At 55.8% G+C, this 115,343-nt stretch carries 96 protein-coding genes (2 of these 96 only partly in view); 44 read left to right on the top strand and 52 right to left on the bottom strand.

The window, feature by feature from the left end; translation table 11 throughout:
* The 9 genes from NHG65_RS19510 to NHG65_RS19470 all read right to left on the bottom strand — a co-directional run.
* Positions 1 to 74, bottom strand: the 5' end (the start) of a protein-coding gene (locus tag NHG65_RS19510; protein WP_129936419.1) for a GntR family transcriptional regulator. It extends 613 nt beyond the left edge of the window; 74 of the gene's 687 nt are visible here — the first part of the coding sequence; its start codon is at positions 72 to 74; its stop codon lies beyond the left edge, outside the window.
* A gap of 98 nt (positions 75 to 172) precedes the next feature.
* Positions 173 to 1,504: an MFS transporter gene (locus NHG65_RS19505; protein WP_207979899.1), complete on the bottom strand. Its 1,332-nt coding sequence runs from the start codon at positions 1,502 to 1,504 to the stop codon at positions 173 to 175.
* Between the two features lie 14 nt (positions 1,505 to 1,518).
* Positions 1,519 to 2,997 (bottom strand): mannitol dehydrogenase family protein, encoded by a 1,479-nt coding sequence (locus tag NHG65_RS19500; protein WP_499182565.1) that lies wholly within the window; start codon positions 2,995 to 2,997, stop codon positions 1,519 to 1,521.
* Positions 2,998 to 3,055: 58 nt separating this feature from the next.
* On the bottom strand, positions 3,056 to 4,345 hold the full coding sequence (locus tag NHG65_RS19495; protein ID WP_219016769.1) for an MFS transporter: 1,290 nt from the start codon (positions 4,343 to 4,345) through the stop codon (positions 3,056 to 3,058).
* Between the two features lie 88 nt (positions 4,346 to 4,433).
* Positions 4,434 to 5,450 (bottom strand): Zn-dependent oxidoreductase, encoded by a 1,017-nt coding sequence (locus NHG65_RS19490; RefSeq protein WP_499183496.1) that lies wholly within the window; start codon positions 5,448 to 5,450, stop codon positions 4,434 to 4,436.
* A gap of 14 nt (positions 5,451 to 5,464) precedes the next feature.
* Positions 5,465 to 6,679 (bottom strand): D-mannonate dehydratase ManD, encoded by a 1,215-nt coding sequence (gene manD / locus NHG65_RS19485; protein ID WP_499182564.1) that lies wholly within the window; start codon positions 6,677 to 6,679, stop codon positions 5,465 to 5,467.
* 203 nt (positions 6,680 to 6,882) lie between these two features.
* On the bottom strand, positions 6,883 to 7,800 hold the full coding sequence (yegS, locus tag NHG65_RS19480; protein WP_499182563.1) for a lipid kinase YegS: 918 nt from the start codon (positions 7,798 to 7,800) through the stop codon (positions 6,883 to 6,885).
* Between the two features lie 489 nt (positions 7,801 to 8,289).
* Positions 8,290 to 9,642, bottom strand: coding sequence for a prephenate-dependent tRNA uridine(34) hydroxylase TrhP (trhP, locus tag NHG65_RS19475; protein WP_499182562.1), 1,353 nt, complete (start codon positions 9,640 to 9,642; stop codon positions 8,290 to 8,292).
* A 178-nt stretch (positions 9,643 to 9,820) separates the two neighbouring features.
* A complete protein-coding gene (locus NHG65_RS19470) occupies positions 9,821 to 10,159 on the bottom strand; it encodes a YegP family protein (RefSeq protein ID WP_099062617.1) in 339 nt (112 codons plus the stop codon).
* A 354-nt stretch (positions 10,160 to 10,513) separates the two neighbouring features.
* Between NHG65_RS19470 and NHG65_RS19465 the strand changes: the two genes are divergently transcribed.
* Positions 10,514 to 10,777: an antitoxin gene (locus tag NHG65_RS19465; protein ID WP_112348659.1), complete on the top strand. Its 264-nt coding sequence runs from the start codon at positions 10,514 to 10,516 to the stop codon at positions 10,775 to 10,777.
* Positions 10,778 to 10,779: 2 nt separating this feature from the next.
* Positions 10,780 to 11,166 (top strand): type II toxin-antitoxin system VapC family toxin, encoded by a 387-nt coding sequence (locus NHG65_RS19460; protein WP_499182561.1) that lies wholly within the window; start codon positions 10,780 to 10,782, stop codon positions 11,164 to 11,166.
* Between the two features lie 6 nt (positions 11,167 to 11,172).
* Here NHG65_RS19460 and baeR read toward each other — a convergent pair whose 3' ends face one another.
* The 6 genes from baeR to NHG65_RS19430 are packed head-to-tail and all read right to left on the bottom strand — an operon-like array spanning position 11,173 to position 22,146.
* Positions 11,173 to 11,889 carry an envelope stress response regulator BaeR gene (gene baeR / locus NHG65_RS19455; RefSeq protein ID WP_112348660.1) on the bottom strand — a complete coding sequence of 239 codons (717 nt, stop codon included), beginning with the start codon at positions 11,887 to 11,889 and terminating at the stop codon, positions 11,173 to 11,175.
* Positions 11,889 to 13,271 (bottom strand): envelope stress sensor histidine kinase BaeS, encoded by a 1,383-nt coding sequence (gene baeS, locus NHG65_RS19450; protein WP_099062613.1) that lies wholly within the window; start codon positions 13,269 to 13,271, stop codon positions 11,889 to 11,891. Before baeS ends, baeR begins: the two co-directional genes overlap by 1 nt.
* Positions 13,268 to 14,698 (bottom strand): MFS transporter, encoded by a 1,431-nt coding sequence (locus tag NHG65_RS19445; RefSeq protein WP_499182560.1) that lies wholly within the window; start codon positions 14,696 to 14,698, stop codon positions 13,268 to 13,270. Before NHG65_RS19445 ends, baeS begins: the two co-directional genes overlap by 4 nt.
* Before the next feature lie 10 nt (positions 14,699 to 14,708).
* The gene (gene mdtC, locus NHG65_RS19440; RefSeq protein ID WP_219016766.1) at positions 14,709 to 17,789 is read right to left on the bottom strand and encodes a multidrug efflux RND transporter permease subunit MdtC; all 3,081 of its coding nucleotides are present in this window, start codon (positions 17,787 to 17,789) and stop codon (positions 14,709 to 14,711) included.
* Positions 17,786 to 20,905 carry an MdtB/MuxB family multidrug efflux RND transporter permease subunit gene (locus NHG65_RS19435; RefSeq protein WP_207979904.1) on the bottom strand — a complete coding sequence of 1,040 codons (3,120 nt, stop codon included), beginning with the start codon at positions 20,903 to 20,905 and terminating at the stop codon, positions 17,786 to 17,788. Before NHG65_RS19435 ends, mdtC begins: the two co-directional genes overlap by 4 nt.
* Entirely contained in the window at positions 20,905 to 22,146 is a 1,242-nt protein-coding gene (locus NHG65_RS19430; protein WP_499182559.1) for an MdtA/MuxA family multidrug efflux RND transporter periplasmic adaptor subunit, read from the bottom strand. Before NHG65_RS19430 ends, NHG65_RS19435 begins: the two co-directional genes overlap by 1 nt.
* Before the next feature lie 382 nt (positions 22,147 to 22,528).
* On the opposite strand from NHG65_RS19430, the gene NHG65_RS19425 reads away from it, so the two are divergent.
* Complete coding sequence (locus NHG65_RS19425; protein ID WP_261416911.1) at positions 22,529 to 23,482, top strand: aldo/keto reductase; 954 nt, start codon at positions 22,529 to 22,531, stop codon at positions 23,480 to 23,482.
* A gap of 24 nt (positions 23,483 to 23,506) precedes the next feature.
* On the opposite strand, the gene NHG65_RS19420 is transcribed toward NHG65_RS19425, so the two are convergent.
* Both NHG65_RS19420 and yegD read right to left on the bottom strand, forming a co-directional pair.
* Positions 23,507 to 24,073 carry a GNAT family N-acetyltransferase gene (locus NHG65_RS19420; RefSeq protein WP_261416909.1) on the bottom strand — a complete coding sequence of 189 codons (567 nt, stop codon included), beginning with the start codon at positions 24,071 to 24,073 and terminating at the stop codon, positions 23,507 to 23,509.
* A 49-nt stretch (positions 24,074 to 24,122) separates the two neighbouring features.
* Positions 24,123 to 25,475: a molecular chaperone gene (gene yegD, locus NHG65_RS19415; RefSeq protein WP_112348669.1), complete on the bottom strand. Its 1,353-nt coding sequence runs from the start codon at positions 25,473 to 25,475 to the stop codon at positions 24,123 to 24,125.
* Between the two features lie 166 nt (positions 25,476 to 25,641).
* On the opposite strand from yegD, the gene alkA reads away from it, so the two are divergent.
* Positions 25,642 to 27,138, top strand: coding sequence for a DNA-3-methyladenine glycosylase 2 (gene alkA / locus NHG65_RS19410; RefSeq protein ID WP_499182558.1), 1,497 nt, complete (start codon positions 25,642 to 25,644; stop codon positions 27,136 to 27,138).
* Positions 27,139 to 27,143: 5 nt separating this feature from the next.
* Here the strand turns inward: alkA and NHG65_RS19405 are convergent, their stop codons facing one another.
* The 4 genes from NHG65_RS19405 to NHG65_RS19390 form a co-directional block, all read right to left on the bottom strand.
* Entirely contained in the window at positions 27,144 to 27,494 is a 351-nt protein-coding gene (locus NHG65_RS19405; protein WP_099062604.1) for a DNA-binding protein, read from the bottom strand.
* 284 nt (positions 27,495 to 27,778) lie between these two features.
* Positions 27,779 to 30,370 carry a diguanylate cyclase gene (locus NHG65_RS19400; protein WP_413478402.1) on the bottom strand — a complete coding sequence of 864 codons (2,592 nt, stop codon included), beginning with the start codon at positions 30,368 to 30,370 and terminating at the stop codon, positions 27,779 to 27,781.
* 162 nt (positions 30,371 to 30,532) lie between these two features.
* Positions 30,533 to 31,966, bottom strand: a complete 1,434-nt coding sequence (gene mgtE / locus NHG65_RS19395; protein ID WP_099062603.1) for a magnesium transporter — start codon at positions 31,964 to 31,966, stop codon at positions 30,533 to 30,535.
* A 190-nt stretch (positions 31,967 to 32,156) separates the two neighbouring features.
* On the bottom strand, positions 32,157 to 32,336 hold the full coding sequence (locus tag NHG65_RS19390; protein ID WP_129936405.1) for a YfgG family protein: 180 nt from the start codon (positions 32,334 to 32,336) through the stop codon (positions 32,157 to 32,159).
* Positions 32,337 to 32,792: 456 nt separating this feature from the next.
* Here NHG65_RS19390 and NHG65_RS19385 point away from each other — a divergent pair, with 456 nt between their 5' ends.
* Positions 32,793 to 35,012 (top strand): EAL domain-containing protein, encoded by a 2,220-nt coding sequence (locus NHG65_RS19385; protein WP_499182557.1) that lies wholly within the window; start codon positions 32,793 to 32,795, stop codon positions 35,010 to 35,012.
* A 32-nt stretch (positions 35,013 to 35,044) separates the two neighbouring features.
* Here NHG65_RS19385 and ppx read toward each other — a convergent pair whose 3' ends face one another.
* Both ppx and ppk1 read right to left on the bottom strand, forming a co-directional pair.
* Positions 35,045 to 36,595, bottom strand: coding sequence for an exopolyphosphatase (ppx, locus tag NHG65_RS19380; protein ID WP_112348675.1), 1,551 nt, complete (start codon positions 36,593 to 36,595; stop codon positions 35,045 to 35,047).
* A 10-nt stretch (positions 36,596 to 36,605) separates the two neighbouring features.
* The gene (gene ppk1, locus NHG65_RS19375) at positions 36,606 to 38,669 is read right to left on the bottom strand and encodes a polyphosphate kinase 1 (RefSeq protein WP_099062599.1); all 2,064 of its coding nucleotides are present in this window, start codon (positions 38,667 to 38,669) and stop codon (positions 36,606 to 36,608) included.
* Positions 38,670 to 39,063: 394 nt separating this feature from the next.
* Between ppk1 and NHG65_RS19370 the strand changes: the two genes are divergently transcribed.
* From NHG65_RS19370 to NHG65_RS19335, 8 genes are all read left to right on the top strand, one after another.
* The gene (locus NHG65_RS19370) at positions 39,064 to 41,238 is read left to right on the top strand and encodes an ABC transporter permease subunit (protein ID WP_499182556.1); all 2,175 of its coding nucleotides are present in this window, start codon (positions 39,064 to 39,066) and stop codon (positions 41,236 to 41,238) included.
* Positions 41,235 to 42,887 (top strand): phosphate ABC transporter permease PstA, encoded by a 1,653-nt coding sequence (pstA, locus tag NHG65_RS19365; RefSeq protein ID WP_499182555.1) that lies wholly within the window; start codon positions 41,235 to 41,237, stop codon positions 42,885 to 42,887. The genes NHG65_RS19370 and pstA overlap by 4 nt, the downstream gene beginning before the upstream one ends.
* A gap of 28 nt (positions 42,888 to 42,915) precedes the next feature.
* Positions 42,916 to 43,728 (top strand): phosphate ABC transporter ATP-binding protein PstB, encoded by an 813-nt coding sequence (pstB, locus tag NHG65_RS19360; RefSeq protein ID WP_085118133.1) that lies wholly within the window; start codon positions 42,916 to 42,918, stop codon positions 43,726 to 43,728.
* A gap of 199 nt (positions 43,729 to 43,927) precedes the next feature.
* Positions 43,928 to 45,607, top strand: coding sequence for a ShlB/FhaC/HecB family hemolysin secretion/activation protein (locus NHG65_RS19355; RefSeq protein ID WP_499182554.1), 1,680 nt, complete (start codon positions 43,928 to 43,930; stop codon positions 45,605 to 45,607).
* Positions 45,608 to 45,667: 60 nt separating this feature from the next.
* A complete protein-coding gene (locus NHG65_RS19350; RefSeq protein WP_499182553.1) occupies positions 45,668 to 51,514 on the top strand; it encodes a DUF637 domain-containing protein in 5,847 nt (1,948 codons plus the stop codon).
* Entirely contained in the window at positions 51,511 to 51,885 is a 375-nt protein-coding gene (locus NHG65_RS19345; protein WP_207979920.1) for a hypothetical protein, read from the top strand. Before NHG65_RS19350 ends, NHG65_RS19345 begins: the two co-directional genes overlap by 4 nt.
* Before the next feature lie 207 nt (positions 51,886 to 52,092).
* Positions 52,093 to 53,727 carry a DUF637 domain-containing protein gene (locus tag NHG65_RS19340; RefSeq protein ID WP_272931541.1) on the top strand — a complete coding sequence of 545 codons (1,635 nt, stop codon included), beginning with the start codon at positions 52,093 to 52,095 and terminating at the stop codon, positions 53,725 to 53,727.
* Positions 53,728 to 53,736: 9 nt separating this feature from the next.
* Complete coding sequence (locus NHG65_RS19335; RefSeq protein ID WP_207979921.1) at positions 53,737 to 54,102, top strand: DUF596 domain-containing protein; 366 nt, start codon at positions 53,737 to 53,739, stop codon at positions 54,100 to 54,102.
* Positions 54,103 to 54,178: 76 nt separating this feature from the next.
* On the opposite strand, the gene speG is transcribed toward NHG65_RS19335, so the two are convergent.
* From speG to purM, 3 genes are all read right to left on the bottom strand, one after another.
* Positions 54,179 to 54,733, bottom strand: a complete 555-nt coding sequence (speG, locus tag NHG65_RS19330; protein WP_099062596.1) for a spermidine N1-acetyltransferase — start codon at positions 54,731 to 54,733, stop codon at positions 54,179 to 54,181.
* A 135-nt stretch (positions 54,734 to 54,868) separates the two neighbouring features.
* Positions 54,869 to 55,507: a phosphoribosylglycinamide formyltransferase gene (gene purN / locus NHG65_RS19325; RefSeq protein WP_207979923.1), complete on the bottom strand. Its 639-nt coding sequence runs from the start codon at positions 55,505 to 55,507 to the stop codon at positions 54,869 to 54,871.
* A complete protein-coding gene (gene purM / locus NHG65_RS19320; protein WP_499183495.1) occupies positions 55,507 to 56,544 on the bottom strand; it encodes a phosphoribosylformylglycinamidine cyclo-ligase in 1,038 nt (345 codons plus the stop codon). Before purM ends, purN begins: the two co-directional genes overlap by 1 nt.
* A 255-nt stretch (positions 56,545 to 56,799) precedes the next feature.
* On the opposite strand from purM, the gene upp reads away from it, so the two are divergent.
* Positions 56,800 to 57,426, top strand: a complete 627-nt coding sequence (gene upp / locus NHG65_RS19315) for a uracil phosphoribosyltransferase (protein ID WP_017893631.1) — start codon at positions 56,800 to 56,802, stop codon at positions 57,424 to 57,426.
* A 59-nt stretch (positions 57,427 to 57,485) separates the two neighbouring features.
* Positions 57,486 to 58,775: a uracil permease gene (gene uraA / locus NHG65_RS19310; RefSeq protein ID WP_112348682.1), complete on the top strand. Its 1,290-nt coding sequence runs from the start codon at positions 57,486 to 57,488 to the stop codon at positions 58,773 to 58,775.
* 52 nt (positions 58,776 to 58,827) lie between these two features.
* On the opposite strand, the gene NHG65_RS19305 is transcribed toward uraA, so the two are convergent.
* Positions 58,828 to 59,076, bottom strand: a complete 249-nt coding sequence (locus NHG65_RS19305; RefSeq protein WP_006316897.1) for a GlsB/YeaQ/YmgE family stress response membrane protein — start codon at positions 59,074 to 59,076, stop codon at positions 58,828 to 58,830.
* Between the two features lie 30 nt (positions 59,077 to 59,106).
* Positions 59,107 to 59,622 carry an E3 ubiquitin--protein ligase gene (locus NHG65_RS19300; protein ID WP_129936911.1) on the bottom strand — a complete coding sequence of 172 codons (516 nt, stop codon included), beginning with the start codon at positions 59,620 to 59,622 and terminating at the stop codon, positions 59,107 to 59,109.
* 228 nt (positions 59,623 to 59,850) lie between these two features.
* Between NHG65_RS19300 and hda the strand changes: the two genes are divergently transcribed.
* Positions 59,851 to 60,552, top strand: a complete 702-nt coding sequence (gene hda, locus NHG65_RS19295; protein ID WP_085118118.1) for a DnaA inactivator Hda — start codon at positions 59,851 to 59,853, stop codon at positions 60,550 to 60,552.
* Positions 60,553 to 60,609: 57 nt separating this feature from the next.
* On the opposite strand, the gene arsC is transcribed toward hda, so the two are convergent.
* Complete coding sequence (gene arsC / locus NHG65_RS19290) at positions 60,610 to 60,963, bottom strand: arsenate reductase (glutaredoxin) (protein WP_085118116.1); 354 nt, start codon at positions 60,961 to 60,963, stop codon at positions 60,610 to 60,612.
* Between the two features lie 20 nt (positions 60,964 to 60,983).
* A complete protein-coding gene (gene bepA / locus NHG65_RS19285; RefSeq protein WP_499182552.1) occupies positions 60,984 to 62,453 on the bottom strand; it encodes a beta-barrel assembly-enhancing protease in 1,470 nt (489 codons plus the stop codon).
* Positions 62,454 to 62,824: 371 nt separating this feature from the next.
* Here bepA and NHG65_RS19280 point away from each other — a divergent pair, with 371 nt between their 5' ends.
* Positions 62,825 to 63,367, top strand: a complete 543-nt coding sequence (locus NHG65_RS19280) for an RrF2 family transcriptional regulator (RefSeq protein ID WP_099062588.1) — start codon at positions 62,825 to 62,827, stop codon at positions 63,365 to 63,367.
* A gap of 148 nt (positions 63,368 to 63,515) precedes the next feature.
* Positions 63,516 to 64,724 (top strand): NAD(P)/FAD-dependent oxidoreductase, encoded by a 1,209-nt coding sequence (locus NHG65_RS19275; protein ID WP_099062587.1) that lies wholly within the window; start codon positions 63,516 to 63,518, stop codon positions 64,722 to 64,724.
* Positions 64,725 to 64,762: 38 nt separating this feature from the next.
* Here NHG65_RS19275 and NHG65_RS19270 read toward each other — a convergent pair whose 3' ends face one another.
* Positions 64,763 to 65,224, bottom strand: a complete 462-nt coding sequence (locus tag NHG65_RS19270) for an Lrp/AsnC family transcriptional regulator (RefSeq protein ID WP_085118113.1) — start codon at positions 65,222 to 65,224, stop codon at positions 64,763 to 64,765.
* Positions 65,225 to 65,418: 194 nt separating this feature from the next.
* On the opposite strand from NHG65_RS19270, the gene NHG65_RS19265 reads away from it, so the two are divergent.
* Complete coding sequence (locus NHG65_RS19265) at positions 65,419 to 66,036, top strand: LysE family translocator (RefSeq protein WP_207979925.1); 618 nt, start codon at positions 65,419 to 65,421, stop codon at positions 66,034 to 66,036.
* A 50-nt stretch (positions 66,037 to 66,086) separates the two neighbouring features.
* Here the strand turns inward: NHG65_RS19265 and NHG65_RS19260 are convergent, their stop codons facing one another.
* Positions 66,087 to 66,515, bottom strand: coding sequence for a TOBE domain-containing protein (locus NHG65_RS19260; protein ID WP_099062762.1), 429 nt, complete (start codon positions 66,513 to 66,515; stop codon positions 66,087 to 66,089).
* Between the two features lie 340 nt (positions 66,516 to 66,855).
* On the opposite strand from NHG65_RS19260, the gene NHG65_RS19255 reads away from it, so the two are divergent.
* The 3 genes from NHG65_RS19255 (at position 66,856) to NHG65_RS19245 (ending at position 71,515) form a co-directional block, all read left to right on the top strand.
* Positions 66,856 to 67,938: a YncE family protein gene (locus NHG65_RS19255; protein ID WP_207979930.1), complete on the top strand. Its 1,083-nt coding sequence runs from the start codon at positions 66,856 to 66,858 to the stop codon at positions 67,936 to 67,938.
* Positions 67,939 to 67,998: 60 nt separating this feature from the next.
* Complete coding sequence (locus NHG65_RS19250; protein WP_099062583.1) at positions 67,999 to 70,197, top strand: TonB-dependent receptor; 2,199 nt, start codon at positions 67,999 to 68,001, stop codon at positions 70,195 to 70,197.
* Between the two features lie 247 nt (positions 70,198 to 70,444).
* Complete coding sequence (locus tag NHG65_RS19245) at positions 70,445 to 71,515, top strand: AI-2E family transporter (protein WP_099062582.1); 1,071 nt, start codon at positions 70,445 to 70,447, stop codon at positions 71,513 to 71,515.
* A 43-nt stretch (positions 71,516 to 71,558) separates the two neighbouring features.
* Here the strand turns inward: NHG65_RS19245 and bcp are convergent, their stop codons facing one another.
* Together bcp and NHG65_RS19235 are read right to left on the bottom strand one after the other, a co-directional pair.
* On the bottom strand, positions 71,559 to 72,023 hold the full coding sequence (gene bcp / locus NHG65_RS19240; RefSeq protein ID WP_085118108.1) for a thioredoxin-dependent thiol peroxidase: 465 nt from the start codon (positions 72,021 to 72,023) through the stop codon (positions 71,559 to 71,561).
* A gap of 2 nt (positions 72,024 to 72,025) precedes the next feature.
* Positions 72,026 to 72,631 carry a glycine cleavage system transcriptional repressor gene (locus NHG65_RS19235; protein WP_207979960.1) on the bottom strand — a complete coding sequence of 202 codons (606 nt, stop codon included), beginning with the start codon at positions 72,629 to 72,631 and terminating at the stop codon, positions 72,026 to 72,028.
* 110 nt (positions 72,632 to 72,741) lie between these two features.
* Here NHG65_RS19235 and dapA point away from each other — a divergent pair, with 110 nt between their 5' ends.
* From dapA to ypfH, 6 genes are all read left to right on the top strand, one after another.
* Positions 72,742 to 73,623, top strand: coding sequence for a 4-hydroxy-tetrahydrodipicolinate synthase (gene dapA / locus NHG65_RS19230; protein ID WP_207979932.1), 882 nt, complete (start codon positions 72,742 to 72,744; stop codon positions 73,621 to 73,623).
* Between the two features lie 16 nt (positions 73,624 to 73,639).
* Entirely contained in the window at positions 73,640 to 74,692 is a 1,053-nt protein-coding gene (gene bamC, locus NHG65_RS19225) for an outer membrane protein assembly factor BamC (protein WP_099062579.1), read from the top strand.
* 124 nt (positions 74,693 to 74,816) lie between these two features.
* Complete coding sequence (gene purC / locus NHG65_RS19220) at positions 74,817 to 75,530, top strand: phosphoribosylaminoimidazolesuccinocarboxamide synthase (protein WP_085118101.1); 714 nt, start codon at positions 74,817 to 74,819, stop codon at positions 75,528 to 75,530.
* Positions 75,531 to 75,695: 165 nt separating this feature from the next.
* Entirely contained in the window at positions 75,696 to 76,562 is an 867-nt protein-coding gene (ypfJ, locus tag NHG65_RS19215; protein WP_012146218.1) for a KPN_02809 family neutral zinc metallopeptidase, read from the top strand.
* 48 nt (positions 76,563 to 76,610) lie between these two features.
* Positions 76,611 to 78,623, top strand: coding sequence for a tRNA(Met) cytidine acetyltransferase TmcA (locus tag NHG65_RS19210; protein ID WP_499182551.1), 2,013 nt, complete (start codon positions 76,611 to 76,613; stop codon positions 78,621 to 78,623).
* Between the two features lie 117 nt (positions 78,624 to 78,740).
* Positions 78,741 to 79,430 carry an esterase gene (gene ypfH, locus NHG65_RS19205; RefSeq protein ID WP_099062577.1) on the top strand — a complete coding sequence of 230 codons (690 nt, stop codon included), beginning with the start codon at positions 78,741 to 78,743 and terminating at the stop codon, positions 79,428 to 79,430.
* Between the two features lie 28 nt (positions 79,431 to 79,458).
* Here ypfH and NHG65_RS19200 read toward each other — a convergent pair whose 3' ends face one another.
* From NHG65_RS19200 to NHG65_RS19185, 4 genes are read right to left on the bottom strand one after another with little or no spacing between them, the layout of a single operon-like run.
* On the bottom strand, positions 79,459 to 79,644 hold the full coding sequence (locus NHG65_RS19200; RefSeq protein ID WP_099062576.1) for a YpfN family protein: 186 nt from the start codon (positions 79,642 to 79,644) through the stop codon (positions 79,459 to 79,461).
* A gap of 2 nt (positions 79,645 to 79,646) precedes the next feature.
* Positions 79,647 to 80,321, bottom strand: a complete 675-nt coding sequence (locus NHG65_RS19195; protein WP_099062575.1) for a M15 family metallopeptidase — start codon at positions 80,319 to 80,321, stop codon at positions 79,647 to 79,649.
* Complete coding sequence (dapE, locus tag NHG65_RS19190; RefSeq protein WP_112348697.1) at positions 80,318 to 81,445, bottom strand: succinyl-diaminopimelate desuccinylase; 1,128 nt, start codon at positions 81,443 to 81,445, stop codon at positions 80,318 to 80,320. The genes NHG65_RS19195 and dapE overlap by 4 nt, the downstream gene beginning before the upstream one ends.
* The gene (locus NHG65_RS19185; RefSeq protein WP_085118090.1) at positions 81,442 to 81,807 is read right to left on the bottom strand and encodes an ArsC family reductase; all 366 of its coding nucleotides are present in this window, start codon (positions 81,805 to 81,807) and stop codon (positions 81,442 to 81,444) included. The genes dapE and NHG65_RS19185 overlap by 4 nt, the downstream gene beginning before the upstream one ends.
* Positions 81,808 to 82,035: 228 nt before the next feature.
* On the opposite strand from NHG65_RS19185, the gene NHG65_RS19180 reads away from it, so the two are divergent.
* Positions 82,036 to 82,461: a GNAT family N-acetyltransferase gene (locus NHG65_RS19180; RefSeq protein WP_099062565.1), complete on the top strand. Its 426-nt coding sequence runs from the start codon at positions 82,036 to 82,038 to the stop codon at positions 82,459 to 82,461.
* Between the two features lie 103 nt (positions 82,462 to 82,564).
* Here NHG65_RS19180 and NHG65_RS19175 read toward each other — a convergent pair whose 3' ends face one another.
* The 5 genes from NHG65_RS19175 to yncE all read right to left on the bottom strand — a co-directional run bounded on the left by NHG65_RS19175 (position 82,565) and on the right by yncE (position 87,410).
* The gene (locus NHG65_RS19175; protein ID WP_237520796.1) at positions 82,565 to 82,843 is read right to left on the bottom strand and encodes a chorismate mutase; all 279 of its coding nucleotides are present in this window, start codon (positions 82,841 to 82,843) and stop codon (positions 82,565 to 82,567) included.
* Between the two features lie 65 nt (positions 82,844 to 82,908).
* A complete protein-coding gene (locus tag NHG65_RS19170) occupies positions 82,909 to 83,340 on the bottom strand; it encodes a GNAT family N-acetyltransferase (protein ID WP_261427918.1) in 432 nt (143 codons plus the stop codon).
* An 11-nt stretch (positions 83,341 to 83,351) separates the two neighbouring features.
* Positions 83,352 to 83,831: a tetratricopeptide repeat protein gene (locus tag NHG65_RS19165; protein WP_099062561.1), complete on the bottom strand. Its 480-nt coding sequence runs from the start codon at positions 83,829 to 83,831 to the stop codon at positions 83,352 to 83,354.
* 328 nt (positions 83,832 to 84,159) lie between these two features.
* A complete protein-coding gene (locus NHG65_RS19160) occupies positions 84,160 to 86,331 on the bottom strand; it encodes a TonB-dependent siderophore receptor (protein WP_499182550.1) in 2,172 nt (723 codons plus the stop codon).
* A gap of 8 nt (positions 86,332 to 86,339) precedes the next feature.
* Complete coding sequence (gene yncE, locus NHG65_RS19155; protein WP_489844100.1) at positions 86,340 to 87,410, bottom strand: 7-bladed beta-propeller protein YncE; 1,071 nt, start codon at positions 87,408 to 87,410, stop codon at positions 86,340 to 86,342.
* Between the two features lie 395 nt (positions 87,411 to 87,805).
* Between yncE and NHG65_RS19150 the strand changes: the two genes are divergently transcribed.
* Both NHG65_RS19150 and ypfM read left to right on the top strand, forming a co-directional pair.
* A complete protein-coding gene (locus NHG65_RS19150) occupies positions 87,806 to 89,845 on the top strand; it encodes a TonB-dependent receptor domain-containing protein (protein ID WP_499182549.1) in 2,040 nt (679 codons plus the stop codon).
* A 238-nt stretch (positions 89,846 to 90,083) separates the two neighbouring features.
* Positions 90,084 to 90,143 (top strand): protein YpfM, encoded by a 60-nt coding sequence (gene ypfM / locus NHG65_RS19145; RefSeq protein WP_112349006.1) that lies wholly within the window; start codon positions 90,084 to 90,086, stop codon positions 90,141 to 90,143.
* Positions 90,144 to 90,263: 120 nt separating this feature from the next.
* Here the strand turns inward: ypfM and acrD are convergent, their stop codons facing one another.
* Positions 90,264 to 93,401, bottom strand: a complete 3,138-nt coding sequence (gene acrD, locus NHG65_RS19140) for a multidrug efflux RND transporter permease AcrD (RefSeq protein ID WP_499182548.1) — start codon at positions 93,399 to 93,401, stop codon at positions 90,264 to 90,266.
* Between the two features lie 281 nt (positions 93,402 to 93,682).
* Between acrD and NHG65_RS19135 the strand changes: the two genes are divergently transcribed.
* Positions 93,683 to 93,961 (top strand): winged helix-turn-helix domain-containing protein, encoded by a 279-nt coding sequence (locus NHG65_RS19135; RefSeq protein WP_099062557.1) that lies wholly within the window; start codon positions 93,683 to 93,685, stop codon positions 93,959 to 93,961.
* Positions 93,962 to 93,987: 26 nt separating this feature from the next.
* Here NHG65_RS19135 and narL read toward each other — a convergent pair whose 3' ends face one another.
* Both narL and narQ read right to left on the bottom strand, forming a co-directional pair.
* On the bottom strand, positions 93,988 to 94,620 hold the full coding sequence (gene narL, locus NHG65_RS19130; RefSeq protein WP_085118079.1) for a two-component system response regulator NarL: 633 nt from the start codon (positions 94,618 to 94,620) through the stop codon (positions 93,988 to 93,990).
* A 161-nt stretch (positions 94,621 to 94,781) separates the two neighbouring features.
* Positions 94,782 to 96,464: a nitrate/nitrite two-component system sensor histidine kinase NarQ gene (gene narQ, locus NHG65_RS19125; protein WP_099062556.1), complete on the bottom strand. Its 1,683-nt coding sequence runs from the start codon at positions 96,462 to 96,464 to the stop codon at positions 94,782 to 94,784.
* Between the two features lie 419 nt (positions 96,465 to 96,883).
* On the opposite strand from narQ, the gene napF reads away from it, so the two are divergent.
* The 6 genes from napF (at position 96,884) to nudK (ending at position 101,961) form a co-directional block, all read left to right on the top strand.
* Positions 96,884 to 97,381, top strand: coding sequence for a ferredoxin-type protein NapF (gene napF / locus NHG65_RS19120; protein ID WP_099062555.1), 498 nt, complete (start codon positions 96,884 to 96,886; stop codon positions 97,379 to 97,381).
* Positions 97,371 to 97,637 (top strand): chaperone NapD, encoded by a 267-nt coding sequence (napD, locus tag NHG65_RS19115; protein WP_176980464.1) that lies wholly within the window; start codon positions 97,371 to 97,373, stop codon positions 97,635 to 97,637. The genes napF and napD overlap by 11 nt, the downstream gene beginning before the upstream one ends.
* Positions 97,634 to 100,120, top strand: coding sequence for a nitrate reductase catalytic subunit NapA (napA, locus tag NHG65_RS19110; protein ID WP_099062553.1), 2,487 nt, complete (start codon positions 97,634 to 97,636; stop codon positions 100,118 to 100,120). The genes napD and napA overlap by 4 nt, the downstream gene beginning before the upstream one ends.
* Before the next feature lie 55 nt (positions 100,121 to 100,175).
* On the top strand, positions 100,176 to 100,625 hold the full coding sequence (gene napB, locus NHG65_RS19105) for a nitrate reductase cytochrome c-type subunit (protein WP_099062552.1): 450 nt from the start codon (positions 100,176 to 100,178) through the stop codon (positions 100,623 to 100,625).
* A gap of 11 nt (positions 100,626 to 100,636) precedes the next feature.
* On the top strand, positions 100,637 to 101,254 hold the full coding sequence (gene napC, locus NHG65_RS19100; protein WP_085118070.1) for a cytochrome c-type protein NapC: 618 nt from the start codon (positions 100,637 to 100,639) through the stop codon (positions 101,252 to 101,254).
* A gap of 131 nt (positions 101,255 to 101,385) precedes the next feature.
* Positions 101,386 to 101,961, top strand: coding sequence for a GDP-mannose pyrophosphatase NudK (gene nudK, locus NHG65_RS19095; protein ID WP_099062551.1), 576 nt, complete (start codon positions 101,386 to 101,388; stop codon positions 101,959 to 101,961).
* A gap of 68 nt (positions 101,962 to 102,029) precedes the next feature.
* On the opposite strand, the gene tkt is transcribed toward nudK, so the two are convergent.
* The 3 genes from tkt to cbp21 all read right to left on the bottom strand — a co-directional run bounded on the left by tkt (position 102,030) and on the right by cbp21 (position 105,883).
* A complete protein-coding gene (gene tkt / locus NHG65_RS19090; protein WP_261427924.1) occupies positions 102,030 to 104,024 on the bottom strand; it encodes a transketolase in 1,995 nt (664 codons plus the stop codon).
* 18 nt (positions 104,025 to 104,042) lie between these two features.
* The gene (gene tal, locus NHG65_RS19085) at positions 104,043 to 104,993 is read right to left on the bottom strand and encodes a transaldolase (protein WP_099063618.1); all 951 of its coding nucleotides are present in this window, start codon (positions 104,991 to 104,993) and stop codon (positions 104,043 to 104,045) included.
* A gap of 296 nt (positions 104,994 to 105,289) precedes the next feature.
* On the bottom strand, positions 105,290 to 105,883 hold the full coding sequence (cbp21, locus tag NHG65_RS19080) for a chitin-binding protein/chitosanase CBP21 (protein ID WP_499182547.1): 594 nt from the start codon (positions 105,881 to 105,883) through the stop codon (positions 105,290 to 105,292).
* Between the two features lie 405 nt (positions 105,884 to 106,288).
* On the opposite strand from cbp21, the gene NHG65_RS19075 reads away from it, so the two are divergent.
* The gene (locus NHG65_RS19075; protein ID WP_099063620.1) at positions 106,289 to 107,230 is read left to right on the top strand and encodes a LysR family transcriptional regulator; all 942 of its coding nucleotides are present in this window, start codon (positions 106,289 to 106,291) and stop codon (positions 107,228 to 107,230) included.
* 96 nt (positions 107,231 to 107,326) lie between these two features.
* Here NHG65_RS19075 and chiB read toward each other — a convergent pair whose 3' ends face one another.
* Complete coding sequence (chiB, locus tag NHG65_RS19070) at positions 107,327 to 108,826, bottom strand: chitinase ChiB (protein WP_499182546.1); 1,500 nt, start codon at positions 108,824 to 108,826, stop codon at positions 107,327 to 107,329.
* Between the two features lie 296 nt (positions 108,827 to 109,122).
* Here chiB and NHG65_RS19065 point away from each other — a divergent pair, with 296 nt between their 5' ends.
* The 5 genes from NHG65_RS19065 (at position 109,123) to maeB (ending at position 112,984) form a co-directional block, all read left to right on the top strand.
* On the top strand, positions 109,123 to 109,449 hold the full coding sequence (locus NHG65_RS19065; RefSeq protein ID WP_099063622.1) for a phage holin, lambda family: 327 nt from the start codon (positions 109,123 to 109,125) through the stop codon (positions 109,447 to 109,449).
* 10 nt (positions 109,450 to 109,459) lie between these two features.
* Complete coding sequence (gene chiX / locus NHG65_RS19060; protein WP_461531901.1) at positions 109,460 to 109,840, top strand: L-Ala D-Glu endopeptidase ChiX; 381 nt, start codon at positions 109,460 to 109,462, stop codon at positions 109,838 to 109,840.
* The gene (locus NHG65_RS19055) at positions 109,837 to 110,220 is read left to right on the top strand and encodes a DUF2570 family protein (protein ID WP_099063624.1); all 384 of its coding nucleotides are present in this window, start codon (positions 109,837 to 109,839) and stop codon (positions 110,218 to 110,220) included. The genes chiX and NHG65_RS19055 overlap by 4 nt, the downstream gene beginning before the upstream one ends.
* Positions 110,210 to 110,374: an Rz1-like lysis system protein LysC gene (lysC, locus tag NHG65_RS19050; protein WP_165367294.1), complete on the top strand. Its 165-nt coding sequence runs from the start codon at positions 110,210 to 110,212 to the stop codon at positions 110,372 to 110,374. Before NHG65_RS19055 ends, lysC begins: the two co-directional genes overlap by 11 nt.
* Positions 110,375 to 110,704: 330 nt before the next feature.
* Positions 110,705 to 112,984 (top strand): NADP-dependent oxaloacetate-decarboxylating malate dehydrogenase, encoded by a 2,280-nt coding sequence (gene maeB / locus NHG65_RS19045; protein WP_085118056.1) that lies wholly within the window; start codon positions 110,705 to 110,707, stop codon positions 112,982 to 112,984.
* A gap of 49 nt (positions 112,985 to 113,033) precedes the next feature.
* Here the strand turns inward: maeB and mmuM are convergent, their stop codons facing one another.
* Together mmuM and mmuP are read right to left on the bottom strand one after the other, a co-directional pair.
* Positions 113,034 to 113,972, bottom strand: a complete 939-nt coding sequence (gene mmuM, locus NHG65_RS19040) for a homocysteine S-methyltransferase (RefSeq protein WP_207978957.1) — start codon at positions 113,970 to 113,972, stop codon at positions 113,034 to 113,036.
* Positions 113,959 to 115,343: the 3' portion of an S-methylmethionine permease gene (mmuP, locus tag NHG65_RS19035; protein ID WP_099063626.1), read on the bottom strand. It continues 28 nt past the right edge of the window; only the last 1,385 of its 1,413 coding nucleotides appear in the window; its start codon lies off the right edge, out of view; its stop codon occupies positions 113,959 to 113,961. The genes mmuM and mmuP overlap by 14 nt, the downstream gene beginning before the upstream one ends.

Genomic DNA, 115,343 nt, shown 5'->3' with positions numbered 1-115,343 from the left:
ATGTCCTTACGCAGGAAACGGTAGATTTGCTGATTAACCGGAAGGCTATTGGTGAGGCTGTAGGATTCAGACATGGAGACGATCGGTCATCTGGCTGGGATTTGGATGCCACCATACTAGCAGATTATCGTCTGATGGCGGGTGGATAAATCCACCCGCCGAATAGGACAACTCAATGATGCCAGTCCTGGTATTCCTGTTGACGCCGTTGCGGTGCGGTCTCAGGCATCAGGCTCAAGCCGATGGCCGAAATTACCCCCAATACCATCATGTATCCCGCAAGGCCGTAATAATGGCCACCGGTCATCTGCAGGATCTTCACCGCCAGCAATCCGAGGATGCCGCTGCCGATCAGCGAACCAATCTGCCAGATTAACGCAATGCCGCTGCAGCGTACGCGAGTCGGGAACAGCTCAGGGAAGAAGGAGGCCTGTGGGGCATAGCACATGCTGTGCCCGAGGGTTAACACCAGAATCATGGCGATTTGGGTTATCCAGTAGCTGTCGAGGTTTATCGCCATAAAGAATGGCACTATGCAGATCACCTGCAGCAGCGCACCGGCGATATACACGGGTTTACGCCCCAGTCGGTCGGAAAGGTGGCCCATCAGCGGGATGGCGAATATTTCCAGCAGCACCGCGACTATCATCGCTTCCAGCAGAATGCTTTCATTCAGATGATTGGCCTTGCCGTAGGCCAGCACGATCACCGTGAACATGGCGAAGGCACAGGCCTCAATCAGCTTGGCGCACACCCCTTTGCCGATCAGGCCAGGGTAGGTGCGAACCACTTCCACCACCGGTCGGCTTTCAACTGCCTTGGTGGCGCGGATTTGGTTAAATACCGGCGATTCGTCGATTTTCAGGCGAATGAATAACCCGACGATCACCAGCAGCAGGCTGAGCAGGAACGGAATACGCCAGCCCCAGTCCAGCATTTGTGCCGGCGTCAGCAGCGCGGTCAACAGGGCGAACAGCCCCGAGGGCAGCAGGAAACCGGCCGGCGCGCCGATCTGCACCCAACTGGCGTAGAAACCACGGCGCTGGGGGGGTGAGTATTCTGCGGTCATCAGCACCGCGCCAGCCTGTTCGCCACCGACGCCGAAACCTTGCAGTACGCGGATCAGGATCAGGGCGATGGGCGCCCAGATGCCGATTTTTTCATAGGTTGGCAGCAGACCGATGCAAAAGGTGCCGAGGCCGACAATCAAAATGGTGATCACCAACGCTTTCTTGCGGCCAACTTTGTCACCGATGTGGCCGAATACGATACCGCCCAGTGGGCGGGCCAGGAAACCGACCGCGTAGGTGGCGAAGGCTGCCAGTGTACTGATCAGCGGATCAGCGCTGGGGAAAAATAGTTGTCCGAAGAACAGCACCGCAGCGGTGCCATAAGCGAAAAAGTCGTAGTACTCGGCTGCCGTGCCTATCGCCGAAGCGCTGGCGACACGCCGTAATAACGGTTGATTGTCGTTGGTAACGGCTTCATGTGGGGTTGCAGACATCAGAATTCTCCCGGTTAGTATCCGTTGATGGGCAGAGCGGCCACGGTGGTCTTGGCACCCTGCGCTAACAGCGCCTGATAGGCATGGGTGACGGTATCGACGAAGCTGTGATTGGCCGGCAGATCCTGACCAAAAACCGTATCGAGCTGCAACAGGGCCAACACCCGTTCCGGGCCTTCGCGACTGTTGCCGACCAAGTTGGCGAGGCGTTCACTTAAAGGATCGCTGATCTCAATAGGCTGACCCTGTTCATCCTTGCCGCCGACGTAACGCATCCAACCGGCGACGCCTAAAGCCAGACAGCTAAAATCGCTGCCGTGCGCCAGATACCAACGAATGGAGTCCAACATGCGCTGCGGCAGTTTTTGCGTGCCGTCCATGGCGATCTGCCAGGTACGGTGCTTTAGCGCCGTATTGCGGTAACGGGCCAGTAGCGAGTCGGCGTAGTGCGTCAGATCCAGCTCACGAACCTGCAGCGTCGGTGCTTGCTCCGCCAGCATCAGGTGGCGTGCGGCTTTAACGAAATACGCATCCTGCATGCAGTCGCTGATATGCGCATAACCGGCCAAATAGCCCAGATAAGCGAGAAACGAGTGGCTGCCGTTGAGCATCCTCAGCTTCATTTCCTCGTATGGCAGTACGTCGCTGACCAGCTCAGCACCGGCCTTTTCCCATGCCGGGCGTCCCTGCGGAAAGTGATCTTCGATCACCCATTGGCGGAAGGGTTCGCAGGCGACAGCGACCGGATCGGCGATGCCACCCAGTAAATCCTCAATGTGTTGCAGCGTTTCTTCGGTGACTGCCGGAACAATGCGGTCGACCATGGTTGATGGAAAGGCGACCTGCTGTGTGACCCACGCCGCCAGATCCGCATCCTGTTGCTGTGCCAGTTGGCTGAGTACATTGCGGGTTACCTGACCGTTGGCCGGCATGTTGTCGCAGGACATTACGGCAAACGCCGGCAGGCCCCGTGCCCGGCGTAGCCGCAGCGCGGCCAGGATCAGGCCGGGGGCCGATCGCGGATGCAGCGGGTGGGCGATGTCATGCTGAATATCCGGATGCTCTGCCAACAACTGGCCGCTGGCGGGCTGATAGCAGTAGCCTTTCTCGCTGATGGTCAATGAAACGATGGCAATCTCCGGCTGTGCCATGGCTTCAAGCACGGCTTCCAGCCCGTCGACCTGCAGGTGCAGCGCCTGCCTGATGACGCCGATCGTCTGACCATGCCAGCCGTCGCCGTCCATTTCTGCAACCGTATACAGCAAATCCTGCCGTTGTAGGTCGGCGATTTTTTGCCGGCCGTTGTGCATGCTGATCACGCAGTAACCCCAGTCGCTGGCGTGCTCGTTAGCCAACTGTTCGGTATATACCGCCTGATGTGCGCGGAAGAACGCGCCAAAACCCAGATGCACGATGCGCGGTTTAATCCTTTCGCGAGCGTAGCCCGGCTGCGCAACCGCCGTCGGCAGCACGCTGTTGCTGGAAAGTGTCATGCTGAAGTTCCTGAATGTGGGGACTGAAAGCGGGGCGACGTTGGCCGCCCCGGGCAGATTAGGGTTTTGAGATTTGTGGTTGTGCGGTATTGCGCGGTGCCTTGATCACCAGCAGTACCAGTACGGCCCCGAGCGCGGCCACGCCACCCGCCAGCATAAAGGCGCTGTCGAACTTGCCGGTGTTTTGCACAATGTAGCCGGTTACCACCGGGCCAATGATGCCGGAAACGCTGCCAACCAGATGGATAAAGCCACTGGCGCCACCGACCCGGGATTTATGCACCACGTCCTGGATAATCGCCCAGTAAATCGCCCCGGTGATGTACAGGAAGAAGATCGATACCGACATCAGCATCACCGCCGGCACTACGCTGCTGACGGTACCCGCCAGTGCCACACAGATGGCCGCCGCCAGCAGGCTGGTGACCAGCACAATCTTGCGCGACAGCAGCAGCTTGCCGGTGATATTGAAAATTTTGTCGGAGATATAGCCGCCGAGCGCCAGGCCGACAAAGCCGACAATCCACGGGATCATGGTGGTGAGGCTCATTTCCTTGATGTTCAGGTTGTGTGCCTGCACCAGATAGGACGGGAACCAGCTCAGGAAGAAGAACAGGATGTAGTTGTAGCAGAAGAAGGCGAACGCGGTGACCAGGATGATCGGCTGCTTCAGGTAGTAACCCAGCCCGTGCGCGGCATTGCTCAGCTCTTCTTCGGCGCTGTGAGTCTCTTCCTTCATCTGGTTAATCAGCGCCAGCTCTTCATCGCCGATGCGTTTGCTTTTCGCCGGGTTATCCGCTACCACGAAGAACCACACCAGCATCCAGACGATGCCGATCGAGCAGATGACCATAAACGCCGGTCGCCAGCCAAATGCCAATGCTAGATAGCCGACGATCGGCCCGGCGACGGCACCGCCCAAAGGGGAACCGGCACTGAGCAGGCCCATGGCAGTCGCCGCCTGTTTCTTCGGGAACCAGCCGTTGATCATTTTATTGGCGGAGGCGCAGATTGGCCCTTCGGCCATGCCGAACAGCACGCGCAGGATCAGCATGGAATAGAAGCCGGTGGCTAATGCCGTCATGCCGCAGAAAATCGACCACAGGCCGACGGCAATGCCGAGCACTAACGTCGGGCCGAATTTGTCTACCGCCAGCCCGCCGATAAAGTTAAAGATGGCGTAGCCGAAGAAGAAGCTGCCGAAGATGATGCCGAACTGCTCGGCATTCAACATCAGATCCTTTTCGATCATAGGTACGGTAATCGACAGCGCGACGCGGTCGAGATAGTTGATCATGTAAACCATAAACAGCAGGAATACGATGGTCCAACGCAGGTTTTTAAACATAAAAGCACTCCACTTGATGTTGTTTTAATCGCGATGCTTCATGGTTGGAGAGGGCCGCTTCCTGCAGCCCCTGGCCTTGGTAGAGTAATCAATCGAATTGCAACAACACCTTGCAGCAGGTGCGCTGATCTTTTTCGAACATTAACATCGCCTGCTCAACCTCGGCGGCTGGCACGCAGTGAGTAATTAACTTCTGTGGGGCGATTTTCCCGCTGGCCATCCACTCGATGACCTGCGGGAAGCGCGCGCTGTTGAGGCGTGAGGAGAAAATCGACAGCTCTTTACTGGTGATGCTTTGTTGAGTAACGGTGCAGGCCTCGCCGGAGAACCCCATGATGCCGATGCGTGCCGCTGGGGACGCCAGGTTGATCGCCTCCTGCAAAATGGCCGGATGGCAGGCGGCGTCGACGATCAGCGTCGGGCGGATGCCGCGTCGTTCCAGTTCGGCGGGCAGCGACGCTTCGGCATTGTTGAATGTCCAGTCGGCCCCGTTTTCCTGCGCCATCTCCAGTCGTTCCTTGATGCGATCGGTGACGATCACCTGCTTCACACCGTAGACGCCTTTCAGCGTTTGGATCACCGTCAGTCCCATCGGCCCCGCGCCGTAGACAAGCGCGATATCAACGGCATTGGGCTGCAGATGGGCGGTGATATTGGCGGCAATGGTGAAGGGTTCGACCATGGCGGCGTGGCGATCGCTGATACTGTCCGGAATGCGGTAGGCGTTACGCGCCGGGGCACAGGCATAGTCACTGAAGCCACCGTCGCGGTGCACACCTATTACCTGCAGTTCGGTACAGACGTTGGGGCGGCCTATAGAGCAAGGGTAGCAATGGCCGCAACTGACCACCGGATCGACCGAAACGCGTTCGCCGAGCCGTTGCGGGTCGACATCGCTGCCGACCTGATCAATCACGCCAAAAAACTCATGACCGATCACACGCGGGTAGCGGGCGAAAGGATTATGACCATGATAAATATGCACGTCAGAACCGCAGATACCGGCAAATTTAACCTTTACCCGCACTTCATTAGCGGCTGGCTGCGGCAGAGGGCGCTGCTGGATAGCCAGCAGGCCGGGCTGTTCAATGACCACGCTTTGCATGGTGCGTTCTCCTGTTACCAGTTCCATAGGGTGCCATCCTCCAGGCGTGCGACCGGCAGGTAAGCCGGTTCGTACGGATAACGGGCGGCCAGTTTTTCGTTGAACTCAATGCCCAGCCCCGGTTTATTGCCCGGGTGCATATAGCCGTCGTTAAAGCTCCAGCTATGGGGGAACACCTCGAGCATTTGTTCGGAGTAACCCATGTATTCCTGCACGCCAAAGTTCGGCACCCACAGATCGAAATGCAGCGCCGCTGCCATGCAGATAGGCGAAAGATCGGAGGGGCCGTGCGAGCCGGTGCGCACCTGATACAGCGAGGCAAAGTCGGCAATACGGCGCATGCCGGTAATGCCGCCGGCGTGGGTCAGGGTGGTGCGGATATAGTCGATCAGCTGCTCTTCAATCAGCTGTTTGCAATCCCAGATGCTGTTAAACACCTCGCCGACGGCGATTGGCGTGACGGTGTGCTGGCGGATCAGGCGGAAACATTCCTGATTCTCCGCAGGCGTGGGGTCTTCCATCCAGAACAGGCGGTATTGCTCAACGTTTTTGCCGAAGCGTGCGGCCTCGATCGGGGTCAGCCGGTGGTGCATGTCGTGCAGCAAGTGCTCGTCAAAACCAAAGCGGTTGCGCACGGCTTCAAACAGTTTGGGGGTGAAATCGAGGTATTTCTCCGTTGACCACAGCTGTTCTTCCGGCCAGTTGCCCTTGGTGGCGGGTTCATAAGCCAACCCTTTGCCCTTGGCCATGCCGTAGGTGGTTTTCATGCCCGGCACACCACACTGGGCGCGAATGGCTTTAAAGCCCAACTCTTTATGTTTGGCGTAGTCGTCGAGCACCTCGTCGATAGAATGGCCGGTGGTGTGGCAGTAAACCATCACGCCAGTACGTGATGCGCCGCCCAGTAACTGATACAGCGGCATGTTGGCGGCCTTGCCTTTGATATCCCACAGCGCCATGTCTACGGCGGAAATGGCGGACATGGTCACCGGGCCGCGCCGCCAGTAAGCGCCTTTATAGAAGAACTGCCAGATGTCTTCGATCTGGTGGGCATCACGACCGATCAATTGCGGACAGACGTGATCTTTCAGGTAGGACGCCACCGGCAACTCGCGGCCGTTAAGGGTTGCGTCGCCGATACCGGTAATCCCCTCGTCAGTGGTGATCTTAAGCGTGACAAAGTTCCTGCCTGGGCAGGTCACAAAAACCTCTGCGTTGATAATTTTCATAGGTCTAATCCTGTTCCCACGGGTCATCATAATGGACGAAAAATACGCCATGAACTAACTACCATACAAGTATGATTTAATGAATTTGCCGGAGAGGATCACATTTTGTCGCAGAAAAGGGAGCAGCGGAGGCAAGGCAAAGGCGGACGGGTTGCCCTTATAGCAAACCGCGCCCAACCTGTGCTGGTGGGCGCTGTGGGGGACTATTTAGAGGACTGAGGTTGGCCCAGTAATCCACAGTTGGGTGGCAGGCGGCATTCGATGGCGTTGGGCAGCACTTCAATATGGAAATGAGTGCCCTTGAGCGGTTCGCCGTCGAGATTAAAAGCCATCTCATGGGGCGCATCGATTTCCAGCCACGGCAGTGCAGCGCTGATCACGTTTTTATTTTCTTCATCACTAAACAGGCTGGCCACTAACGCCGGCAGCAACTCATCAGCGATCAACAGACGCAGTTGCAGCAAGCCATCGTTGATCAGTGCGTCCGGGCATAACTGCTGCCCGCCACCGGCTTGTTTGCCGTTACCGATGCCAATCACCAGCGCATCGCCGGACCAATGGAAATCCGGCCCACGGATCTCGCAGCGATCGGCCTTGAGCGTATCCATGCGCAGTAAGCCATGAATAAAGTAGGACACACCGCCTAACACGGCCTTCAGTTTTTCCGGGGTCTCGGTCGTGATACGAGTGCCAAAGCCGCCGGTGGCCATATTGATGAAATAGCGATGATCATTCACTTTGGCCAGGTCTATCGGGACTGCGCGGCCTTTTACGGCTAAACGCAGTGCCTGCTCCGGCAGCAGTGGGATATTGCAGGCTACGGCGAAGTCGTTGGCCGTGCCCAACGGCAGAATGCCCAATACCGGCCGACCCTTGGCCGGTAAGGTTGCCAATGCTGCGGCCACTTCGTTGATGGTGCCATCGCCGCCGCCGGCAATCAGCGTGGCCACACCCAGTTGGCAGGCTTCCTGCACATATCGTGCAGCATCTCCATGCTCCCAGGTGACGCGAACGTGCAGAGTTTGGCCCTCATCCCGCAACTTCTGGACGGCAAGGCGAACCTCTTCGTTGCCGGCGCCTTTGCCATTAATGATAAGAAGCGCTGGTGCTGGTGGATGCATTCCCGGTCTCTCCCTGCGGTAAACAGATAATGAGCAACGATAAACTACCCACCCGCGGCAGGCCATCAGAATATTCAGTTAATTCTGGGTAGATGCCGTTGGGCAGAGATAATTCCTACATAATTGACTTAATCTGAGATATACGCCGCAGATGAGTTAGCGTTTTTTGTTAATGAATTAATTAACCGTTGTAGCATGGTATTTATATCGCTGTGAGGGAAGGTGCTTTTAAAAATAGATTTAAATAATGTGTTAAAAAAATGGCTGGTTATATTAGCGATACCCGAGCGGATAGGCGGTTGAAACCAAAGAAAAAGCCAGTCCAAGGGAGATTGGACCGGCTAAGGAGGTGGTTCCTAGTATTGCTATGCAAATATTTTTCGTTCTTAGTTTTAAGCAGCCTGATATTAACCAAGCTGCGGACTAATTGATGTGATCCAATTCTAATATTTGCTAAAAATCACCACTTAAAGATAGCCAGCGGAATTTTCACACCGCAGGAGTATTGGTATCAGGCAAATTGCGGATCAGCAACGCGTAATTGAGATCGATATCATGCGGGATCGGCAAATAGACGATATGCCCGTTGCCTGGCGCCACATCGATCGCTTCACCTTTTTTATTCTGCATGCTCTCCAGGGTAAACAACACGTTACCACCGGGAGTCATCATCTCTACGCCATCACCGACCATGAACTTGTTTTTCACATCCACTTCTGCCCAACCGTCACGCCTGACGCCGGTGAATTCACCGACAAACTGCTGGCGATCAGACAGTGAGGAACCGTAATCATAGTTTTGCTGGGCTTCATGCACATGGCGACGCAGGAAACCTTCGGTGTAACCCCGGTGCGCCAAACCTTCCAGTGTGGTGAGCAGGGTGGGATCGAATGGTTTGCCCGCGACCGCGTCATCAATGGCGCGGCGATAAACTTGCGCAGTGCGTGCGCAGTAGTAGAAGGATTTGGTACGGCCTTCGATTTTCAGCGAATGCACGCCGAGCTGAGTCAGACGTTCTACGTGCTGGATGGCGCGTAAATCCTTCGAGTTCATGATGTAGGTGCCGTGTTCATCCTCAAAGGCGCTCATGTATTCATCCGGCTTTTGCGCTTCGGACAGCATGAACACTTTGTCGGTTGGCGCACCGATACCCAATGTCGGTTCGACGGTTTGCACCGGGATCGGCTCATGCATATGCACGATGTTGCCGGTCTCATCCTCTTTGCCTTCTTCCGCCTTGTACTGCCAGCGGCAGGCATTGGTGCAGGTACCCTGATTAGGGTCGCGCTTGTTGATATAACCGGACAGCAGGCAGCGGCCGGAGTAGGCCATGCACAACGCGCCGTGAACAAAGATTTCCAGCTCCATCTCCGGTACCTGGGCGCGGATCTCGGCGATCTCTTCCAGTGACAGTTCGCGCGACAGGATCACTCGCGTCAGCCCCATTTGCTGCCAGAACTTCACCGTTGCCCAGTTAACCGCATTCGCCTGTACCGACAAATGAATGTCCATCTGCGGGAAGGCTTCGCGCACCATCATGATCAGGCCGGGATCGGACATGATCAGCGCATCCGGGCCCATGTCGATCACTGGTTTAAGATCGCGCAGGAAGGTTTTCAGCTTGGCGTTGTGCGGGGCGATATTAACCACTACGTAGAATCTTTTGCCCAGTGCGTGGGCTTCGTTGATCCCCTGCGCCAGGTTCTCATGATTGAATTCGTTGTTGCGCACCCGCAGGCTGTAACGCGGTTGGCCGGCATAAACGGCGTCGGCACCATAGGCAAAGGCGTAACGCATGTTTTTCAGCGTGCCGGCCGGGGAGAGGAGTTCCGGTGTAAACATAATGAGTCTCGGTCTGATTTCAGGTCAGTACCGCACCACCAAATGGCGCAGTAAAAGCGGGGGATTGTAGCGGCAGCGTGGCAAGAAATCAGCAGGTAACCGGATTTATTACAGGGAGATTGATCCTGGTCATAAGAAAAACGCGCGATGGCAGCCATCGCGCGTCGCCCAGATGAAGTTATGCGCTCAAATCGCGTACATCGGTGCTCGGGCCGTTCTTGATCACCGACTGAATACCGTTTTTTGCTGCTGTTTCAGAGCTGTACATTTCACTGACGCCGATCACCTGATGGTTCTTGGCTTTCAGTACAAAGTAAGGCTGATTGCTGGTGCTGTGTTTCAGTTCGTACTGCGCTTCGTGAGGGGAATTGGTTTGCACTGAGGCAATGCCATTTTCCGCCGAGGCCTTGCTGGCGTACATCTCACTGGCCAGAATAATTTCACCATTACTGGCTTTCAGGTTGAAGTGGTACTGTCCATTCTTTGCTTTTTTCAGCTCATAGTGACCGATTGCCATGGTTCCTCTCCTGTGGGTTCCGATAAGTGATGTAAGTGTAGCCAATAGCTTGAAATTGGGCGGCTAATAAACATGATTTGCGCACCATAGCGCAAAAAACAGGCGATTTTTTTGCGCTGGCGTTGAGTTTTAACCAGCGGATAGTGCTGTAGCACGAGAAGCTAATGGGGGATTGTGATGCGCAGAAAGTCTGCGCAGCTGGCCGCATTTTTGCCAGGGCAGTATTTCACCGACGGTCACGCCACGTTAAGGTTGGCTCGCTGCGTCATTGGCGTTCAAAAAACAAGCACAGCATCTTGGCATCGAAGCTCAACAGGCATATGCTTAGGCCTATGCCTGTCAGAGGAGATGAAAATGGAAAGAGTCGCGAAGCTGTTTAAAAACGGCAGAAATCAGGCGGTGAGATTACCCGTGGAATTTGAATTTGATACAGATCGTGTGTATATCCGCCGCGATCGGGAGGGAAACGTGATTTTATCAAAGTATCCGGCAAAACCTGACAGTTGGGCTCCACTGCTGCAAATGATCGAGCAAACTCAGGTGCCGCAGGACTTCCTGGTGGCTGAGGATCGTCAACAGGGGATCGCCATCCGCGATCCGTTCGGCGAGGAAGAGTAAGCATGTACATGTTTGATACCAATACGGTCAGCCAACTGTTCCGTCGGCATCCCCGCTTATTGCGCGTAATGGAAAAGATCCCGCCGTCTGCGGTCTGCATTTCCAGTATCACGGAGGCGGAATTGTTGTATGGCGTAGCCAAGCGGCAAAGTTTGGCGCTAAAAGCGGCCGTGGCGTCATTCCTGGATTCCGTGACGGTGTATGCCTGGGACCGGGAAGCCGCGCATTGCTACGGAACGATGCGGGCGGATATGGCGAAAAAGGGGCGAGTAATGGGGGCTTTGGATCAGCTTATTGCCGCACACGCGCAGAGCCGTGGTGCGACAATAGTGACTAACGATAAGGCGTTCGCCATGGTGCCGGGGCTGAGGGTCGAAGACTGGACCTAGAACCGGTTACAGCCCATTCACCAGCCGACAGGCTTCGGCTTCCCAGCGGTAACCCACGCCATACACCGAGCGGATAAAGGATTTTTCGCCGTCGATCAGCTCCAGCTTGCGCCGCAGGTTTTTGATATGGCTGTCAATAGTGCGGTCGGTCACCACCCGGTAGTCATCATACAGATTATTCAGCAGTTGCTCGCGTGAGAACACGTTGCCCGGCTGGCTGGCCAGCGTTTTCAGCAGGCGGAATTCCGCCGGGGTGAGATCCAGCATTTGGCCCTGATAGCTAGCCTGAAAGCGCGGTTCATCAATATGAAGCTGGGTTTCTTCCTGCGTATTATCCAGCGGGCGGTAGCAACGGCGCAGAATGGTTTTCACCCGGGCGACCACTTCACGTGGGCTGTAAGGTTTGCAGATGTAATCATCTGCGCCGATCTCCAGCCCCAGCAGGCGATCAATTTCTTCAATTTTCGCTGTCACCATCACCACAGGAATGTCGGTAAAGCGGCGTAGTTCGCGGCAGACGGTCAGCCCATCGGAGCCCGGCAGCATCAGATCCAGCAGGATCAGTGCGGGGGCACGTTCATGCACTGCCGGCACGACTTCGCTGCCATTGGTCAGCCAGCGCGTGGCGTACCCTGCGGCCTGCAGGTAGTCCACCAGCAGTTGGCCAAGTTTGGGTTCGTCTTCAACAATCATAATTTGCAACGGCTGGTTCTGGGTTTCCATCATGACGCCTTATTCATTACCGGGACGGCGAATTCTACTGTAATCCGCACGCCGCCCAAAGGCGAGTGCTGTGCGTAGATCGTCCCGTTGTGTGCTTCCACTATGTTTTGACAGATCGACAGCCCCAGTCCGGAGCCGCCGCTGGCACGATTACGCGAACCTTCGGTACGGTAGAAGCGTTCGAAAATGCGCGCCAGTTGCTCATCATTGACGCCTGGCGCGCTGTCCTGCCAGTAAATCCGCAGGCGGCCTGGCAACGGCTCTGCACCGATTTCCAGCTTACCGCCGGCGTCGGTATAACGCAGACTGTTTTCCAGCAGGTTGTTAAACAGCTGATTAAGCCTGTCCGGATCGCCAAACAGCGATGCCTGTTCAGGCAACAGAGTCACGATTTCCAGCCCCTTGGCGCGGAACCGGTCGCGGAAGCTGGCGACTGCAATTTGCAGCAAGTGCACACAGTCGACTGGTGATTTACGGTAAGCGAGCGCGCCGAGATCGGATAACGACAGTTGGTGCAGGTCATCTACCAGCTTGGTCAGGGTGGTGACTTCCGCCAGCAATGAGCTGAGTGAGGCCGGGGTAGGTTGGCGCACGCCGTCTTGCAAGGCTTCAAGTTCGCCGCGCAACACCGCCAGCGGGGTACGTAATTCGTGCGAGACGTCGGCCATCACGGCACGCCGCATCTGTTCATTTTTTTCCAGTGAGGTGGCGAGCTGGTTAAAGTCCTGCGCCAGTCGCCCCAGTTCATCCTGGCTGCTGACGGCCACACGGGTGCCGAAATCCCCCGCAGCCAGGCGATGAGTACCTGCTACCAGGCGTTTGACCGGCGCCAGTAATCCGCGCGACATCAGCCAGGTCACCGCCGCTGCCAACAGCGTGGAGAGGGCGACAATCATCCAACTGGTGCGCCTTTGCTGTTGGTCGAAGTTGATGTCGGTATTGCGCGTCAACCTCTCAACCGGGGTGGTGATCACCCAGCCGACAATTTCATTGTTATAGCGGATCGGATGGCGCGGGCCTTCCTTCGGCAGCGGGCCGGAATGCCCGACCAGCCGGTTAAACTGGCTGTCTACCACCCAAAACTGGGTGCGCCAGCCTTTAGGTGGCAGATTGTGGCTGCTGTCGCTGTTCTGTTCGAACGAACGCATGATCTGGTAAACCACCTGATCGTTATTGCGCAGAAAGACCCAGTTGCCGTGGCGGCTGTACTGTTCTTCCAGCGCTTCACCCAGCATATTGATACGCTGCTCGTTGCTGTTCTTGATGTAGTCGATAAAACCGCGCTCGAAGCTGACACGCACACCCCAATGCATGGTGATGAGCACCAGCATGCAGGTGGCGAAGATCGCCATGAACAGTTTACCGGTAATGCCTATTTTCATTGCAACCTCGTGGAGCCGGTGCCCGGCTCTTTGGTCAGCGTACGGTTAGTCGTGGTATCGGCCGGGACACGGGCGAAGGCCAGCGCAGGCAGGGCGATGATTAACGCCATGCAGCAGTAGCTGTAAATAAAGGCGCTGTGAATCGCCGGGCTGCCGGTGATCACCTGCTGATGGGCAAAGCTGCCGATCAGAATACCGGCGATGCTGACGCCAAGGCTCATCGACACTTGCATCACCATCGACAGCAGGCTGTTGCCGCTGCTGGCCAGCCGATCAGGCAAATCTTTCAGCGTCAGGGTATTCATGGCCGAGAAGCGCAGCGAGTTGACCATGCCCTGGAAGAACAACACCACCGGCAACAGCCAGATCCAGCCGAGCATGGCGACCAGCGGGAAACTCAGGCTGATCAACGCCAGCATCAGCGTTGCGGCCACCAGCACGTTGCGGTAACCGAAACGGTTAACCACTCGCACCACGATGCGCTTCATCCCCATACTGCCAATAATCATCGGGATCATCATCAACCCGGCGTGGAACGGGGAAAACCCCATGCCGACCTGCATAAACAGCGGCGTCATAAACGGCAACATGCCGCTGCCGATACGGCCCAGCAGGCTGGCCGTCAGCCCAACTTTATAGGTCTGGGTTTTGAACAACCGCAGCGAGAACAGCGCCCGGCTGTTGCCGTGAGCATGCCACCAGTAACCGGCCAGCGCCGCTACGCCGGCTACCACCAGGCCGCCGATGGCGGTGGCCGACAACCCCATTCCCTTGTGGCCGTCAAGCGCCAGCGTCAACGTCGCCATACCGATAGCCAGCATGATAAAACCGCTGATGTCGAAGCGCCGGGTCTGCATGCGGTAGTTGGGCATCAGCAGCAGCGTGGCGATGGCCCCGGCAATCCCCACCGGAATATTGATCAGGAAAATCCAGTGCCAACTGGCGTACTGCACCAAAAAGCCGCCCAGTGCCGGCCCCATTAGCGGGCCGATTTGGCCGGGCAGGGTAACAAAGGTCATCGCCGCCATATACTGTTCGCGCGGGACGATTTTCATCACTGTCAGCCGACCGACCGGCACCATCATCGCGCCGCCGATACCCTGCACCACGCGTGAGGCGATCAGCTCATTCAGGGTTTCGGAACGGGCACAGAGGATCGATCCCAGAGTGAACAGCACGATGGCACTGAAGAACACCCGCTGCACGCCAACCCGATCCGCCAGCCAGCCGCTGGCAGGCAGCATCACCGCCACCGTCAGTACGTAGGAGACGATTACCGATTGCATGCGCAGCGGATTCTCCCCCAGGCTGACAGCCATCGACGGCAGGGCGGTGTTGACGATGGTGGTGTCCAGCGTCTGCATAAAGAAGCCGAACGCCACAATCCAGAGTTGCCACTGTACTGAAGCAGTGTGTTTTATAAGCATCAATCAGCCATTATTGGGGCAAAGGATCCAGTTTCTTGCCGCGACGGAACTTCATCTGCAGCCGGTCAAAATACAGGTAAATCACCGGGGTGGTGTACAGCGTCAACAGTTGGCTGACGATCAGGCCGCCTGCGATGGTGATACCGAGCGGCTGGCGCAGTTCGGCGCCGTCACCGTGGGTCAGTACCAACGGCAATGCACCGAACAGCGCCGCCAGCGTGGTCATCATGATAGGTCTGAAGCGCAGCAGGCATGCCTGGAAAATGGCGTCTCGCGCACTAATGCCGCCGTTGCGCTGCGCATCCAGGGCAAAGTCGACCATCATGATGGCGTTTTTCTTCACAATACCGATCAACAACATAATGCCAATCAGCGCAATCAGGCTGAACGGCGCGCCAAACAGCTCCAGCGCCAGCAGCGCCCCCACGCCGGCAGAGGGCAGGGTGGACAGGATGGTCAGCGGGTGAATATAGCTTTCGTAGAGAATGCCAAGCACGATATACACCGTGGCGATGGCGGCGGCGATCAGCAGCAACTGGGATTTCAGCGTTTCCTGGAACACCTGTGCGGTACCGGCGAAGGCACCGCGCACGGTGGCGGGGACGCCGAGTGCCGTCATGGTACGTTCCACGGCGGCGGTGGCATCGGACAGGCTGCCGCCATCCGGCAGGTTAAACGAGATGGTCGAGGCGGCCGACAGACCCTGATGGTTAACCGACAGCGGTGCATTGGCCGGTTGCCAACGGGCGAAGTAGGACAGGGGAATAGCCTTGCCGTCCTTGTTGATCACGAACATCTTGTCCAGCGAACTGACGTCCTGGGTATAGGGCGGTGCCACTTCCATCACCACTTTGTACTGATTGAGCGGCTGATAGATGGTCGAAATCTGGCGCTGACCGAAGGCGTTGTTCAGCAGGCTGTTGGCGTCAGAGACCGAAATACCCAGCCGGGCCATCGTCTCGCGATCGTAAACCAGATCCATCTCCGACCCTTTGTCCTGCTGATCGGAGTTGACGTCTGCCAGCTCTGGCAAGGCGGCCAGTGCGGTACGGATCTTCGGTTCCCATTCACGTAACGCGGCGAGGTCATCTGCCAGCAGCGTGTACTGGTAGCTGGCGTTAGCCTGCCGACCGCCGACGCGGATATCCTGTACCGCCATCAGGAACAGGCTGGCTCCCGGCTCTTTGGCTAATTTGGCGCGCAGCCGGGCGATCACTTTTTGTGCATCATCGCTGCGTACCGACAGGGGTTTCAACGAAATAAACATCGAGCCGCTGTTGGTGCGTGACCCCCCGGTAAAGCCGGTGACGTTTTCCACATCCGGATCTTCACGCACAATCTTCATAAAATCTTCCAGCTTCACGCGCATCGCCTGGAAGGAAATGCTCTGGTCAGCCTGGATAAAGCCCATCAGCCGACCGGTATCCTGCTCCGGGAAAAAGGTTTTTGGAATGCTGACATACAGCCACACGTTGAGCGCGATGGTGGCCAAAAACACCGCCAGCACCCAGCGCGAATGGCCAAGCACCCAGCTCAGCGAGCGACCGTAGCCCTGTTGCAACGCCAACAGCATTTTACCGAAGCCGCGTACTCGCCTCTGCGAGCGCGGCGGCTGGTGGCGCAGCAGGTAGGCACACATCATCGGGGTTAGCGTCAGTGAGATAATCAACGACAAACCGATCGACACCGACAGGGTCACGGCAAACTCGCGGAACAGACGGCCCGGCAGGCCTTCCATCAGCAGCAGCGGAATAAACACCGCCACCAGCGACACGCTCATCGACAGCACGGTAAAGCCGACTTCACGCACCCCGACCAGCGCCGCGTTGACCGGCTTCATGCCGGCCTCAATGTGGCGGGAAATGTTCTCCAGCACCACGATGGCGTCGTCGACCACGAAGCCGGTAGCGATGGTCAATGCCATCAGCGACAGGTTATTCAGGCTGAAGCCGCACAGATACATGGCGGTGAAGGAACCGATCAGCGATACCGGTACGGCGACCGCCGGGATCAGCGTAGCGCGGCCGGAACGCAGGAAGATAAACACCACCAGGATCACCAGCCCAATGGCAATCACCAGCGACTGTTCTACCTCGGCCAGCGAGGCGCGAATGGTCGGCGAGCGGTCCTGGGCGATATTCAGTTGGATTGACGCCGGAATGTTGTCTTGCAGCGCGGGCAATTCGGCGCGAATACGATCGACGGTTTCAATGATGTTGGCATCCGGCGCCCGGCTGATGGCCAGAATAATCGCCGGTTTGGCATCGGTCATCCCGGCGTTGCGCACGTCCTGTACCGAGTCGTTGACCGCAGCCACATCACTCAGGCGCACCGCCGAGCCGTTGTTATAGTGAATAATCAGTGGGCGATAAGCCTCGGCAGTTTTCAACTCGTCGTTGGCCTGGAGCTGCCAGCGCTGCTGAGGATCTTCCACCGCGCCCTGCGGCCTGCGCACGTTGGCATTGCTGATGGTCTGACGCACCGCATCGAGCGATATGCCCTGATTGAACAGGGCGCTCGGGTTGAGTTCGACCCGCACCGCAGGCAGCGAACTGCCGCCGACCGAAACGTCACCCACTCCTTCAGTCTGGGCGATTTTCTGCGCCAACTGGGTAGAGGCAAAGTCGTAAAGCTGGCCCTGGCTGTAAGTATCCGAGGTCAGCGTCAGGATCATGATCGGCGCGTCGGAGGGGTTGACCTTACGGTAGCTGGGGCGGCTTGGCATGCCGGTAGGCAGCAGGCTTTGCGCCGCATTGATTGCCGCCTGTACGTCACGTGCGGCCCCGTTGATATCACGGTCGAGATCAAACTGCAGGATCACTCGCGTGCTGCCCAGTGAACTCATCGAGGTCATTTCATTGACCCCGGCAATTCGGCCCAGTGCGCGTTCCAGCGGCGTCGCCACCGATGAGGCCATGGTCTCTGGATCGGCACCCGGCAGCGAAGCGCTGATCGAAATCACCGGATAGTCGACCTGCGGCAGTGGGGAAACCGGCAGCAGGCTGAAGCTAATCACGCCGCTGATGGCGATGGCCAATGTCAGCAGCGTGGTGGCGACTGGCCGGTAGATGAACAGGGCAAAGAATTTCACGGCAGCTCCTGCGCATCCGGCTGGTGGCGAGTGTTACGCGCCAGCTTGTCAAACAGCAGGTAGATCACCGGGGTGGTGAACAGCGTCAGGATTTGGCTCATCACCAGTCCGCCGACCATACAAACCCCGAGCGGGTGACGCAGTTCCGCGCCGACGCCGGTACTGAGCATCAACGGCAGTGCGCCCAGCAACGCGGCCAGCGTGGTCATCAGGATCGGCCGGAAACGCAGCAGGCAGGCCTGATAAATCGCGTCATACGGCGTCATCCCCTGCTCACGTTCGGCGGCCAGGGCGAAGTCGATCATCATGATGGCGTTTTTCTTCACGATACCGATCAGCAGGATGATGCCGATAATGGCGATCACGTCCAGTTCGCTGCCGGCCAGCATCAGCGCCAGCAAGGCACCGACCCCGGCAGTGGGCAGAGTAGACAGAATGGTCACCGGGTGGATAAAACTCTCATACAGCACGCCCAGCACGATATACATCGCCACCACCGCCGCCAGGATCAGCCACAGGGTGCCGCCCAGCGCTGCCTGGAACGCCAGTGTTGCGCCCTGGAACTGGGTGGTGATGTCTTTTGGCATATTGAGGTTTTTTTCCGCCAGGGTGATGGCATCGACCGCTTCACCGAGCGAATAATTGCCCGCCACGTTAAAGGAGATGGTGGCCGCCGGGAACTGATCCAGATGGTTAACCGACAGCGGCCCGAAGCGCTGCTCAATTTTGGCAATGGTGCTCAGCGGTACTATGGTGCCGTTGCTGCTGGTCAGGCGGATATCATTCAGCGCCGCCAGCCCTGGCGTGCTGCTGACGTCATGTTCCAGCACTACGCGGTATTGGTTGGCCTGGGTGTAAATGGTGGAAATTAACCGCTGGCCAAAGGCGTTATACAACGCATTATCCACGTCGCTCATGCTGATGCCGAGTCGGGAAGCCGAATCGCGATCGACATTGACATAGGCGACCAGCCCCTGATCCTGCCAGTTGCTGGTCACGTCCGCCAACTGCGGGGTTTGTTTCAGCTCCGCCATCAGTTGCGGTACCCACAGGCTCAGATCGTCCAGCGACATCGCTTGCAGGGTGAACTGGTATTGGGTACGGCTGACCTGGGTATCGATGGTCAGATCCTGCACCGGCTGCAGATACAGCTTCACGCCGGGGAACTGCGCGCTTTGCTGCTGCAGGCGGGTGATGATGGCCGGAATGCGGTCTGCGCGTTCGCTTAAGGGCTTGAGGTTGATCTGCAACCGGCCACTGTTGAGCGTGGCGTTGGTGCCGTCAACGCCGACAAATGACGTCAGGCTTTCCACTGCCGGGTCCTTGAGAATTTCTGCCGCCACCTGCTGTTGGCGTTCCGCCATATTGCTGAACGACACGGATTGCGGCGCTTCCAGCGTGCCCTGAATAATGCCGTTGTCCTGTACCGGGAAGAAGCCTTTTGGGATGATCAGGTACAGCAACACGGTGAGCACCAGCGTGCTGAACGCTACACCCAGAGTCAGCCAGGGATGATTCAGCACCGTTTTCAGCCATTTGCCGTAGCGGGCGATGACCCGATCAAAGAAACGCTCGGAGGCCGCGGAAAAACGGTTCTGCTTACGCAACGATTCGTGGCTCAGCATGCGCGCGCACATCATCGGTGTCAGCGTCAGCGAAACCACGGCGGAAATCAAAATTGCTACCGCCAGCGTCACGGCAAACTCACGGAACAGCCGACCGACGATATCGCCCATAAACAGTAATGGGATCAGCACCGCCACCAGCGAGAAGGTCAGTGAGATAATGGTGAAGCCGATTTCACCGGCGCCTTTCAACGCCGCGTCGAGCGGTTTCTCCCCCTTTTCGATGTAGCGCGAGATGTTCTCGATCACCACGATGGCGTCATCGACCACAAACCCGGTGGCAATGGTCAGCGCCATCAGCGTCAGGTTGTTGATCGAAAAGTTCAGAAAGTACATGGCGGCGAAGGTACCGATCAGCGATAGCGGTACCGCGACGCTCGGAATAATGGTGGCAGGCACGTTGCGCAGGAACACGTAAATCACCATCACCACCAGCGCTACCGCCAGCAGCAGTTCGAACTGTACGTCGCTGACCGAGGCACGAATGGTGGTGGTGCGATCGGTCAGTACCTTGACGTCGACCGACTTCGGCAGGCTTTTAATCAGCGTTGGCAGCATCTCGCGGATGCTATCGGCGGTGGTGATCACGTTCACCCCCGGCTGACGCTGAATATTCAACACAATGGCCGGTTGCTTGTTGGCCCACGCCGCCAGCCGGGTATTTTCTGCGCCCTGTTCGATGGTGGCGATATCCTGCAGGCGGATCGCCGCGCCGTTTTGGTAGGCGACAATCAGTTGGCGGTAATCGTCGGCGGACTTCATCTGATCGTTGGCGGACAGCGTGACCGAACGGGTTGGGCCATCCAGGCTGCCTTTGGCGGAGTTGACGTTGGCATTGCTGATGGCGGTGCGGATGGTTTCGCTGTCCAGGCCGTAGGCGGCGACGGCTGCCGCATTAAGCTTCACGCGTACTGCCGGTCGCTGACCGCCGGAAATCGTGACCAGCCCAACGCCGGTGACCTGCGATATTTTCTGCGCCACGCGGGTTTCCACCATGTCTTCCACCTGGGTCATCGGCATGGCGGATGAGGTTACGGCCAGCGTCAGGATCGGTGGATCGGCGGGGTTAACCTTGCTGTAAATCGGCGGGTAGGGCAGATCGCTCGGCAACAGGTTGGTGGCGGAGTTGATCGCCGCCTGCACTTCCTGTTCGGCGACGTCGAGCGGCAACTCAAGCTGGAATTGCAGCGTGACTACCGAGGCACCGCCGGAGCTTTGCGACGCCATCTGTTTCAGGCCGGACATCTGGCCAAACTGGCGTTCCAGTGGGGCGGTGATGGCAGAAGTGACCACATCCGGGCTGGCGCCAGGGTACAGCGTGACCACCTGAATGGTCGGATAGTCGACTTCCGGCAAGGCGGAAACCGGCAGGGCGCGATAGCCGATAATCCCCGCCAGCAGGATGGCCACCATCAATAATGTGGTGGCGACCGGGCGCAGAATAAACAGGCGGGATGGGCCGCCGCCGGGGTTAGGTGGCATCACCTGCATCAGGATTTCCCCTGAGCGCGCGGTGGATGGCTGGGTTTGGTGGTGGTCGCAGCCGCCTGCGGTGTCACCACTTCGACCTGCATGCCTTCAGTCAGACGATCGATACCGTCGGTAACCACCCGATCGCCCACGTTCAGACCGGCGTTGATCACCACCTGTTGGCTGTCCTGCATGCCGGTAGTGACCAGGTGTTTGTTGACTTTGTTCTCTTCACTCAGGGTCCAGACGAAGTTGCCTTCGTTGCCCATTTGCAGCGCCGCGGTTGGGATAACGGTCGCATCATGCAAGGTTGCCACTTTCAGCCGGGCGTTAACAAACTGATTGGGGAACAGTGCGTCGTCCTCGTTGGTAAAACGCGCCTTCAGTTTGATGGTGCCGGTGGTGGTGTCGATCTGGTTATCCAGACTCAGTAGCGAACCGGTCGCCAATTGGCTTTGGTTGGTGCGATCCCAGGCTTCGACGCTGACCGGGCCGGCTTTTTGCGCCTTGATCAAATCGCTGATATTGGCTTCCGGCAGGGTAAACACCACGTCGATAGGGTGAGTCTGGGTGATCACCACAATGCCGGTGGTGCTGCCGCTGGTGATGTAATTACCGACATCCACCAGCTTCAGGCCGACGCGGCCGTCGATCGGTGCGGTGATACGGCTGTAGGTGATTTGCAGTTTGGCGCTGTCGACCGTGCCCTGATCGGCTTTGATCGCCCCTTCTGTCTGTTGCACCAAGGAAAGTTGGGTATCCAGATCCTGGCGTGAGACCAGATTGGTTTTCGCCAGTTGCTGATAACGCGCCAAATCACGCCGGGCGTTGGCGAGCGTGGCCTGATCTTTGGCCAGTTGCCCCAGCGCCTGGGTCAGTTGTACTTCAAACGGGCGTGGGTCGATTTCAACCAGCAGATCGCCGGCCTTGACCTGTTGGCCTTCGGTAAAGTGGACTGCCATCAGTTGGCCGTCAACCCGGCTGGTGACGGTCACGGTGTTGGCGGCGGTGGCGGTGCCCAGCCCGGAAAGATAGCGCGGTACCGTCTGCTGCGTAACGGTCGCGGCCTGCACCGGTGACATGGGTGCCCCACGTCGGCCACCGGCAGCTGGGCCGCTACCTGCATGGCGCGCACCTGGTGCGGTAGCCGTAGCCGGTGGTGAAGCGCTGAAGTGACGCCAAATCAGCACGGCGGCAATAGCCACAATGACCACCACCAGCAGGCGCAGTATCAGTGAACGACGTGGGTTTTTTGCATTCATGGCGGCGAAAATATCTCCAAAAGGGCAGGCGTGCGGGCACTCATTGCCTCAAAAGTTACACTCCTTACAGGATACTAGTTTAGCCAGCAAAGACGGCATAAAGATGAAGGAAATATGGAGGAACCGTCAGCATTGTCCGAATATATCCTTCATCTTTCAAACCGCAGCGTCGTTGGCTGCGCACATTCACCCCAATCACTTACCTCAGTAAGCTCATGGGGACTCCTGTACTTGCCGCCTGGCTGCAATTTGAAAGCTATAGGATATAAATTGATTATATTTATAAGTGATTTGTTTCGGCTTATAGCCAATGCGTTTTAGCCTGCCTTCCGATTTTGCGCTAATAATTAACCTGCAAATCATTAACCCCATGGAGCATGCAATGAGCAACAGAGAACTGGGCCGTTCGGGCATCAAAGTGCCGGCATTAACCTTCGGCGGTAACGTGTTCGGCTGGACGGCGGATCGCGAAACTTCCTTCAGCCTGCTGGATGCACTGGTGGAAAATCAGCTTAATTTTATTGATACCGCCGACGTGTATTCGAGCTGGGCACCGGGCAACCAGGGCGGCGAGTCCGAAAGCACGATTGGCCAGTGGCTGAAAAAAAGCGGCAAGCGTGATCAGGTGATCATTGCCACCAAGGTCGGCAAGCCGATGGGGGAAGGGAAGCAGGGGCTGTCGCCGCGCTATATCCAGCAGGCGGTCGAGGATTCACTGCGCCGTCTGCAGACCGACTATATCGACCTTTATCAGTCGCATGATGATGATCGGGATACGCCGCTGGCGGAAACCCTGGCGGCGTTCGATGCGTTAATCAAGGCCGGTAAGGTACGGGTGATCGGTGCCTCCAACTATCAGGCCGATCGTCTGGAAGAAGCGCTGAAAGTCAGTGAGCAGGAAGGGCTGGCGCGTTACGAAACCCTGCAACCGGAATATAACCTGTATGCGCGCGAAGGTTACGAACAAGGTTTGGAAGCGGTGGCGCAACGTCATGGCCTGGGGGTAATTAACTTCTTCTCGTTAGCCAGCGGCTTCCTGACCGGAAAATACCGCAGCGAGCAAGATATTGGCAAGAGCCAGCGTGGTGACAGAGTGATTGAGCAGTATCTCAATCCGCGTGGTTTTAAAATCCTGGCGGCGTTGGATAGCGTTGCGGCGAAACATCACACTTCACCGGCGCAGGTTTCGCTGGCCTGGTTGATGGCAAGACCGAGCATCACCGCACCGATCGTCAGCGCCACTTCGCTGAAACAGTTGGATGAGCTGATTAGTGCCACCCGACTGCGGTTGGAGGCTGAAGATATCAGCGCACTGAACCAGGCCAGCGCCTGGTAATATTTCTAACAATCAGCGGCGGGATTAGCCGTGGAGTTTTTCCCGCCAGGTTTGTTGTGCCAGCCGATACAGTACATGTTTTTGCAACGGATGGCCTTGCGGCAGTCGAGGGTGCAGGAAACTTTCGCCATGGGACATCATGCCAATGCGTTCCATTACCCGGCTTGATGGCTTGTTGCTTTCGGCGGTAAAAGACACCACTTCAGCCAAATCCAGCTGTTCGAAAGCGTAGCGCAGTGCCGCCTGGGCAGCCTCAGAGGCATAACCTTTGCCCCAGTACGCTGCCGCTAACCGCCAGCCGATTTCTACGCAGGGTGAGCAGGGCAGATCGTCCGCCGGGATCGCCAACCCGACAAAACCGATAAAAGGCGCGCCATCTTTTTCTTCCACCGCCCATAAACCCCAACCGTTTTGCTGCATAAACTGACGGATCTTGTCAGCCTGCGCGTAGCTTTGCTCGGCTGTCAGCGGGGCAGGGAAATAACGCATCACCTGTGGATCGGCATTGAGTGCGGCGAATGCCGGCAGGTCTTGGTCGCGCCAGGCACGTAACAGCAACCGGTCACTCTCGAAGGGGAGTATTTCACTCATCGACTTGGCTCCAGTGAACAAAGGCGCGGCAAGCCGCGCCTTCTGGTCATTAACGGAACAGCGTTTGCGCCCAGCGTGCCAGCCCGGCGGTGACCGAGCCGAAGTCGTTACCGCCGACGATAGGAATGCCCGGCAACTGCTGTTGCAGCGCGGCGCGCAGCAGCGGTGAACGTGCGCTGCCGCCGGTGAGATAAATCACCTGTGGTGCGGTCTGGCTGCTGGCCAGCGCGGCGCTGACCTGTTCCTGAATGCGCAACAGCGGCTGCGAAATAGCCTCGGCAAGCTGATCCTGGCTGATGGTTTCCGCCAAATCAGCCTGGACGAAAGCCAGCGGTGCGCTGATGTTTTGCTGCGCAGACAGGGCGATTTTACTCTCCTCTGCCGCGCGCACCAAACGGTAGCTCAGACGTTGCTGGTGGACTTTCAGCAGGCGTTTGACCTTTTCCGGCTCGGCGGCATCGCGGATCAAATCTTGCAGCATGCGGCCATTGGCGACGCTGTAAAAGTCGTTCTGCGCCGGCACGTCGTTGGTGGCGACGGCGTTCCAGTAGGGCAGCGCGGGCAGGGCGATACCCTTCCCGGTTTCGCCGCCCATGCCGAACAGCGGCATCAGCTGTTTGAATGCCAGCATGATATCCAGATCGTTACCGCCTACGCGGCAACCGCTGTGGCCCAGCAGGCTTTGCTGGCGATCGGCGCGGTCACGCCATTGCGGCCCCATCAGCAACACTGAACAGTCGGTAGTCCCGCCGCCAATGTCTACCACCAGCACGGTTTTCTCTTCGCTCAGCGTCGCTTCAAAGTCCAGCCCTGCCGCGACCGGCTCGAATTGGAATTCAATGTCCCTGAACCCGGCACGTTCGGCTGCGCGCTGCAAAATGCCCTGCGCCTGCTGGTTGGCCTCTTCACCACCCATGCCCTGGAAGTTGATCGGGCGACCGATGACCGCCTGGCTGATGCTGTCCTGCAGAACGTTTTCTGCCTGGCGCTTGATGTGGAACATCATGGCGCACACCAGATCTTCAAACAGTGCGATCTGCTGCGGCTTCAGGCCGTTGGCACCCAGGAAGGATTTCGGTGAGCGAACAAAATACACCTCTTCCGGATCTTCAACGTAGTGCGCCAATGCCTGCAGGCCAAACAGCACGCTGTTATTCGCGACCGGAATGTCTTCCTCGCGATTGTAGTTGATCGCCCGGCGCAGCAGTTGCTGGTTCTCTTCGCTGCCGGTCGGCACCTGCCAGTGACGGTGCAAGCACTCGCTCACGGCTTCCCGCGTCGGCGCACACAGCATCGACGGTAAATAGGGTTCGTTGTTTTCCAACGTCAGCAGCTCGGGGCCGTTATCACGCATCACTGCGACGGAACAGTTGGCCGTTCCGTAATCGAATCCAATAAACATGTCTTTTCTCACTCCCCATGCCGATGAAGGGGGGCGACTTTACCCGAGACTTGCCCCCCGGGCAATGTGTGAGCGCGTAACTGACGAAAATTTTAGCGGCGAACGGGAGTACATGCTTAACTTAATGTCCGAATCCCGCACGTCAGCGCATCAGCCGAGTCGCATAATGAACAAAAAACTGACCCCGAGCGTGGCCATGAAAAACCAACAGCAGGCGTTGTATCAGGCACTGAGTGCGCGCGATCGCAAATTCGATGGCCGCTTCTTCGTCGGCGTTTCTTCGACCGGCATTTATTGCCGCCCGGTGTGCAGTGCCCGCACGCCGAAGATCGAGAACTGTACTTTTTACCCGAGCGCGGCGGCGGCGGAGCTGGCGGGTTTTCGCCCCTGTCTGAAGTGCCGGCCAGAGTTGGCACCGGGGCTGGCGTTGATCGACCTCGGCAATCGCTACGCTCAGGTGGCGGTACAGTTGATTGAACAAGGCTATCTGTCGGAGCACAGCTGCGAGCAACTGGCCGCGCGGCTGGGGATTTCCGATCGCCACCTGCGGCGCATTTTTGCCGATCAGTTTGGCGCCTCGCCGATTGATTATGCCCAGTCGCACCGGCTGTTACAGGCCAAACGGCTGTTGGCGGATACCGATATGCCGCTGAGTGAAGTGGCGTTTGCCGCCGGTTTTGGCAGCCTGCGACGCTTTAACGAGTTGTTCAAGGCGCGCTACCGGCTGATCCCCTCGGCGCTGCGTAGCAGCAGCGGCCGTAATGAGCGTACCGTCGCGAGCGGGTTGGTGTTTCATTTGGGCTACCGGCCACCCTATGACTGGCCGCGCATGCTGAGCTTTTTGCAAACCCGTGCGGTGAGCGGGGTGGAACGGGTTGAGGGGCAACAATATTTGCGGGCGATCGCCATTACTCAGGGTGGCATTGACTATCACGGTTGGGTCAGCGTACAGCCGGAGGAAGTCCGCAATCGGGTGCGGGTGGAGATCGCTCCGGCGCTCAGCCGGGTAACCACGGAGGTGTTACGCCGTATCCGCCAACTGTTCGATCTGGATGCCGCACCGGATCTGATCACCCAGGCCCTGGGAGCCCTGGCCGCCGATGCGCCGGGCCTGCGGCTACCCGGCTGCGTCAACAGTTTTGAACAGGCGACCCGGGCAGTGCTCGGGCAGTTGGTCAGCGTCAAGATGGCGGCGACCTTTGCCGGGCGCATGGCGGAACGCTGGGGAACGCCGTTGGAACAGCCCTACGCCGGCATTACCCATGTGTTCCCCAATGCTGAGCAGGTGGCACAATTGCAACCTGAGGAACTGCGTCCGCTGGGGGTGCAATTAAAACGCGCAGCGGCGCTGATCGCCATTGCACGGGCGGTCACCGAAGGGCGGTTGCAGTTGGATAACGTGCTGGATATTGAGCAGGGGATCAAGGCATTGACCGCGTTGCCGGGAATTGGCAGTTGGACGGCCAGTTATATCGCTATGCGTGCCTGGTCATGGCCGGACGTCTTTTTGGCGGGAGATTATCTGATCAAACAGCGCTTTCCGGAGATGACGCCACGCCAGATTGAAAACTATGCCGAACGCTGGCGGCCATGGCGCTCTTACGCCACGCTGCATCTGTGGCATAACGATGGCTGGGTACCCTCAACGGACACTGACGGCTAGCCGCGCTACTCTTCGGCGGCAATGCGCGCCAGCAGGCTGTCGATCCCTTCACGCATCAGGAACGTCAGGACTTTCTCGCGTTCGCTTTCGCTAAGGTGATAGTAATACTCAACCCATACCGCCAGCGGATCCTTACGTTCAACCTGATATTCTGCGGGATCTTCTTGCAGTATCAACAGGCTGCGTGCGCCGATCGGCAGGCTGTCAATGTGGTATTCCACCGCTTTGCCCTGTACGCCTTTTCGGCGGCGGCTGATCCAACCTTCGCGGCGGGCCATCAAATTGATGCCCTGTGGCGAGGAGGGCAGTCCTGCAATGCCGGTTAGCTCTCTGGCGGCAAACCACTCGTTTTTCATAGCCATTATCCCTGAGCAATCACGTTTAAAGATGGGGTGGAAATTAACGCGCGTGCTGATTTCCGTATCGAGGTATTGTTTAAACGATTAACTTTGACCCGTTAGTTATACCACTAACCTCAGGTTGGCTAAGCAAAAAAAAACGTGATCGGGGGGCTGTGACCCAATGACGCCATAGCCCGAAAAACGGGAGAGTGGGGCAGAATGAAGGGGAATGGGGGGAGCGAACGCCACGGTCACCGCCGCGGCGTCGTGCGGTCAGTGCTTGTTTCAGGTCCCTGTGGCTAACTTTTGTGGTGTGGTGCGCCTGGAGTCAGTATCTTTTTTTGTCGTGCTTCGTACAGATAGACCTTCCCGCGACCCTGATGCTTGGCGGTGTAGCAGGCGAGATCGGCCTTAGCCAGCAGTTCACTGCTCTTGCCGCTATCTGCAGTGATGCAGGCGATACCCGCGCTGGCACCGACGTGATAAACCTTGTCTTCCCAATAGAACGGATGCTGGCCGATGTAGTTCACCAGTTGTTGCATCAGGGATTTGGCCTGCTCGGATGAGCAGTCAAACAGGATCAGGCCGAACTCATCGCCACCCAGCCGAGCCAGACAGTCGCTGTGGCGCAGATGGTGTTGCATCAGCTGCGCGATTTCCTTCAGCAACGCATCCCCTGCCGCATGGCCGGCACTGTCATTGACCGTTTTAAAACGGTCGAGATCGAGGAACACCAACGCATGCTGGCGTTGTTGCTCAACGGTGCCGGCGATGGCGTTTTTCAACCGTTTCTCAAAACTGGTGCGATTGGGCAGGGTGGTCAGGGCATCGTGAGACGCGCTGTAACTCAGCTTGCGCATCAATTCGCGTGAGACGGTAACATCTTGCAGCACCATCACTGCCCCCATCACTTCATCATTGAGGGTTTTCAGCGGTGATACCGATTGCTGAATGTCGAAATGGCGGCCATCGCGGCTGTGCAACACCAGGGCATAATCTGCCGAAAGCTGGCGGTTCTCCTGCAGGCAGCACTGAACCGGGTTTTCGACTTCTGCGCCGTCTTTGCCGTTGGTCAAACGTACTACCCCGGCGATCGGCATGCCAACCGCCAGGCTCAGTGGCCAGCCACACATCTGCTCGGCCACCGGGTTCATAAAGGTAATCTGCATCGCATCGTTGGTGGAGATCACACCTTCGCCGATGGCATCGAGGGTGATGTGCAGACGCTCTTTTTCCTGGTGGAGCGCTTCGGTCAGGTTGCGCACTTCCGTCATGTCGATGTTGGTGCCGATCATGCGCAGTGCCTTGCCCTGTGCGTCCAAAATGACATTGCCCTGACCGCGGATATGGCGCACTTTTCCTTCGCGGGTGAGCAGCCGGAATTCCAGGATAAACGGCCGCGGCTGATCCAGCAAAGAGGACATCTCAAGGTCGGTACGCTCACGATCTTCCGGCAGCAGCAGCGTCCGCCACAGCGACATCGTTGGCTTCTGGTCCGGGCTGAGATCATAAAGCTCAAACATGCGCTTGTCCCAGGTGAGTTCTTCGCCGTCCATCACCCACTCCCAAACGCCGATCCCCCCGACCTGATTGGCCAGGGTAATGCGCTCCATCAGTCGGTGATTTTCTGCTGAGGTGCGTTTCAACTCGCTGATGTCTTCCACCTGAGAAATAAAATACAGCGGCAGGCCTTCGGCATCGCGCACCATCGATACCGCCAGCAGCGTCCAGACGTGCTCCCCGTCGCTGCGGATATAGCGCTTTTCCAGGGTGTAGCTGCTGATATGGCCGTCGAGCAGGTCGCGCAATTGCACCAGGTCGGCATTAAGATCGTCCGGGTGAGTGATTTCCTGAAACGTCAGGCGTCGCAAGGCCTCCGGGGTGTAGCCCAGCAGTTTGCATAACGCCTGGTTGACCTGCAGCCACTGTCCCTGCGGCGATACCAACGCCATGCCGATGGCGGAATATTCCAGCGCATTACGAAAACGGATTTCGCTCTCGACGATATGCTGCTTCTCTACCCGGAAAGCGTGCATCACCATCGCCATCGCATGCGCCGGGATCAGAATCAGCAGGATCGGCAGGTAGATTTCAATGTCGCTGAGCGGCGTCGTGGGGATACGGAAATGCAATAACCCGAATGAAATCATCACGGTGATCATTACCGTGGTGCAAAAGCAGATAGTGAAGGCTTCCAACCGTGGCAGGGCGATCGCCGCCCACAGCAGCGGCAGGATGACGAAGGTAAACGGAAAGGGCAGGTGGGCCAGCGCCAGATAACCAAAAACCAGCGACGCTATCAGTGCCAATAACAGCGGGAACGGGTTCAGCTGTTCCAGCATGCGGCGGCGGTACACCAACCCGATGGGGGCCAGCGACAGCACGCCAATGGCTTCCGAAATAAACCAGGTGTTAAACGACTGCCAGAAGCTTTGCTCGGGAGCCGGCGCCCACCAGGCGGCCAGCAAGGCGCTGAACAACGGGGTGAAGATCACCGCACAGACCACAAATTTCAGCCAACTGGCCAGGCTGTTCAGCGGATCGTCCGGTAACAGCATGCGACGCAGTAACAGAGTACAGACTACGGCCTCCAGCAGGTTGATCAGCGACAGTTTGACCGGCAGCCAGCTAAAACCGTACAGGAGCGTGCTGGCGGTGACAATGGAGACACCGCTGGCCAGCAAGGGCAAACCCCACTGGTGCGGTGAGTGGCGGTATAGCACCGTGATGATAGCGGCGGTCGGGAACCACAGCGGGGTAAAGTGACTGGATTCGTTGGACAACGTCAGGCACAGCAGCGCCAACAGGAAAACCACGGCGGCCGCCAGCAGGGTATGCATCAGCAGTGCGCCTTTGCGCGTGGTGAGATGATTCGGTGCGCTGATATCCATAAACAACCTTAACGCTGGCATCTGTCACTGAACGACGTCATGACGCGGATGAGGTGGAGAGTTCATTGCCAAAGGGTAGTACAGCGCGGCAAGAAAGCCTACTGAATCAGGCGGTTTTAGTGAGCGGTGGCAAAAGCCGGCGTTGTCGCCGGCCGTCAGGATTCAGAGCAGGAAAATGGTGGCCAGACCGAGGAAAATAAAGAAGCCGCCGGTGTCGGTCAGTGCGGTGATCAATACGCTGGAACCGACCGCCGGATCGCGCCCCATTTTTAACATGGTCATTGGGATCACCACCCCCATCAGCGCCGCCACCAGCAGGTTGAGGATCATCGCCAGCGTCATCACGCCGCCCATTGCCCAGTCGCCATACAGCAACCAGGTGACTATCCCCATGATCCCGCCCCAGACCACGCCGTTGATGATGGCGACCCCCAGCTCTCTGAACATCAGGCGGGAAATATTGCCGACCTCAATCTGATGCAGTGCCAGCGCACGAACGATCATGGTGATGGTCTGGTTGCCGGTGTTACCGCCGATTCCCGCGACGATCGGCATCAACGCGGCCAGCGCCACCAGTTGCGAAATCGTGTGTTCGAACAGGCCGATAACGCGTGAGGCAATAAACGCGGTACACAGGTTGATCGCCAGCCAGGCCCAACGGGTTTTCACCGCTTTGCTGACCGGGGCAAACACGTCTTCTTCCGGGCTTAAGCCCCCCATGCGGCGCAGGTTGCTGTCGCTTTCTTCGTTGACCACGTCAACGATCTCTTCAATGGTCAGGCGGCCCATCAGCTTGCCTTTGGCATCGACCACCGGGGCGCTAATCAGGTCATAACGTTCGAACGCGCTGGCGGCGGCCTCGGCTTTATCTTCCGGCAAAAAACGGGTGGGATCGCTGTCCATTACCGTCTGCACCAGCGTTTCCGGATCATTTAGCAGCACGGCGGTGAGCGGCAATTCGCCCAACAGGGTATTTTTACGATCGGTGACAAAGAGTTTATCGGTGGCTGCCGGAATGGTTTTGCGCAGGCGCAGGAAGCGATGTACCGCCCCCAGGGTGACGTCCGGGCGCACCGTAACCAGTTCAAAGTCCATCATCCAACCGACGGTGTCTTTACCGTAGTGGATCATCTCGCGCACCTGCGCGCGTTGCTCCGGATCCATCGAGGTCAGCAGGCGACCCATCAGGTTACGCGGCAGGTATTGCGCCAGATAGGCCTGTTCATCGACGTCCAGCGTTTTGATCGCTTTGAGCAGGTCTTTGTCGCTCATCTCTTCGATCAGGCTGTCCCACACCGGTTCGGCCACTTCCACCAGCGTCTGGCCGCGTTTGGCGTTGCCGATCAATCGCCATACTGCCAGGCGCTCGTCCTGCGGCAGGGCTTCCAGCAAGTCTGCCAGGTCAGCGGCGTGCATATCGTCCAGCAGGCCGGTGATTTCAGCAGTCTGGTTTAGCAGTTCACTTTTGCTGAGGGCATTTCCATCCCCTGGGCGACCGAGAATGCCGTCGACCAGGTCTTTGTTGTTTAACAGCAGAGAAAGAATGCGCTGGCGATACTCAGCGACTTTTTGAACGTTATGCGTTGCGGCTGACATGGTATTCCTTACTGGCACTCGGTGATCCTTACAGACGGACTCTGGACAACATAGAGCATAGTGAATGTAGGCGTCATTTTTATGAAATGGGTGCAGAAGCTGAGGAATAAGTAAGGGGCCTGGCATGCCGATACGCCGGCAGGCTGCTTAACTATTCGCAAGCCCTGCAGAGAAGCTCGAGTCTGTGGGTTCAGGGGGTTGTGTCCTGGTTTTCGCCGCCGATCTCGGTGGTGCTTTGATAAGGAGCGAGCTTTTTTTCCTGATGATGGGGCACCGCGACAACCGCGGCATACAACAGACGGCCGACCAAAATGATAAAGCTGATAAACAGCACTATTTTCGTCATCTGTCCGGTGGTTTTTTTACGCATATATCACCCGGCCATGCCGGTTTCCTGTGTTATACCCGCGGCCTTGCCAGCGGGAGAGGGCGATTACATTTTCCTCGATCCTGTCTGGGGATGGCGGGTGATTAAAGCCGATAAATTGTAACCGGAATTTTAGCTATCGATGACAAATATTGTCTATTTATTTCCGGACGGCAAAACCAGGTATTTCACCGGTGTTTAACTCGGGTTTGAGTTTGTCACTGGGATCAGCGGGTTAAGGCAATACAAAATATGGCTTTACATATTATTACCCAACTTTTCTTTTTTGATTGATCGCAGTCAAGCCTCCGCTGACCCCAGCGCCTAAAATTCCCCCCATTCCCCTGTCGCATATGTTATTTTCACTTTGCCTCATGAATGGAGAGAGGTACGTAAAGGAACCTGCCTTATTACCTGAACGCGTGAATGGAATTACGCTCTGAAGGACTCGTTATTTTTATGATTAAGCCAATATTCTGGAAGCATTTGCGTGAGCGCTGGTGGGGGTATCCCCTCATCTGGGGCCTGTTTTTGATCCCGTTTGCCGGTGGGTTGTCACCGCGCATTATGCTGCCCGAGGGCAAAGTCTATTTGCTCTATCTGCCACTGACGGCCTGCATGGCACTGCTGATGGTTTATGACTGGCGTGCGCTGCCGGGCATTACCCTGGCCATCATGCTGCGTTACTGTCTTCGACTGGGGCTGGAAAGCGGCATGTTGGTGATGTTGCTGTACCTGTTTTGCCTGAGCCTGTGCTGGTTGGGGTACCGCAGCCAGACCCAGCGGCGTTGGTGTGCGGCCCCGGGGGTACCGGCGCTGGTCAAGGCGCGGTTGATCTGGCTGGTGGTGTTGCCGGCGTTGCTGTTTGTCTTCGGCCTGAAGCTGTTGGTCGGCCTCGCTCAATTGCCTGATGAGCTGGGGATGATGTCTGGCGAGAGCAGTCATCTGCTGGCCTTGGTTAATTTTCAGGCTCTGCTGCTGGGCAGCCTTTCGGCCATGCCGTTGTTCTACTTTATGTTGCGCATATTGAACAAGCCCAGGTTTGTTCTGACCCTTTGGCGGCGTTTTGGCCGCGAAATGGCGCCAAACGCCGATAAAAAAGAGCTGGTGTTGTGGCTGTCAGTGCTGGGCACCATGGTGGCTCTGCTATGCCATCAGGCCAAAAGCGCCAGCCCTTTGCTGCTGGGGGGCTACGGCCTGATATTGCTGCTGCCGGTGATGTTGTACGGCGCGATGCGTTTTGGTTATCAATTCATTTGTATTATCTGGTCCGCCACCCTGCTGGTGTTGTTTTTCAATTATCCCGGTTATACCCAGCGTGAGAATCTGTTGCTGAATCTGGCGGTGATCTCTTCGATGATGGTGGTGTTTACTCTGTGCATTTACCTGATGTCGGCACTCAACACCCGTCAGCGCCTGAGCCACGCCAGGGCACAAAGCGCCTCGCTGCAGGATCCGGTGATTGGCCTGCCTAACCTGCGTGCCCTCAAGCGCGATCTGGCCCAGTCCCCTCCTTCAACGCTGTGTTTCCTGCGGGTCAGCGAGTTGGATTTACTGACCCGTAACTACGGCATGCAGTTACGCATTCGCTTCAAACAACAACTGGCGGCGCTATTGCATCAGGTGTTGGCACCTGGCGAGGGGGTTTACCACCTGCCGGGTTATGATCTGCTGCTGCGAGTGGACGCTGAAGACAGCGAAGCAAAGGTCGCAGAGATTTACCGCGCGCTGGAGAAATTTCGCCTGGTATGGAACGGCTTGCCGCTCCATCCCCCGCTGGGGTTAGGATTTTGCAGCGTGGTGTCCGATTTTGAACATCTCTACCTGCTGTTGGGGGAACTTAGCTCACTGGCAGAGGTATCCCTGACCAGCGGCAAGCCGGAGAGTGTGCAAAACGGCGGTCATCTGGTTCAGGAGGAGGTCAAACGCAAGGTGGCATTGCTGCATGGCGTACAACATTCGCTGGATAACGACGGGTTTATCCTGATGGCGCAGCCGATCGTTGGCCTGCGTGGTGATCGATATCATGAAATTTTGCTGCGTATGCGCGATGCTCGGGGGGAGATCATCTCGCCGAATGATTTTCTACCGGTGGCGCACGAGTTCGGCCTTTCTTATCGGGTGGACATTTGGGTATTGCGCAATACGTTGAAATTTATGGACCGACATCGGACCGAACTGCCCAGTGCGCGCTTTGCGGTTAATCTATCGCCTTCTTCGCTGTGCCGACCGATGCTGTGCCATGATGTGGACAACCTGTTGCAGCAGCACCGGATTGAGCCTTATCAGCTGACGCTGGAGGTAACCGAATCGCACTTGCTGCAGGATACCGATTACGCCAGAGCAAACCTGCAGGCACTGCGTGAAATGGGTTGCCGCATTGCGTTGGACGATTTCGGCACCGGCTATGCCAGCTACGATCGGCTGAAGATACTGCCGGTCGACATGTTGAAAATTGACGGTGGGTTTGTCCGCGACATGCTGACCAATCCGGTAGATTTCCAGGTGATTGCGTCTATCTGCAAGGTGGCACGGATGAAGCGATTGACCATTGTGGCGGAATACGTCGAAAGTATGGAGCAGTTGCTCGCGTTGAAAGGGGTCGGTGTTGACTATATGCAGGGCTATTTCATCGGCGAGCCACAACCCTTGGTGGCGCTGTTACCGGTACAAGATTGAATTGTGCCCCCCGGCTGGCAGGGGGCACAGACTCAGGCCGAGCGTTGCTCGTTCTGTGAACCTTCTTCTTCGCAAATCAGTTTCCAGCCTACCACGTCGTTCCAGTAGGCCTGTTCGCGTTCGAGATCCAGTTGCACCAGATTGTTCTGTGCCAGATAACCGGCTGGGAAGCGCAGCGTCCAGTGATTATCGTCGGTGCTCAGGCGCAGGGTCTCTGGCGTGGTAGTCGACTGGCGCTGGTTGTTGAGTAGGGTACTCAGACGTAACAGTTGGATCAGCGGCAGATAATGCTTCTTCTTGAACAGGTTCAGGCGTGGCAGTTCTTCCAGCTTGATGCCCTTGCGGTGGAACCGCACCAGCGCCGCCAGCAGCAACTGCTGCTCCTGGTTGAAGCCAGGCAGGTTGGTGTTTTGCAGAATATAGGCTGAGTGGCGGTGCATACCGCTGTGGTTGATGCTCAGCCCCACTTCATGCAGCATCGCGGCCCATTTCAGCAGCGCTTCCAACTGAGGATTCGCCAGTTTGGTGTTTTGCGCCATCCACTGCGCGTACAACAGCTCGGTGGTTTCCAGCACCCGTTTGGCCTGTTCACGGTCGATATTGTAGTGATCGGCCAGGCTCTTGGCGGTACGGCTGCGGATGTCCTGATGGCGGAAACGGCCTTCCATTTCGTACAGCACGCCTTCGCGTAATGCGCCGTCGGAAAGGCGCAAATCGCGGATCGCCAACGCATCGAATACGCCGCACAGGATCGCCAGACCCGGTACAAAGACCGACTGGCGGTCTTCCGACAGCCCCGGCAGACTCAGGGAACTGAAGCTTTTAAACTGCAACACCTGCTCCGCCAGCATCTCCAGCCGTTCCAGAGTGATCAGGCCGTCTTTTTCGCCCATCTCGACCAGCACTTCGTGTGCGGCCTTGATGGTGCCTGACGCGCCCAGGGCATACTGCCAGCCCTGAATACGGTATTGCCAGGCCAGAGTTTCCAACTTCTGTGCCGCCGCCAGGCGCGCACGTTTGAAATTGCTTTTGCTGATTTCACCGCCAGGGAAAAACTGTTGGGCGAAACTGACGCAGCCCATACGGCGGCTTTCTGCCAGCAGCGGTTCAAAGTCTTCGCCGATCACCAGTTCGGTGGAACCGCCACCGATGTCGATCACCAGCTTGCGGCCTTTTTCCGGTTGGGTGTGTTCCACACCCATAAAGATCAGACGCGCTTCTTCCTGCCCGGCGATGATTTCGATCGGGTAGGGGATCACTTTGGCCGCACGCTTGAGGAACACTTCGGCGTTAACCGCCTGGCGCAGGGTATGGGTCCCGACGATGGTGACGTTATCCGCCGGGAAGCCCTGCAGCCGTTCGGCAAACAGCGCCAGGCAGGCCAGGCCGCGTTCTATTGCCTCTTCACTGAGCACATTGTTGCTGTCCAATCCATCGGCAAGGTGAACCCGTTGTTTTAAACGGCCCAACACCTGTAAGGCGCCGTTGACGACGCGGGCAATCACCATGTGGAAGCTGTTCGACCCGAGGTCGATGGCAGCGATTTCCTGCGGTTTGTTTGTTGCAGTGCTTTTTAGCGGCATAGTGGCTGGCCTACTGTCCTGGTTGTTCCAGAGCTTTTAAATACTCATAAATGGCAACCTGAGAACGCACTTTACGGCGATTGCCGCGCGGGACGTACTGGTTGCTCAGTTCTTTATCGAGGTAACGCGCCTTGACCGTGTCGTTGAACAGGATTTCCAGAATATCCAGAACCCGTTGTTTCAGCGTTGGATCCAGCAGCGAGACCGCGACTTCGATGCGGTAATCTATGTTACGGGTCATCCAGTCGGCAGAGGACAGATAAACCAGTTTGTCACCTTTATTTTCGAAAACGTAAACCCGATCGTGTTCCAGATAGCGGTCGACGATGCTGATTACTTGAATATTGTCACTGATCCCCGGCAGGTTGGGAATCAAAGAACACATACCCCGCACCAACAGGCGGATTTTTACGCCGGCGCCGGATGCCGTATATAACCGATCTACCAGCCCTTTATCCACCAGATTGTTGATTTTCAGCATAATGCCAGCCGGAAGACCGGCCTGAGCGTTGGCAATTTCCTTATCGATCAATTCATACAGCTTCAGGCGCGAGTTTTGTGGCGACACCATCAGGTTGTCGAAGGTGACTGGCCGGTACGGATTTTCGATAAAGTTGAACACTCGGCGCACTTCGTTAGTGATGCGTGAGTCGGCGGTCAACAGCGAATAGTCGGTATAAATACGCGCGGTTTTCTCGTTAAAGTTACCGGTACCGATATGAGCATAGCGCACAATTTCGTCGCCTTCACGGCGCGAGATCAGGAACAGTTTGGCGTGAATTTTCAGCCCTGGTGCAGAGAAGATAACGTGCACTCCGGCTTCCGTCAGACGCTTGGCCCAGTGGATGTTGGCCTCTTCATCAAAGCGTGCCTGTAGCTCCACTACCACCGTCACTTTCTTGCCGTTGTGGGCGGCGTGGATCATCGATTCGATAATGCGTGAGTCTTTTGCTACGCGGTAAATATTGATTTTTATCGCCAGCACGCTGGGGTCAAACGACGCCTGGCGCACCAGCTCCAGCACGTGCTCAAAGGTGTGGTATGGGTAGTAAAGCAGCACGTCATGTTCGCGGATGGCGTCAAAGCCGTTGCGGAACTTTTCGAACCAGATATGGCGCAGGCGGGGCAGCGGTTTGTTGACCAGATTGGCCTTGCCGACGTTTGGGAAGCCAATAAAGTCTTTGAAGTTATGATAACGGCCGCCGGCGATCACCGAGTCGTAGTTGGAGATACCGAGCTTGCCGCGCAGCAGTTCCACCATTTCATTCGGCATGTCGCGCTGGTAAACAAAGCGCACCGGTTCGGCGGTCAGACGCTGTTTCAGGCTGGAGGACATCAGTTCCAGCAGGCTGGATTCCATTTCGGTGACCAGATCGTATTCCGCGTCGCGGGTCATTTTCATCGAATAGGCGTTGAGCACGTCGTAGTCGAAGAAGCCCTTGAAGATATCATCCAGGCAGTAACGCAGAATGTTGTCCAGCAGGATCATGGGCTTGCGGCGGCGTGGTGCTTCTGGTGGCAGGTTAACGAAGCGTGGCACTTTATCCGACGGGATCTCCAGCAGCGCATAATCGATGCGTGTGCCGCGAATAATCTCCACCGCCAGATAGGTGTAATCGTCTTTCAGGAACTGCACCAGATTGGTTTCGTGGTTGATCAGGATGGGGGTGATGTGCTGACGCAGATGCTGCTTGAAGTATTGTCGCAGCCAGATTTGCTGGTTCTCCGACACCTGACGTTCGTTAATCAGGAAGATTTGATTACGCGCCATTTCCAGCAGCAAATCGTTATACAGGCTGTCGAATTCTTGATCGGTTTTTAATACCTTGGCCTGGATCTTTTTCAGCAGATGACGTGACGCGCCACCGGAACCCTGTTCTTCGCTGATCAGGATACGTCGTTTGAGATCGGCAAAGCGGACCTTATAGAACTCATCCAGGTTATTGGAGTAAATGCCCAGAAAACGCATGCGCTCAATCAGGGGATTGCTCTTATCTGCGGCTTCCTGCAATACGCGTTCATTAAAGGATAACCAGCTTAGTTCTTTTTCGATGTAGAGCTTTTCCTGACCCATTGCCACTCCAGTTCAATTTTAGAAAAGGATCCGGGACGCAGCCCGGATGCCGCTCTAGTGTCCTTCATCATTATTGCGAGAGATTGACAGTAAAGTCCAACACATCCATTACCTTGGCGTGAGGCATTTTAAGCGGTAAATATATTTTCTGCGGCGTGGGAACTGTTGGCCATCACCAACTGGCATAAAATGGCGTATTTCATGCTTTATATTTATAGATGTGATCGGGTTTATCATCATTTTTCAGCAATATATAGCATTAATAATGCTGATGGGTAGCGCAAAGTTCGCTGCGCCTGGCGGGTAACTTTGTCATGCAAACGTCATAAAACTGACATAAGATGCCCGGTTATTCTATGGCGCAAGCCTGCTTACATCAGCGACAGCGAGAGACATGGCACAGACTACGGTAAACCAACATCCCCGGGATCGGCTGCGTGCGCGCATCGACCGTAGCGTGCAGGCGGCCGTGACCGTCAGCGGGCTACTGGTGCTGATGACGCTAATGCTGATCTTCGTTTACCTGCTGTTTGCGGTGCTGCCGCTGTTTAAACCGGCAACGATGGGGCAGGCAAAGCCTTTGCCGATCAGCGCCACTGCGCCTGCGTTGGCGCTGGGCATGGATGTGCAGCAGCGTATCGGGTACCGCATTGATGCGCAGGGGCTGGGGCAGTTCTACCGATTGGTACCGCAGGACACCGCCGCAGCGGGCACGCCGTTGTCGCAGCAGCCATTGCTGACCAAACCGACGTTATTGACCCAGGCCGCCGGTGAACGCGATCTGTTTGCTTTGGCGCAGGCCGATGGCCGCTTTATCGTTGCCAGCGCGGATTTTGCTGCCGCGAGCACTTCTGTACCACAGTGGCTATTTCCGCTGGGACAACGGCCGCTAGCGCTGGATAAGCAGGGACGGCCGTTGGCGCTGCTGGCACTGTCAGAGGTGCGACAGGGTCACTATCTGCTGGCTGGTGTCACTGATGACCACCGTTTGGTGTTTGGTCGTTTTGGCAGCGACCAAGCGCCGCAATTGAGCGAGAGCCCGCTGGAGAGCGCGGTGCAGCAGTTGGTGCTGACGCCGGATGGCCGTCAGTTGTATCTGCTGTCGGGCAACCGACTGGTGCGCTATCAAATTAACGACACCCAGTTACAGCTTAAAGAAACGCGCATCTTAGGCGATCACACGCCTTATCAACTGACCGCCTTGCCCGGTGGCAGCGCGTTATTGATCGAAGCGGCTGACGGTGGCATACGCGAATGGTTCGATGTTGAAAAGGATCAGCGCTGGCAACTGACCCCGGTGCAGCATTTCGCCCACCAGTCAGAACCGCAGGATCTGCTCGTGGCCGAGCCCTATCGTCGGGTGTTCGCCACCCTGAGACCTGACGGCGGCTTCTCTCTATTCTCCAGCATTCAGCCGCAGCCGCTGCTGAACGGCAGGCTGAGCACCGGCGTACAGCAAATGGCATTCGCCCCACGCGGTGACGGTCTGCTGCTGGAAACGGCGCAGGGCTGGCAGCATTATCCAATCGATAACCCTTATCCCGACGTCACCTGGCGCTCGCTGTGGCACAAGGTGTGGTATGAGAATTACCCCGAACCGGCCTATGTTTGGCAATCCACCTCCGGTGAGGACAGCTATCAGGCCAAATTTAGCCTGATGCCGGTCATTTTTGGCACCTTTAAGGCAGCGGCTTACGCCATGCTGTTCGCCATCCCGCTGGCATTGGCCGGGGCGATTTATACCGCCTATTTCATGTCGGCCGGGCTGCGACGGGTGATTAAACCGGCGATCGAGGTGATGGGCGCGCTGCCAACGGTAGTGATTGGGCTGGTGGCCGGTATCTGGCTGGCGCCGGTGATTGAACATTATCTGTTGGCGGTGTTGTCGTTGCCGCTGCTGTTGGCGGTGGTGGTGCTGGCCTGCGGTGCCCTGGTGAACAAGCTGGCACCGCGCCGCTTGCCGCCGGGCATGGATCTGCTGATCCTGCTGCCGTTGATGATACTTACCGTTTGGCTGGCGTTCAGCGTGGGGCCGTGGCTGGAGGTCAAACTGTTTGGCGAACCGCTGCATTTCTGGCTGGGCGATGACTATGACCAGCGTAATGCGCTGGTGGTCGGCGTGGCGATGGGCTTTGCGTTGGTGCCGATCATCTTCTCGTTGGCGGAAGACGCCTTGTTCAGCGTGCCGGCGACGCTGAGCCAGGGCTCGTTGGCGCTGGGCGCGACCCAGTGGCAAACCGTGATGCGGGTGGTCTTGCCTTCGGCCAGTGCCGGTATTTTCTCGGCGCTGATGATCGGCTTTGGCCGAGCGGTGGGTGAAACCATGATTGTGCTGATGGCGACCGGCAATACGCCGGTAATTGACGGCAGCCTGTTCCAGGGGCTGCGCGCCTTGGCGGCCAATATCGCTATCGAGATGCCGGAAGCGGTGGCCGACAGCAGCCATTACCGGGTGCTGTTCCTGACCGCGCTGGTGCTGTTTATTTTCACCTTTGTGTTCAACACGCTGGCGGAGGCGATCCGGCTGCGGCTGCGTAAACGCTATACCCTGAATCAGGAGGCGCCATGAGGCTTTGGGCAAAGAGCGGTTCGCCGTGGGTCTGGCTGACAGCCGGGTCGGTGGCCGTCAGCCTGCTGGCGTTGATCGGCATCATGCTGTTGCTGGCCGGGCAGGGGATGCGCTATTTCTGGCCCAGCCCGGTCTACCAGTTTGAGCTTAATCAGAGCGCTGCCGGGCCGGTGACGATGATCGGCGAACTGTACCAACAGCAGAGTATTCCGCGCCGTCAGTTGCAGGAGTCCGGCGTTGCGCTGCCGCCGGGGAATGCGCAGAGTTTTGAACGTTATCTGATCAAGGTGGGCAACCGAGAGAGCGAAGGGCAGGACTTCCGCACGCTGCTGGCCGGTGACATTTTAAGCCAAAGCACGCCGCGCAATTTGCTGGTACTGGAACGCAACAGCAATGGCACCGCCTATGGTTATCTGGCGGGCATGCTGGAGGACGGCCAGCCGTTGACCGGGCGTAACCTCAGTCAGGCGTTGCTACAGCGTTTGCCGCAAATTGCCGCGCTTTCGCGGCAGGCGCACGATATTCAGTTCCGCGATATGGCGCGTATCAACCAACGGTTTGACGCGTTGCGGCTGCGGGAGAAAAGCCTGCAGCATGACGACCAGCTCGACGCCCGTGCGCAGGCGTCCATCAAGGCAGAGAGGCTGGAGCTGCAGCGCCAGTATCGCTTGCTGTCTGACCGACTGGAAGGCTTGAACCGCGATCGCCAGCGTGATGCGCTGCTGCTGCGTGATATGCACGGCCAGGTTCATACTATTTCGCTTAGTCAGGTGCGCGATGCCTGGTATCCCAATGCGATGAATACCACGCAGAAGCTGGTGCACTGGGGCGAGCAGGTGAAGAAATTCCTCAGCGACAGCCCACGTGAGGCCAATACCGAAGGTGGCGTATTCCCGGCCATTTTCGGTACGGTATTGATGGTGATCCTGATGTCGATCGTGGTGATGCCGTTTGGCGTCATTGCCGCCGTCTATCTGCACGAATACGCCGGGAATAATCTGCTGACGCGGCTGATCCGTATTGCGGTGGTGAATCTGGCCGGCGTGCCCTCGATCGTCTACGGGGTGTTTGGCCTCGGCTTCTTTGTTTATATGATTGGCGGCACGCTCGATCAGTTGTTCTACCCGGAATCACTGCCCAACCCGACCTTTGGTACGCCGGGCGTACTATGGGCGGCATTGACGCTGGCGCTGTTGACGCTGCCGGTGGTGATCGTTGCTACCGAAGAGGGGCTGTCGCGTATTCCTGCCTCCCTGCGTCAGGGCTCGTTGGCCCTGGGGGCCAGCCGGGCGGAAACGCTGTGGCGCATTGTTTTGCCCATGGCCGCACCGGCAATGATGACCGGCCTGATCCTAGCGGTAGCGCGCGCCGCGGGAGAGACCGCGCCGCTGATGCTGGTGGGCGTGGTGAAATCCGTGCCGGTACTGCCGGTGGATGATATTTTCCCGTATCTGCATCTGGAGCGGAAGTTTATGCACCTGAGCTTCCAGATTTACGATATGGCCTTCCAGAGCCCGAGCGTAGAAGCCGCCCGGCCGCTGGTCTTTGCCACCGCCTTCCTGCTGGTGGCGATTGTGGTGGGGTTGAATCTGGCGGCGATGGGCATTCGACATTCGCTAAGGGAGCGGTACCGAGCATGGTCGCAGTAACAATGAAGCTATTTCTGGGGAGTGCCTAATGAGTTTGATGACGCCAGGCAGTTTGCCCCGGCTGGATGTCCAGCATCTTGGTGATGAAGATACCGCGCTGTCGGTAACCGACCTCAACCTGTTTTATGGCGAAAAGCAGGTGCTGCACGATATTTCACTGCGAATTCCGAAACACCGGGTGACGGCGCTGATCGGCCCCTCCGGCTGCGGTAAATCGACGCTGCTGCGTTGTTTCAACCGGATGAATGATTTGGTGGATAACTGCCGGATTGAAGGCGATCTGCAGCTTAACGGCCAGGGCATCAGTGGGGCACAAATCGATGTCGCGGCACTGAGACGGCGGGTCGGTATGGTGTTCCAGCGCCCGAACCCGTTCCCCAAGTCGATTTATGAAAATGTGGTGTATGGCCTGCGTCTGCAGGGCGTGCGTGACCGACGGATCCTGGACGAAGCGGTAGAGCGCTCGCTGCGTGCGGCAGCGCTTTGGCACGAGGTGAAAGATCGGCTGCGTGAGAACGCGTTTCGCCTTTCCAGTGGTCAGCAGCAGCGGTTGGTGATTGCGCGGGCGATCGCCATCGAGCCAGAAGTGCTGCTGCTGGATGAGCCGACCTCGGCGCTGGATCCAATCTCTACGCTCACCATCGAAGAGCTGATTTCCGCGCTGAAACAGCACTACAGCGTGGTGCTGGTGACACACAATATGCAGCAGGCGGCGCGAGTATCCGACTACACGGCGTTTATTCACCAGGGCCGATTGGTGGAGTACAACGACACCGACGACATCTTCACCTCGCCGCGCCAGCGCCGTACCGAGGATTACATTACCGGGCGCTATGGTTGATTTATCCCTGCGGTGCTGCGCCGCAGGGAAACCACCGCAAAATGATTCAATTTTCACCCATCCTTCTGCAACCCCTCTCTGCGCATTGCATGCTTTTTTAATTTTTTAATAAAAATGATTCTCATTCGTATGGAAATGTTGCCCTGAAGTGTTTAGACTTCGATAATATATGTAAATTATCGTAAATGGATGTTTTAAAGTGTGTGCATGGAAGCCCTGTTTCAGGATGATGGTGATCATTGTCTGCGGCGGTTTTTTTAACGTTGCCCAGGCGGCTGAACCCTCCAGCCCGGCGGACCGCGACAGCATTACTCAGCAGCAAAAGATGCTACTGGAACAGGCGCAGCAGCAGCGCGAAGCGTTGCAAAACAACGTCACATTACCGACGCTGCCTTTGCCCGTGCCAGAGACTTCTGGTGAAACCTGTCAAAAGGTACGGCAGATTATTTTTCAGGATGCGGAGCATCTCTCCTGGTCGGTAAAAGATAAACTGGCAAAACCCTATCAGGGCCGTTGCCTGACGCTGGCTCATATCAACCGTCTGGTGCGAGAAGCTACAAACGCCTATCTCCAGCGTGGTTACGTGACATCACAGGCGTATCTGCAACCTCAAGATATTTCGACCGGTACTCTGACCATCAACGCCAACGAAGGCCGGGTTGAATCCATTACGCACGATGGTGAAAACAGGTTGGCGCTGAGCATGGCGTTCCCCGGAATTGTCGGTGATGTATTAAACCTGCGAGATATCGAGCAGGGCATGGAACAGCTTAACCGGCTGCCCTCACAGCAGGTGAGCATCGACATTCAGCCCGGCACCCATTCAGGTTATTCAAAGGTGGTATTGCGGCGTGGCTCCACACGTTTGCCCGTTGCGATTTCTTTTAGTGCAGACAATAGTGGACAGAAAAGCACCGGTACAGGACAGATAAATGTCGGTGTGACACTGGAAAATCCACTGTACCTTGCCGATCAGTGGTCGCTTTCTGCGACGCGTAACGACGACTTTAGCCGTAACCATCGCAGCCGCAGCCTAAACGGAGGTGTGACCTTACCCTACGGTTACTGGCTGTTCAGTTATCAATATGCCTGGAACGATTTCTTTCAAAGCATTCCGTTCAATGCAGACACCTATCGTTATCAGGGAAGCAGCCAGACCCAACGGCTAGGCATCAACCGTACGTTGTTGCGCGATGGTACACGCAAGCTATCTGTAGACATGGGACTGACGCGAAGGCGCACCAACAATCAGTTGGCGGGTGAGCGGTTAGCTGTCAGTAGCCCCACGCTCAGCGTATTCAGCCTGGGTGCAAATTATAGTGCCGTAGCAGGGCGCGGTTATTTGACGCTCAACCCGACGATCAGCCAGGGCCTGCACGTGTTGGGGGCAACAGCTGATGATCCGCAGTATGCCGATGCACCGCGCAGTGAATTTCGCAAACTCAGCCTCAGTGGCAGCTATTTCTATCCCCTGACTTCCTCACTGTACTACCTCACCTCAGCTTATGGGCAAACTACACCGGATAACCTGTATTCCAGCGAGCGCATCTCTGTCGGCGGGCAATATTCGGTACGTGGGTTTAAAGAGCAGTATTTGACCGGCAATCGCGGCGCTTATTGGCGTAATGAGCTCAACTGGCAATGGATGACGCTGCCAGGTTTGGGAGAGCTTTCGCTTACCGGCGCGCTGGACACTGGATGGGTTCAAGGACGTACTGGCAAAGTTGATGGTGGCAATGTCACTGGAGCGGCAATGGGGATTTCGCTGAATGGACGTTGGCTCAACCAGTCAGCCACTTTGGGCAAGCCGCTAACACATCCCGACAGTTTGAAACCGGATCATTGGGTGGCCTACTGGCAAGCCACCGTCACTTTATAACGCCAGCACACAGCAAGGCGCCACCGGCGTCGATTATAAAATTTTTCGAGGGACTGAAACGTGGATAAATACAACCATCCGCTGGCTCGGGGCGCCAGCTACCTGCTGATTTACCTTACTGCGCTACAACCATTGCATCCGGCCTTTGCCGCTGGAATCAACGCTGCCAACGGCAACACCCAGGTGGTCATCAAACCCGGCAACGTACCTGTGGTGAACATCGCCACGCCCAATGGTGCAGGTATTTCTCATAACACTTATAAGGACTTTAACGTCGGAGCCCCCGGCGCGGTGCTGAACAACGCTACGCAGGGTGGTAAAACGCAGTTGGGTGTCGACATTATCAATGGCAACCCCAACTTCAAGGGCAAACCGGCCGATTTGATCATCAACGAAGTCACCGGTGGCAGCCGTTCCGAGCTGCAGGGCAAGCTGGAAGTGTTCGGCAACAAAGCCAATGTGATGATCGCTAACCCCAACGGCATCAGTTGCGATGGCTGCGGTTTTATTAATACCCCGGGCGTGACCTTAACCACCGGTAAACCGCAGTTTGATAAGCAAGGTGCGTTGGAAGCGCTGGAAGTCAAAAAAGGCACGGTCACTATTGGCGGTAAGGGGCTGGACGGTAACGCCCAGGATTATGTCGATATCATCAGCCGCGCCACAACATTGAACGGCAAAATTAATGCGAACAACCTGTCGTTGACCCAGGGGGCCAACCGGGTCAGTTTCAAGGATGGCACTATAAAATCCATCGCCGGCGAGGGCACCAAACCACAGTTGGCGGTGGATACCAAGGCATTAGGCGGCATGTACGCCAATAAAATACGTCTGGTGGCCAATGAAGATGGTGTCGGAGTCAATCTGAAAGACCTCACCAGTAAACAGCGAGATATTACGTTGAGCGTCAACGGTAAAATCTCGCTCAACGGCACTACGCACAGTAAAACCGATCTCAACGTCAGCGCCAAAGAGCTGCATGTCACGCCGGGTACTATCGTGCAGGCCGACGGCAACGCCACGCTTGCAGCCACCAAGCTGGTTAATGACGGACAGATCAGCACCAGTGGTGACATGCAGATTTTTGGCGACCACATTCGTAATGCGGGAGAAAACGCCAAACTCCATGCCAACAAGAGCATGTGGATACAGAAGGATGCTCAGGGCAACAAAGCGAATATGGTTGAGAACCGATCGGCGAAAATCATGACCAACAGCGGAGATTTGGTGATTCGTACCGAGAGTTTGAATAATGTTCGTAATGAAGCTATCTCTGGTTGGAGAAATATCCCAGGGGATTCGAAGGCATTCAATAAATCATTCGTTGGCAGTTACTACGGTACTCGGCAGGGAGTCGATGCGGTTGTACGACTGGAGCCGGAGTTGAAGGACTTTGGTATTGATAGTTGGTTTGGGGAAATCAACCTGTCAAGAAACGATAAGGTTAATATTGGGCGAGATGAGTATGCGATAACTAAGTCACAGATGCCGGGAGTGATTAGTTCAGGCAACAACGCTTATATAAATGCTACCAGTCTATGGAACGATCAATCTAATATTAACGCAGCTAAGGATCTGATCCTTACGGGGAACAACTTTGTTGTAAAAAGCCTACAACTGGGCCAAAAGGATAGATATTGGCGCATGGCCTCCGATACCTTTGGTGTGGGTAGTCTCGCCCGTGATGAAGATGCGCCACCAGGCGACTGGGATTTATTATATTCCACGGAGAAAGCCGTTTATACCAAGCAGCAAGAGTTATCGGTTTGGAAGATAAAAGGAAGTCAAAAATCGCTGATTACCGCGGGTAATAACCTGGTGGCGGACTTTAAAGACGATATTCATATTGATACACCACTTTCATATGATGTAAAAACCCACGAGGTTATTATTTCAACACTTCCAGACACGGTGACTGCAAAGAATATTCTATTACATGCCAATACTATCGGAAATACAGATGTTATTCGGGCCAGTGGCGATATCACGCTTGTTGCCGAGGATCGTATAAATCTGGGGCAAGGGGTACTTGCTGCAGGTAATGATATTTCTATGGTCGCAGTAAATAATATTGATGCATGGCAAAGCGAAGTTAAAGGAAAAAATGTCACGGTTACCAGCCGTAACGGTGAGGTTAAATTTCATACAAGCGAAGGTCCTCGTTATTTCTTCCCCGGCAGTATCCGTTGGGTAACCGCATTATCTGCCTCAGGGGATTTAACGGTTTCCGCTGGTAAAAATATTTATCTTCGAAATACGCTTCTGGCTCCTCAAAGCAAAAGTATCTCTCTGACGGCAAATCAGAATATTACTATCGAGAACAATAATGCGTTACTAGATAATAAAACATTGTCTGAAAGCATCAGCCAAGAGCAGGAGAAAACACTTTTCAATCGTCTGTTGGCGATTACGCAGTTAAACGCATCAGGTTCGGTATTGTTGAATAGTGGGGCGTATTTGGCGCTGCGCGGAGCGCAGATTACAGCAGGAAAAGACATTAGCCTGTTTGCCGGACATAACGTTGATCTGAACTACCGCGAACTTGGCGGACAGTTGAATGATTTATTCTCGCCATCCCGCACGCCGGAACTGGGCAGTAAGCTGCATGCCGGTGGTAATTTGCTGATTAATTCCGCACGAGATCTTGGTACGCAGGGGGGGACGCTATCCGCCAACGGCAATATTACCTTGCTGGCCGGGCAAAATCTGTGGCTGGCGGCAGTGGGTTACTCCGCTATCGATGCGGCCAATGACAATAACAAGGACGACCGCCATTTGGTGACGACCCTCAGCGCCGGGAAAAACCTCTCTCTGGCGGCGAATAATCAGTTATTGGCTTACGGCTCGAGGATTAAGTCCGGCGGCAATATGATACTGACTTCCGGCGGAGATATGCGTTTTGAGTCGGTGCAGAACCATAGCTACCGCGAAGGTGGCAATGAGTTTACCGAGAGCACCACGCAGCAGGGCAGCGAACTGAATGCCGGCGGTCTGATGACACTGATTTCTAACGGCAGCATTTTGTTCCAGGCGACCAGGCTGGTGGTCAAGGGGCTGGGCGCCAACTGGAAATCACCGGTGGCGGTGACGGACTGGGTGAGTCGTATTGCTGAGGCAGAAAACCAACTCATTGATATTCAACAACGCATCGCCCGTGCGGAACAAGAAAAAAACAATACCGAACAAGCATTAAACAGCAAACGTGGGCAACTGGAGCAATTGAACAAGGAGCTGAGTAGGCTTGAGAATGATTTTAAAGTTCAACCGCCGAACCGTATCCCTGTGCTCAGGCATTTAACCGAGTTAATGGTAGAAAAAAGGCAACAAATTGCAACGGTTTCAAATGAAATTAATGGATTAAATGCCACATATACGTCTGTGCAACAGCGGAATGAACAGGCCCGGTATGAACATGTAGTAATGCAATCACGCCTGACAACCGCACGCAATGAGGCTCAGAGCAAGGGGGCGGACGAAGCCAAACAAAAGGCCCAGGTCGACGCTCATAATCAGGCAGAAGCCATGCGTGCCGGCAATATGGATATCGCCGCCAAGGGCGGTTATCTCTACGCGCAGGCAATGGAAGAGTCCAGCCACTACGAAAAAACCGAGAAGAAACGCAAATGGTGGGGCAAGAAAACCGAGGTCAAGCAAACTCGCCATGACGTGACCAACAAGGTCACCGAGTTTACTGCCGCTGGCAATATCACGCTGATGAGCCGCGACGACAGCACCTACGAGGCCAGCAAGATAGAGGCCGGCAAGAATGCGAAGCTGACCAGCACCCACGGCCAGGTCAACTTCCGCGCGGTGAAGAATACCAGTTTCGAGCAGACCATCAGCAATTCGAAAGGTTTCTTCATCAAGCAGGCCAACAAGGGCTATGAAGACAACAAATGGGTGCTGCCGAGTATCCATGCCGGTGGCGGACTCACTGTGGATGCCGCCAAAGGCGTCAGCGCCGATGTGAAGGCGAAAAACGGCCAGTCACTGCAAAGTGCCATTAATGCGTTGGGCAACACGCCGGGCACCACTTGGGTAAAAGATCTTAACAAACGCAATGATGTGCAATGGAATAAGGTCAAGGACGCCTACGACAGCTGGGACTACAAGAGCCAGCATCTGAACCCGGCGGTAGCGGCGGTGATTGCCATTGCCGCGGCAGCGGTGACGGCGGGCAGTTCGTTAACGGCGCTAGCGGCCAGCAATGTCGCCGGGGCCATTGGTGGCGGAGCCATTACCAGCGGAGCCGTGACGGCCGGGATGTCGTCGCTGGCCTCTCAGGCGGCGGTAGCACTGGTAGAAAATCAGGGCAACCTGTCGAAAACCCTGAAGGCATTGGGCAGTAACGAGAGCGTCAAGGCGACAGCTACTGCGATGGCGATTGGTGGGGCGCTCAACGGGTTTGACAGTGCGATGGGCTGGAGTAAGGACGCGGCGGGCAAACCGCTCAATCCGAACAACGTGAAGCTGCCGCAACTGAGCAACGGCGACTGGAGCAAGGTGGCGCAGCGTGTAGCCGGTCAGTCGGTCATCAGTTCGAGCCTCAACACCACCATCAACGGCGACAGTTTCAAAGACAGTCTGGCTAACGCCTTGTTAGCCAATATCGGCAGTCAGATTAATGCCGAAGGGGCGAAGCTGATAGGGGATAATGGTCAGGTTCTCGGTGTGCCGGGCCGGGCCGTGAGTCATGCGGTGGTCGCCGGCGTGGCGGCTGAAATCGGACGTGGTGACGGCAAGGGAGCGGCAGCCGGGGCGCTGGCGGCGGAGCTGGCCGGGGTGATTATCAATGACAATCTGGTGAAAAACGAAGGATGGCAGGAGCGTCAGGCACAAATCAGCCGTGTCGCAGGTGCCTTCGCGGGGGCTATAGCTACCGGCAAAGCTGCAGGCGCCAATAGCGGCGCAAATGCCGGGGAGTTTGTTGAGCGTTTCAATCGCCAGTTGCATCAGGAAGAACTCAACGCTATTAAAGAGCTGGCGAAGGGCGACAAGGAAAAAGAAGCGCGTCTGATGGCGGCATCCTGCCGAAAAGTAGCCTGTACCACGCAGGAAGCGTTAAACTCGGAAGAGCGCAAGCAGTTTGAAGCTCTGATGAAGAAATACCCGTCAACGCGGGATGAAGATGGGCTCATTGCCAACTACTGGGTACAAAAAGAGCGTCAGCGCTTCGGCAATTACCCGGCGTTTGCCGGCTATGACAGTGAAAAGTTATTCACGTATGATTTGGGTGACCAGATAACCGACGGTCAGCTGTTTGCACGAAACCAACAGATAGAGCAAATCAGCAAGTTGACCGGATGGTCGCCGAACTGGGTGAACGCCTCGGTGATGGCAGTTTCTATCGCCAGTACGTTTGCCGGTATGGGGAAAGCGAGTGTTGGCAACCAGTACCTGTCATCCAAACTGGTCGGGCCAAGCAACGCCTGGAAAGGGTATCTGGTCAATGAGAAGACCATTCAGCAGGCAGCAACGTTCAGACAGCAGGTGCTGGATGCCAGAGCACCGTTTTCACAAAATATCAGGAAGACGGGGAATGCCGCAGTTGCACAAATCGATATTCCAGGTATGCCGAAAACACTTGCGGCACACAGTCGTGTCGACGTGGCAGAAAAAAGTTTTATAGGTGAAGGCAGCGGCAATTTTAAATATAAAACCATCAATAGCGGGGATGGTAAACCAATCCCTAGAAATACAGACTCGGAGTACAAAATCTTGGACAACCTGGCCGATAAGCTGGGTAACAATGTGTCAGCAAAGGGGAAAGTTACCATTTTCACTGAACGTGCTGCCTGTGAGAGCTGCTTGGGTGTCGTGGATCAATTTCAGGAAAAATACCCCGGGATCAGAGTGGAAGTTCTTGACAACAACAACGTAATGTTAATTCCTGGGAGATTAAAATGATGGATGAAGAACGTATGACTTACAGTGAAATAAGAGAAATGATACTGGGATGTTTCTATGATTGCTGTCGGAATATTCTATCCACGAATAAAAAGACTGGTGAAAAGTCATCCTATGATGGCTTAGAAATTGGGTATGCAGCATATCAGTGCGAAAATACGCCTTTTTCGCCTATAGAAAAGCTAATGTTCAAGGTCTTTCTCCTCATTTTAATGGCTGGAAGAGAACCCGGAGAGGTAGAAGATAACATTCGTAATTCTATCGCATTGATTATAAATGAAGCTCCTTTGGATGTTCTGATTGAAGACATCTCTGATAAAGAAAAAAATGACTTGCTTTATGATATGGAGTTGCTTGGATTGCTTGAGTAACCTTCCCGTTCCCAACACGTTTTGCGCATGCAGGTGCTAGCCAAGGTAAAAAAGTAACACTGCAGGCAGGATTGTCGGAAATCCAACGCCCTTACGAACGGCTCTTCGGAGCCGTTTTTTTCGTCTCGAGTAACGGCGCTAGCGGCCAGCAATGTCGCCGGGGCCATTGGTGGCGGAGCCATTACCAGCGGAGCCGTGACGGCCGGGATGTCGTCGCTGGCCTCTCAAGCGGCGGTAGCACTGGTAGAAAACCTGGGCAACCTGTCGAAAACCCTGAGGGCATTGGGCAGTAACGAGAGCGTGAAGGCGACAGCTACTGCGATGGCGATTGGTGGGGCGCTCAACGGGTTTGACAGCGCGATGGGCTGGAGTAAGGACGCGGCGGGCAAACCGCTTAATCCGAACAACGTGAAGCTGCCGCAACTGAGCAACGGCGACTGGAGCAAGGTGGCGCAGCGTGTAGCCGGTCAGTCGGTCATCAGCTCAAGCCTGAACACTACGATTAACGGCGGCAGCTTTAAAGACAGTCTGACTAACGCCTTGTTGGCCAATATCGGCAGTCAGATTAATGCCGAAGGGGCGAAGCTGATTGGTGATAACGGGGAGGTATTGGGTGTCGTCGGTAAATCCGTCAGCCATGCAGTGGTCGCCGGCGTAGCGGCTGAAATCGGACGTGGTAACGGCAAGGGGGCGGCAGCCAGGGCGCTGGCGGCGGAGCTGGCTGGCGTTATTATGCAAAGTACGTTGTTCGAACCGACCAACCTCAATGAAAAAGAACGTCAGCTGCTGCGTCTGCAGGAGGCGATGAATGGCAACGAGGTTAAAGAGCAAACGGCACGTGTTATCGGTGCGCTGACCGGTGCTTTGACTACCCATACGCCAGAAGGGGCTTACAGCGCTGCGGACAGTGCGCAATCTGTCTACCGTTACAACATGACGGAACATATGTTGCTGCAATATGCATTGGATAATCAAAAGGATATCCTGGCGGCAGATAAAGGTGATACTGCGGCAGCAAAACGCGTGGCCGCTCGTCGAGAGGCTGCAGCCATCGTCGCCACTGTTGGCGGCGGCGGCCTGGTTCTTGCTGCGGGGGGAATGACGTTAGTGGGGGCAGCACCTGAGCTGGTTTTGGCTGCCCGTTTGGCTATTGCTGGATGTAAAACCAATCCGGCGCTTTGTCTGAACCAGGCCGGAATTTTTGCCGCAGACATTGTGGCGCCGGAGGCCATAATTGGAACGGGAGCCGTCACTACCGGCAGCACGCTGATCTTGGGGAAAACCGAGGATAGCGTGAAGAAGCTAACGCAGCAGTTGGTGAAGACTTCCGATGAACTGTATAAAACCAAAACCTTCAATGCTCAACCGGTCGCAGATTTCATCAAGGGGGAAACGACTGCGGGTGCCAATTTGTCGACCAAAACGGCGAATTACCTGCGAGATATTCAAAAAAGCAATACGGATCAGCTTGTCAAGCTTTTCGATAAAACGGAGGCAGATGGCAAGGTAAATGTTTTTGGAAAATCAATACAGCAAGTTTTAGGTGATGGCGGGAGTAACAAAAAAGGAACAACAAAAGTTTTTGCGTCCGAGACGCTAACAGATAAGGAAATCTATGATTATGCTCAGTCACTTACTGGAGGTCTCCCTCTTAAAGAGGTAAGAAACTCGAAAGGGGTTGTTTACTTTGCTAAGTTTGATGGAAAAATAGTCAATTTAAGAAACTACTCTTCAAGTGCGCAAGAGTCGAAAGCTCGATGGACCATTGATATTATAGGAAATAAGAATATAAATACAATGTCTAAACTTTCTGATAATAAGTTTGAAATAAAATTTAGATAGGTGATTTCTATGCTGACAGAAGAACAATATAAAGATAGAAAAGAGATTCTTGAAGGCGCATCAATGGTGACTATATGGGAGAACATTCACCCGGATAGTATCTCTGGAGAAATAACTCTTTCTTTTAATGAAGAAAAAGAGTTATTTTTATGGTTTATTGAACGTCTTATGAATGATGGAAAAGTAAAGCTCGCCAGTTGCGGCCAGTTTTTGACTGGAAACATAAAGGAGCAAATGGATAGATTTCGTATTAACTTCCCCAATACTCCTGAAGATATGGAGCATGGGGCTTTCAATGGTTATTGGTTCTTATCTGATGCTTGTCCTGCGGGTATTGTTTGGATCCACGAAAATGGATATCAAGACTGGACCTGATTTTCTTTCGTCATATTAACGACAAGTAAGGGCCGATAAGTTCCCCATAAAAAACCCGCTTTCGCGGGTTTTTTGTTTACTTCACCAGGGGCTTATCGCTGGCCGCCGTTTTGAACTTCGCCATGTACTGCGGCTGGAAAATACACATGCGCAGCACGGTGCGATATTCACCGTAAACGAAGAACTCGTCGATCAACTCGCCTTCTACCTCGAAGCCCAGCTTGCTGTATATGTGGATCGCCTTCGGGTTCTCTTTGTCGACGATCAGATACAGTTTATACAGGTTCAGCACCGAGAAGCCGTATTCCATCGCCAGCTTGGCGGCGATAGTGGCGTAGCCTTTACCCTGATGGGTCGGATCGATAATGATCTGGAACTCTGCACGGCGGTGGATATGGTCGATCTCAACCAGTTCCACCAGTCCGACTTTGGCGCCCTGGTGTTCGATAATAAAGCGGCGTTCGCTCTGGTCGTGGATGTGCTTGTCGTACAGGTCGGAAAGCTCCACGAAGGCCTCGTAGGGTTCTTCGAACCAATAGCGCATCACGCTGGCGTTGTTGTCCATCTGGTGGACGAACGTCAAATCATCCCGTTCCAGTGGGCGTAGCTTGACGTTGGTAGGGCTGGACATGGGGGTTCCTTAATGTCGTTATTGTAGGGGATAGCGCTTTATATTGTGGGCAAGTATAGCGCTGGCAGTGCGGATGCTGCGAAAAAAAAACGGCGCCGTTAGAGGCGCCGTTTAGAAAATGTTCGGTTTTGCACTTTAGTCCGCCGCATGTCCCTGTTCGGGCAAGCGTTCGCCGTCCAGCCAGGCAGCGCCATCACGCATCGCCAACCGACCTTCGGCAAACCAGTTCACCACCAGCGGATAAATCTGGTGTTCCTGGACCTGTACCCGTTCAACCACCTCATCTTCCTCGTCACCGGGGAAGATCGGCACCTTGGCCTGCAAAATCACCGGGCCGCCGTCGAGCTGTTCGGTCACGAAATGCACCGAGGTGCCGTGTTCGCTGTCGCCGTTGTCTATGGCTTGCCGGTGGGTATGCAACCCCGGGTATTTCGGTAGCAGGGAAGGGTGGATATTCAGCATGCGTCCGGTAAAGCGCTGTACGAACTGCGGGCTGAGAATGCGCATGTAGCCGGCCAGTACCACCAGATCGGGTTGGTATTGGTCGATGGCTTCCGCCAGTGCGACGTCAAACGCCGCACGCTCGGCAAAGGCCTTGGCATCCAGCGCATGGGCGGCAATGCCTGCCGCTTCTGCACGTTGCAGGCCATAAGCCTGTGCCCGGTTGCTGAATACCGCCACAATTTCGGCGGCAATTCGGCCCTGCTGGCAGGCGTCAATCAGCGCCTGGAGATTACTCCCCTGGCCGGAGACCAACACCACGATCTTTTTCATCAGTTGATGACCACTTGTTGTTCGTCAGAAGAAGCGGTCAGTTTACCGATCTTCCAGGCTTTTTCACCGGCGGCAGTCAACAATGCGATGGCGGATTCAACCAATTCTTCCGGCAGTGCGATCACCATGCCCACGCCACAGTTAAAGGTGCGGTACATTTCATGACGGCTAACATTACCGGTCTGCTGCAGCCAGGTGAAGACGGCCGGCCACTGCCAGCTGGATTCGTCGATCACCGCCTGCATACCTTCTGGCAGCACGCGCGGGATGTTTTCCCAGAAGCCGCCACCGGTCAGGTGAGCGATAGCATGGACGTCGATTTTCTCGATCAGCTCCAGCACGGATTTCACATAAATCTTGGTCGGTGCCAGCAGATGGTCAGCCAGCGTTTGGCCTTCCAGATCGGTGGTGGTTGGGTCGGTGTTGCTGACTTCCAGGATTTTGCGCACCAGCGAGTAGCCGTTGGAGTGCGGGCCGGAAGCGCCCAGGGCGATCAAGGCATCGCCGGACTGAACCTTGCTGCCGTCGATGATTTCGGATTTCTCGACCACGCCGACGCAGAAGCCGGCCACGTCGTAATCTTCACCATGGTACATGCCCGGCATTTCGGCGGTTTCACCCCCAACCAGCGCACAACCAGACTGCTTGCAGCCCTCGGCGATACCGGTAATCACGCTGGCCGCGGTGTCCACGTCCAGTTTGCCGGTCGCGAAGTAATCCAGGAAGAACAGCGGCTCGGCGCCCTGTACCACCAAATCGTTCACACACATTGCAACCAGATCGATGCCGATGGTGTCGTGTCGTTTCAGGTCCATCGCCAGACGCAGCTTGGTGCCTACGCCGTCGGTACCGGACACCAGAATCGGCTCGCGGTATTTCTGCGGCAACGCACACAGGGCGCCAAAACCGCCCAGACCACCCATCACTTCAGGGCGGCGGGTCTGTTTAACTACACCTTTGATGCGGTCTACCAATGCATTGCCAGCATCGATATCGACACCTGCGTTTTTATAGCTGAGAGAGGTTTTGTCGGTCACTGCGCGATCCCCACGACGGTTTGCGGTTTGAAAACTGTGCATCCGGCATTGATTCCGGACTAAGGCGCGGCAATTCTAACAGCGCAGGCAAACGTTTGCGAGTGGCTTGTGAACCAGCTCCGCTTTTTCGTCATCTATACTGTTATTCAATCTTTTGTTGATCCCGATCGGGCTATAGTGGGTGGCGCAGTCGGCAAAAGGAGGTATAATCCGGCGATTTTTTTGGCCGTCAACCACCTTAATAGGAGAAAAATGATGAAGATCGTTGAGGTGAAACACCCGCTGGTGAAACACAAGCTTGGCCTGATGCGTGAAAATGACATCAGCACCAAACGCTTCCGTGAGCTGGCTTCGGAAGTGGGTAGTTTGCTGACCTATGAAGCGACCGCCGATCTGGAAACAGAGAAAGTGACCATCGATGGCTGGTGTGGTCCGGTTGAAATAGACCAGATTAAAGGGAAAAAAATTACCGTTGTGCCTATCCTGCGTGCCGGTCTGGGCATGATGGAAGGGGTGCTGGAAAACGTCCCTAGCGCACGCATCAGCGTGGTTGGCGTTTACCGTGACGAAGAAACCCTGGAGCCGGTACCTTATTTCCAAAAGTTGGTTTCCAATATCGAAGAGCGTTTGGCCCTGGTTGTTGACCCGATGCTGGCGACCGGTGGCTCGATGATCGCCACTATCGATCTGCTGAAAAAAGCCGGCTGCAACAGCATCAAGGTGCTGGTACTGGTAGCGGCCCCAGAAGGTATCGCCGCGCTGGAGAAAGCACACCCGGACGTCGAGCTGTACACCGCTTCTATCGATCAATGCCTGAATGACAAGGGCTACATCGTGCCGGGCCTGGGTGATGCGGGCGATAAGATATTTGGTACCAAATAAAAATTGAAGCCGACGTGAGTCGGCTTTTTTTTGACCGGAAAATGATTAAGGAAAAAAACATGACCCGTCGCGTCATCGGCGTCAGTGAACGCCCGCCGCTACTGCAGACCATTCCACTCAGCTTCCAGCATCTGTTCGCCATGTTTGGCGCTACCGTGCTGGTGCCTATCCTGTTCAAGATTAACCCGGCGACGGTGTTGCTGTTTAACGGCATAGGGACGCTGCTGTATCTGTTTATTTGCAAGGGCAAGATCCCGGCTTATCTCGGTTCCAGCTTTGCTTTTATCTCACCGGTCTTGTTGTTACTGCCATTGGGTTATGAAGTTGCGTTGGGCGGTTTTATCATGTGCGGGGTGTTGTTCTGCCTGGTGGGGCTGATTGTCAAAAAAGCCGGTACCGGCTGGCTGGACGTCATCTTCCCACCGGCGGCGATGGGGGCGATTGTCGCGGTCATCGGTCTGGAACTGGCGGGTGTGGCGGCCAATATGGCGGGGCTGTTGCCGGCCGACGGCGTCAGTGCAGACACCACTACCGTGACCATTTCGTTGGTAACGCTGGGTGTGACTATCCTGGGCTCCGTGTTGTTCCGCGGTTTTCTGGCGATTATCCCAATTCTGATCGGCGTACTGGTGGGGTATGCATTGTCGTTCTTTATGGGCGTGGTGGATTTAACCCCAATCCGTGAGGCGCACTGGTTCGCACTGCCGACTTTCTACACCCCACGTTTTGAATGGTTTGCCATCTTCACCATCCTGCCGGCGGCGTTGGTAGTGATCGCCGAGCACGTCGGCCACCTGGTAGTGACGGCCAATATCGTGAAAAAAGACCTGCTGCGCGACCCGGGTCTGCACCGTTCCATGTTTGCCAACGGCATCTCGACGGTGATCTCCGGCTTCTTTGGCTCAACGCCAAACACCACTTACGGTGAGAATATCGGCGTGATGGCCATCACCAAGGTTTACAGTACCTGGGTGATCGGCGGTGCGGCGGTTCTGGCGATCCTGCTTTCCTGCGTCGGTAAGTTGGCAGCGGCCATTCAGGCGGTGCCGGTACCGGTGATGGGCGGCGTATCCCTGCTGCTGTACGGGGTGATCGGCGCGTCCGGTATTCGCGTGCTGATTGAATCCAAAGTGGATTACAACAAGGCGCAAAACTTGATTCTGACTTCGGTGATCCTGATTATCGGCGTCAGCGGTGCCAAGGTGCATATTGGTGCTGCCGAGCTGAAAGGCATGGCGCTGGCAACCATCGTGGGCATCGGCCTCAGCCTGCTGTTCAAGGTCATTAGCCTGTACCGTAAGGAAGAGGAAGTGATCGAAGCGCCGGATGAGTCGGCCGAACAGAAGTGATGAATGAAAACGGGCAGCCGATAAGCTGCCCGTTTTATTAATACGCAATAAATTAGCTGCGGATTTTACGGTAAACAAACAGCACCACGATGGCACCAATCACCGCCACCACGAAGCTGCCGAAGTTGAAACCGTCCACTCTGCCGTAGCCAAAGAAGGTGCTGATATAACCCCCGACCACGGCACCGACAATACCCAATACGATGGTCAGGATAAAACCGCCGCCGTCTTTACCTGGCATGATCCACTTGGCTAAAATACCGGCGATTAGGCCGAAAATGATCCAGGAAATAATTCCCATTGACTGCTCCTTTCTTTGATATCAACTAAATTATTGTTGTGTTGCCGGCTGGGTATTGTTGTTCCCTGCTGCATCAGCATCACTTTTTAATTCTTCCGCTTTATTCTCAGCGCTGTTTTTAATCGCTTCGGTTTTCGCTTTGGCCTGTTCGGTCAAATCGTTGGCGCCATTAATGGCGTCGTTCTTAATGGTTTTAGCCTGGTCGACCAACTGCTGGCTTTGTTTGCTGGCGTCATCTTTGATGGCATCGGCTTTGGCCTTCGCATCATTGGTGATGGCTTCTGCCTGCTTGCTGGCATCGTCTTTAATCGCCGAAGCCTTGTCTTTAAGCTGGTCGGCCTGAGTGGTGGCCTCTTTCTTGATGTCCTTGGCCACGGCGGCGGCTTTATCGGTCAGATCGTCCGCTTTTTTCTGGGCGGCGTCTTTCATCTGCTCTGCGCTGTCTTTGGCCTTTTCAAGATTGGCGTCGACTTTGGATGAGTCATCACAGCCGGCAAGTACTAGCCCAATGAGTGAGGCCAAAAGCACTTTATTCCATACTTTCATTGTCTATATCCTTGTAGAACCTTGTTTATGGTGATTGCGTTTCGCTTATCTATACTAGGATAAGACTTAGCTGAAATACAAATTTCACTGACCAGAGCCGTCGGTTAATTTGACCGCGTTGGCCACCGTTGTACACTATTGCGGCATAAAATCCTGCCGGTTCAACAGAGCCCGTTTTCTGTGGTAGACTTACCGCGTTTTCCTGCCAGTTTTGGTTGAGGTGCTTTTCTGAATACGCCGGCACAGCTTTCACTGCCACTTTATCTTCCCGATGATGAAACTTTTGCCAGTTTTTATCCGGGGGAGAACCCATCCCTATTGAGCGCGATCCAGTCCGCCGTTCGTCAGGAACACGGCAACTATATCTATTTCTGGTCACGCGAGGGCGGTGGGCGCAGTCACTTGTTACATGCGGCCTGCGCAGAGCTTTCGCAGCGCGGTGAAGCCGTAGGCTATGTGCCGCTGGATAAGCGAGCCTATTTCGTGCCTGAGGTCCTGGATGGCATGGAGCAGTTGGCGCTGGTGTGTATCGATAATATCGAGTGCATCGCCGGTGACGAAGCCTGGGAAATGGCCATCTTCAATCTCTATAACCGCATCCTGGAAACTGGCCGTACGCGCCTGTTTATTACCGGGGATCGTCCGCCACGCCAACTCAATCTTCACCTGCCCGACCTGGCCTCACGCCTGGACTGGGGGCAAATCTACAAGCTGCAACCGCTGTCGGATGAAGAGAAACTGCTGGCGCTGCAATTGCGTGGCAAACTGCGCGGATTTGAATTACCGGAAGACGTGGGGCGTTTCCTGCTCAAACGCCTGGATCGCGAAATGCGCACGCTGTTTATGACGCTGGATCAACTCGATCACGCTTCGATCACCGCCCAGCGCAAGCTGACCATCCCGTTTGTGAAAGAGATCCTGGGGCTGTAACAGCTTCACTTCGAAAATTTTGGGCACCATAATCAGTGCCCAATATCAATATCACGCTTACAAAATCTCCAGCACCTGTTCCGGCGGTCGGCCGATACGCGCTTTGCTGCCGTTGACCACAATAGGGCGCTCGATCAGCTTCGGATTCGCCACCATCGCCGCCAACAACTGGGCTTCGCTCAGGCTTTCATCCGCCAACTTCAATTCTTTGTACAGATCTTCTTTCTTACGCATCAGTTCGCGTGCCGAGGTGAAGCCCAGCTCCTTCAGCAGTTTTTTCAACTGCTCCACCGACGGCGGCGTCTCCAGATACAGCACCACTTCAGGCGTTACGCCATGCTGTTCCAGCAGCGCCAGGGTTTCACGGCTCTTGGAGCAGCGCGGGTTGTGGTAAATCGTGACGTTCTTCATTTAAATCATCCTTATCAAAATCAGCTGCGCTGGTACTGGCGGAAACGCTCTTGCAACTGGTGCAACTGGTCGATGCGCGCATCATAGCGCGCCTGTTTCAGGCTGCCGAGTTTTTGCAGCGAACTGGCATTGCTGAGCAAACCAATGGCCTGATCGAGACGGCCGGTCAGTGCCAGGCTTTCGGCACGGGCAGAAAGCTCTTCATCGCGCAGTCCCTGAGCGGCACTGGCCTGGGCCAGCAGATCCCAGGCGTTGGGATCGTCCGGATGGGCGAAGGTATAACGGTTAAGTATTTTGGATGCCTGGGCCGGCTGGTTGCCTTCAACATAGGCATTGGCCAGGTTGAGCTGCAGCACCGGGTTGTTGCTTTGGGCGGCATTGGCCGCCTGCAGACGGGCGATGGCCTGCGGCGCACGTTTCTGACCGAGATCGATGTCGGTCATCAAATCGAGCAGCCAGACGTTTTTCGGATCTTGCGTCAGCAACGGCTGAATGATGTTACGGGCGTCATCGTATTTTTTCGCCTCATAGAACAGAATGGCGCGGCCATACTTGGCGGCGGTCTGTTCACGTATATTGCCTTTGCTGTAAGTATCGAGCAGTTCTTCGCGCAGGCCGTAACCTTCGGAACTGTACATCCCCAAAGAACGCACCTTGGCCATCAGGTAATCCTGGGTGGACTGCACCAAATGCTTGGGCATCTGGTTGGCGCGGTTGCGTGCGTCAGACAGACGACTGTCGGGTAATGGGTGGGTCAGCAGCATTTCTGGCGGTTTCGAGGCGTAGCGCGACTGGTCAGACAGCTTCTGCAAGAAGTCAGGCATGGCTTCCGGATCAAACCCGGCGCGTTGTAATACCTGAATACCGATACGGTCGGCTTCCTGTTCGTTGGATTGGGTAAAGCTGATCATGCCCTGTTGCGTACCGGCCAGGGTACCGCTCAGCGCCGCCATGCCCATGGTCGGGTTGGCCATCGCCAGCAGGATGGAGCCGAGGGCGCCAACCCAGGTCAGGGGAGCATTGCGTTGCTGATCTTCCATCGCTCGTGCCAGGTGGCGTTGGGTCACGTGCGAGATTTCATGCGCCAGCACCGAGGCGAGCTGGCTTTCGTTGTCGGTTTCGCGAAACAGGGCGGAGTGCAATACCACGTTGCCGCCGAAGAAGGCAAAGGCGTTAATTTCGTCGTTACGCACCAGATAAAAATGGAATGGCGTGCGTACCGAATAGGCGCTTGCCACCAGTCGGTTACCCAACTGGTTAATGTATTGAGTCAGCAGTGGGTCGTTGATCAGCGGTGCGCTGGCGCGAAGCTGACGCACATAGAAATCCCCCATGGCCATTTCCTGGCCAATGCTCAGGGTGCCGCCCGCAGAGGTGCCCATATCCGGCAGTTGATCCTGGGTTTCCGCCTGCACCGGCGCCATCGCCGTGGCGTTGAGCGTGCCAAGCAACAGTACTGCAATCGCTGTTTTGGTCAACCGGGTGGTCATAGTCAGGCTTTTCCCTTAAATAGTCATTTCTAAGACGTCAGCATCACCTAAGAGTTCTTGTTCCCTGCCGGACTCGCCAAAACAATCAGTGCGAAAGCGTGTTGGCTCACAAAAATGCACGCGTTGTGGCGGCCTGTTGGCAGATCACATCATAGTCAGCCAAAAGCGACAATGAAACTTATGTTCGGCAATAATCGGACAGAAAGGCTTTATTTTTCATTTCTGAATACCACCATGGCGATCGACGGAGTGACGCTTTCAGGCCATCGACTAAAAACAAAGACAAAGTTTGTCTGCGTTTTAATTGACAGGTTAAACGTGGACTAATATAGTCTGTGTTATTGAATTCACAGGTGCACCGCAAACCCCATATGGCTTACATCACTACCAGCGTTGAATACGGCATCCACTGTCTGCTTTGGCTCGTCGGCGATAACCAGCGTGCTCTTAGCAGCCGCGAACTTGCCGAGCTGCAGGGTATTTCCCCCAGCTTCCTGGCCAAAATCTTTCCCAAGCTGGAAAAAGCGGGGATCGTTGCCGCGAGCGAAGGCGTGCGCGGTGGTTATCGGTTGGCCCGCCCGGCAGATGAGATCACTTTTCTGGAGATCATTGATGCCATTGAAGGTCACAAACCGCTGTTCGATTGCCAGGAGGTGCGTGGCCGCTGTGCGGTGTTTGATGACAGCCCGCCAGACTGGGCGGTGTCGGGCAAGTGTGCGATCCATGCGGTGATGCTGCAGGCCGAAAAGGCCATGCGTGATGCGCTGGCGGTACAAACTCTGGGGGCTGTCGCTACTCGCTTCGGGCGCAAGGCACCAGAAGGGTTCTTCGGTGAGGTCAACATCTGGATGGATGAGCGCATGAGCGAGCGCACCACGCGCAGCGGCAAACCGGCCCGCACCAAGCCTCAATAACGCCTCAGTATTTTCTCTGACTATTTTTTCCCGCCTGTGTGCCACAGGCGGTAGCCCTTCTGCACCCTTTTATCCGGGAGCGGAACGGCGCCACTCGCCTGGAAAACAGTACGGGCAACCCGATAAACGTGTATGAAGGAGTTATTCCATGACGCAGAAAATAGTGATCGCCGGTTCTGGTTTTGCTGGTTTTTGGGCTGCCGTTTCCGCCATGCGGGCAATCTCGCTGGCCGGCAAGGAAGAGGACATCGAAGTGACGATGGTTTCGCCGACGCCGAACGTCACCATTCGCCCACGGCTGTATGAAGCGGTGTTGGAAAACATGAGTCCGGATATCTCGGCACAGCTTGCCGCTATTGGCGTTCGTCATTTGGCCGGTTTGGTTGCGCAGATAGACAGCGAAAACCAGACGCTGGTGGTGGAGCGTGCAGAAGGACAAAGACTACAACTGGATTATGATCGCCTGGTATTGGCGACCGGCAGCCAATTGTTTATTCCTCCGGTGGCTGGTTTTGCCGAGCACGGCTTCAACGTGGATACGCTGCAAAGTGCACAACGACTGGACGCCCATCTAAAAGCATTGTCCGATCAGCCAGAAACTCCGGCGCGTAACACCGTGGTGGTAGTTGGCGGTGGGTTAACCGGGCTGGAAAGCGCGGCCGAAATGCCAATGCGCCTGCGTGCCATTCTGGGCAGCGAAGCGAAAATCCGGGTGGTGATTGTTGATACCGCAGAAGAAGTGGGGGCGGGTATGGGGGCTGAACCTGGCGTGGTGATCCGACAAGCGCTGGATGAATGTGGCGTTGAGTCACGGGCCGGGCTGCGCGTTACGGCGATTGATGCCGGCAGCGTTACGTTGTCGAGCGGCGAACGCATTGCAACCGACACGGTGATATTGGCCGCCGGCGTGCGGGCGCATCCGTTGGTTGCACAAATTCCGGGTGAGCGTGACGGCTCCGGTCGCATTGTCGGTGATGCCTTCCTGCATGCACCGGCGGTGGATGGCGTGTTTGTTACCGGGGATACGGTTAAAGCCGCGACCGACGGGCAGGGGAATCATAACCTGATGACCTGCCAGCATGCGATGAGCCTGGGGCGCGTAGCCGGGCACAATGCCGCGGCGGAACTGGTCGGGCTGCCTCTTTATCCTTACAGTCAGCCCAAGTACGTGACCTGCCTCGATCTCGGTTCCTGGGGAGCGCTCTACACCGAAGGCTGGGACCGTCAGGTGCGCTTCACACGTGAGGAGGGAAAAAAGATCAAACAGGAAATCAACACCCAGTGGATTTACCCACCGGCAGCGGATCGCGATGCGCTGTTCGCCGTCGCCAATCCAGACTTTGTGATTGTCCCTTAAGACTTAAGTCACCCACGGGAGCGGAAACGCTCCCGTTGTTATTTCCCCATCGGCAAAAAAGAGCGCTCAGGCACCACGGTTTTCATCACCAGTGTCGAACTGAGGCGTTGAACGCCGGGCAGTGCGGAAAGCTTCTCGTCATACAGCTGCTGGAATGCGGGTAGATCGCGCGAGATCACATGCAGCAAATAGTCTGGATCACCGAACAGTCTTTGCGCCTGCACCACCTGAGGAATATCCACCATCGCATCCTCAAAGGCCGCCACGGCGTGGCGATCGCCTTCCCTCATGGTGACGAAAACCAGCGCGGAAAAGTTATACCCCAGGCTGGTGGGATCAAGCTGGGCGCGATAACCCCGGATCACTCCCGACTCTTCCAAAGCCCGGACCCGACGATGGCAGGGGGAAACGCTGAGCCCGATCCGTTCGGCCAGGTCGGTGACCGAAAGTCGCCCATCGGTCTGTAGTTCAGCAAGAATTTTGCGGTCAATCTTATCCATTTAGAAGAATTTCCCCGAACTCGTGGTTTTCAGGCAAGTAATTGGCAGCACATTTTAACGCCCTAAAGATATTCTTTCCAATAATTAACCGCTCGGGACTGCGCGTTTTTGCAGCGGCGCTCAGGGTCTTATAATGAGGAAAGTCAGGTGAACATACGGATAACACAGCAATCTCGGCAGGGGCTTAAACCATCATGACACTCGCCATTTTTGCGGCCTTTTGGGCGGTCTCTATGCTGTTTGTCATCACGCCGGGCATGGACTGGGCATACGTCATATCGGCAGGTATACGTGGCAGGGTCGTGGTCCCCGCCGTCGCCGGTTTGCTGTTTGGTCACCTGCTGGCGATTGTGGTTGTGGCGGCTGGCGTGGGGGTGTTGGTTGCAGGTAACCCCTTGATCCTGATCGTGCTCACCGTCGCGGGAGCGGCCTACCTGTTGTGGATTGGCATCAATCTGCTGATGAGCCCGCCTGTACCCAATTCCGCGGAGAAACAGAGCTCAGACTCATGGATGCGCTGGGCGAGTAAAGGAGTTTGCATCAGTGGCATGAACCCCAAAGTGTTCCTGCTGTTTCTGGCCCTGCTGCCGCAATTCACCGATCCGCATGCCGTTTGGTCGATACCGACGCAGATCCTGGCACTCGGCCTGTTGCATCTGGTCAGTTGTGGGCTGGTTTATCTGCTGGTGGGGTTTGGCTCGCAGTCTGTCTTGCAGACTCGCCCACAGGCGGCGCGAGTTGTCAGCCGTATCTCAGGTGCCGCGATGGTGATCATCGCCGTCGCCTTGTTAGCCGAGCAAGCGCTCAAATAAGAGAGGATATATCCGCCGACATGATGGCGGATATATCAAGGGGGATGCCGTCAGGCTCTGACGGCAAGCAGCACGGATGAGGCTTTGATCAGCGCAATCACCCGAGACCCGTTTTTCAATGCCATTTCCTGCAGGCTTTCGTTGGTAATCACCGAGGTCAGGGTAAAGCCCGCATCCGTTTTGATATGTACGGTGCTGTTGACGGCTCCTTGTTCCACCGCACTCACTTCTCCGGCAAACTGATTACGGGCGGAAAAACGCAGCCCACAATCTTCAGACGCCAGGATCACCCAAGGTGCTTTGATTAGCGCTACGGCTTCTTTGCCGGTGACCAGACCAAGCGATTGCTGGCTCTGCACTGTCACAATGGCGACCAATTTCTCTCCACCCGGCAGGGTGATTTCTACCTCATCATTAACGGCGCCTTTTGCGACCGCAGACACGGTACCGGATAACTGGTTACGAGCTGATACTGACATAAATTCCCCTTGGTCAGACATGATAATGAACTTGCCGTACAGCATGACCATTTCTCGTTTTATTTGCCACTGTCCAGCAAGAGTTGTGTGAGCATTCACCTGATGTTGCTGAGGGTTCATACGGCTTTACGCGGCTATTGGGACAGCCATTTACGCTTGCTTGCATAAAATGTAATGAGTATGATTATTATTCTCTTTGTTATTCGCATGCATAAAAGTGAAATACCCTCCACAGGGAACACTGAGACAGACGGTGGGGCTCATTTCTCGTCATGGGAAAGCCAAAAAATAATCCGCAGAGCCACCACTCAATAACTTTATATGGCCAAGGATTTCCCTGATGAAAATGAAAGTCTCCGCGCTCGCCCTGGTGATGAGCCTGGCGCTGAGTGGCTGCGTTACACAAAAGCAACCCTCTGCTTTTCCAATCGCCCAACCTGCCGCACCGGTGACTCAACCCGCCAATAGTGTTCAACGTGAACTGGCAAATGGTCTGTATGAGATCGCACTGGCTCCGGCGGGTGATGCGTTATATGTCGCCAGCTCCGAAGGTTTTAAAGATGTGCAGGGTGGGGTGGTTTATAAGCTGGATGCGAAAACGCTGAAAACGATTAGCCTGACCCACACAGATCTGAAAAACTTTGCCATGCAGATATCCCCTGATGGCAAAACTCTCTATGTGACTAATTCTCTGGATGGCGGTATCAGCGCTATCAATACTGCTGACGGCAAAGTGAAAGGTCGTCTGCTGTTTAGCGAACGCAACGAGAAAGGGCTGCCGTATGGCGCGCGCCAGATCTTGCTACACGAAAATACGCTGTATGTGGGCGCAGTGGCCGATCCGGCGCTGATTTGGGTGGTTGATGCCAATACGCTGAAATTAAAAGCGCGAATCAAAAACACCGGCAAATGGATGACCGGCCTGCATTACTCGCAACAAACCCAGCGCCTGTATGCCGCGAACGGCAGCGGGGAAATCCTGGTGATTAACCCGAAAAACAACCGCATCGAAAAACGTTGGAAGCCGCTTGGCGATAAGCCGGCGCTGTTGCTTAACCTCACGGAAGACAGCGACACCGGCCGACTGTTTGTGACCGACAATTCAAAAGCTAAAACCACGCTGGTATTGGATATTCATAGCGGCAATTTGTTGAAACAGCTCGATGTCGGCGATTCGCTGGCGGTGTTGTTCAATGCGAAACGTAACGAAATTTATATCTCGCAGCGCGAATCCGGCAAGGTGTTGAGTCTCAACGCCACCACCTATGCGGTGAAACAGAGCTGGGCGTTGCCGCCGAATCCAAACAGCCTGTCGCTCTCTGCAGACGGCCAGACCCTGTATGTCACCGTTAAGCAGGTATTTAATAAAGATCATTCGACCAAAGGCCCGGACAGCGTTGTTCGCATTGATTTGAATAAATAAGCCACACCGGCTCGGTAACGGGCCATTTTTGTTCCACTTATCCTCATCTATGAGTGAATTATGCATAACACCAGTTCAACATCTTTTCCGCAGCGCTTGACGCTATTGGCGCTGGCTATCGGCGCGATTAGTCAGGGGGCGCTGGCCGCACCCACAGAGAGCAGTAAAAAAAGTCAGGAAGAAACCCTGGTGGTTGAAGCCAGCAAAGACAGCGATTTTAAAGCCGGCGGTGATGACCTGGTGCCCGCTTATCTGGATGGGCAAATTGCGCATGGCGGGCGGTTGGGGATGCTCGGCGAGCAAAAAGCCATGGACGTGCCGTTTAACGTCGTTGGCTATACCGCGAAGCTGATACAAGATCAGCAGGCGAAAACCATTGCCGATGTCATCAGCAATGACGCGGGCGTTCAGGCGGTACAGGGCTACGGTAACTTTGCCGAAACCTACCGTATTCGCGGTTTTATGCTCGATGGCGACGACATGACCATGGGCGGTCTGGCGGGAGTGGTTCCACGCCAGGTGATGGATACCCAAATGCTGGAACGCGTGGAAGTATTCAAAGGCGCCAATGCCCTGCTGAATGGCGTAGCCAGCAGCGGAGTAGGCGGTATGATCAACCTCGAACCCAAACGTGCGGAAGATACGCCAACGACCCAGGTAGGCATTGATTACACTTCTGATTCGCAAGTCGGCGGCAAGCTGGATCTGGGGCGCCGCTTTGGTGACAACAACCAGTTCGGCGCTCGCGTAAACCTGGTTCATCGCGAAGGTGAAACGGCGGTTAACGACGATAAACGTCGCACAACCCTGGCCTCCGTGGGGTTGGATTACCGTGGCGATCGTTTCCGCACCTCACTGGACTTCGGCTATCAGAAAAAGACTTTCCATGGCGGGACCATGGGGCTCAACGTCAGCGGCGTTGATTTTATTCCCGCCGTGCCGGACCCGACCAAGAACTACAGCCAGAAATGGGGCTACAGCGATATCGAAAACGAGTTCGGTATGGCGAAAGCGGAATATGACCTCACGCAAAGCTGGAAGGCTTACGTGGGATTGGGTGCACAGCATGCCCATGAAACCGGTCTTTACAGCGCACCGAAGTTGATTAACGCCGATGGTGACGCCACGGTCGGGCGCCTGGATACTAACCGCATTATCGACGCGTTCAGCGGCATGGCAGGCATTAGCGGCGAATTCAACACCTGGGACGTGTCGCATAAGGTGAACGTCGGTTACTCGGCGCAGATCAAAAGTGACAAGACCGCCTGGCGTATGTCGGCCAACAATCCCACGACCAATATTTATGACAATCACGATGTCCCGGTGCCGGATAATGCCTACTTTGGCGGCAACTACTCCGATCCGTTAACCACCGCCCGTAATCGGACTCAGGGCTGGCTATTCAGCGATACGTTGGGCTTCTTCAACGATCAATTGCTGTTTACCGCGGCGGCACGCCATCAGAAAGTGGTCGTGCGCAACTACAGTAACACCACCGGCCTGGAGGATACTTCGTCTCGCTATACCCAAAGCCGTTGGATGCCGACATTTGGCCTGGTGTATAAGCCGTGGGAAGAAGTGTCGCTGTACGCCAACCATACTGAGGCGCTGCAACCTGGTGACAACGCGCCGCAGGGGGCCAACAACTATGGTCAGAGCACCGGCATTGCCCGCTCCAAGCAAAATGAAGTGGGGGTGAAGGTCGATTTCGAGCGCGTAGGCGGCTCGCTGGCGCTGTTTGAAATCAAGAAACCTTCCGCCATCCTCAACGACAGTGGCAACTATGTGCTGGATGGTGAGCAACGTAATCGTGGCGTAGAGCTGAATGTGTTTGGTGAACCGACGTTTGGTGTGCGCCTGAACGGCAGCGCGACCTGGCTTCAACCTGAGTTGACTAAAACCCAGGGCGGCGTGAATGAAGGTAATGATGCGATTGGCGTGGCGCGTTTCTACATGGTGTTGGGTGCTGAGTATGACATCAAACCGGTTGATGGCCTGACAGCCACTGCCAAGGTGAGACACACGGGATCTCAGTACGCCGATGCGGCCAATACCAAAAAACTGGACAGCTATACGACTCTGGACCTCGGTCTGCGTTACCGCATGCGCCTGAACGAGGATAAAAACAGTATGGTATGGCGTGTCGGCGTGGATAACGTCACTAACGAGAAATACTGGTCTGGTGTAGAGAGTTATGGCACCTATCTGTTCCAGGGGCAACCGCGTACGGCTAAAGTCTCCGTAACTTACGATTTCTGATAACCACCGGCCTTAGGCCATAGCGGCGGTTTGACTCGCAGTTAAACCGCCGCTCTACCTTCCCGCATTAAATCGATAATTGTCTTTCCCCTTGTCTGTACTGACAATCGCTGGCTGGCAGATGGCTGGCATGGTACAACCATACGCCTGAAGCCCCCCGCTTTGTGCTGGGGGAGCAATAAGTTAAAAAATACTCCATCACAGGAACAGCAATGCCTGCCAGTCAAACCTCTAGGAGCACTCTCTGATGCTGGAGATGTTATTACAGTGGTACCGCCGTCGTTTTACCGATCCGCAGGCCATCGCGCTGTTGGTGATCCTGGTTGCCGGATTCCTCATTCTCTATTTTCTGCATGGCATTCTGACTCCACTGCTGGTGGCCATCGTACTGGCATATCTGCTGGAGTGGCCGACCGCACGGCTGCAGCGTATTGGTTGCTCGCGTAACTGGGCGGCGAGCATGATGATGATCATGTTTGCCGGTATTGCGATGCTGCTGGTGTTTGTGGTGGCGCCGACCGCCTGGCAACAGGGTATCAACCTGATGACCGATCTGCCGGGCATGCTCAATCAGTTCTATAACTTTGCCGCGACGCTGCCGAAGCGTTATCCGGCGCTGGTGGATGCCGGTATCATCGATATGATGGCGGAAAACCTGCGTGGGCGTTTGTCGGGCATGGGGGAGTCGGTGGTGAAATTCTCACTGGCTTCGCTGGTTGGGCTGTTGACGCTGGCGATTTACCTGATCCTGGTGCCGATGATGATGTTCTTCCTGCTGAAGGACAAAGAGCAAATGCTCAACGCGGTGCGCCGCGTGCTGCCACGGAATCGCGGGCTGGCCGGGCAGGTATGGATCGAGATGAATCAGCAAATCACCAACTATATTCGCGGCAAGGTGCTGGAGATGGTGATTGTCGGCATAGCGACCTATCTGGTGTTCGTTGTTCTGGACATGCGCTATTCATTGCTGCTGGCGGTGCTGGTCGGTGTCTCGGTGCTGATCCCCTATATCGGTGCGGTGCTGGTAACCATTCCTGTGGTGGTGGTGGCGATGTTCCAATGGGGTATCGGGGCCGACTTCTGGACGCTGATCGTCGCTTATCTGGTGGTGCAGGCGCTGGATGGCAATCTGCTGGTGCCGATCCTGTTCTCTGAGGCGGTCAACCTGCATCCGTTGGTGATTATTCTGTCGGTGATCATTTTCGGCGGGCTGTGGGGTTTCTGGGGCGTGTTCTTTGCTATCCCACTGGCGACTTTGGTGAAGGCGGTGATCCACGCCTGGCCGGACGAACTGCGGGTGGAAACGGAACAGGAATAGGCAGGAATAACGAAGCGCAGCAGGCCGCTGCGCTTCGTATAAATTATTGCTGCAGGTAACTCAGAACGATGTCGTGATGATTGGTGGTTTTGAAATCATCAAACACTTTTTCAACCTTGCCCTTGCCGTCGAGCAAGAAGCTGATGCGGTGAATGCCGTCATAGGTTTTACCCATAAAGGTTTTCTCACCCCAAACGCCAAACTGCTGTGCTACCTGGTGATCCTCATCAGATAACAACGTGAAGTTTAACAACTCTTTCTCGGCAAAACGCGACAGTTTTTCGGGTTTATCCGTGCTGATGCCCAGAACTTCGACACCCGCTTTTTTCAAGTCATCCATGTTATCCCGCAAACCGCAGGCCTGTACGGTACAGCCCGGCGTCATCGCCTTGGGATAAAAATAAACCAGTACTCGTTGTCCCTGGAAGTCGGCCAGATTAATTTCCTCACCGTCCTGGTCAGGCAAACTAAAGTTTGGCGCTGTGTCACCGGCTTTCAATGGGGTCATCACTACTCTCCATCTTTCTCATCATGCTGTGGATAGTTCACAACGCTAATACTGCCTTGTGCTTTCAATTCTGTACATAGGTGATGAAAGGCTTGCTCAATATTTGATGAATCATGATTGCCAGGGCTGTGTGCGGTGATCTGGATATGGAGCTGGGGTGGCAGGTCAGTTTCTGCCGGCTGGGTGCGCGACACCAGTTCGGCAATGTTCATCTGGCTGGAGTAAAACAGGTCGGTAAAACGTTCAATAATGTGCGGTGAATCCTTCACCTCAACCTGTACCCACACCGTGGCCGGCATCGGCGGCCTTTCGTGCGAGTTGGTGCGCTTCATCACAATCAGCAGTTCCAGCTCCGCGCCTTTTTGCGGCAGGGTGGACTCGATCAGGGTAATGGCGTTCCAACTGCCGGAAAGCAGCATGATGAAAGTGAATTCCTCACCCAGCATGGCCAGACGGCTATCTTCGATATTGCATCCGCAACTGCTGACGTGGCGGGTGATGGCATTGACGATCCCGGGGCGGTCGGTACCGAGCGCGGTAATCACGAGATAGTGTTCATCTGGCTTAGGCAAAATGGAGCTTCCTGTCGTGCACAATGGGGTTACCATGGTAAACATAAAAAAAACCGCCTGCCAAGCGCTTACAACACCGTTGTTTGCTTGCTTTTGGATAGGCAGCAAAAGTACCATGAGTGACTTGTTTGTGGAGGGGACGGCCAATGTTTACGGGAAGTATTGTTGCACTGGTTACGCCGATGGACGACACAGGTGCTGTCGATCGCGCGAGCCTAAAAAAATTGATTGATTATCATGTAGCCAGTGGAACTGCGGCTATCGTTTCCGTAGGGACTACCGGCGAGTCAGCAACGCTTGCCCATGACGAGCACGTTGACGTGGTATTGCAGACGCTGGAACTGGCCGCTGGCCGCATTCCGGTGATCGCCGGTACCGGCGCCAACGCTACCGCTGAAGCCATTTCGCTGACCCAACGCTTCGAAAACACCGGCGTAGTGGGTTGTCTGACGGTCACGCCTTACTACAATAAACCGACTCAGGAAGGGCTGTATCAGCACTTCAAGGCGATTGCCGAAAGCACCGCGCTGCCACAGATCCTCTATAACGTGCCTTCGCGCACCGGGTGTGACATGCTGCCGCCGGTGATCGCGCGTTTAGCAAAAATTAAGAATATTGTTGCTGTTAAAGAGGCAACGGGGAACTTAAGTCGTGTAAGTCAGATCCAAGTGCTGGTTGATGATGAAGATTTCATTTTGCTGAGCGGCGATGACGCCAGCGGTCTGGATTTCATGCAACTTGGCGGCAAAGGGGTGATTTCCGTGACGGCCAACGTGGCGGCGCGTGAAATGGCGCAACTTTGCGCGCTGGCAGCACAGAGTAACTTTGCTGAGGCACGCCGCTTAAATCAGCGCTTGATGCCGTTGCATCAGGATTTGTTTGTAGAAGCAAACCCGATCCCGGTGAAATGGGCCTGTAAGGCATTGGGATTGATGGCAACCGATACGATGCGTCTGCCTATGACGCCGTTGACCGACGCTGCCCGTCCGGTAGTGGAACGCGCCTTGAAAAGCGCCGGTTTGCTGTAACTCTAAGGGAAATTTGATGGTTTATTCATTGCAAAAGTCGACGGTAGCAAAAGTCGTGGGTATTTCGCTGGTGATGATGCTGGTGGGTTGTACCACCGATCAGCGTTACAAACGCCAGGTGAGCGGCGATGAGTCTTACCTCGATGCGTCGGTGCTCAAGCCACTGAACGCACCAGCCGGTATGATCCTGCCGGTGCAAAGCGGTAATTATGATGTTCCGGCCACCACGCTGAAAGGCGGCGTCGGCAAGCAACTGGATATTCGTCCGCCAGTACAGCCACTGGCCTTGCTGAGCGGTTCACGTGCGCAATATGCCGGCGACAGCGGCACGCTGCTGCTGGAAAACAGCCCGCAGAACCAGAACCTGTGGTCACGCGTGACCAGCATGCTGCAAACGAAAAACATTGCGATCGCCTCACGTCAGGACGCTACTCAGACCCTGACCACCGACTGGGTGAAGTGGAACCGTCTGGATGAAGACAACCAGTACGAAGGCCGCTACCAGATCAGCGTACAGCAGCAGGGTTACCAGCAGGCGCTGGTGGTGAAAACCGTCGGCCTGCAGCAGCAGGGTAAAACCGAGCAGATTACCGATCCGTCGGAAGTGCAGCGCTACAACGGCATGATGATGAACACTCTGGTTGAAGGCCTGGACAAGCAGGACAACCTGGCGAGCAACCAGTCTGCCAACCGTTTCGGCACGCTGGACGTGCAGAGCGGCGCAGATGATACCGGCCTGCCAATGTTGGTAGTGCGCGGTCCGTACACCGTGGTGTGGGATCGTCTGCCGGCGGCGTTGGAAAAACTGGGGATGAAAGTGGGTGACCGCAGCCGTCCGCAAGGTACCGTTGCCGTAACCTACAAATCCCTGAGCAGCAGCGATTGGGATGCGTTGGGCGTCAAGGATCCTGAGCTGAAAGAAGGCGATTACAAACTGCAGGTGGGTGACTTGAACAACCGTTCCAGCCTGCAATTTATCGATCCTAAAGGGAAGCCGTTGACCCAGTCGCAAAACGACGGGTTGGTTGCGGCATTCCAGTCAGCATTCAGTAAAACCAGCGTTAAGTAACTGAAAAGGGGCCAAGGCCCCTTTTTCTTTGATGGTTACGGTATCGTTTGCGTCGCAGATTTGGCACAATATACCCATCATTCTTGCAGCGTTTTTAAAACAATTTTTTATTGGAGTAACTAAGATGCAAAAGCTAGCTGAGCTGTATCGCGGAAAGGCAAAAACCGTCTACACCACCGAAAACCCTGATCTGTTGGTGTTGGAGTTCCGCAACGATACGTCAGCACTGGATGGTCAGCGCATTGAGCAGTTTGATCGCAAAGGCATGGTGAACAACAAGTTCAACCATTTCATCATGAGCAAACTGGAAGAAGCCGGTATCCCGACGCAAATGGAACGCCTGCTGTCAGACAACGAAGTGCTGGTGAAGAAGCTGGACATGGTGCCGGTCGAGTGTGTGATCCGCAACCGTGCCGCCGGTTCACTGGTGAAGCGTCTGGGCATTGAAGAAGGACTGGTACTGAACCCGCCGCTGTTTGACCTGTTCCTGAAAAACGATGCGATGCACGATCCAATGGTCAACGAGTCCTATTGTGAAACCTTTGGTTGGGTGAACAAAGAGCACCTGGCACGCATGCGTGAGCTGAGCTACCTGGCGAACGACGTGCTGAGCAAGCTGTTTGACGATGCCGGCCTGATCCTGGTCGACTTCAAGCTGGAGTTCGGCTTGTTCAATGGCGAAGTGGTGCTGGGTGATGAGTTCTCACCGGACGGCAGCCGCCTGTGGGACAAAAACACCCTGGACAAGATGGACAAAGACCGTTTCCGTCAGAGCCTGGGGGGCTTGATCGAAGCCTACGAAGAAGTGGCTCGCCGCATCGGCGTCAAACTCGACTAAGCGTTTTCTCGCTATACGGGGTCTCTCCGGCCCCGTCATTTTCCTGACTTTCCCCGCCGTCTGTTCCTTCTGTCTGCATTTCCAGAAAAATTCTACATTTCCTTTGCCGCTGAGCATTTATAATGATCTACGTAACATGACAAAAACCTAATCTGGAGTTTACATATGCGTTGGCAAGGGCGTCGGGAAAGTGACAATGTTGAGGATCGTCGCGGGCAGTCTTCAGGTCTGGGTGGCGGTGGCGGCGGTTTCCGCGTGCCTCGCGGCAAGGGCGGTATCGCCATTCTGGTGGTGGTGCTGGTGGCCGGCTATTACGGCATCGATCTTTCGCCGCTGTTGAACGGTGGGGACGTTAGCCCACAAACTCAACAACAAAGCGCCAGCATCAGTCCAAAAGACGATGAACTGGCTAAATTTACCTCGGTGGTGCTGGCCTCTACCGAAGATAACTGGAAAGAAGTTTTCCAGCGCATGGGCAAAACCTACCAGCCACCCAAACTGGTGATGTATCGCGGCGTAACGCGCACCAGTTGTGGCACCGGTCAGGCGGCGATGGGGCCTTTCTACTGCCCGGGCGATAAAACGGTGTATATCGACCTGTCGTTCTATCAGGATATGAAAACCAAACTGGGGGCCGGCGGTGACTTTGCCCAGGCCTATGTGGTGGCGCACGAAGTGGGCCACCATGTGCAGAACCTGCTGGGCATTGAGCCTAAAGTGCGTCAGATGCAGCAGGGTGCCAGCCAGGCGGAAGTGAATCGTCTGTCGGTGAAAATGGAACTGCAGGCGGACTGCTTTGCCGGCGTTTGGGGCAAATATGCCGAGAAGCAACAGATGTTGGAAGAGGGCGACTTGCAGGCGGCGTTGAACGCTGCGCAGGCGATCGGCGACGACCGTTTGCAGCAACAGGGCCAGGGACGAGTGGTGCCGGACAGTTTCACTCACGGTACCTCGCAGCAGCGCTACACCTGGTTTAAACAGGGTTTTGATAGCGGTGATCCTAATACCTGCAACACCTTCGCTTCCCGTTAACATGCATGCCGGAGCCTGACTCCGGCATTTTTTTAGGTCTGGATCCTGATGTTACAGGCAATGCAACAACTTATGCAGCAGCAGGGCATCAGGCGCCTGCTGGTGCTCAGTGGCGAGCCGCAATGGTGTCGCCAGCAAGCACAACGGCTGGCGACCACCCTGCCGGGCGACTGGCCGTGGGTGGGAGAAAATCCGCCGCCTGCTATGCCGTCACTGGCCAGTGGTGCGGTACGGACATTGCTGGGGCAGGAGCGGTTGCATGCGGTGTTTGATGCGACCCGCGGCCTGGATGTCGAAGCGCTGGCCGCGCTGGCCGGTACCCTGCGCGCCGGCAGTTGGTTGTTGTTGCTGACACCACCATGGCAACAATGGCATCAGCAGCCGGACCACGACAGCCTGCGCTGGAGCGATTGCCCGCAGCCGATCATGACCCCTAATTTCATTCACCATCTACAGCAACACCTGGCGGCGGACAACGAAGTCACGCTCTGGCGAGAGGATGAGCCGCTGACTTTGGCACCCTTGCCAATACGCCCGCAGTGGCAAGCGCCGGATGGCCAGCCGACTCCCGAGCAGCAAAGGTTGCTGGCACAATTACTCGGCGCTGAGTCAGGCATTTGGGTGCTGACCGCTGCCCGTGGGCGCGGCAAGTCAACGGTGGCGGGTATGCTGGTGGCGAACACGCCGCTCACCTGCTGGATCACCGGGCCCAGCCGAGCGGCTACCGAGGTCGCTGGTGAATGGGCGCAGGGCCGCGCACAATTTTGGGCACCGGACGCGTTGTTGGCCCATTGTCGCGAACATGACGTCAGCGACGTGGGCTGGCTGCTGGTGGACGAAGCGGCGGCGATCCCCGGCCCGTTGCTGCAACAGCTGGTTAGCCATTTCCCCCGCGTTTTGCTGACCACCACGGTACAGGGCTATGAAGGCACCGGTCGGGGGTTTTTACTGAAGTTTTGCGCGGGGTTGCCTGAGTTTCAGTCGCTGAGGTTACAGCAGCCCATGCGTTGGGCGCAGGGCGATGCGTTGGAACGTATCGTCGATAACGCGCTGTTGTTCAACGAACTGCCACTCTGGCCGGCGACGAATAAACCCGTCAGTATCAGCGAGACAGAACAAGGAGCGCTGTGTGCCGACCCTCAAGGGTTAATGCGTTTTTACGCCCTGTTAAGCAGCGCCCATTACCGCACTTCACCGCTTGATTTACGGCGGTTGATGGACGCGCCCGGCATGCATTTTGGCGTGGCGCAGGTTGAAGATGAAGTCATCGGCGCACTGTGGCTGGTGGAGGAAGGCGGCCTGAGCGCCGAACTGGCACACGAAGTCTGGGCCGGGCGGCGGCGACCGCGCGGCAACCTGGTGGCACAGTCGCTGGCGGCACATGGCGGGCAGTGGTGGGCACCGACGCTGCGTTCACGGCGCATTACCCGCATTGCGGTATTACCGGCTTTGCGTCAGCAGGGCATTGCCCGCAGTCTGATCGTACAGCAACGTCGGCAAACGCAGGGGCTGGATTACCTCTCGGTCAGCTTTGGTTACACCGAGTCGCTGTGGCGCTTTTGGCAATCCTGTGGTTTTGAACTGGTGCGCATCGGCAGCAAAACGGAAGCCAGCAGCGGTTGTTACACCGCCATGGCCATCCTGCCGCTAAGTGAGCAGGGTGAGGCGCTGCGGCATGCGGCGCATAAGCATCTGGCGCGTGACTGGCGCTGGCTGCAGCCGCGTATTGATCTGCAACTGGAAATCACCGGTGACGACGGCGATATCCAGTTGGGTGAGGATGACTGGCGCGAACTTGCCGGGTTCGCCTTCGCCCATCGGCCGCTTGAGGCCAGCCTGGGGGCGCTACAACGTTTACTGCTAGCCAGTCCTTTGCCGCTGCCCGCACTGCGTCAGCATCTGCAACAGCAAACGACGCCGGCGGGCTGCGTGGCGTTGCTTGGCTTCAGCGGCCAGAAGGCTTTGCTACGCCGCTGGCGGCAGGAGGCGGGGTTAGCGCTTGAGCAACTTGATGCCCAGCACTGCCTGCGCTGGCACAATTGGTCGCAATCGTTGGAATAAATTGAAGATGTTGCTCAATAAAACCCGATTTTCCTGAATTCTCAGCGGCGTATAGTAGTTGACAGGAACCCGGGCAACTGGCGCCGGGCAGAATTTGATCAATACGAGGAGTCACCGATGAAACATGAGCATTTTGTTGTACAGAGCCCGGCAACCCCGGCTGCGCAGCTGATCCTGCTGTTTCACGGTGTTGGCGATACCCCAGAGGCGATGGGCGAGATTGGCAGCTATTTTGCCAAAGACTTCCCGCAGGCGCTGGTGGTCAGCATTGGTGGCCCTTTTGCCTTCGGTAACGGCAGCGGCCGTCAGTGGTTTTCGGTGCAGGGTGTGACCGAAGAAAACCGCGCCGAGCGCATTGCTGAAGTGATGCCACAGTTTGTCGAAACTGTGCGTTACTGGCAGAAACAGAGCGGCGTGAATGATGCCGGCACCGCACTGGTCGGTTTTTCTCAGGGCTCAATCATGGCGCTGGAAGCCTTGAAGGCAGAACCCAGACTGGCCGGCCGGGTAGTGGCTTTCAGCGGACGTTTTGCCAGCCTGCCGGAGCGGGCGTTCGGTGATTGCGTGGTGCACTTGATCCACGGCGAACAGGATGCGGTGATTGCGGTGCAACATGCCAGAGCGGCGGCAGAACAGCTGCAGGCTATTGGCGTCGATTTCACGCTGGACGTGGAAGAAGACGTGGGGCACGCCATCAATCAGGGCATGATGAACGATGCCCTCGAACGGCTGCATTACTACGTGCCTCAGCGCTACTGGGATGAAGCGATGTTCGGCAAACGCGGCGATTTGATCGCTTTTAAATAAACTTCAGGGCGCTAAATGCGCCCTGATATCATTTCTTCTTCGGCCAGTCGTCGTCGTTATCCCACTCGGCGTTGTTATCGCGGTGCGGTGGCAGCTCCGGCTTATCGGCCAGATAGCGTTTGACGTCAACGCGGCGCAGCTCTTTGATCCCACTGATAATCATGCCGAATAAAATCAGCAGGATGATCCACCAGTAGTCAGCTAACCATTCCATATTTACTCCTTTCCTTCAGGGCGTATAAAACGCGAAAATATCGATGGCAAATGCTCTTCAAGCCATTGGGCACCAGCAACGTCCTTATTTTTCCAGGCTGCCAGCAGCAGCGCCGGCGTCAGCAGATGCTCGGCTTCACGCGCCAGTGGCCGGTAACTCAGATGCCAGGGTTCTACCGCCACACCGTCACCTTCTTCGGTGAACGGACGGTAAAAGCCAAATTCAGCCATATGCGCCGTCATCCACTGATTGAGCGGATAAAAGTAGCCGCCATGCTGGTATTCCCAGGGCTCCAACTGCAACTTTTGCCCTGCCGGTAACAGTGAGGGATCGTAGACGTCGAGGTCACTGCCCCAGTGATGGCGGCTGGCACCGGGCAAAGCCGACCAACGCAAGATTGCCTCACAGCGCTCGGCGGCGGACAGTGGCGTGATGTCGATCGGTCGACTGTCCTTATCTAATACTGGGCGCTGCCCGCAGAATTTTCCATTCCAGATCGCCTGTTGACGATCAAAATCACGAAATGTGCTGGCGGGCTGGAGATCGAACCCGGCCGCAAGTGCCGCCTGTTGCATGGCGAGGAACGCGGCCACGGCGGCGGGCTGCAACCGGTGGTTACCGCAGAGCGGTACCAGATGATCGGTTGAGCGCCCGGTCAGCATTTCTGGCGTGATCATGCGACCAGTTGCTCCATGATGCGCTGGTACATGCGGCTGAGCAGCTGCAAGTCGGCAGCGTGTACGCATTCGTTGACCTTATGGATCGTCGCGTTGACCGGCCCCAGTTCAACCACTTGCGCGCCCATCTGGGCGATAAAACGACCGTCTGAGGTGCCCCCGGTGGTCAGCAACTGTGGCGTCAGCTCAGAATAGTGTTCGACGGCGTTAACCACCGCATCCACCAGTGCGCCGCGTGCGGTCAGAAACGGCTGGCCCGACAGGCGCCATTCGATGCTGTAGTTCAACTGGTGGCGCTCGAGCAGTTCTTCCACGCGTTGTTTGATGGTTGCGTCAGTCGATTCAGTGCTGAAACGGAAGTTGAACTGGACGAACATCTCGCCTGGGATCACGTTGTTGCTGCCGGTACCGGCCTGCACGTTAGCGATCTGCATGCTGGTCGGCGGGAAGAATTCATTGCCGCGATCCCACTCGGTCGCCACCAATTCATTCAGTGCCGGCATGGCACGGTGTACCGGGTTATCCGCCAGATGCGGATAGGCGACATGGCCCTGAATACCGTGAATGTGCAGGTTGGCGGTGATCGAGCCGCGACGGCCGTTCTTTACCACGTCCCCGACACGTTCGGTACTGGACGGCTCGCCGACCAGACAATAATCCAGGCGCTCATTGCGCGCCATCAGCGCCTCTACCACCTTCACCGTACCATGGGTAGCACTGGCTTCTTCATCGGAGGTGATCAGGAAGGCCAGACGACCCTGATGCTGCGGGTTGGCTGCCACAAAACGCTCAGCCGCCACGACCATCGCGGCCAGTGAACCTTTCATGTCTGCCGCGCCACGGCCATACAGCATGCCGTCGCGGATGGTTGGTTCAAACGGCGGGTTGTCCCAGCGTTTTTCGTCGCCGGTCGGTACCACGTCGGTGTGGCCGGCAAACGCCAGCGTTTGGCCTTCGCCACGCCAGGCCCAGAAATTCAGGGTATCGCCGAACGGCATGGGCTCAACGGTAAAACCAATGGCTTCCAGACGCTCAATCATCAGTGCCTGGCAGCCTTCATCGTGCGGGCTGAGCGACGGGCGTTTAATCAACTGTTGAGCCAGTTCGATAACCGGGCAAATCATGCTGCCACCTCGGAAATAAATTGCTGGTAGCCTTCGGCACTGAAGCCGAGCAGGGCGTGTCCGTTGCCGTCGTCCAGCAGTGGGCGTTTGATGATTGCCGGCTGAGCCAGCATCAGCGCGATGGCCGCATCGGCATTGTCGCAGGCGGTGCGCTGCGCTTCATCCAGTTTGCGCCAGGTGGTACCGCGGGTATTCAGCAGCGGTTCCCAGCCCAGGCGTTCGACAAAACCGCGCAGCTGCTGTTCGTCCAGCCCGTCGGCGCGGTAGTCGTGAAATTGATAAGCCACACCCTGTTCTTCCAGCCAGCGGCGTGCTTTTTTGATGGTGTCACAATTTTTGATGCCGTACATGGTCAACGTCATGGAGTAAGAACCTTCTCTGCAACCCAACACCGGCGCGCTGCCGGTGGTAAACCGCCGGTGGCGGTGAAATGAAAGCCAGCGACCAGCATGCCGAAAAATGGCGGGGAGTTCCACCGTACAATGGTCTGAAAGGCAGGGGAAAGCTGAAAAAATACCGATCGCGTTTATTGCGTTGCTTTTTTGCTAATCTCACTGTGCTACTCAGTAACCCTACATAAGAAGAAGATCATGGAAAATTACCGAATCGAAGTCACCGAAAGCGCCATCGACGAAATAGAAGCGCTGATTGCAGAAGGGCTGAATCAATATAACGATGAAGTGACCGGCACCAACGATCGTCGCCCGTTAGCGGTAGTGGTGAGAGACCCGATCAGCGGCGAAGTGCTGGGCGGTATTAGCGGGCGTTCATCGTTGGGTATGTTGTTTGTCGATCTGTTTTATCTGCCAAAATCGCTGCGTGGTTCAGGGCTGGGCAGTGAGTTGCTGCGTCGCTTTGAGCTGGAAGGGCGACGCAGGGGCTGCGTTTCCGCCGTGCTGTACACCATCAGCTTTCAGGCACCGAAGTTTTATGAGTTGAACGGCTGGACGAGCTTTGGCGAAGTGCCCTGTCTGCCGGCAGGTACCAGCAGGATCTTTATGATGAAGACGTTGTAGATTACTGGCCAGAAATCATTCTCTGGCCTGACGTAATTTATAACTCAGGCTTTTTTTCACCATCGGCCATTCGTGGTCGATGATGGAAAAACCACCGATAAATTCACTTTTCGCCCTGATCCTGGGACCAATGTTTCATTTCTTCGCTGATAAAATAATTAACCAGATCGCGATACATTTTTTCTATCACCTCCGGGCTTAAACCTTGCTCATCGGCCCAGACTCGTCTTTGCAGCAGCATGGCCTCAAAGCGTTCTTTGGCGCGTACCGCATCGGGGCTGGTCTTGAATTTGGCCGCAGCCTTCACGTAGGCGAAGCGTTGGGCGATCAGCTTGATAATGCTTTCGTCCATCATGTCTATTTCAGCGCGAATATCATTCATGTTCGCACAGTCCTGCGGAGACAGCCGGTTTTCAATAAGCAATGGGGAGTTCCTGTAAGGTTTTTTCAGCGTATATAACCATTTTGCTGCAGTCGCTCTAAAGCCGCGCTATCGGCATAGACCATGCCGGTGGTCAGCTCACGGAAGTGGTATTTTTTGTAGAACTCCAGCTTGTCGGGCACCGAGTAGATAAACACTTTGCCGAGCGGGGCCAGATCCTGCATGACCCGATCCATCAGTTGACGTCCCAACCCCTGGCCCTGAAAGTCTGGATGCAGAGCCACGTCGGCCAGATAGGCAACTGAAGTCATATCGCTAATAGCGTGGGCGGTGGCGATCAGCCGGCCATCCAGGTAGCCCCAGTAGCAAAATTGGCTGTGCTGATAAACGCGCTGGAGGACCTGCGAGTCACGCTGGCCCAATCCGGCGGCTTCCAGTAGCCCGGCCAACTGTAGCCAGTCGACGCCGTAGCGGTTCGGGTCGGTCACGATTTCCATGTTGACCTCGCTTAGCCAATCCGGTCCAGATCGGCGGCGTATTGACGGATCGCACGCTGGTAGCTGCTGATGTCGCTATGCGAAGAGGTTTCAGCCAGCAGCAACAGCAAATCCGCGACCGCTTGTTTGGTTTCACCCAGGTTGTACAGCGTCATGGCGCGGAACAGGGTAAGTTCTTTGGCCTGTGGGAACTCGCTCAGCCCTTCGTCGAAGGCGGCCAGCGATTGTTGATACAGGCCGAGCGCCCGGTAGGTACTGCCCAGGCCAAGCCAGGCTTCCTGGCGTTGCGTTGCCGACAAATTGCGCGCCAGTGCCGCGAGGTAACTGGGGATCGCCTGCTGCTCAAAGCCCTGAACGTCATACAGGCAAGCCAATTGGTAGTGCAGGGCGGCGTCTTCCGGTTGTTGCAGTAACTGTTGTTGCGCCAGTTCGGTCGCTTCCTGATAGCGGCCCAACTCTTTCAATTGTTCGATGGTCAGCGTAGGGGACATCACATGGCCTTAGGTGAGTAGGGTTTTTGTACCTTTTGCACGCTACTACGGAAGAATTCATCGCACAAGGGGTATAGGCATTGCTGAGGGAAGGTTGGCCCCGAGATCCGGGGCCAGTTTTTGCTGTCAAAGTTGTCTTTTAGCCCTAGATACCCGGGCCTAGCGCACCGAGGGGCCATTATGGGACACATCCTTGTGTCCCACCCTGCGGGCCGACTGGAAGTCGTTCCAACTTGTTCCCGACAAGTTGGTCGGCAGCTAAAGCTGCTACGACCCCTTCGGCACGCTCCCCCTAATAACTGGATTTTCAACGGGTTACTGTAGATAATCAGAACTCGTGTTTGAGCGTCAGCATGAAGTTACGCGGCTCGCCATAGTTGCGGGTACTGTAGAAATTAACCTGTGAGTAGTATTTCTGGTCGAAAACGTTGTTCAGGTTAAGTTGCACCGCAGTTTGCGGCGTCAGCCTGTAACGCGCCATCGCATCGACCAGAACGTAAGACCCTTGTTCGGCTTTGCGATTGACCATTTCACCGTTATTGGCCCCGCTAACGTTGGCGTAAACCTTGCTCTGCCAGCGTGCGCCGCCGCCCAGCGTCAGGTCGCGCAAGGCACCCGTCAGTTGGTAGGTGGTGAACAGGTTGATGCGGGTACGCGGCTGCTCGGTGTTGAGATCGACCTTATCCTTGTCCTTCAATGAGAAGTGGGTAATGCCAAACTGCGCGTTCCAGCCCTGAGCCAGCTCGCCGTTCAGTTCGAACTCAACGCCTTTGCTGGTGGCGCCCTGGCTCTCATGATAGGTCTGCTGCAGCCAGTCCAGATTGCTGGTGTCTTCGTCCAGCACACCCAGATTGTCCTGCGTGATGCGGAATGCCGACAGCGACAGGTTGAGCCGGTCATTGAGTAACGCAGCTTTAATGCCTACTTCCTTATTCACCCCTTCGATCGGCGCCAGGTAGTGACCGCTGCTGTCGAGATAGTTCTGATCCTTGAAGATGTTGGTGTAGCTGGCATAGGCAGAGACCTGATCGGTCAGCTTATAGACCGTGCCAACGAATGGGGTGACTTTGTTCGCGGTGCTGGTGGTGGTGTTTTTAAAGCTGTTGAAGCGAGCGCCGAGTATCAGATCCAGACGGTCGGTGACCGAAAAGTCAGCACTGCTGTAGAAGCCGATTTGCCGCGTACGGTAATCCATTTGCGGCATTTTGTCTGACCACTCGGGTTCGCCCAGGCCGCCGTTCCAATCCAGCAGGCTGCCGTTAAACAGTTGTGAGGTGCTGGCGCTACGATAGGTGCTGTAGCTGTGTTGCCAGGCAGAGGAACTGCCCACCACAAATTTGTGATTGCGGCCCAGCAGGTCGAAATCACCGTTCAGCTTCAGGTCTACCGCATGTTGATCCCGGTAGCCTTCATAGCGCCCGGCATAAGGGCTGGAAGGTTTCACCGCCCAGGTATCCGGATCAATCAGCCCGCCAAGACTCATCGCCATTTTGGCATCGAAGACCTGCCGACTGTGGGTGTAGTTGGCCACGCCTTTCCAACTGTTCTCGAACTGGTGCTCCAGCGTAGCGAACTGAGTACTGAGCGTGGTGTCCCAGCTCGACCAGTCAGAAGCGCCGCTATAATGGCGATCCCAATTGATCTCGCTGCCGTCGCTGAACCAGCCGGTTGGCAGGGCACCGCCCCAGGTGGAGGCTTTAGGCCGGTTTTGCTGATAATCCGCCCCCAGGCGCAGCAAGGTCTCGCTACTCAGATCGGCTTCCAGCGTGCCGTAAATCACCCCTTTGCGTTCCTGATGCCTGTCCATAAACGAGTGGCTGCGCTCGCCGGCGGCGGCGATGCGCACCCTGACGGTGCCTTCGTCATTGAGCGGTGTGCCGACATCGACCGTGGTGCGGTAGTGATCCCAGGAACCGGCGGAGAGTTCGACGCGGGCAAAAGGAGAAAGGCTGGAAGCCTTCTTTCTGACCAGGTTGATGGCCGCGCCCGGATTACCGACGCCGTTCAGCAGGCCGGCGGCCCCCCTGACGATCTCGACGTGATCCAGCGTGATCGAGTCAATTTCCGACTCACCGCCGGAATAACCTGAATCAAAGAAGGTGGGAACACCGTCATATTGATAGTTATCGACGCTAAAACCGCGGTAATTGAACGAGGAGCGTTCGCTGTCGTAGTTGCTCTCACTGACACCGGTGGACCAGCGCAGGATATCCTTTAGCGAATAAGCATTGATATCGTCAATTTGCTGGCGGGTGATAACCGCGACCGACTGCGGCGTATTCTTGATACTCAGCGGCAAGCCGGTGGCAGTGCTCATCTGACTGGTGGTGTAGGAACCGGTGTTTTCAGTGCTGCCGTCCTCGCTTAAGGGCGAAGCGACCACCTCCAGGGTTTCTTCTTTCTGTGGGCGGGGAGCCTGCCCGGTTCCCGCCGCCTGTACCACCATGACCGGCAGGCACAGCAGTACCCCGCCGGAAAGGCGGATCATAAAACTAGCCATGACCTGCCTCACAATCCGCCGAGATTAATCTTGAGCAGATAGTCCTGCTTTTTCTCCATCTCTTCCTTGGATTGCTTGATGCTGGCGAAGAGGGTATTGCCATCGGCAGAAAGCGCCAGGCTGTTAGGCAAAGCGTGGGTGGCGATGCTGTTTTTGACCTGGTAGCTGTTGCTGTCAACGATGCTGATGCGTTTGGCCTCGCGGTGAGTGATGTAGATCTCGCTGCGTGCCGGATTGAACAGCACCGCCAGTGAGTTGATCACGTCAATCTGGTGCAGGATTTTGCCGCTGTTGACATCGACTACCAGCACGTTAGGCAGGTCGGGGTCGGTGAGGAAGGCGCGACCGGTTTTGCTGTCCAGGCTGATGTTAAGGAAGAAGTGTTTCTTGGCGGGTTCGACCACCAGGCGATTGAGGATCTGGTGGCTGTTGGCGTCCAGGGTAATCAGTTCGCCGCCGCCATTAACACAGTAGATGCGGCCACGTTCGGTATCCAGGGCAAGGCCGGTAGGGTATTCGCCGACGTCGTTCAGGGTGGCAATTTTTTCCCGCTTGGCGGTATCGATCACCCACAGCACGCCTTTCTTGGACGTGCCAGAGACATACAAACGCTGATTTTTCTTATCAAGCACCATTTCACGCGTCGGGACGAACTGGTCTTCTTTCATGCTTTCACTGAGCTGGATGGTCGCGAGTTCTTTACCGCTCTGGGTATCGATCATGGTTACTGAACCGTCCACGGTGTTGCCGATGTACAGGACATGCCGTTCTTCATCCAGCGCGGTGGCGAAGGCACGACGTTGGGTGACGATTTTCCCATCTGTAGCCAGCGTGGCCGGATTGATACGGTAAACAATCCCGCTGTTTTTTCCTTTGGCGAATGAAGGCGTAGAAGCGGCAAACAAGGTGCTGTTTTGTCCATCAAATGCCAACTCATACAGGCCGTATCCCACCGGTTTGGCCTGGAAATGGCTTTCTGGCAGCTCAGCGGCCAGCGTTGAACAAGACAGCAGCAGCATGGCGGAGGTCAGTGCGCTGAAAGAGAAACCTTTGCCTGGGGTGAACAGGTGCAACTTCATATACATTCCTTTACATCAGTTTACGATTTAAGGATGCTAATGATATTGATAATTAATATCAATATCATTTAGTTAATCATATGAAGATATGTATTTTTCTTATTGAAAAATAAGTAAATATTTAAAATAACCCCATGATATGTCCGCATTGCGCGATCTTGTTCCCCGCGATTTTTATTGTTGTAATAATTTTCATTTCGTTTTAATGCGAATGATTATCCGCTATATTCGCCGTCAATCGTGAAGAATTGTAAATAAAAATACCATCAGCAGCGGTTATCCGCTGGCGTACAGAGCGAGTTGGCTAAGGCCATTGATCTCCTGCTGCGTCAGCCATTTTTGGACGCTTTGCGGGCTACATCACCTATCGGAAACCGGTTTTATTAGGAATGGTTATGAGTGTTAAACAATACATGGGAAAACGCAGCGTAATGGCCAAAGCGATGGCTCTGGCATTGATTATTGCCCCTCAGGCTTACGCGCAGGAAGGGGAGGCAGAACAGAAAAATAACGCCTCCCAGGAAGACCAACTGGTGGTCACCGCCTCCGGATTCAAGCAGAACAAGAAATACGCCCCGGCCAGCATTTCGGTAATCGATCACAAGGCGCTCGAGAAGCAGAACAGCCGCGATGTGGCCGAAGCGGTTCAGGATATTTCGGGGGTGTCTGTCAGCAACGGTGCCGGCACTGAGGTGTCCGGCGACGTCATGATCCGCGGTATGGACTCTAGTTACACCTCGTTCATGGTCAACAGCATTAAGCAGAATACCGGCGAATCCCGTCCCTATGGCCAGAATGTTGGCACCGAAGCCGGCTTTTTACCGCCGTTGGCGGCCATCGATCGTATTGAGGTGATCCGCGGCCCGATGTCATCGCTGTACGGCTCGGACTCCATCGGCGGCGTGGTCAACGTCATCACCAAAAAACCGTTTGGCGTACGGGAATGGATGGGCTCGATTGCCGCAAACAGTTTCCTGCAACAGCATCAGGAGTTCGGTAATACCCAACAGACCAACCTGTTCCTGATGGGGCCGCTGATACCCGATGTTCTGGGGCTCAGCCTGTCGGCGGATTACCTCGATCGCCGTGAGGACGAAAAACCCAACTCGTTCAGCAAGAACAACAAAAAGTCGCTCGACATGACGTTCGGTTTTGCCGCCAATGAGACCAACCTGTTCGACCTGAACCTGGTGAAAGGGGAGAAAAAACGCAGCCGGACGGAGAAAGGCGGTGGCACCCCTTGGGGCTGGGACTTTGATCGTGACGCCCTGAGCCTGACCCACTCGGGTTGGTATGCGGAAGATAGCATCGCCACCACCAGCTATTTTCAATACGAAAAAGGCGAATCAACCTTCCACACCAGCACGTTGGCACCACAGCATATCCAGACCGAGAATTACGTGCTGAATAGCCAGGCCAAGCTAAGCCTGGGTGAGCACAACCTGACCCTCGGCGCCAACTACAGCCGTGAAACGCTGAATGACGATTTCTATGCCGACAACAAACGGGCGCCGGGCATCGATCCCGTCACCAAAATCTCGCGCGACGGCTGGGCGCTGTTCGCCGAAGGGCAGTGGAACATTGATGACTTCTCGCTGACCACCTCGGCGCGTATGGACCGGGACAATTACTTTGGCACCCACATTAGCCCGAAACTTTACGGCAACTGGATCCTCGATTCAGCCTGGGCACTGAAGGGCGGCGTCTCTTCCGGCTATAAAAAACCGTCGCTGCGGGAAAACTCCGATCAATTCATTACGCCGCGTGGCAGCAACCCGCCTTATCCCTATCTGTCGGTGGGCAACAGCGAGTTGAAGCCGGAAACCAGCCTGAATACCGAACTGGGGCTGTACTGGAACAACAATCGCGATCTCTCCTTTGACGGCACGGTGTTTTATACCGACTTCAAGGACAAGATCGCGGAGGTGAATATCTGTGAGGCGAGTGCCAACCATCCCTGCGTGGTTAACGGTTATAACGCCGAATCGATCGATAAGTATTTCAATATTGGCAAGGCCAATGTTTACGGTGTCGAACTTAACGCAGACTGGCAGGCGACAGACAGTCTGAATCTTAGCGCCAACTACACCTTCAACAAGAGCGAGCAGAAAAACGGCGTCAATAAGGGCTATGCGCTAAATGACTTCCCAAAACACATGGCTAACTTATCCGCCAAGTGGGCTGCGGCATCGGCGCTGGACGTCTGGTCCAAGGTCAATTATCGCAGCCGCAACGAGGAGACCGGCGACCATACCCGCTACGGTGCTTACGCCTTGCTGGATGCCGGGGTGATTTACCACTTCGACAAGCACACCCAGGTGATGGCGGGCGTGTATAACATTTTCGATAGCGCGCCAAAACGCACCACCAGTTGGGGGGAATATCCGCAGCTGGAGGGCCGTCGTTATAACCTCGGCTTGCGCGTCGATTTCTAAGTTTTGCTGAGTCAATAGCCCGGCCGTTTGCTAACAGCGGCCGGGTTAGATCTTTTCTGCGTTGGCTTGGACGGATTAAGATCGGAAGGGAATAGCCGGGATTATCGATTGATCAGATAAATACGAAAATGTGCACTATCCCCGGTTTTCGCGGCTGGCATCGTTCCCAACCCCCTTCACTTGCTCAAAAAACAGGCGTAGAATTCGCTTCGTCTATTAATTGAGGTTGTAAATTATTATGGTTGATCGTGAGTTAGGAAACTGGAAAGACTTCATCGAAGAGATGTTGGGTAACTGACACTGCGTTGAGGCTGAAAACAAGGTTGGTTGATTTGTCGGTAATTGAAGCACCTTGGGAACGAGACTCTCGTTCGAGATAAAGCAGCATTGGTTTCCCGACGCTGCTTTTTTTTGCCTGTTATTCCGCGCTGTCTTGCGGCTTGGCGGTTCTCGAAGGTTTGCCCGGGAAGCGGCGACGGACCAGCACAAAGAACAGCGGTACGAAGAATATCGCCAGCAGGGTAGCGGAAATCATGCCGCCCATTACGCCGGTGCCCACCGCATGCTGGCTGCCTGAGCCGGCACCGCTGCTGATGGTCATCGGCAGTACACCGAAGATAAAGGCCAGTGAGGTCATCAGAATTGGCCGCAGACGCATGCGCGAGGCTTCCAGCGTTGCCGACATCAAATCCTGGCCTTTTTGATTCAGCTCGTTGGCGAACTCGACGATCAAAATGGCGTTTTTCGCCGACAGCCCAATGATGGTCAGCATCCCCACCTGGAAGTACACGTCATTCTCCAGCCCACGCAGCCAGGTCGCGGCCACGGCACCAATCAGCCCTAGGGGCACCACCAGCATCACCGAGAACGGAATCGACCAGCTCTCATACAGCGCCGCCAGGCACAGGAACACCACCAGCAGCGAGATGGCGTACAGCGCCGGTGCCTGGGAACCGGACAGGCGTTCCTGATAGGACATGGCGGTCCATTCCAGGCCGAAACCGGTCGGTAACTGGCTGACAATTTTCTCCATTTCGATCATTGCCGTACCGCTGCTGACGCCTTCAGCTGCCTCACCAACAATCTCCAGCGCCGAGCTGCCGTTATAACGCTCCAGACGTGGGGAACCGTACTCCCAATGGGAGGTGGCGAAAGCGGTGAACGGCACCATGCCGCCCGCGCTGTTACGCACGAACCATTTATCGATGTCGCCAGGCAACATGCGGAACGGCGCGGCAGCCTGCACATAAACTTTTTTCACCCGACCACGGTCGACGAAGTCGTTGACGTAGGTTGAACCCCAGGCGGTCGACAGCGTGTTGTTGATGTCATCGATAGAAACCCCCAGCGCCTGAGCCTTGCGTTGGTCAATATCAATCTGCAATTGCGGGCTGTCATCCAGACCATTGTGGCGTACCCGGGACAGCAGTGGATTGGCGGCGGCCAGTTGCAGCAGTTGATCGCGCGCTGCCATCAGTTTTTCGTGACCCAGCCCGGCATGATCTTCCAGTTCCATATCGAAACCGGAGGAGTTACCCAGCCCGGTGATCGCCGGTGGGCTGCTGGCAATCACCCGCGCCTCGTTAATCTTGTTAAATTCGTGGGTGGCGCGATTGATGATATCGAAAGAGCTGTTGGCACCCGAGGTGCGCAGATCCCAGTCTTTCAACCGAATAAACATACGCGCCACGTTTTGCCCGTTACCGCCAGGCCCGGCGCCGATGGTGGAAAACACCGACAGCACGTCCTGCTTCTCTTTGGTCAGGAAGTATTGCTCAACTTTTTCCACCACCTTGGTGGTCTGCTGCTGGGTCGATCCCGGCGGCAACTGCACCTGTACGGTGAACACTCCACGGTCTTCCTGCGGCAGGAACGAGGTTGGCAGCTTGATAAACAGCAACGCCATGCCCCCCAGCAGCAGCAGGTAAATCACCATATAGCGGGTGCTTGCGTGCAGAACCCGTGCCACACCGCGCTCGTAGCGATCGGCGTTGCGGTTGAACATGCGGTTAAACCAGCCGAAGAAGCCGCGTTTGCCGTGATGGTGACCTTTGGCGATCGGTTTGAGCAGGGTCGCGCACAGGGCAGGGGTCAGGATCATCGCCACCAGCACGGACAGCACCATGGCAGAAACAATGGTGATCGAGAACTGGCGGTAGATGGCACCGGTGGTGCCGCCGAAGAACGCCATCGGGATAAACACCGCCGACAGCACCATGGCGATACCGACCAACGCACTCTGGATCTGCCCCATGGACTTTCGTGTGGCATCCCGGGGCGACAGGCCTTCTTCGCTCATCACACGTTCGACGTTTTCCACCACCACGATGGCGTCATCCACCAGCAGCCCGATGGCCAGCACCATGGCGAACATGGTCAGGGTATTGATACTGAATCCGCAGGCCGAAAGAATGGCAAAGGTGCCCATCAGCACTACCGGCACGGCAATGGTCGGGATCAGGGTGGCGCGGAAGTTCTGCAGGAACAGATACATCACCAGGAACACCAGTAAAATGGCTTCCAGCAGGGTTTTTACCACGTCTTTGATTGAGGCTTTAACGAACGGAGTCGTCTCGTAGGCGACCTTCGCCTCCAGCCCGTGCGGGAAATACTGTGACAGCTCGGCAATTTTGTCTTTCACCAACTGGTCGGTTTGCAGTTCGTTGGCACCGGAGGCCAGCTTGATGTTCATGCCAGCGGCTTGCATGCCGTTATAGCGGCTGAGATAGTCATAGTTCTCGCCGCCCAGCTCGATGGTGGAAACATCACCCAATGTCACCAGTGAACCGTCCTGGTTGACCCGCAGGGTGATTTGTTTGAACTGTTCCGGCGTTTGTAGCTGAGACTGGGCGTTGATGGTGGCGTTGAGTGCCTGTTTATCCACGGACGGTGTGCCGCCGAGCTGACCAACCGCCACCTGGGCGTTCTGTGATTTGATCGCGGTAACCACGTCCTGGGTGGTGAGCTGGTAGCTGTTGAGCTTGTTGGCATCGAGCCAGATGCGCATGGCATATTGCGAACCGTAAACGTCCATGCTGCCCACGCCGTTGATGCGGCTGAGTGGATCCTGCAGGTTGGAAACGATGTAATCGGCAATGTCCTGCTTGTCCATGCTGCCGTCGGTGGAGACAAAGGCCACCATCATCAGCGTGGTGTCGCCGGATTTCGACACCGTCACGCCCTGGGTTTGCACGGCCTGTGGCAGTCGCTTAATCGCCGCCTGCAGCTGGTTTTGCACCTGCTGCATCGCCTCGTTGGGATCGGTGCCGGCCTCAAAGGTCAGCGTTACCGTGGCACGCCCGGTGTTGGTACTCTGCGACGACATGTACATCATGTTGTCCAGACCGGTCATGTTCTGTTCGATAATCTGGGTGACGGTGTTTTCCAGCGTTTGCGCCGAGGCTCCGGGGTAGTTGGCACTAATGCGCACGTTCGGCGGTGCCAGGTTCGGGTACTGTTCTACCGGTAAGGAAGAAATCGCCAAGGCGCCGGTCAGGCAAAGAATAATTGCCAGAACCCAGGCGAAAATCGGGCGATCAATAAAAAAATTGGCCATGCAGCGCGAACCTCGTTATGACTTGTTCTATCTTTAAGACGCATCGGAATTGCGTTTATCAGCGGCTGGGAAGGATTCCGGCGCTTATGCACTTTACTCGGGTAGGGGGAGTAAAGCGTGGAGAAAAAAAGGAGATAATGTAAATAACGGTAGTAGAAACCTGCAATGGTGCTGCTATTGCTGTTAATTACGCCATTAAGACAAATTTATTACTATCAAGGGCCTGACCGATCAGGGTTCACGGGAAATCATCAGGACTCATATTAATGCAGGAGCAAGGCATGGAAATTAACCCGGTATTTGCCCGTCGTCTTTATCTGTGCTGGCTGATCAGCCACAGCGAACGGCCCAATGTTCCACGTTTGATGGAGTTGACCGGCTGGCCGCGCCGTACTCTGCAAGACGTGTTGAAAGCCTTGCCAGGCCTGGGGGTGGAGCTGCAGTTTGTTCAGCAGGGCGTACGTAATAACGACGGTTTCTACCAGTTGGAAAACTGGGGGCCGATCAACAAGGGCTGGGTTAACCAGCACCATCAGACGCTGCTCGCCGCGATTGAATAAAGCCTCCCCGGCGTGCCGGGGAAGTATTAATGACTCTTGTGCTCCAGATACATCACCGTGGCCGCCACGCGTGAACGCACGTCCAGCTTGCGTAGCATGTTGCGGATATGCACTTTTACCGTCTCTTCAGAAATGTGCAATTGCGCCGCTACCTGTTTATTGGACAGGCCGCGCGCCACTTCCTGTAACACGTCCAGCTCGCGTTCGGTCAGTTCGGCAAAGGGATCGTGCTGTTCGCTGCGGGATGAAAGATAGTCCGCCACCGCGTCGCTGATCACGTTCTGTCCTTCCGCCGCCGCGCGAATGTGTTCCAGCAACTGTTCCGGTTCACTGTCTTTCAGCAGGTAGCCGTCGGCACCGGCGTCGATCAACGCATACACGTCGTTGCGTGAGTCTGACACCGTCAGCACGATGATGCGGGCATCCACGCCTTCATTGCGCAGCGCTTTCAGCGTGTCCAGACCGGATAAACCTTTCATATTCAGATCGAGCAGAATGACGTCCGGCGCGTGTTGCAGCGCAAGCGTAATGGCTTCGTTACCATTACTGGCTTCGGCCAGCACGGTAAACAGCGGATCCAGCCCCAGCAGTTGTTTGATGCCGCGGCGCATCAGCGGGTGGTCGTCGACGATCATCACTCGGTAATTCTTCATCACCATGAAATATGCTCCCTGTAGCGAGTAAAGCCACTCAAACGCGCTGTGCAGCACGCTTCACAGTGGGACAGACTCTTATAAAATAGTGGCAATTAGCGCCCCGGACATCCTGAAATGACCGTTAGACTTCGCTAAACCGTAACGAAGGGTGAACAGTCCTGATTTTATGGCGGGAATGTCAGACGGACTTCCGTGCCGTCCGGCTCACCCCGCTGGATGCGCAGCGTTCCTCCCAGTCGCGCAGCGCGTTCGCTCATGATGGTCAGGCCATAGTGGCCTTCAGGTTCATTCAGGCTGGCAATGCCGCAGCCGTCGTCAGCAATGCTGATACTGTTATCCCCCTCGGCCGTCATTTCGCAGCGAATCACGATTTCCTGTGCTCCGGCATGTTTGATGGCGTTGAGCACCGCTTCGCGCACAATCTGCAGCGCATGCACCTGCTGCTGGGCATTGAGCGCCTGGGAAGAAAGCCGACAGTGTAACTGAATCCGTGCGTCGGTAAGAACCTTTAATGGCGCCAGCAACTGCTGCAGCGCGGTGTTCAAATCGGCCTCCTGAATGTTGAGGCGAAAGGTGGTCAGCAACTCGCGCAACTGACGATAGGCATCGGCCAGCGCCTGGTCAAAATCGGTAATGATCTCTTGGGCTTCAGGGGCACTGCCCGCCAGTTTGCGCTTGAGCAGGGTTAACTGAATACGCAGGAATGACAGGGCCTGTGCCAGAGAATCGTGCAGCTCCCGGGCGATGGTGGCGCGTTCTTCCATCAGCAAGAATTGCATATGCTGTTTCTGCGCCCGGTTAAAATAAACCCCTCGACTCAGCATGTTGGCCACGCTTTGCATCAGATGTGGGTGTGGCGGATGATCCTGATGCTGCCAGCTCAGTTCACCCAGCGGTTTGTCGCCCTGGATGATGGTCAACGATTGCCACGCCAGCGTCGGCGAAGGGCTACCGCTGCGCAATTGCCATTCGCTGAGGTTGTCCGCCACGTTTAGCCGAATGCAGTGCAAATCTTCGCTTTGGCGCACGATATGCAGGATCTGTTCGAATGCCTGCTGGTCTATCTGCCGCACGCTCAACGCTTGCGAGCAGTTGTACAGCACCTCCAGCGTCTTGTTCGCCTGTTGCAGCCGCTGGGTTTTTAACTGCACTTTCTGCTCCAGCGAGTTATATAACTTGGCCAGATCGCCCGACATGGCGGTAAAGGCCTGCGACAGTACCCCGAGTTCATTCGGCAGGGCGGTATCCAGCGGCGGGTGGTTAAAGTCCCGCTGTTGCACGCGCTGGCTGGCATCTACCAGGTGTTTCAGCGGTGCCACGACCTGACGGCGCATAAAACGGATGCAAAACAGCACCAGGCCGATAATGGCGATAAAGCCCAGCACGCTGATGGCCGCCACGATGGTCAGTTTCAGCTCGGAATAACGCTGTAACGCCAACACAAAATGGTCAATCTGGTTAACATAGCCGGCGATATTGGCCTGATAGTCGGTCGACTGGCCGGCTCGGATCTGCTGCGCCAGCGGTTGCCAGGCATGCTGCAGCGACAGGTACTTTTCCCGCACCTCCTCAGGCACGTAAAAACGGTCCAGCTTTTGTAATGCCGGGGCCTGCAGCGATTGCTGATACTGCAACAGGTGCTGCTCCAGCTCCGGAGCCGGGCGGGTGAGATCGTAGGCCAGTCGGTAGCTCTGCATGCGCAGTGAACCGGCAATGTTGACCGCTTCGGCGTCGCGCAGGCTGTCAGCAACGGTGGTCAGCGCCAGCCCGGTGGAGAGCACGGACAAAATTACAATGCAAAACAGCGCCTTGGCCAGGCTGCTGGTCACTGAACGTTTAACAAGCAATCATGCATCCTTTTCTGGTGGGCGATGAGCATCGCCGGGTTTCATTCGAAAGCAAAATTATAAGTTTTGCAACTAAAATGCACTGCGTTTTGCATTAAGTTGGTCTGCATCACCACAAAATTCAGACGCTATATAATCAACTAGATAGCGTCTGACTGGCGTTCCTGCGGCCGATAACCCATTGAGAGCGGAAATAGATTGATCTGGCGCAAGCTACCCCCGCATTTACCCCTTTAGGGTAATTATATACCCCCAGCGATCCCCTTATCTTACCCCCGTCTTTCTCAGGGTTTATTCCTGTCGTCTTTCACGTTATGGCGGCAACGGGAAATTCCCTGGCAATGACTACAATAACAATACAAAAACAGGTTTTATTTATTACGCGCGATGGCGTGTTTGCAATGTCGAGGAAAAACCGTATGACCGTATTGTCACGGCGCAAACTGCTCGGTGGACAATGGCGTCAGCCAACCGCAGCGATCCGCCCCCCGTGGTCGCTGCAAGAATCCCTTTTTATTGCCGGTTGCACTCGCTGCCAGGCCTGCGTTCGCGCCTGCGAAACCGGGGTGCTGATCGGCGGCAGCGGCGGTTTTCCCGAAATTGATTTTCAGCGAGCGGAATGCACGTTTTGCGGGCTCTGCGTACAGGCCTGCGAAGAACCGCTATTTCGCCCGTTGGCAGAAACCCCTTGGCGGCAACATGCGGTATTCGGTAGCGCCTGTCTGGCGCAGCGGGGCGTGGAATGTCGCAGTTGCCAGGATAGCTGTGAGACTCAGGCGATCCGCTTTCGGCCACGTCTGGGCGAAATGGCACAACCGACGCTGGATATCGCGGCCTGCAATGGCTGTGGCGCCTGTGTCGCCGGTTGTCCGGCCGACGCCGTCACCTTAACCCGGAGCGAAAATAATAATGAATAGCGAATGGCACGTCAGCGGGCTGGTAGTGCAGGCGCGACCGGAAAAAATTCCACGACTGATAACGGCCTTGCTGGCGATAACGGACACGGAAATCCCGGCGCAGGATCCGCAGCACGGCAAGCTGGTGGTAGTGATGCAGGCGGCTTGTTCTCATCAGCTGCTGGAAAAAATTGAGTCGGTACGCAATCTGGATGGCGTGCTGGCGGTATCGCTGGTTTATCACCAGCAGGACACTCAAGGTGAGGTAACGCCATGAAACTCAGTCGTCGAGACTTCATGAAAGCAAACGCCGCGGTAGCCGCTGCGGCAGCCGCCGGGCTGACTATTCCTACGGTGGCGCAGGCAGTGGCCGGCAGCGCTGACTCTATCAAATGGGACAAAGCGCCCTGTCGTTTCTGCGGTACCGGCTGCGGCGTGCTGGTTGGCACCCAGAATGGCCGCATTGTGGCCTCACAGGGTGATCCGGATGCGGCGGTCAACCGTGGGTTGAGCTGCATCAAAGGCTACTTCCTGCCAAAAATCATGTACGGCAAAGATCGTCTGACTCAGCCACTGCTGCGCATGAAAGACGGCCAGTACCACAAAGAAGGCGAGTTCACGCCGGTCAGCTGGCAGCAGGCGTTCGACATCATGGCCGAAAAGTTCAAGCAGGCCCTGAAAGAGAAGGGCCCAGACGCGGTTGGCATGTTCGGCTCCGGCCAGTGGACGGTGTGGGAAGGCTATGCCGCCGCCAAACTGCTGAAAGCCGGCCTGCGCTCCAATAACCTGGATCCGAACGCTCGGCACTGTATGGCTTCCGCGGTGGTGGGCTTTATGCGCACCTTCGGCATGGACGAACCTATGGGCTGCTATGACGATATCGAGCAGGCCGACGCCTTCGTGTTGTGGGGCTCCAACATGGCGGAAATGCACCCGATCCTGTGGTCGCGCATTACCGATCGCCGCCTGAGCAACGAGAAAGTCAACGTATCGGTACTGTCGACCTTTGAGCATCGCAGCTTCGAGCTGGCGGATAACGGCATGGTGTTCACGCCGCAGACCGATCTGGCGATCATGAACTATATCGCCAATTACATCATTCAAAACAACGCGGTGGATCAGGACTTCCTGAATCGACACGTTAACTTCCGCCGTGGGGCGACGGATATCGGCTACGGCCTGCGTCCGACTGACCCACTGGAAAAAGCGGCGAAAAACCCGGGCAGCGACGCTTCGGATCCGATGAGCTTCGAGGAATACAAGACCTTCGTGGCGGAATACACGTTGGAAAAAACGGCGAAAATGAGCGGCGTGCCGGAAGACCAACTGGAAGCGCTGGCCAAGCTGTATGCCGATCCGAATATCAAGGTTGTGTCGTACTGGACCATGGGCTTTAACCAGCACACGCGCGGCGTGTGGGCCAATAACCTGTGTTACAACCTGCACCTGTTAACCGGCAAGATCTCCAAACCGGGCTGTGGACCTTTCTCGCTGACCGGCCAGCCTTCCGCCTGCGGTACCGCGCGTGAAGTGGGGACTTTTGCTCACCGTCTGCCGGCCGACATGGTGGTCACCAACGAAAAGCACCGCCAGACAGCTGAACAGAAATGGCAACTGCCGGCCGGCACCATCCCGGCTAAAGTCGGGCTGCATGCGGTAGCGCAAGACCGCGCGCTGAAAGACGGCACGCTGAACGCCTACTGGGTGATGTGCAACAACAACATGCAGGCCGGGCCGAACATCAATGAAGACCGTATGCCGGGCTGGCGCGATGCGCGCAACTTTGTGGTGGTGTCGGATCCTTACCCGACCGTCAGCGCCCTGGCTGCCGATCTGATCCTGCCGACCGCTATGTGGGTGGAGAAAGAGGGCGCTTACGGCAATGCGGAGCGCCGCACCCAGTTCTGGCGTCAGCAGGTGAAAGCGCCGGGCGAGGCCAAATCTGACCTGTGGCAACTGGTGGAGTTCTCCAAGCGCTTTAAGGTAGAAGAAGTGTGGCCGGAGGAACTGCTGGCACAGAAACCGGAATATCGCGGCAAAACGCTGTACGACGTGCTGTTTGCCAATGGTGAGGTCAACAAATACCCGCTGACCGAAATCCCGGCGGACCAGTTGAACGACGAGGCGCGCGACTTCGGTTTCTATCTGCAAAAAGGGCTGTTTGAAGAATATGCCGGTTTTGGGCGCGGTCATGGTCACGATCTGGCGCCGTTTGATAGCTACCATCAGGCTCGCGGTCTGCGCTGGCCGGTGGTGGAAGGCAAAGAGACGCTGTGGCGTTATCGCGAAGGTACCGATCCTTATGTGAAAGCCGGGGAAGAAGTGCGTTTCTACGGCAAACCGGACGGCAAGGCGGTGATCTTCGCACTGCCGTTCGAACCTGCGGCGGAAAGCCCGGATAGCGAATACGACCTTTGGTTATCCACCGGTCGGGTGCTGGAGCATTGGCATACCGGTTCGATGACCCGCCGGGTGCCGGAGTTGCATCGGGCCTTCCCGGAAGCGGTGCTGTTTATTCATCCGCTGGACGCCAAAAGCCGCAACCTGCGCCGTGGCGAGAAGGTCAAGGTGCTGTCGCGCCGTGGCGAATTGATCAGCACGGTCGAAACCCGTGGCCGTAACCGTCCGCCAAGAGGACTGGTGTATATGCCGTTCTTTGATGCGGCGCAGCTGGTGAACAACCTGACGCTGGATGCTACCGATCCGCTTTCCAAGGAAGTCGACTTCAAGAAATGTGCGGTGAAGTTGCAGAAGGTATGAGGCGGACGAATTGCACGATGAACACCCCATTTTATTACCCGGGAGCCAAATAAAAATGAAAAGCCCTGTTGTGAAAAAGACGCTTGCCCTGTGGGTTACCTTGTTATCGCTGGCCTTCGCCGGTCTGGCGTTTGCTGCTGGTGATGTCGATCTCAGTAAGTCCCCGGAAGTGTCCGGGACTGTCAGCGGGCCGATCTCGATGCCGAAACAGCAGGAACGGATGGCGCTGAACTACGTCAATCAGCCACCGATGATCCCGCACAGCGTCGATGGCTATCAGATCAGCAAGAACACCAACCGCTGCCTGCAGTGCCACGGCGTGGAACATTACCGTACCACCGGTGCGCCGCGTATCAGTCCGACGCATTTTATGGACCGGGACGGCAAGGTGCTGAGTGAAGTCGCACCGCGTCGTTATTTCTGTCTGCAGTGTCACGTACCGCAAACCGACGCGGCGCCGATTGTCGGCAATGATTTCCAGCCCATGCCGGGCTTTGGGCACTAAGCGGGGGAGCTATGAGCGAAGACCAACACACCACCACTGAAAAAAAGCCCGGTCGGCTGCTGCGGTTATGGCGCTGGTGGCGCAGGCCTAGTCGGCTGGCGCTGGGTACGCTGTTGTTGCTGGGCTTTGGTGCCGGCATCATCTTCTGGGGCGGTTTCAATACCGGCATGGAGGCGGCGAATACCGAGCAGTTCTGCATCGGCTGTCATGAAATGCGCGAAAACGTCTATGAGGAATACATGGGCACGGTGCATTACAACAACCGCAGCGGCGTGCGCGCTACCTGTCCGGATTGTCACGTGCCCCATGAGTGGGGGCCGAAAATGCTGCGTAAGATCAAAGCCAGCAAAGAGTTGTATGCCAAAGCATTCGGTTTGATCGACACGCCACAGAAATTTGATCAGCACCGGCTGGCGATGGCGAGCAACGAATGGGCCCGCATGAAGGCCAATGACTCGCAAGAGTGTCGCAACTGCCATAATTTTGAATATATGGACTTTACCGCGCAGAAAACCGTGGCGGCGAAGATGCACGACAAGGCGATAACCGAAGGAAAAACCTGTATCGATTGCCACAAGGGGATCGCCCACAAGCTGCCGGATATGCGCGACGTGCCTAACGGCTTCTAAATGCTTTCGGTGGTAAAAACCCCGTAGTTCTTGATGAGCTGCGGGGTTTTTTGTTGCAAATCCTTTGTCACTTCGGCGCTTAATCGCGGTATCATTTTTGCGTTTCAGCTAACGGAAAAGAAGAAGGGTTCATGTCAGCGAAAATTGAGAATGTGAAAAAAGAGCTGTTGTCGAATAACTGGTATGTGTTGCACAAATACACTTTTGATCTGAAGCGCAAGGATGGCGGTTCTGTTCAGCAGATGCGTGAAGTCTACGATCGCGGTAACGGCGCAACCATTTTGTTGTATAACCGCGCCAAGGGCACGGTGGTGCTGACCAACCAATTCCGTATGCCGACCTACGTTAACGGCAACGACAGCGGCATGCTGCTGGAGGCCTGTGCGGGCCTGCTGGATGCTGACTCACCGGAGCAGTGCGCGCGCCGTGAAGCGGTGGAAGAAACCGGTTTTCAGGTTGGCGAGGTGAAGAAGATTTTCGAAGCCTACATGTCACCGGGCGGCGTGACCGAGATCATTCATTTCTTTATTGCCGAGTACCATGACGATGAGCGTCGTGCAGCCGGCGGCGGTATCGAAGACGAAGACATTGAAGTGGTGGAACTGCCGTTCACCGAGGCGGTGGCGATGATCGCCGACGGGCGGATGAAAGACGGCAAGACCATTATGCTGCTGCAGTACCTGCAAATTCATCGGATTATGGAATAAAAAACCCGGCATTGCCGGGTTTTCGTCATCATGTTCAGGGCGCAGCATGCGGCGCCCCTACTTACGGCTTACTTCAGCAGTGCCTGCGCCTTGGCCACCACGTTTTCCACGGTGAAACCAAACTCTTTGAACAGCTGCTCCGCCGGGGCAGACTCGCCGAAGCTGGTCATGCCCACGATGGCGCCGTTCAGGCCCACATACTTGTACCAGTAGTCTGCGATACCCGCTTCCACGGCCACACGGGCGCTTACCGCCGCCGGCAGCACGGATTCACGGTAGGCCGCATCCTGCTTGTCGAATGCGTCGGTAGACGGCATGGAGACCACGCGCACCTTGGTGCCCGCTGCGGTCAGCTGGTCTGCCGCTTCCACGGTGATGCCCACTTCCGAACCGGTGGCAATCAGGATCACGTCCGGCGTACCGGCACAATCCTTCAGCACGTAACCGCCACGGTAGGCGTTAGCCAGTTGCTCTGCGGTACGTGGCTGCTGGGTCAGGTTCTGACGCGAGAAAATCAGCGTGGTCGGGCCGTCGTTGCGCTCGATGCCGTACTGCCAGGCAATCGCCGATTCCACCTGGTCACACGGACGCCAGGTGCTCATGTTCGGGGTCACGCGCAGGCTGGCAATCTGCTCAACCGGCTGGTGCGTCGGGCCGTCTTCGCCCAGACCGATGGAGTCATGGGTGTAGACAAACACGTTGCGGATTTTCATCAGCGCCGCCATACGCACCGCATTACGGGCGTACTCCACGAACATCAGGAAGGTCGCCGAGTACGGCAGGAAGCCGCCGTGCAGCGCGATGCCGTTGGTGATGGCGGTCATGCCGAACTCGCGCACGCCGTAGTGGATGTAGTTACCCGCCAGGTCTTCATTCAGCGGCTTGGAGCCGGACCATAGGGTCAGGTTGCTCGGTGCCAGGTCAGCGGAGCCGCCGAGGAATTCAGGCAGCACCTTGCCGAAGGTTTCCAGCGCGTTCTGCGAGGCCTTGCGGCTGGCGATGTTGGCCGGGTTGGCCTGCAGTTTTTCAACGAAGGCTTTGGCGTCAGCTTTCCAGTTGGCCGGCAGTTCACCGTTCACACGGCGTTTGAACTCGGCAGCCAGTTCCGGGAAGGCTTTGGCGTAGGCGGCGAACTTGTCGTTCCAGGCCGCTTCTTTGGCTTTACCGGCTTCTTTGGCGTCCCACTGGGCATAGATGTCCTGCGGGATTTCGAAGGCGGCGTATTTCCAGCCCAGGGCTTCACGGGTGGCAGCCACTTCGGCGGCACCCAGTGCCGCGCCGTGCACGTCGTGGGTACCGGCCTTGTTCGGGGAACCAAAACCAATCACGGTTTTGCACATCAGCAGCGACGGCTTGTCGGTGACCTTGCGGGCTTCTTCAATCGCGGCCTTGATGGCGTCCGGGTTGTGACCGTCAACGTGACGCACCACGTGCCAGCCGTAAGCTTCAAAGCGCTCGGCGGTATCGTCGGTGAACCAGCCTTCGACGTGACCGTCAATGGAGATGCCGTTGTCATCGTAGAACGCGGTCAGTTTGCCGAGCTTGAGGGTACCGGCCAGTGAACAGACTTCGTGGGAGATGCCTTCCATCATGCAGCCGTCGCCCATAAAGGCGTAGGTGTGGTGGTCGACCACGTCATGGCCAGGGCGGTTGAACTGCGCGCCCAGGGTACGTTCGGCAATGGCGAAACCGACGGCGTTGGCGATGCCCTGACCCAGTGGGCCGGTGGTGGTTTCCACGCCCGGGGTGTAGCCGTATTCCGGGTGACCCGGGGTTTTGGAGTGCAGCTGGCGGAAGTTTTCCAGCTCGCTCATCGGCAGGTCGTAACCGGTGAGGTGCAACAGGCTGTAAATCAGCATGGAGCCGTGGCCGTTGGAAAGGACGAAGCGGTCACGGTCAGCCCAGTGCGGGTTGGTCGGGTTGTGGTTCATGTAGTCACGCCACAGGACTTCGGCGATGTCCGCCATGCCCATAGGTGCACCCGGGTGGCCGGAATTTGCTTTTTGTACGGCGTCCATGCTGAGTGCGCGGATGGCGTTGGCGAGTTCTTTACGAGCAGACATTACGGGACTCCAGAGTGATTACAGTTCAGCGGCCAGCATGTCTTCCAGCTTTTGCTGGTCAACGGCGAACAGACGGATACCTTCGGCCAGTTTTTCAACCGCCATGGCATCTTGATTGTGCTGCCAACGGAATTCGGCCTCGGCCAGCGGGGCAGGTTGATGGAAACCTTCGGTAGATGGCGTCAGTTTGCGTTCTACCGGTTGATCGCTTTGCTTGAGCTGTTCCAGCAGGTTCGGTGCGATAGTCAGGCGATCGCAGCCGGCCAGCGCCAGAATTTGCTCTACCTTGCGGAAGCTGGCACCCATGATCACCGTCTGATAACGGTGCTGCTTGTAGTATTCATAAATGCTGCGGACTGATTCCACGCCCGGATCCTGCTCGGCGTTATAGTCAGCGGACGGCTGTTTGGCCTGATACCAGTCATAGATACGGCCAACGAAAGGTGAAATCAGGAACACCCCGGCTTCGGCACAGGCGCGGGCCTGGGCGAAAGAGAACAGCAGTGTCAGGTTGGTGTTGATACCTTCTCTTTCCAGCTCCTCGGCGGCTTTGATGCCTTCCCAGGTAGAAGCCAGTTTGATCAGAATGCGCGACTTATCAATGCCCTGTTGCTGATACAGGCCAATCAGTTTACGCGCCTTGGCCACGCACATACCGCGGTCGAAGGACAGGCGGGCGTCCACTTCGGTGGAGATGCGGCCCGGGACGCTTTTCAGAATTTCGACGCCGATGTTGACCGCCAGTTTGTCGCAGGCGTTAATCAGTTGGGTTTCTTTGCTGCCGCCTTGCTGACGGGCATAGCTCAGGGCTTCGAGGATCAGTGGCTTATATTGAGGCAGTGCAGCGGCCTTCAGGATCAGGGAAGGGTTGGTGGTGGCATCTTGCGGTTCGAACTGGCGGATCGATTCGATATCGCCACTGTCGGCCACAACCGTAGTTAGCTGCTTGAGTGCGTCTAATTGATTCATTTATAAGCTCCTTGACCTAACGTCAATGTAGGAAATGAGAACGTTTTCCATCGTAGGCTGAACACACTGCATCAGAAGCCCGAAGATTAAAATGCGCTTTTTCTGATTGTTGCAATGGACAAGAACGATGGATCCTCTCAAAAGCCAGGCGGACTGCGGCTTTGCGTCGATTGTTCGACAGCGGGAAGCCGAATTTAGCCTGAGGGGAACAATAAGAAACATGCGCTGCGACGATCTATAAAGCAATAAAAAAGGGTTCAGCACCCGGCTGAACCCTGTGGTATTCCCCCTCCTTATTATTTAGTCAAATTAACGTCAATCGCCTGATAGAAGGCATTGGCCGTGTCTGCTACATCCCACACGGCAAGGATCACGTGCGAACCGCTACGGTCTGCCGGTATGTTGCACTGGTGGGTGACCTGTGCGGCAGGGATTGCACCGCCGTCGTTCTGTTGGCAGAACGGTGTGAGGTCAAACGACGCACGGGTCAGCGGTTGTGAAGCATCCCAGTTTGGCTTGGTAATGAAATAACGCCAGCTGGTGGTGCTGTGACGAGCCGTCAATGTCCAGGTGAAGGAATTAGGCCCGGTGTGCAGGTTGATCTTGTTCCAGCGGGTCGGCGTTTGCTGATCCAGCTCGAAGAAGGTGGTTTTGTCGGCGCTGGCGATATGCCCATCCGCTGGACCGGCCTGCGGGAAGCCTTTCAGCCCTTCAACGCTTTGCGGTTCGTATTGCACGCTGCCGCACTGGGTATTGAGCTGCAGTTTGCACTGGTAGGAGCGGCTGGCCGGTGTTTCGACATAGCCGTGGGCGGCAGCCTGTTGTGAGACGCCGAACAGTGCAGCACTCAAAAGACCAAGGGACATAAGGGTACGGGAAGTCGTGTTCATAAGTCACTCCTGACTGAAGTTGTTTTGTAAGTTGGGTTTATTTCACCGGTGAAATGAGAGGTTATTAACGAAATTAAAAACATCATTCTTGGCGGCTTGTTTTATTTTTACTCTTAGTCTCGCTCGTCAGGATGGAATGTTTTATAGGCTATTAACTAAAATTATTATGATGATTGTCTTTTGTTTTCTGGTTGAATTTATTTAAACGCTGCTGTCTAAAAAATCGGCGTCATGATGAATTTTATTTAAAGGATTGATGAATAGTCTTTCAGATGACGTTCTCCGATATGGAGTATATTGCTTGTGGTTTGACTTACTCTTGTGTGACTTGAACGACTTTTACGCGCCAACCACTTGGGAATTTAGTGTCAATTTTTTCTTATTTTATTTCAAAGAGGAATTTGTATGACTAGATTATCCCTGGATGCGATTAAAATAATCAGCACCATCAAAAGTACCGGCTCTTTCTCAATGGCGGCGGAGGCATTGCATAAAACCCCGTCGGCAATCTCTTATCGGGTTTCCAATATTGAAAGTAAACTCTGCGTGAAACTTTTTCACCGTAATGGCCCGATGATTACCCTGACAGATGAAGGGGAGTTCCTGTTGCAAGAGGGCGGCTGGATTTTAAATGCGGTGCAGGATCTGGAGAGTAGGGTAAGAAACATCCCGAAACTCGATAATAATATCCGCATCGTCGTCGATAATTTCTTTCCGTTGGAAACTATCACCCAGGATATCCGCGACTATATTGGGCACAGTCCGAATGCCAACATTTCCGTACAGCGTGAAGCGCTGAATGGCACCTGGGATGCCCTGAAGAACAACCGAGCCGATTTGATTATCGCCATCGGCCAGATCCCGGACAGCGTACAGGCCAAGACTCTGATGCTCGGCAAGCTGAATTTTGTGCTGTGCGTTTCACCTTCGCATCCCTTTGCGGCGCAGAAAAAGCCGGTGGATAAAAACCAGCGGTTAAACGATATCGTGGTGGTGATTGCCGACAGCAGCCACGAGCTGCCCAAGCGTAACCACGGCACCATGCCGTTGCAGCGCCAACTGGTGGTGTGCGACGTCGAAAGTAAGCTGGCGTTGTTGAAGCGCGGCATTGGCCACGGTTTCCTGCCACCGGCACTGATAGAAAAAGAGCTGGCGAGCGGTGAACTGGTGACGGTGCCGGTTGATATGCAAAAAGGTGACGAAATGATTTGGCTGGCCTGGCATCCGGCCAGCAAGGGGGCCGGGTTTACCTGGTGGCATGAGCGGCTGACGCGCAAAAGCGACGTATTTAGCCTGATGGGGCGTGAAGTGATACGTGACGGGGGTTACCCTTGGTGTAACAACTGAGGGAGTAGCCACGAAGGGATGCGAAAATTAAATGTTTAATGCAGTAAAAACCCCGTTGCCATCGGCCCCGGGGTTTTTTTATCGGATAACCTGCTGTTACGCCACGCGGCCCACTTTCAGCCAGGCGGTGTCGGAGCCGGGCGCCGACGTGATGTAGCCCCACTTGGTCTGCCAGACATAGCCCAGATATGACACCAACGCCCCCTGGTTATAGGTGGTACCGGCAACGTAGGCCGGGGCGCTCATGATCGGCAAATTACCCGGGCCAACGCCGGTATAACGCAGGCCGGTGCCCATATCCAGTTGGCTGTCATCGTAGTCAGTCGCGTTGAAATAGCGGTCCAGCGACGCCAGCAGATCCCCGTTACGGTTATCCTGGCCCAGGTGCCAGAACATCACGCCGCCCAACTGCTGCTGCTTGATGTACTTCGCCTTGTATTTGAAGCTTTCGACGTCGTCATAGGTGACGAACAGGCCATTGGCCGCGTGATACAGGTACGGCGTTTTGGTCTTGTCGTTCCACAGGCGCTGATAGCCGTAGTTGCCCAAAAGCATCTGTTCCAGTTGGCGGTAGGAGGCAATGCGCGGATCCTTGTCGCGGACACACTCTTCACAGCCCACCAACCAATAGTCGGTGCCCGGGAACGGATCTTCGCCCGGTGTGCTGTGGCTGCTGTACTGGCCGCCGTTGCTGCCGCTGACGCCCTTGAACGCACGGCCATAGAACGGCACACCCATGACAATTTTGTGGCTCGGCACGCCTTCCAGCATCAGGTGCTGTTGTACTGCGGCGTCCACCGTCAGGCTGAATGGGCTGGGGAAGGCGCGGGTCAGTTCTTCCCAGCTCCAGCCCAGGTTGGCTTCACGCAGCGCGTTGTAGAAGGTTGGCCCGGCGCTGTCGCCGAACAGCCCGGCCTGATGGTTGGTGATCTTTTCCCATGGGCCGGCCAGATCGTAGGTCATCAGGTTGATGTAATCGAGCGAGGCGACGATCTGCGGCAGCTTGCTGTAGTAACGCGACAGGAAGAACGCGCCACCGGCGCCGGCAATGGTCAACTGATAAGGCAGTGCCTGGCGGCCGTCGGCCTGAGTCTGCTGGTTCAGCAGGGTGCGGATTTCCTGTAGCGCGGCGACAAAGCCATCTACTTCGCTGCTCTGTGGGTATTCCCAGTCAATGTCTACGCCGTCAAAACCGTAGTCTTTCATGATGCGAACACAGGATTGTGCGAATTTGGTCCGCGCCGCCGGGGTTTTCACTGCATTGACATAGTTGGCATGGGAAACCCCCAGATCGTTGGAGTAATACCAGCCGCCGATGGAGAACATAATGCGCAGGTTGGGGTTGTGCGCTTTCAGCGCGGTTAACCGGCTGACCACGTCGCGCGCCTTGGCGTCGTTAGTGGCTGGATCCCAGGCGCATTCCAGATTGCTGTTAATGTCGAGGAACGAGAAATTAATGTGGGTCAGCTGTTTGGCCTTGGCCGGTGTGATGTTTGATACCGGGAAGGGCACGATTGAAGTATCAGACTCGGTATAGTTATTAATTTGGTTGGTTGGAATGAAATAATAACCAATAACGGCTTTACGTTCGGACATGGTATTTCTCCAGGGTTGAGGTTTTTTGTTATTGAGAGCCATTCTCTCGCCGCTATTAATGTTTATTTTTCTGATAAAGAGAAGTCGAAATAAATCACAGTAAAGATGAATTTTTTATCAATGGTTCCTGTTATTTACCTGGGCTTGTTGTGCTGTGGCTGAGCATGAATCAATTTGACCTTAGAGGCTATATTTATTCATTTGCTTTGTTATAGCATCCTTAACTAGATTCTGATGGTACCGATATCCCACCGGCCGTGATGGGCAGTTTATTAAAATAAAATAGGAGTGTAGCTATGTCCAGCTTAGAGCCAGACGCTGTTGGCTTAATTATCCAGCGAGCATGTGAATATCTCCAGCCGGTGATGAATGCCATTTTGGCGGGCATCATGGCGCTATTACATGGCGCCTACCGCAACGTAGGTATGCGGCGCCGGCTATTAAATGCAGGCATGTGTGCATTATTGGCCTGGACGGTACGCGATGCGTTGGCGCTGACCGGGCTGGAATTAAAATGGGCGAACCTTGCCAGCGTGCTGATTGGTTTCCTTGGGGCCGATTATATCAGCGCATTAATTAAAAAAATCATTGGAAAAAAGACGGGGTTTAAAAATGATAAATGAAATTGAGGACATTCAGTTTACCGCCCGCAGCGAGGCGAATTTAATCGGCGTTCATCCGGATTTGGTGCGGGTGATAAGGCTGGCGCTGCATTACTCGCTGGTGCCGTTCTCCATCACCGAGGGGCTGCGCACCATGGCTCGTCAGCGTGATCTGGTGCGCGGTGGTCAAAGCCAGACGCTGAAAAGCCGTCATTTGACCGGCCATGCGGTGGATGTGGTGGCGATGCCGGCGGGCGTGGTGTCCTGGGAATGGGATTATTACGCGCAAATCGCCGTAGCAGTGCGCCGTGCGGCACGCGAATGTGCCGTCAGCGTTGAGTGGGGCGGGGAATGGAAAACGCTGAAGGACGGGCCGCACTTCCAGCTTTCCTTCAGGGATTATCCGGCATGAGCGGCTTGTTGAGCCGGCTGGTGCAGGGGGGATGGCTGTTGTTGTTGTTGGCAGCCATCTGCCTTGGCGGCTATAGCTCGCTGTTGTCGCACCGGCTGGAATTGGTGCAGCAGCAGGCGGGTGAACAGCAAAAGACCCTGGCGCAGCAGGCAGGGTTGATTGCCACGTTGCAAATTCAGGATGCACAGAACCGGGCGCTGATGGCGGCCCAACAGCAGCAGGAGCAGCAGTTGCGCCAGCAAAGCGACGTTTATCAGAGGAAATACCGTGAAGCGATCAAAAATGACGCCTGCGCTGGGCAGCCTATGCCTGATGCTGTTATTGAGCTCCTGCGCCCAACCGCCGCAGGCAGCAGTGCCGGTGGTGCTGTTGCCCCCTGAATCGGTGTTTACCCCGTGCCAGCAGCCGCAGTTATTGGGCAGTACCTGGGGCGACGCGCTGAGTTACACCCTGGCACTACAAACCTCGTTACAAATTTGCGCCGGCCGGGTGGCAACGCTCAACGCCTGGCGTGCCCAACTGCCGTCGCACTGACGGCACTCAGGCTACTGATAATGTCCGATATTAGGGAGAGCGTGCCGAAGGGGTCGTAGCAGCCTTGGCTGCCGGAGCGCCCCTCGGTGCGCTAGGCCCGGGTATCTCGAGCTAAAAAACAACTTTGTTATCAAACTCACTAGCGTCGCACTGACGGCAGTGTTTTTCTTTTCCGTCCTGTGGTACTTCTTTTTTTACTTTTAAAAAACTATTTCGATCAAGGTTATGGCCCGGTTCAAAGTTTGTGACGTTTCTCTCACTATACTGGTCTAGCCTTAAAGGTTTACAAGTCTTACCTCAACATAAAAGCAAAAAGCATAGGAACCCATAATGGACGAACAGCTCAAACAGAGTGCGCTTGATTTTCACCAGTATCCGGTCCCAGGGAAGATCCAGGTATCTCCAACCAAACCGCTGGCAACGCAACGCGATCTGGCGCTGGCCTACTCGCCGGGCGTCGCAGCCCCTTGTCTGGAAATTGCTGCCGATCCGCTGGCGGCCTACAAGTACACCGCGCGTGGCAACCTGGTGGCGGTGATTTCCAACGGCACGGCAGTGCTCGGGCTGGGCAATATCGGCGCCTTGGCCGGTAAGCCGGTAATGGAAGGGAAAGGCGTCCTGTTCAAGAAATTTTCCGGTATCGACGTGTTTGATATCGAAGTGGATGAGCTAAACCCTGACAAGCTGATCGACATCATTGCCTCTCTGGAGCCCACCTTCGGTGGCATCAACCTGGAAGACATCAAAGCGCCAGAGTGTTTCTACATCGAGCAGAAACTGCGTGAACGCATGAAGATCCCGGTGTTTCATGACGATCAGCACGGCACCGCCATTATCACCACCGCCGCAGTGCTGAACGGCCTGCGGGTAGTGAAAAAGAATATTTCCGACGTGCGGCTGGTGGTTTCCGGTGCCGGTGCCGCGTCGATCGCCTGTTTAAACCTGCTGGTGGCGCTGGGGTTGCGTCAGCAGAACATTACCGTCTGCGATTCCAAAGGGGTGATCTACAAAGGTCGCGACGCCAACATGGAGCAGACCAAGGCGGCCTACGCCATTGAAGATAACGGCCAGCGGACGCTGGGGGACGCGATCCCCGATGCCGATATCTTCCTCGGTTGTTCCGGCCCGGGCGTATTGACCCAGGATATGGTGAAAACCATGGCCAAGGACCCGCTGATCATGGCGCTGGCCAACCCGGAACCGGAGATCTTGCCGCCGCTGGCGAAAGCCGTGCGTCCGGACGCCATTATCTGTACCGGCCGTTCCGACTACCCGAACCAGGTGAACAACGTATTGTGCTTCCCGTTCATCTTCCGTGGCGCGCTGGACGTGGGCGCAACCACCATCAACGAAGAAATGAAGCTGGCCTGTGTGCATGCGATTGCCGATCTGGCATTGGCTGAGCAGAGCGACGTAGTGGCTTCGGCCTATGGCGACCAGGACCTGTCATTTGGCCCTGAATACATCATTCCAAAACCTTTCGACCCGCGTCTGATTGTTAAAATTGCTCCGGCGGTCGCCAAGGCGGCGATGGAGTCCGGCGTGGCGACGCGTCCGATCGAAGACTTTGACGCCTACGTCGAAAAACTGTCCGAGTTCGTCTACAAAACCAACCTGTTCATGAAGCCGATTTTCTCCCAGGCGAAGAAAGAAATGAAGCGCGTGGTGATGGCGGAAGGCGAAGAGGAAAGGGTACTGCATGCGACTCAGGAACTGGTGTCGCAGGGGCTGGCCTATCCAATCCTGGTCGGTCGTCCGAGCGTGATTGAAATGCGCCTGAAAAAACTCGGCCTGCAACTGACGGCAGGTAAAGACTTTGAAGTGGTGAACAACGAGTCCGATCCGCGTTTCAACGAATACTGGGGTGAGTATTACCAGATCATGAAACGCCGCGGTGTATCGCAAGAGCAGGCGCGCCGTGCGGTGATTGGTAACCCGACGCTGATTGCCGCCATCATGCTGCATCGCGGTGAAGCGGATGCGATGATTTGCGGCACCATCGGCAGTTACCACGAACATTACGACGTGGTTGAGAAAGTGTTTGGCTTCCGCGAGGGGGCACACGTCGCCGGGGCGATGAATGCGCTGCTGCTGCCAAGCGGTAACACCTTTATTGCCGACACCTATGTCAATGACGATCCTACCCCGGAACAACTGGCAGAAATCACCCTGATGGCGGCGGAAACCGTACGCCGCTTCGGTATTGAGCCGAAAGTGGCGCTGCTGTCCCATTCCAGCTTTGGTTCCTCCGATAACCCGGCGGCCTGCAAAATGCGCAAAACGCTGGAGCTGGTGAACAAGATGGCGCCGGAACTGGAAATTGACGGTGAGATGCACGGCGATGCCGCGCTGGTAGAGAGCATTCGTAATGATCTGATGCCGGACAGCCCGCTGAAAGGGGCGGCCAACGTGTTGATCATGCCGAATATGGAAGCGGCGCGCATCAGCTACAACCTGCTGCGCGTCTCCTCTTCCGAAGGGGTCACCGTAGGGCCGGTGCTGATGGGGGTATCGAAACCGGTACACATCCTGACGCCAATCGCCTCGGTACGCCGTATCGTCAACATGGTGGCGCTGGCCGTGGTAGAAGCGCAGACCACACCGCTGTAAGCCTTTAGCGATAAACCGCCCCCTGACGCCCTCGGCGCAGGGGGTTTTTTTATGCCTTGCAGCTGGCCGCGATCTGACGGATATCCTGCGGCGTAGTACGGCAGCAGCCACCAATCAGTCGCGCACCGATGCCTTGCCACTCGCCAATTTGATCAATCAGGCTGCCGTGTGCGCCGCCGCAGGCATGCCAGGTTTTGCTCACCGCGTCGTAGTGTTCACCGGAGTTCGGATAGACCAGCAGCGGTTTGTCAGCCAGGGCGGCAAACTGTTGCAGTGCCGGGGTTACATTTTCCAGTGCAATGCAGTTAATGCCGATGGCCAGCACCTGTGGATTGGCGTGTAACAACGCCATGACCTCAGTCAGCGGTGTCCCGTCGCTGAGGTGTTGGCTGTCGCGCAAGGTGAAAGCGAACCAGGCGCCCAGCGTCGGGAATTCTTGTAACAACGTCAGCAACGCCTGCAGTTCGCTGAAGGACGGCAGGGTTTCGCAAGCCAGTAAATCCACCCCGGCTTCGGCTAACGCCTGGATACGCGGGCGGTGGAAGGCGATCATCTCTTCCTGCGGCAGTGAGTAATCGCCGCGATATTCAGACCCATCGGCCAGATAAGCGCCATACGGCCCCACCGAGCCGGCAATCAACAAGGGGGCAGCTTGCGGATGCTGCATCAGGTAATCACTGCGCGCCTGCTGCGCCAGTTGCACGCTTTTGGCAATCAGCGCCAGTGACTGCGCTTGATCCAGACCCCGGCGTAAAAAGCCTTGCGGCGTGGCCTGATAGCTGGCGGTGATGGCGCACTGTGCCCCCGCTTCGAAATAATCGAGATGCACCTGATAAATCAGCTCAGGGTTTTCAATCAGCACTTTTGCCGACCACAGCGGGTCGCTGAGGTCACAGCCGCGCGCTTCCAGTTCGGTAGCCAGCGCGCCGTCTAAAATCAGCGTGCCGTTAGCGGCCAAGAGGGGGGCTACGGGGTTATTGACCGACATGATTCTCTCCCAGTGAGGTTTTTTGCCCGGCACGGCGGGTCAGATAATAGGCGATGTAGCACAGGGCGACAAACGGCAGGCCACAGTAAAGCGCGATGCGCTGCTCGGGATCGAACGCCAGCCCGACACAGGCCAACAGGCACAGGGCGAAACCGACAATCGGTGTGAGCGGATACCCCGGCGCGCGGTATTTCAGGCCGGAGATCGGCTGGCCGCTGCGGACATAATGACGGCGGAAAGCGAAGTGCGAGGCACAGATGCTTAACCAGACCACCACCACCGCAAAGCCGGAAATCGCCGACAGCGCCACGAACACCGTGTCCGGGGCGATCACGCTGGTCAGCAGTGCCAGTACGCCGCCGAGCATGCTGAAGGTCAGCGCATTAATCGGAATGCCGCGTTTATTCACGCGGGAGAAATAGGCCGGCAGAGTACGCTGGTTGGCCAGCGACCACAGCATGCGGCCCGAAGCGTACAGGCCCGAGTTAGCCGCCGACAAAATGGCGGTCAGGATCACGAAATTAAAGATGTCGGCGGCATAGGGTACGCCGATGCGTTCAAACACCAGTACAAAGGGGCTTTTGACAATCCCGGCCTGATCCATCGGGATCAGCGCCGCCAAAATAAACACCGTGCCGATAAAGAACAGCATCAAGCGGATCACCGTGGTACGTATCGCCCAGGGCACCACCTTTTCCGGGTTCTCGGTTTCGCCGGCGGCAATGCCGATCAACTCAGTACCGGAGAAGGCGAAGTTCACCGCCACCATGGTCATCAGGATCGGCAAAGTACCGTTCGGCAGCCAGCCGGAAGCGGTCAGGTTATGCAGGAAGGGCGCCGGGGTGCCGTCTTTCATCGGCAGCAGGCCGAACATCGCCGCACCGCCGAGAATGATAAACGCCAGAATAGTGATCACCTTGATCAGCGAGAACCAGAATTCGCTTTCAGCAAAGAAGCGGGTGGTGACCACGTTGAGCAGGAAAATAGCTGCGCAGAAGATCAAACACCACAGCCACACCGGTGATTGCGGGAACCAATACTGCATGCAGAAACCGGCGGCGGTCAGGCTGGAGCCCAATGCAACCGTCCAGGTCAGCCAGTATAGCCAGGCGACGGTGTAACCGGTGGCCGGACCAAGATAACGTGAAGCATAGACGTGGAAGGCACCGGTTTCCGGCATCGCCACCGACAGTTCCCCCAGACACAGCATCACCAGATAGACCACCAGCGCGCCGATCAAGTAGGCCAGCAGGGTGCCGAGAGCGCCGGTGGTGGAAATGATATAACCGGTGTTGAAGAACAGTCCGGTGCCAATCACACCGCCTAGCGACAGCATCACCAGATGCCGGGCTTTCATGGTGCGTTTGAACT

This window comes from Serratia myotis, assembly GCF_027474885.1.
In the GTDB taxonomy this organism is placed as follows: Bacteria; Pseudomonadota; Gammaproteobacteria; order Enterobacterales; family Enterobacteriaceae; genus Serratia; species Serratia proteamaculans.
The sequence above is the reverse complement of the archived record's forward strand: the minus strand, read 5'-3'. Positions and strand labels throughout refer to the sequence as shown.

What these genes read in the sequence shown, in the direction of transcription:
- purN (WP_207979923.1), bottom strand. Translation starts at nt 55,507, where the DNA reads ATGAAAAAGATCGTGGTGTTGGTCTCCGGCCAGGGGAGTAATCTCCAG.
- purC (WP_085118101.1), top strand. Translation starts at nt 74,817, where the DNA reads ATGCAAAAGCTAGCTGAGCTGTATCGCGGAAAGGCAAAAACCGTCTAC.
- bcp (WP_085118108.1), bottom strand. Translation starts at nt 72,023, where the DNA reads ATGACCCCATTGAAAGCCGGTGACACAGCGCCAAACTTTAGTTTGCCT.
- NHG65_RS19275 (WP_099062587.1), top strand. Translation starts at nt 63,516, where the DNA reads ATGACGCAGAAAATAGTGATCGCCGGTTCTGGTTTTGCTGGTTTTTGG.
- NHG65_RS19435 (WP_207979904.1), bottom strand. Translation starts at nt 20,905, where the DNA reads ATGCAGGTGATGCCACCTAACCCCGGCGGCGGCCCATCCCGCCTGTTT.
- NHG65_RS19470 (WP_099062617.1), bottom strand. Translation starts at nt 10,159, where the DNA reads ATGGCAATCGGTCACTATGAGCTGAAAAAAGCAAAGAATGGACAGTAC.
- NHG65_RS19390 (WP_129936405.1), bottom strand. Translation starts at nt 32,336, where the DNA reads ATGCGTAAAAAAACCACCGGACAGATGACGAAAATAGTGCTGTTTATC.
- NHG65_RS19305 (WP_006316897.1), bottom strand. Translation starts at nt 59,076, where the DNA reads ATGGGAATTATTTCCTGGATCATTTTCGGCCTAATCGCCGGTATTTTA.
- NHG65_RS19405 (WP_099062604.1), bottom strand. Translation starts at nt 27,494, where the DNA reads ATGAAAAACGAGTGGTTTGCCGCCAGAGAGCTAACCGGCATTGCAGGA.
- acrD (WP_499182548.1), bottom strand. Translation starts at nt 93,401, where the DNA reads ATGGCCAATTTTTTTATTGATCGCCCGATTTTCGCCTGGGTTCTGGCA.
- NHG65_RS19400 (WP_413478402.1), bottom strand. Translation starts at nt 30,370, where the DNA reads ATGGATATCAGCGCACCGAATCATCTCACCACGCGCAAAGGCGCACTG.
- yegS (WP_499182563.1), bottom strand. Translation starts at nt 7,800, where the DNA reads ATGCATCCACCAGCACCAGCGCTTCTTATCATTAATGGCAAAGGCGCC.
- NHG65_RS19165 (WP_099062561.1), bottom strand. Translation starts at nt 83,831, where the DNA reads ATGTCCCCTACGCTGACCATCGAACAATTGAAAGAGTTGGGCCGCTAT.
- NHG65_RS19055 (WP_099063624.1), top strand. Translation starts at nt 109,837, where the DNA reads ATGAGCGGCTTGTTGAGCCGGCTGGTGCAGGGGGGATGGCTGTTGTTG.
- napC (WP_085118070.1), top strand. Translation starts at nt 100,637, where the DNA reads ATGAGCGAAGACCAACACACCACCACTGAAAAAAAGCCCGGTCGGCTG.
- NHG65_RS19180 (WP_099062565.1), top strand. Translation starts at nt 82,036, where the DNA reads ATGGAAAATTACCGAATCGAAGTCACCGAAAGCGCCATCGACGAAATA.
- NHG65_RS19210 (WP_499182551.1), top strand. Translation starts at nt 76,611, where the DNA reads ATGTTACAGGCAATGCAACAACTTATGCAGCAGCAGGGCATCAGGCGC.
- mmuM (WP_207978957.1), bottom strand. Translation starts at nt 113,972, where the DNA reads ATGTCGGTCAATAACCCCGTAGCCCCCCTCTTGGCCGCTAACGGCACG.
- NHG65_RS19065 (WP_099063622.1), top strand. Translation starts at nt 109,123, where the DNA reads ATGTCCAGCTTAGAGCCAGACGCTGTTGGCTTAATTATCCAGCGAGCA.
- nudK (WP_099062551.1), top strand. Translation starts at nt 101,386, where the DNA reads ATGTCAGCGAAAATTGAGAATGTGAAAAAAGAGCTGTTGTCGAATAAC.
- NHG65_RS19135 (WP_099062557.1), top strand. Translation starts at nt 93,683, where the DNA reads ATGGAAATTAACCCGGTATTTGCCCGTCGTCTTTATCTGTGCTGGCTG.
- NHG65_RS19335 (WP_207979921.1), top strand. Translation starts at nt 53,737, where the DNA reads ATGCTGACAGAAGAACAATATAAAGATAGAAAAGAGATTCTTGAAGGC.
- NHG65_RS19385 (WP_499182557.1), top strand. Translation starts at nt 32,793, where the DNA reads ATGATTAAGCCAATATTCTGGAAGCATTTGCGTGAGCGCTGGTGGGGG.
- narL (WP_085118079.1), bottom strand. Translation starts at nt 94,620, where the DNA reads ATGGTGATGAAGAATTACCGAGTGATGATCGTCGACGACCACCCGCTG.
- uraA (WP_112348682.1), top strand. Translation starts at nt 57,486, where the DNA reads ATGACCCGTCGCGTCATCGGCGTCAGTGAACGCCCGCCGCTACTGCAG.
- NHG65_RS19150 (WP_499182549.1), top strand. Translation starts at nt 87,806, where the DNA reads ATGAGTGTTAAACAATACATGGGAAAACGCAGCGTAATGGCCAAAGCG.
- yegD (WP_112348669.1), bottom strand. Translation starts at nt 25,475, where the DNA reads ATGTTTATTGGATTCGATTACGGAACGGCCAACTGTTCCGTCGCAGTG.
- NHG65_RS19460 (WP_499182561.1), top strand. Translation starts at nt 10,780, where the DNA reads ATGTACATGTTTGATACCAATACGGTCAGCCAACTGTTCCGTCGGCAT.
- NHG65_RS19195 (WP_099062575.1), bottom strand. Translation starts at nt 80,321, where the DNA reads ATGATCACGCCAGAAATGCTGACCGGGCGCTCAACCGATCATCTGGTA.
- NHG65_RS19465 (WP_112348659.1), top strand. Translation starts at nt 10,514, where the DNA reads ATGGAAAGAGTCGCGAAGCTGTTTAAAAACGGCAGAAATCAGGCGGTG.
- baeR (WP_112348660.1), bottom strand. Translation starts at nt 11,889, where the DNA reads ATGGAAACCCAGAACCAGCCGTTGCAAATTATGATTGTTGAAGACGAA.
- NHG65_RS19075 (WP_099063620.1), top strand. Translation starts at nt 106,289, where the DNA reads ATGACTAGATTATCCCTGGATGCGATTAAAATAATCAGCACCATCAAA.
- dapE (WP_112348697.1), bottom strand. Translation starts at nt 81,445, where the DNA reads ATGATTTGCCCGGTTATCGAACTGGCTCAACAGTTGATTAAACGCCCG.
- pstA (WP_499182555.1), top strand. Translation starts at nt 41,235, where the DNA reads ATGAGGCTTTGGGCAAAGAGCGGTTCGCCGTGGGTCTGGCTGACAGCC.
- NHG65_RS19250 (WP_099062583.1), top strand. Translation starts at nt 67,999, where the DNA reads ATGCATAACACCAGTTCAACATCTTTTCCGCAGCGCTTGACGCTATTG.
- NHG65_RS19425 (WP_261416911.1), top strand. Translation starts at nt 22,529, where the DNA reads ATGAGCAACAGAGAACTGGGCCGTTCGGGCATCAAAGTGCCGGCATTA.
- bepA (WP_499182552.1), bottom strand. Translation starts at nt 62,453, where the DNA reads ATGACCACCCGGTTGACCAAAACAGCGATTGCAGTACTGTTGCTTGGC.
- NHG65_RS19500 (WP_499182565.1), bottom strand. Translation starts at nt 2,997, where the DNA reads ATGACACTTTCCAGCAACAGCGTGCTGCCGACGGCGGTTGCGCAGCCG.
- NHG65_RS19255 (WP_207979930.1), top strand. Translation starts at nt 66,856, where the DNA reads ATGAAAATGAAAGTCTCCGCGCTCGCCCTGGTGATGAGCCTGGCGCTG.
- NHG65_RS19495 (WP_219016769.1), bottom strand. Translation starts at nt 4,345, where the DNA reads ATGTTTAAAAACCTGCGTTGGACCATCGTATTCCTGCTGTTTATGGTT.
- NHG65_RS19260 (WP_099062762.1), bottom strand. Translation starts at nt 66,515, where the DNA reads ATGTCAGTATCAGCTCGTAACCAGTTATCCGGTACCGTGTCTGCGGTC.
- NHG65_RS19505 (WP_207979899.1), bottom strand. Translation starts at nt 1,504, where the DNA reads ATGTCTGCAACCCCACATGAAGCCGTTACCAACGACAATCAACCGTTA.
- alkA (WP_499182558.1), top strand. Translation starts at nt 25,642, where the DNA reads ATGAACAAAAAACTGACCCCGAGCGTGGCCATGAAAAACCAACAGCAG.
- dapA (WP_207979932.1), top strand. Translation starts at nt 72,742, where the DNA reads ATGTTTACGGGAAGTATTGTTGCACTGGTTACGCCGATGGACGACACA.
- NHG65_RS19490 (WP_499183496.1), bottom strand. Translation starts at nt 5,450, where the DNA reads ATGCAAAGCGTGGTCATTGAACAGCCCGGCCTGCTGGCTATCCAGCAG.
- NHG65_RS19235 (WP_207979960.1), bottom strand. Translation starts at nt 72,631, where the DNA reads ATGGTAACCCCATTGTGCACGACAGGAAGCTCCATTTTGCCTAAGCCA.
- NHG65_RS19280 (WP_099062588.1), top strand. Translation starts at nt 62,825, where the DNA reads ATGGCTTACATCACTACCAGCGTTGAATACGGCATCCACTGTCTGCTT.
- yncE (WP_489844100.1), bottom strand. Translation starts at nt 87,410, where the DNA reads ATGAAGTTGCACCTGTTCACCCCAGGCAAAGGTTTCTCTTTCAGCGCA.
- bamC (WP_099062579.1), top strand. Translation starts at nt 73,640, where the DNA reads ATGGTTTATTCATTGCAAAAGTCGACGGTAGCAAAAGTCGTGGGTATT.
- NHG65_RS19430 (WP_499182559.1), bottom strand. Translation starts at nt 22,146, where the DNA reads ATGAATGCAAAAAACCCACGTCGTTCACTGATACTGCGCCTGCTGGTG.
- NHG65_RS19345 (WP_207979920.1), top strand. Translation starts at nt 51,511, where the DNA reads ATGATGGATGAAGAACGTATGACTTACAGTGAAATAAGAGAAATGATA.
- tal (WP_099063618.1), bottom strand. Translation starts at nt 104,993, where the DNA reads ATGAATCAATTAGACGCACTCAAGCAGCTAACTACGGTTGTGGCCGAC.
- ppk1 (WP_099062599.1), bottom strand. Translation starts at nt 38,669, where the DNA reads ATGGGTCAGGAAAAGCTCTACATCGAAAAAGAACTAAGCTGGTTATCC.
- pstB (WP_085118133.1), top strand. Translation starts at nt 42,916, where the DNA reads ATGAGTTTGATGACGCCAGGCAGTTTGCCCCGGCTGGATGTCCAGCAT.
- maeB (WP_085118056.1), top strand. Translation starts at nt 110,705, where the DNA reads ATGGACGAACAGCTCAAACAGAGTGCGCTTGATTTTCACCAGTATCCG.
- baeS (WP_099062613.1), bottom strand. Translation starts at nt 13,271, where the DNA reads ATGAAAATAGGCATTACCGGTAAACTGTTCATGGCGATCTTCGCCACC.
- napF (WP_099062555.1), top strand. Translation starts at nt 96,884, where the DNA reads ATGACCGTATTGTCACGGCGCAAACTGCTCGGTGGACAATGGCGTCAG.
- NHG65_RS19170 (WP_261427918.1), bottom strand. Translation starts at nt 83,340, where the DNA reads ATGGAAATCGTGACCGACCCGAACCGCTACGGCGTCGACTGGCTACAG.
- tkt (WP_261427924.1), bottom strand. Translation starts at nt 104,024, where the DNA reads ATGTCTGCTCGTAAAGAACTCGCCAACGCCATCCGCGCACTCAGCATG.
- NHG65_RS19300 (WP_129936911.1), bottom strand. Translation starts at nt 59,622, where the DNA reads ATGAAAGTATGGAATAAAGTGCTTTTGGCCTCACTCATTGGGCTAGTA.
- NHG65_RS19340 (WP_272931541.1), top strand. Translation starts at nt 52,093, where the DNA reads ATGTCGTCGCTGGCCTCTCAAGCGGCGGTAGCACTGGTAGAAAACCTG.
- NHG65_RS19245 (WP_099062582.1), top strand. Translation starts at nt 70,445, where the DNA reads ATGCTGGAGATGTTATTACAGTGGTACCGCCGTCGTTTTACCGATCCG.
- ppx (WP_112348675.1), bottom strand. Translation starts at nt 36,595, where the DNA reads ATGCCGCTAAAAAGCACTGCAACAAACAAACCGCAGGAAATCGCTGCC.
- ypfH (WP_099062577.1), top strand. Translation starts at nt 78,741, where the DNA reads ATGAAACATGAGCATTTTGTTGTACAGAGCCCGGCAACCCCGGCTGCG.
- manD (WP_499182564.1), bottom strand. Translation starts at nt 6,679, where the DNA reads ATGAAAATTATCAACGCAGAGGTTTTTGTGACCTGCCCAGGCAGGAAC.
- NHG65_RS19265 (WP_207979925.1), top strand. Translation starts at nt 65,419, where the DNA reads ATGACACTCGCCATTTTTGCGGCCTTTTGGGCGGTCTCTATGCTGTTT.
- NHG65_RS19370 (WP_499182556.1), top strand. Translation starts at nt 39,064, where the DNA reads ATGGCACAGACTACGGTAAACCAACATCCCCGGGATCGGCTGCGTGCG.
- napB (WP_099062552.1), top strand. Translation starts at nt 100,176, where the DNA reads ATGAAAAGCCCTGTTGTGAAAAAGACGCTTGCCCTGTGGGTTACCTTG.
- NHG65_RS19200 (WP_099062576.1), bottom strand. Translation starts at nt 79,644, where the DNA reads ATGGAATGGTTAGCTGACTACTGGTGGATCATCCTGCTGATTTTATTC.
- speG (WP_099062596.1), bottom strand. Translation starts at nt 54,733, where the DNA reads ATGTCCAGCCCTACCAACGTCAAGCTACGCCCACTGGAACGGGATGAT.
- NHG65_RS19160 (WP_499182550.1), bottom strand. Translation starts at nt 86,331, where the DNA reads ATGGCTAGTTTTATGATCCGCCTTTCCGGCGGGGTACTGCTGTGCCTG.
- NHG65_RS19445 (WP_499182560.1), bottom strand. Translation starts at nt 14,698, where the DNA reads ATGCTTATAAAACACACTGCTTCAGTACAGTGGCAACTCTGGATTGTG.
- trhP (WP_499182562.1), bottom strand. Translation starts at nt 9,642, where the DNA reads ATGTTTACACCGGAACTCCTCTCCCCGGCCGGCACGCTGAAAAACATG.
- upp (WP_017893631.1), top strand. Translation starts at nt 56,800, where the DNA reads ATGAAGATCGTTGAGGTGAAACACCCGCTGGTGAAACACAAGCTTGGC.
- NHG65_RS19420 (WP_261416909.1), bottom strand. Translation starts at nt 24,073, where the DNA reads ATGAGTGAAATACTCCCCTTCGAGAGTGACCGGTTGCTGTTACGTGCC.
- NHG65_RS19270 (WP_085118113.1), bottom strand. Translation starts at nt 65,224, where the DNA reads ATGGATAAGATTGACCGCAAAATTCTTGCTGAACTACAGACCGATGGG.
- arsC (WP_085118116.1), bottom strand. Translation starts at nt 60,963, where the DNA reads ATGAAGAACGTCACGATTTACCACAACCCGCGCTGCTCCAAGAGCCGT.
- chiB (WP_499182546.1), bottom strand. Translation starts at nt 108,826, where the DNA reads ATGTCCGAACGTAAAGCCGTTATTGGTTATTATTTCATTCCAACCAAC.
- ypfJ (WP_012146218.1), top strand. Translation starts at nt 75,696, where the DNA reads ATGCGTTGGCAAGGGCGTCGGGAAAGTGACAATGTTGAGGATCGTCGC.
- mgtE (WP_099062603.1), bottom strand. Translation starts at nt 31,966, where the DNA reads ATGTCAGCCGCAACGCATAACGTTCAAAAAGTCGCTGAGTATCGCCAG.
- NHG65_RS19185 (WP_085118090.1), bottom strand. Translation starts at nt 81,807, where the DNA reads ATGACGTTGACCATGTACGGCATCAAAAATTGTGACACCATCAAAAAA.
- NHG65_RS19175 (WP_237520796.1), bottom strand. Translation starts at nt 82,843, where the DNA reads ATGAATGATATTCGCGCTGAAATAGACATGATGGACGAAAGCATTATC.
- cbp21 (WP_499182547.1), bottom strand. Translation starts at nt 105,883, where the DNA reads ATGAACACGACTTCCCGTACCCTTATGTCCCTTGGTCTTTTGAGTGCT.
- napA (WP_099062553.1), top strand. Translation starts at nt 97,634, where the DNA reads ATGAAACTCAGTCGTCGAGACTTCATGAAAGCAAACGCCGCGGTAGCC.